This window comes from Sinobaca sp. SA16-1, assembly GCF_059510515.1.
Genome location: NZ_JCAKFL010000003.1, coordinates 574,911 through 688,902 on the forward strand (window position 1 = coordinate 574,911; position 113,992 = coordinate 688,902).

Annotated in this window: 118 protein-coding genes, 1 tRNA gene, 3 pseudogenes and 1 riboswitch (2 of these 123 only partly in view); of the genes and pseudogenes, 97 read left to right on the forward strand and 25 right to left on the reverse strand. The window is 46.6% G+C overall.

Annotated features, from left to right (window positions below; translation table 11 throughout):
• From nusA to hfq, 37 genes are all read left to right on the forward strand, one after another.
• A protein-coding gene (gene nusA / locus AC5W2J_RS10900) for a transcription termination factor NusA (protein ID WP_496059480.1) crosses the window boundary here: on the forward strand, positions 1–78 show its 3' end. 1,026 nt of this gene lie to the left of the window's left edge; only the last 78 of its 1,104 coding nucleotides appear in the window; the start codon falls outside the window, past its left edge; the stop codon is at positions 76–78.
• Positions 79–104: 26 nt separating this feature from the next.
• Positions 105–377, forward strand: a complete 273-nt coding sequence (gene rnpM / locus AC5W2J_RS10905; protein ID WP_496059481.1) for an RNase P modulator RnpM — start codon at positions 105–107, stop codon at positions 375–377.
• On the forward strand, positions 374–676 hold the full coding sequence (locus AC5W2J_RS10910; RefSeq protein WP_496059482.1) for a YlxQ family RNA-binding protein: 303 nt from the start codon (positions 374–376) through the stop codon (positions 674–676). Before rnpM ends, AC5W2J_RS10910 begins: the two co-directional genes overlap by 4 nt.
• Positions 677–694: 18 nt before the next feature.
• Complete coding sequence (infB, locus tag AC5W2J_RS10915) at positions 695–2,797, forward strand: translation initiation factor IF-2 (protein WP_496059483.1); 2,103 nt, start codon at positions 695–697, stop codon at positions 2,795–2,797.
• On the forward strand, positions 2,794–3,072 hold the full coding sequence (locus AC5W2J_RS10920; RefSeq protein ID WP_496059484.1) for a DUF503 domain-containing protein: 279 nt from the start codon (positions 2,794–2,796) through the stop codon (positions 3,070–3,072). Before infB ends, AC5W2J_RS10920 begins: the two co-directional genes overlap by 4 nt.
• Positions 3,073–3,087: 15 nt before the next feature.
• Positions 3,088–3,441: a 30S ribosome-binding factor RbfA gene (gene rbfA / locus AC5W2J_RS10925; protein ID WP_496059485.1), complete on the forward strand. Its 354-nt coding sequence runs from the start codon at positions 3,088–3,090 to the stop codon at positions 3,439–3,441.
• 141 nt (positions 3,442–3,582) lie between these two features.
• Complete coding sequence (gene truB, locus AC5W2J_RS10930) at positions 3,583–4,497, forward strand: tRNA pseudouridine(55) synthase TruB (protein WP_496059486.1); 915 nt, start codon at positions 3,583–3,585, stop codon at positions 4,495–4,497.
• Between the two features lie 31 nt (positions 4,498–4,528).
• Positions 4,529–5,506 (forward strand): bifunctional riboflavin kinase/FAD synthetase, encoded by a 978-nt coding sequence (locus AC5W2J_RS10935; protein ID WP_496059487.1) that lies wholly within the window; start codon positions 4,529–4,531, stop codon positions 5,504–5,506.
• A 137-nt stretch (positions 5,507–5,643) separates the two neighbouring features.
• Positions 5,644–5,913, forward strand: a complete 270-nt coding sequence (rpsO, locus tag AC5W2J_RS10940; RefSeq protein WP_252313781.1) for a 30S ribosomal protein S15 — start codon at positions 5,644–5,646, stop codon at positions 5,911–5,913.
• Between the two features lie 154 nt (positions 5,914–6,067).
• Positions 6,068–8,164 carry a polyribonucleotide nucleotidyltransferase gene (locus AC5W2J_RS10945; RefSeq protein ID WP_496059488.1) on the forward strand — a complete coding sequence of 699 codons (2,097 nt, stop codon included), beginning with the start codon at positions 6,068–6,070 and terminating at the stop codon, positions 8,162–8,164.
• Positions 8,165–8,283: 119 nt separating this feature from the next.
• Positions 8,284–9,546 (forward strand): M16 family metallopeptidase, encoded by a 1,263-nt coding sequence (locus AC5W2J_RS10950; protein WP_496059489.1) that lies wholly within the window; start codon positions 8,284–8,286, stop codon positions 9,544–9,546.
• Between the two features lie 98 nt (positions 9,547–9,644).
• Entirely contained in the window at positions 9,645–10,700 is a 1,056-nt protein-coding gene (asd, locus tag AC5W2J_RS10955; RefSeq protein ID WP_496059490.1) for an aspartate-semialdehyde dehydrogenase, read from the forward strand.
• A gap of 20 nt (positions 10,701–10,720) precedes the next feature.
• Positions 10,721–11,944, forward strand: a complete 1,224-nt coding sequence (gene dapG, locus AC5W2J_RS10960; protein ID WP_496059491.1) for an aspartate kinase — start codon at positions 10,721–10,723, stop codon at positions 11,942–11,944.
• A gap of 68 nt (positions 11,945–12,012) precedes the next feature.
• On the forward strand, positions 12,013–12,882 hold the full coding sequence (dapA, locus tag AC5W2J_RS10965) for a 4-hydroxy-tetrahydrodipicolinate synthase (RefSeq protein ID WP_496059492.1): 870 nt from the start codon (positions 12,013–12,015) through the stop codon (positions 12,880–12,882).
• A 216-nt stretch (positions 12,883–13,098) separates the two neighbouring features.
• Positions 13,099–14,766: a ribonuclease J gene (locus tag AC5W2J_RS10970; protein ID WP_496059493.1), complete on the forward strand. Its 1,668-nt coding sequence runs from the start codon at positions 13,099–13,101 to the stop codon at positions 14,764–14,766.
• A gap of 192 nt (positions 14,767–14,958) precedes the next feature.
• Complete coding sequence (locus AC5W2J_RS10975) at positions 14,959–17,310, forward strand: FtsK/SpoIIIE family DNA translocase (protein WP_496059494.1); 2,352 nt, start codon at positions 14,959–14,961, stop codon at positions 17,308–17,310.
• A gap of 18 nt (positions 17,311–17,328) precedes the next feature.
• Positions 17,329–18,603, forward strand: coding sequence for an EF-P 5-aminopentanol modification-associated protein YfmF (gene yfmF, locus AC5W2J_RS10980; RefSeq protein WP_496059495.1), 1,275 nt, complete (start codon positions 17,329–17,331; stop codon positions 18,601–18,603).
• Positions 18,604–19,893 carry an EF-P 5-aminopentanol modification-associated protein YfmH gene (gene yfmH, locus AC5W2J_RS10985; protein ID WP_496059496.1) on the forward strand — a complete coding sequence of 430 codons (1,290 nt, stop codon included), beginning with the start codon at positions 18,604–18,606 and terminating at the stop codon, positions 19,891–19,893.
• On the forward strand, positions 19,886–20,617 hold the full coding sequence (ymfI, locus tag AC5W2J_RS10990; RefSeq protein WP_496059497.1) for an elongation factor P 5-aminopentanone reductase: 732 nt from the start codon (positions 19,886–19,888) through the stop codon (positions 20,615–20,617). Before yfmH ends, ymfI begins: the two co-directional genes overlap by 8 nt.
• A gap of 82 nt (positions 20,618–20,699) precedes the next feature.
• Complete coding sequence (locus AC5W2J_RS10995) at positions 20,700–21,473, forward strand: DUF3388 domain-containing protein (RefSeq protein WP_252313772.1); 774 nt, start codon at positions 20,700–20,702, stop codon at positions 21,471–21,473.
• A gap of 17 nt (positions 21,474–21,490) precedes the next feature.
• Entirely contained in the window at positions 21,491–22,336 is an 846-nt protein-coding gene (locus AC5W2J_RS11000; protein WP_496059498.1) for a helix-turn-helix domain-containing protein, read from the forward strand.
• Positions 22,337–22,586: 250 nt separating this feature from the next.
• Positions 22,587–23,165, forward strand: a complete 579-nt coding sequence (gene pgsA / locus AC5W2J_RS11005; RefSeq protein WP_496059499.1) for a CDP-diacylglycerol--glycerol-3-phosphate 3-phosphatidyltransferase — start codon at positions 22,587–22,589, stop codon at positions 23,163–23,165.
• A 20-nt stretch (positions 23,166–23,185) separates the two neighbouring features.
• Positions 23,186–24,436: a competence/damage-inducible protein A gene (locus AC5W2J_RS11010; protein ID WP_496059500.1), complete on the forward strand. Its 1,251-nt coding sequence runs from the start codon at positions 23,186–23,188 to the stop codon at positions 24,434–24,436.
• Positions 24,423–26,039 carry a DEAD/DEAH box helicase gene (locus AC5W2J_RS11015; RefSeq protein WP_496059501.1) on the forward strand — a complete coding sequence of 539 codons (1,617 nt, stop codon included), beginning with the start codon at positions 24,423–24,425 and terminating at the stop codon, positions 26,037–26,039. The genes AC5W2J_RS11010 and AC5W2J_RS11015 overlap by 14 nt, the downstream gene beginning before the upstream one ends.
• A 241-nt stretch (positions 26,040–26,280) precedes the next feature.
• A complete protein-coding gene (recA, locus tag AC5W2J_RS11020) occupies positions 26,281–27,327 on the forward strand; it encodes a recombinase RecA (RefSeq protein ID WP_496059502.1) in 1,047 nt (348 codons plus the stop codon).
• A 135-nt stretch (positions 27,328–27,462) separates the two neighbouring features.
• Positions 27,463–28,512 carry a 2,3-butanediol dehydrogenase gene (locus AC5W2J_RS11025; RefSeq protein ID WP_496059503.1) on the forward strand — a complete coding sequence of 350 codons (1,050 nt, stop codon included), beginning with the start codon at positions 27,463–27,465 and terminating at the stop codon, positions 28,510–28,512.
• 449 nt (positions 28,513–28,961) lie between these two features.
• Positions 28,962–30,527 (forward strand): ribonuclease Y, encoded by a 1,566-nt coding sequence (gene rny / locus AC5W2J_RS11030; RefSeq protein WP_496059504.1) that lies wholly within the window; start codon positions 28,962–28,964, stop codon positions 30,525–30,527.
• A 74-nt stretch (positions 30,528–30,601) separates the two neighbouring features.
• Positions 30,602–31,396 (forward strand): TIGR00282 family metallophosphoesterase, encoded by a 795-nt coding sequence (locus tag AC5W2J_RS11035; protein ID WP_496059505.1) that lies wholly within the window; start codon positions 30,602–30,604, stop codon positions 31,394–31,396.
• A 152-nt stretch (positions 31,397–31,548) separates the two neighbouring features.
• Positions 31,549–31,809: a stage V sporulation protein S gene (locus AC5W2J_RS11040; protein ID WP_496059506.1), complete on the forward strand. Its 261-nt coding sequence runs from the start codon at positions 31,549–31,551 to the stop codon at positions 31,807–31,809.
• Between the two features lie 219 nt (positions 31,810–32,028).
• On the forward strand, positions 32,029–33,702 hold the full coding sequence (locus AC5W2J_RS11045) for an ABC-ATPase domain-containing protein (RefSeq protein WP_496059507.1): 1,674 nt from the start codon (positions 32,029–32,031) through the stop codon (positions 33,700–33,702).
• A gap of 98 nt (positions 33,703–33,800) precedes the next feature.
• On the forward strand, positions 33,801–35,402 hold the full coding sequence (gene miaB / locus AC5W2J_RS11050; RefSeq protein ID WP_496059508.1) for a tRNA (N6-isopentenyl adenosine(37)-C2)-methylthiotransferase MiaB: 1,602 nt from the start codon (positions 33,801–33,803) through the stop codon (positions 35,400–35,402).
• Between the two features lie 2 nt (positions 35,403–35,404).
• A complete protein-coding gene (locus tag AC5W2J_RS11055) occupies positions 35,405–35,833 on the forward strand; it encodes a YlbF/YmcA family competence regulator (RefSeq protein ID WP_496059509.1) in 429 nt (142 codons plus the stop codon).
• Positions 35,834–36,031: 198 nt separating this feature from the next.
• On the forward strand, positions 36,032–38,632 hold the full coding sequence (mutS, locus tag AC5W2J_RS11060) for a DNA mismatch repair protein MutS (protein WP_496059510.1): 2,601 nt from the start codon (positions 36,032–36,034) through the stop codon (positions 38,630–38,632).
• 18 nt (positions 38,633–38,650) lie between these two features.
• Complete coding sequence (gene mutL, locus AC5W2J_RS11065) at positions 38,651–40,492, forward strand: DNA mismatch repair endonuclease MutL (RefSeq protein ID WP_496059511.1); 1,842 nt, start codon at positions 38,651–38,653, stop codon at positions 40,490–40,492.
• Positions 40,493–40,740: 248 nt separating this feature from the next.
• Positions 40,741–41,520 carry a class I SAM-dependent methyltransferase gene (locus AC5W2J_RS11070; protein WP_496059512.1) on the forward strand — a complete coding sequence of 260 codons (780 nt, stop codon included), beginning with the start codon at positions 40,741–40,743 and terminating at the stop codon, positions 41,518–41,520.
• A gap of 3 nt (positions 41,521–41,523) precedes the next feature.
• Positions 41,524–42,510, forward strand: coding sequence for a tRNA (adenosine(37)-N6)-dimethylallyltransferase MiaA (miaA, locus tag AC5W2J_RS11075; protein ID WP_496059513.1), 987 nt, complete (start codon positions 41,524–41,526; stop codon positions 42,508–42,510).
• Positions 42,507–42,746 carry an RNA chaperone Hfq gene (hfq, locus tag AC5W2J_RS11080; RefSeq protein WP_496059514.1) on the forward strand — a complete coding sequence of 80 codons (240 nt, stop codon included), beginning with the start codon at positions 42,507–42,509 and terminating at the stop codon, positions 42,744–42,746. The genes miaA and hfq overlap by 4 nt, the downstream gene beginning before the upstream one ends.
• Positions 42,747–42,786: 40 nt before the next feature.
• On the opposite strand, the gene AC5W2J_RS11085 is transcribed toward hfq, so the two are convergent.
• Entirely contained in the window at positions 42,787–43,764 is a 978-nt protein-coding gene (locus AC5W2J_RS11085; RefSeq protein WP_496059515.1) for a tyrosine-type recombinase/integrase, read from the reverse strand.
• Positions 43,765–43,817: 53 nt separating this feature from the next.
• Between AC5W2J_RS11085 and hflX the strand changes: the two genes are divergently transcribed.
• The 4 genes from hflX to glnA all read left to right on the forward strand — a co-directional run bounded on the left by hflX (position 43,818) and on the right by glnA (position 48,278).
• A complete protein-coding gene (hflX, locus tag AC5W2J_RS11090) occupies positions 43,818–45,071 on the forward strand; it encodes a GTPase HflX (RefSeq protein ID WP_496059516.1) in 1,254 nt (417 codons plus the stop codon).
• A gap of 15 nt (positions 45,072–45,086) precedes the next feature.
• Positions 45,087–46,352, forward strand: coding sequence for a methionine gamma-lyase family protein (locus AC5W2J_RS11095; RefSeq protein ID WP_496059517.1), 1,266 nt, complete (start codon positions 45,087–45,089; stop codon positions 46,350–46,352).
• 109 nt (positions 46,353–46,461) lie between these two features.
• Positions 46,462–46,851 carry a MerR family transcriptional regulator gene (locus tag AC5W2J_RS11100; RefSeq protein WP_496059518.1) on the forward strand — a complete coding sequence of 130 codons (390 nt, stop codon included), beginning with the start codon at positions 46,462–46,464 and terminating at the stop codon, positions 46,849–46,851.
• A 74-nt stretch (positions 46,852–46,925) separates the two neighbouring features.
• Positions 46,926–48,278, forward strand: a complete 1,353-nt coding sequence (gene glnA, locus AC5W2J_RS11105) for a type I glutamate--ammonia ligase (protein WP_496059519.1) — start codon at positions 46,926–46,928, stop codon at positions 48,276–48,278.
• A 50-nt stretch (positions 48,279–48,328) separates the two neighbouring features.
• Here glnA and AC5W2J_RS11110 read toward each other — a convergent pair whose 3' ends face one another.
• Together AC5W2J_RS11110 and AC5W2J_RS11115 are read right to left on the reverse strand one after the other, a co-directional pair.
• The gene (locus AC5W2J_RS11110) at positions 48,329–48,451 is read right to left on the reverse strand and encodes a hypothetical protein (RefSeq protein ID WP_496059520.1); all 123 of its coding nucleotides are present in this window, start codon (positions 48,449–48,451) and stop codon (positions 48,329–48,331) included.
• 238 nt (positions 48,452–48,689) lie between these two features.
• Complete coding sequence (locus AC5W2J_RS11115; protein ID WP_496059521.1) at positions 48,690–49,148, reverse strand: hypothetical protein; 459 nt, start codon at positions 49,146–49,148, stop codon at positions 48,690–48,692.
• Between the two features lie 291 nt (positions 49,149–49,439).
• On the opposite strand from AC5W2J_RS11115, the gene AC5W2J_RS11120 reads away from it, so the two are divergent.
• The 7 genes from AC5W2J_RS11120 to AC5W2J_RS11150 all read left to right on the forward strand — a co-directional run bounded on the left by AC5W2J_RS11120 (position 49,440) and on the right by AC5W2J_RS11150 (position 53,629).
• Complete coding sequence (locus AC5W2J_RS11120) at positions 49,440–49,700, forward strand: metal-sensitive transcriptional regulator (protein WP_496059522.1); 261 nt, start codon at positions 49,440–49,442, stop codon at positions 49,698–49,700.
• Positions 49,701–49,769: 69 nt separating this feature from the next.
• Positions 49,770–50,552: a sulfite exporter TauE/SafE family protein gene (locus AC5W2J_RS11125; RefSeq protein ID WP_496059665.1), complete on the forward strand. Its 783-nt coding sequence runs from the start codon at positions 49,770–49,772 to the stop codon at positions 50,550–50,552.
• A gap of 102 nt (positions 50,553–50,654) precedes the next feature.
• On the forward strand, positions 50,655–51,215 hold the full coding sequence (locus AC5W2J_RS11130) for a sulfurtransferase TusA family protein (RefSeq protein WP_496059523.1): 561 nt from the start codon (positions 50,655–50,657) through the stop codon (positions 51,213–51,215).
• 14 nt (positions 51,216–51,229) lie between these two features.
• Positions 51,230–52,360, forward strand: a complete 1,131-nt coding sequence (locus AC5W2J_RS11135) for an MBL fold metallo-hydrolase (RefSeq protein WP_496059524.1) — start codon at positions 51,230–51,232, stop codon at positions 52,358–52,360.
• A gap of 19 nt (positions 52,361–52,379) precedes the next feature.
• Positions 52,380–52,607, forward strand: coding sequence for a sulfurtransferase TusA family protein (locus tag AC5W2J_RS11140; RefSeq protein ID WP_496059525.1), 228 nt, complete (start codon positions 52,380–52,382; stop codon positions 52,605–52,607).
• A gap of 16 nt (positions 52,608–52,623) precedes the next feature.
• A complete protein-coding gene (locus tag AC5W2J_RS11145; RefSeq protein ID WP_496059526.1) occupies positions 52,624–53,109 on the forward strand; it encodes a DsrE/DsrF/DrsH-like family protein in 486 nt (161 codons plus the stop codon).
• A 349-nt stretch (positions 53,110–53,458) separates the two neighbouring features.
• Positions 53,459–53,629: a hypothetical protein gene (locus AC5W2J_RS11150; protein ID WP_496059527.1), complete on the forward strand. Its 171-nt coding sequence runs from the start codon at positions 53,459–53,461 to the stop codon at positions 53,627–53,629.
• A gap of 31 nt (positions 53,630–53,660) precedes the next feature.
• On the opposite strand, the gene AC5W2J_RS11155 is transcribed toward AC5W2J_RS11150, so the two are convergent.
• The gene (locus AC5W2J_RS11155; protein ID WP_496059528.1) at positions 53,661–53,906 is read right to left on the reverse strand and encodes a hypothetical protein; all 246 of its coding nucleotides are present in this window, start codon (positions 53,904–53,906) and stop codon (positions 53,661–53,663) included.
• Positions 53,907–54,111: 205 nt separating this feature from the next.
• Between AC5W2J_RS11155 and AC5W2J_RS11160 the strand changes: the two genes are divergently transcribed.
• Positions 54,112–54,357, forward strand: a complete 246-nt coding sequence (locus AC5W2J_RS11160; RefSeq protein ID WP_496059529.1) for a hypothetical protein — start codon at positions 54,112–54,114, stop codon at positions 54,355–54,357.
• A gap of 30 nt (positions 54,358–54,387) precedes the next feature.
• Here AC5W2J_RS11160 and AC5W2J_RS11165 read toward each other — a convergent pair whose 3' ends face one another.
• From AC5W2J_RS11165 to lexA, 3 genes are all read right to left on the reverse strand, one after another.
• Positions 54,388–54,600, reverse strand: a complete 213-nt coding sequence (locus tag AC5W2J_RS11165; protein WP_496059530.1) for a hypothetical protein — start codon at positions 54,598–54,600, stop codon at positions 54,388–54,390.
• Positions 54,601–54,789: 189 nt separating this feature from the next.
• Positions 54,790–54,951: a hypothetical protein gene (locus tag AC5W2J_RS11170; RefSeq protein ID WP_496059531.1), complete on the reverse strand. Its 162-nt coding sequence runs from the start codon at positions 54,949–54,951 to the stop codon at positions 54,790–54,792.
• Positions 54,952–55,079: 128 nt separating this feature from the next.
• Positions 55,080–55,709 carry a transcriptional repressor LexA gene (gene lexA, locus AC5W2J_RS11175; protein WP_120192174.1) on the reverse strand — a complete coding sequence of 210 codons (630 nt, stop codon included), beginning with the start codon at positions 55,707–55,709 and terminating at the stop codon, positions 55,080–55,082.
• Positions 55,710–55,869: 160 nt separating this feature from the next.
• Here lexA and AC5W2J_RS11180 point away from each other — a divergent pair, with 160 nt between their 5' ends.
• From AC5W2J_RS11180 to AC5W2J_RS11215, 8 genes are all read left to right on the forward strand, one after another.
• On the forward strand, positions 55,870–56,085 hold the full coding sequence (locus tag AC5W2J_RS11180) for a hypothetical protein (RefSeq protein ID WP_496059532.1): 216 nt from the start codon (positions 55,870–55,872) through the stop codon (positions 56,083–56,085).
• 29 nt (positions 56,086–56,114) lie between these two features.
• Positions 56,115–56,768, forward strand: coding sequence for a YneB family resolvase-like protein (locus tag AC5W2J_RS11185; protein ID WP_496059533.1), 654 nt, complete (start codon positions 56,115–56,117; stop codon positions 56,766–56,768).
• A 143-nt stretch (positions 56,769–56,911) separates the two neighbouring features.
• Entirely contained in the window at positions 56,912–57,154 is a 243-nt protein-coding gene (locus AC5W2J_RS11190) for a DUF896 domain-containing protein (protein WP_496059534.1), read from the forward strand.
• A 319-nt stretch (positions 57,155–57,473) separates the two neighbouring features.
• Positions 57,474–59,477: a transketolase gene (tkt, locus tag AC5W2J_RS11195; RefSeq protein WP_496059535.1), complete on the forward strand. Its 2,004-nt coding sequence runs from the start codon at positions 57,474–57,476 to the stop codon at positions 59,475–59,477.
• 175 nt (positions 59,478–59,652) lie between these two features.
• On the forward strand, positions 59,653–59,922 hold the full coding sequence (locus AC5W2J_RS11200; RefSeq protein ID WP_120192169.1) for a YneF family protein: 270 nt from the start codon (positions 59,653–59,655) through the stop codon (positions 59,920–59,922).
• 137 nt (positions 59,923–60,059) lie between these two features.
• The gene (locus tag AC5W2J_RS11205; RefSeq protein WP_496059536.1) at positions 60,060–61,826 is read left to right on the forward strand and encodes an ABC transporter ATP-binding protein; all 1,767 of its coding nucleotides are present in this window, start codon (positions 60,060–60,062) and stop codon (positions 61,824–61,826) included.
• Complete coding sequence (locus tag AC5W2J_RS11210) at positions 61,810–63,615, forward strand: ABC transporter ATP-binding protein (RefSeq protein ID WP_496059537.1); 1,806 nt, start codon at positions 61,810–61,812, stop codon at positions 63,613–63,615. The genes AC5W2J_RS11205 and AC5W2J_RS11210 overlap by 17 nt, the downstream gene beginning before the upstream one ends.
• A gap of 122 nt (positions 63,616–63,737) precedes the next feature.
• Positions 63,738–64,253, forward strand: coding sequence for a CcdC family protein (locus AC5W2J_RS11215; protein WP_496059538.1), 516 nt, complete (start codon positions 63,738–63,740; stop codon positions 64,251–64,253).
• 15 nt (positions 64,254–64,268) lie between these two features.
• Here AC5W2J_RS11215 and AC5W2J_RS11220 read toward each other — a convergent pair whose 3' ends face one another.
• Complete coding sequence (locus AC5W2J_RS11220; RefSeq protein ID WP_496059539.1) at positions 64,269–64,733, reverse strand: DUF2621 family protein; 465 nt, start codon at positions 64,731–64,733, stop codon at positions 64,269–64,271.
• Between the two features lie 108 nt (positions 64,734–64,841).
• On the opposite strand from AC5W2J_RS11220, the gene AC5W2J_RS11225 reads away from it, so the two are divergent.
• From AC5W2J_RS11225 to ppc, 3 genes are all read left to right on the forward strand, one after another.
• Positions 64,842–65,267 (forward strand): YueI family protein, encoded by a 426-nt coding sequence (locus AC5W2J_RS11225; RefSeq protein WP_496059540.1) that lies wholly within the window; start codon positions 64,842–64,844, stop codon positions 65,265–65,267.
• A gap of 45 nt (positions 65,268–65,312) precedes the next feature.
• Complete coding sequence (locus tag AC5W2J_RS11230) at positions 65,313–65,504, forward strand: hypothetical protein (protein WP_496059541.1); 192 nt, start codon at positions 65,313–65,315, stop codon at positions 65,502–65,504.
• Between the two features lie 214 nt (positions 65,505–65,718).
• The gene (ppc, locus tag AC5W2J_RS11235; protein WP_496059542.1) at positions 65,719–68,472 is read left to right on the forward strand and encodes a phosphoenolpyruvate carboxylase; all 2,754 of its coding nucleotides are present in this window, start codon (positions 65,719–65,721) and stop codon (positions 68,470–68,472) included.
• 70 nt (positions 68,473–68,542) lie between these two features.
• On the opposite strand, the gene AC5W2J_RS11240 is transcribed toward ppc, so the two are convergent.
• Positions 68,543–68,740 (reverse strand): hypothetical protein, encoded by a 198-nt coding sequence (locus tag AC5W2J_RS11240; RefSeq protein ID WP_496059543.1) that lies wholly within the window; start codon positions 68,738–68,740, stop codon positions 68,543–68,545.
• 229 nt (positions 68,741–68,969) lie between these two features.
• Here AC5W2J_RS11240 and AC5W2J_RS11245 point away from each other — a divergent pair.
• From AC5W2J_RS11245 to AC5W2J_RS11255, 3 genes and pseudogenes are all read left to right on the forward strand, one after another.
• Positions 68,970–69,548, forward strand: a pseudogene (locus AC5W2J_RS11245) (peptide-methionine (S)-S-oxide reductase MsrA); the annotation flags it as partial.
• Between the two features lie 198 nt (positions 69,549–69,746).
• Complete coding sequence (locus tag AC5W2J_RS11250) at positions 69,747–70,736, forward strand: ATP-binding cassette domain-containing protein (protein ID WP_496059544.1); 990 nt, start codon at positions 69,747–69,749, stop codon at positions 70,734–70,736.
• Positions 70,733–71,575 (forward strand): ABC transporter permease, encoded by an 843-nt coding sequence (locus AC5W2J_RS11255; RefSeq protein ID WP_496059545.1) that lies wholly within the window; start codon positions 70,733–70,735, stop codon positions 71,573–71,575. Before AC5W2J_RS11250 ends, AC5W2J_RS11255 begins: the two co-directional genes overlap by 4 nt.
• A gap of 70 nt (positions 71,576–71,645) precedes the next feature.
• Here AC5W2J_RS11255 and AC5W2J_RS11260 read toward each other — a convergent pair whose 3' ends face one another.
• Complete coding sequence (locus AC5W2J_RS11260) at positions 71,646–73,019, reverse strand: glycoside hydrolase family 30 protein (RefSeq protein ID WP_496059546.1); 1,374 nt, start codon at positions 73,017–73,019, stop codon at positions 71,646–71,648.
• Between the two features lie 313 nt (positions 73,020–73,332).
• Positions 73,333–74,445 (reverse strand): N-acetylmuramoyl-L-alanine amidase family protein, encoded by a 1,113-nt coding sequence (locus AC5W2J_RS11265; RefSeq protein ID WP_496059547.1) that lies wholly within the window; start codon positions 74,443–74,445, stop codon positions 73,333–73,335.
• Between the two features lie 322 nt (positions 74,446–74,767).
• Between AC5W2J_RS11265 and AC5W2J_RS11270 the strand changes: the two genes are divergently transcribed.
• Complete coding sequence (locus AC5W2J_RS11270) at positions 74,768–76,300, forward strand: FAD-dependent monooxygenase (protein ID WP_496059548.1); 1,533 nt, start codon at positions 74,768–74,770, stop codon at positions 76,298–76,300.
• A 45-nt stretch (positions 76,301–76,345) separates the two neighbouring features.
• On the forward strand, positions 76,346–76,558 hold the full coding sequence (locus tag AC5W2J_RS11275) for a hypothetical protein (protein ID WP_496059549.1): 213 nt from the start codon (positions 76,346–76,348) through the stop codon (positions 76,556–76,558).
• Positions 76,559–76,601: 43 nt separating this feature from the next.
• Here AC5W2J_RS11275 and AC5W2J_RS11280 read toward each other — a convergent pair whose 3' ends face one another.
• Complete coding sequence (locus AC5W2J_RS11280) at positions 76,602–76,988, reverse strand: IDEAL domain-containing protein (protein ID WP_496059550.1); 387 nt, start codon at positions 76,986–76,988, stop codon at positions 76,602–76,604.
• A 118-nt stretch (positions 76,989–77,106) separates the two neighbouring features.
• A complete protein-coding gene (locus AC5W2J_RS11285; RefSeq protein WP_496059551.1) occupies positions 77,107–77,520 on the reverse strand; it encodes an RrF2 family transcriptional regulator in 414 nt (137 codons plus the stop codon).
• Positions 77,521–77,611: 91 nt separating this feature from the next.
• Here AC5W2J_RS11285 and AC5W2J_RS11290 point away from each other — a divergent pair, with 91 nt between their 5' ends.
• The 4 genes from AC5W2J_RS11290 (at position 77,612) to AC5W2J_RS11305 (ending at position 79,379) form a co-directional block, all read left to right on the forward strand.
• Positions 77,612–77,788 carry a hypothetical protein gene (locus AC5W2J_RS11290; RefSeq protein ID WP_496059552.1) on the forward strand — a complete coding sequence of 59 codons (177 nt, stop codon included), beginning with the start codon at positions 77,612–77,614 and terminating at the stop codon, positions 77,786–77,788.
• A 9-nt stretch (positions 77,789–77,797) separates the two neighbouring features.
• Positions 77,798–78,202 (forward strand): hypothetical protein, encoded by a 405-nt coding sequence (locus AC5W2J_RS11295; RefSeq protein ID WP_496059553.1) that lies wholly within the window; start codon positions 77,798–77,800, stop codon positions 78,200–78,202.
• Positions 78,147–78,530, forward strand: coding sequence for an energy-coupling factor transporter transmembrane component T family protein (locus AC5W2J_RS11300; protein WP_496059554.1), 384 nt, complete (start codon positions 78,147–78,149; stop codon positions 78,528–78,530). The genes AC5W2J_RS11295 and AC5W2J_RS11300 overlap by 56 nt, the downstream gene beginning before the upstream one ends.
• A 192-nt stretch (positions 78,531–78,722) precedes the next feature.
• Entirely contained in the window at positions 78,723–79,379 is a 657-nt protein-coding gene (locus AC5W2J_RS11305) for a DUF4352 domain-containing protein (protein ID WP_496059555.1), read from the forward strand.
• A gap of 86 nt (positions 79,380–79,465) precedes the next feature.
• Here the strand turns inward: AC5W2J_RS11305 and AC5W2J_RS11310 are convergent.
• Positions 79,466–79,562: transfer RNA gene (locus AC5W2J_RS11310), tRNA-Sec, on the reverse strand.
• A 211-nt stretch (positions 79,563–79,773) separates the two neighbouring features.
• On the opposite strand from AC5W2J_RS11310, the gene selB reads away from it, so the two are divergent.
• Both selB and AC5W2J_RS11320 read left to right on the forward strand, forming a co-directional pair.
• Positions 79,774–81,675 carry a selenocysteine-specific translation elongation factor gene (gene selB, locus AC5W2J_RS11315; RefSeq protein ID WP_496059556.1) on the forward strand — a complete coding sequence of 634 codons (1,902 nt, stop codon included), beginning with the start codon at positions 79,774–79,776 and terminating at the stop codon, positions 81,673–81,675.
• Positions 81,672–82,709 carry a glycosyltransferase family 4 protein gene (locus tag AC5W2J_RS11320; RefSeq protein WP_496059557.1) on the forward strand — a complete coding sequence of 346 codons (1,038 nt, stop codon included), beginning with the start codon at positions 81,672–81,674 and terminating at the stop codon, positions 82,707–82,709. The genes selB and AC5W2J_RS11320 overlap by 4 nt, the downstream gene beginning before the upstream one ends.
• Before the next feature lie 65 nt (positions 82,710–82,774).
• On the opposite strand, the gene AC5W2J_RS11325 is transcribed toward AC5W2J_RS11320, so the two are convergent.
• Positions 82,775–83,665: a selenium metabolism-associated LysR family transcriptional regulator gene (locus tag AC5W2J_RS11325; RefSeq protein WP_496059558.1), complete on the reverse strand. Its 891-nt coding sequence runs from the start codon at positions 83,663–83,665 to the stop codon at positions 82,775–82,777.
• A 126-nt stretch (positions 83,666–83,791) separates the two neighbouring features.
• Between AC5W2J_RS11325 and phnD the strand changes: the two genes are divergently transcribed.
• From phnD to phnC, 3 genes are read left to right on the forward strand one after another with little or no spacing between them, the layout of a single operon-like run.
• Positions 83,792–84,697, forward strand: a complete 906-nt coding sequence (gene phnD, locus AC5W2J_RS11330) for a phosphate/phosphite/phosphonate ABC transporter substrate-binding protein (protein ID WP_496059559.1) — start codon at positions 83,792–83,794, stop codon at positions 84,695–84,697.
• Between the two features lie 33 nt (positions 84,698–84,730).
• A complete protein-coding gene (gene phnE, locus AC5W2J_RS11335) occupies positions 84,731–85,492 on the forward strand; it encodes a phosphonate ABC transporter, permease protein PhnE (RefSeq protein WP_496059560.1) in 762 nt (253 codons plus the stop codon).
• A 16-nt stretch (positions 85,493–85,508) separates the two neighbouring features.
• Positions 85,509–86,282, forward strand: coding sequence for a phosphonate ABC transporter ATP-binding protein (gene phnC, locus AC5W2J_RS11340; protein WP_496059561.1), 774 nt, complete (start codon positions 85,509–85,511; stop codon positions 86,280–86,282).
• A gap of 18 nt (positions 86,283–86,300) precedes the next feature.
• On the opposite strand, the gene selD is transcribed toward phnC, so the two are convergent.
• On the reverse strand, positions 86,301–87,353 hold the full coding sequence (selD, locus tag AC5W2J_RS11345) for a selenide, water dikinase SelD (protein WP_496059562.1): 1,053 nt from the start codon (positions 87,351–87,353) through the stop codon (positions 86,301–86,303).
• Positions 87,354–87,505: 152 nt separating this feature from the next.
• Between selD and AC5W2J_RS11350 the strand changes: the two are divergent.
• The 14 genes and pseudogenes from AC5W2J_RS11350 to AC5W2J_RS11415 all read left to right on the forward strand — a co-directional run.
• A pseudogene (locus tag AC5W2J_RS11350) lies at positions 87,506–87,700 on the forward strand (Rdx family protein); the annotation flags it as partial.
• 17 nt (positions 87,701–87,717) lie between these two features.
• Positions 87,718–89,121, forward strand: coding sequence for an L-seryl-tRNA(Sec) selenium transferase (gene selA, locus AC5W2J_RS11355; RefSeq protein WP_496059563.1), 1,404 nt, complete (start codon positions 87,718–87,720; stop codon positions 89,119–89,121).
• 197 nt (positions 89,122–89,318) lie between these two features.
• Positions 89,319–92,057: an aconitate hydratase AcnA gene (gene acnA / locus AC5W2J_RS11360; RefSeq protein WP_496059564.1), complete on the forward strand. Its 2,739-nt coding sequence runs from the start codon at positions 89,319–89,321 to the stop codon at positions 92,055–92,057.
• 158 nt (positions 92,058–92,215) lie between these two features.
• Positions 92,216–92,707, forward strand: a complete 492-nt coding sequence (locus AC5W2J_RS11365) for a VanZ family protein (RefSeq protein WP_496059565.1) — start codon at positions 92,216–92,218, stop codon at positions 92,705–92,707.
• 99 nt (positions 92,708–92,806) lie between these two features.
• Entirely contained in the window at positions 92,807–95,143 is a 2,337-nt protein-coding gene (locus tag AC5W2J_RS11370; protein WP_496059566.1) for an AAA family ATPase, read from the forward strand.
• A complete protein-coding gene (locus AC5W2J_RS11375) occupies positions 95,144–95,569 on the forward strand; it encodes an acyl-CoA thioesterase (RefSeq protein WP_496059567.1) in 426 nt (141 codons plus the stop codon).
• 9 nt (positions 95,570–95,578) lie between these two features.
• The gene (locus AC5W2J_RS11380) at positions 95,579–95,893 is read left to right on the forward strand and encodes a hypothetical protein (protein WP_496059568.1); all 315 of its coding nucleotides are present in this window, start codon (positions 95,579–95,581) and stop codon (positions 95,891–95,893) included.
• A gap of 46 nt (positions 95,894–95,939) precedes the next feature.
• Positions 95,940–96,764, forward strand: coding sequence for an NAD(+) synthase (nadE, locus tag AC5W2J_RS11385; protein ID WP_496059569.1), 825 nt, complete (start codon positions 95,940–95,942; stop codon positions 96,762–96,764).
• A gap of 176 nt (positions 96,765–96,940) precedes the next feature.
• Complete coding sequence (gene metA / locus AC5W2J_RS11390; RefSeq protein ID WP_496059570.1) at positions 96,941–97,849, forward strand: homoserine O-acetyltransferase MetA; 909 nt, start codon at positions 96,941–96,943, stop codon at positions 97,847–97,849.
• A gap of 55 nt (positions 97,850–97,904) precedes the next feature.
• The gene (locus AC5W2J_RS11395) at positions 97,905–99,122 is read left to right on the forward strand and encodes an EAL domain-containing protein (RefSeq protein WP_496059571.1); all 1,218 of its coding nucleotides are present in this window, start codon (positions 97,905–97,907) and stop codon (positions 99,120–99,122) included.
• A 97-nt stretch (positions 99,123–99,219) separates the two neighbouring features.
• Positions 99,220–102,906: a dynamin family protein gene (locus tag AC5W2J_RS11400; RefSeq protein WP_496059572.1), complete on the forward strand. Its 3,687-nt coding sequence runs from the start codon at positions 99,220–99,222 to the stop codon at positions 102,904–102,906.
• Between the two features lie 90 nt (positions 102,907–102,996).
• Positions 102,997–103,347: a cyclic-phosphate processing receiver domain-containing protein gene (locus AC5W2J_RS11405; protein ID WP_496059573.1), complete on the forward strand. Its 351-nt coding sequence runs from the start codon at positions 102,997–102,999 to the stop codon at positions 103,345–103,347.
• A gap of 239 nt (positions 103,348–103,586) precedes the next feature.
• Entirely contained in the window at positions 103,587–103,757 is a 171-nt protein-coding gene (locus AC5W2J_RS11410; protein WP_496059574.1) for a hypothetical protein, read from the forward strand.
• A 48-nt stretch (positions 103,758–103,805) separates the two neighbouring features.
• On the forward strand, positions 103,806–104,096 hold the full coding sequence (locus tag AC5W2J_RS11415) for an iron-sulfur cluster biosynthesis family protein (protein WP_496059575.1): 291 nt from the start codon (positions 103,806–103,808) through the stop codon (positions 104,094–104,096).
• 70 nt (positions 104,097–104,166) lie between these two features.
• Here the strand turns inward: AC5W2J_RS11415 and AC5W2J_RS11420 are convergent, their stop codons facing one another.
• The 3 genes from AC5W2J_RS11420 to AC5W2J_RS11430 form a co-directional block, all read right to left on the reverse strand.
• Complete coding sequence (locus AC5W2J_RS11420; protein ID WP_496059576.1) at positions 104,167–105,165, reverse strand: tyrosine-type recombinase/integrase; 999 nt, start codon at positions 105,163–105,165, stop codon at positions 104,167–104,169.
• 385 nt (positions 105,166–105,550) lie between these two features.
• Entirely contained in the window at positions 105,551–106,312 is a 762-nt protein-coding gene (locus AC5W2J_RS11425) for an FxLYD domain-containing protein (protein ID WP_496059577.1), read from the reverse strand.
• A 156-nt stretch (positions 106,313–106,468) separates the two neighbouring features.
• Positions 106,469–106,744: a hypothetical protein gene (locus tag AC5W2J_RS11430; protein ID WP_496059578.1), complete on the reverse strand. Its 276-nt coding sequence runs from the start codon at positions 106,742–106,744 to the stop codon at positions 106,469–106,471.
• On the opposite strand from AC5W2J_RS11430, the gene AC5W2J_RS11435 reads away from it, so the two are divergent.
• Both AC5W2J_RS11435 and AC5W2J_RS11440 read left to right on the forward strand, forming a co-directional pair.
• Positions 106,670–106,861, forward strand: a complete 192-nt coding sequence (locus AC5W2J_RS11435; RefSeq protein ID WP_496059666.1) for a peptidoglycan-binding domain-containing protein — start codon at positions 106,670–106,672, stop codon at positions 106,859–106,861. The genes AC5W2J_RS11430 and AC5W2J_RS11435 overlap by 75 nt on opposite strands.
• Before the next feature lie 540 nt (positions 106,862–107,401).
• Positions 107,402–107,659: a hypothetical protein gene (locus AC5W2J_RS11440; protein ID WP_496059579.1), complete on the forward strand. Its 258-nt coding sequence runs from the start codon at positions 107,402–107,404 to the stop codon at positions 107,657–107,659.
• A gap of 23 nt (positions 107,660–107,682) precedes the next feature.
• Here the strand turns inward: AC5W2J_RS11440 and AC5W2J_RS11445 are convergent.
• A pseudogene (locus AC5W2J_RS11445) lies at positions 107,683–107,877 on the reverse strand (YolD-like family protein); the annotation flags it as partial.
• Between the two features lie 689 nt (positions 107,878–108,566).
• Between AC5W2J_RS11445 and AC5W2J_RS11450 the strand changes: the two are divergent.
• The 3 genes from AC5W2J_RS11450 (at position 108,567) to AC5W2J_RS11460 (ending at position 109,495) form a co-directional block, all read left to right on the forward strand.
• Positions 108,567–108,770, forward strand: a complete 204-nt coding sequence (locus tag AC5W2J_RS11450) for a hypothetical protein (protein WP_496059580.1) — start codon at positions 108,567–108,569, stop codon at positions 108,768–108,770.
• Positions 108,771–109,031: 261 nt separating this feature from the next.
• A complete protein-coding gene (locus AC5W2J_RS11455; protein ID WP_496059581.1) occupies positions 109,032–109,244 on the forward strand; it encodes a hypothetical protein in 213 nt (70 codons plus the stop codon).
• Positions 109,244–109,495, forward strand: coding sequence for a hypothetical protein (locus AC5W2J_RS11460; protein ID WP_496059582.1), 252 nt, complete (start codon positions 109,244–109,246; stop codon positions 109,493–109,495). The genes AC5W2J_RS11455 and AC5W2J_RS11460 overlap by 1 nt, the downstream gene beginning before the upstream one ends.
• Positions 109,496–109,528: 33 nt before the next feature.
• Here the strand turns inward: AC5W2J_RS11460 and AC5W2J_RS11465 are convergent, their stop codons facing one another.
• Both AC5W2J_RS11465 and AC5W2J_RS11470 read right to left on the reverse strand, forming a co-directional pair.
• Positions 109,529–109,693 carry a hypothetical protein gene (locus AC5W2J_RS11465; RefSeq protein ID WP_496059583.1) on the reverse strand — a complete coding sequence of 55 codons (165 nt, stop codon included), beginning with the start codon at positions 109,691–109,693 and terminating at the stop codon, positions 109,529–109,531.
• Positions 109,694–109,805: 112 nt separating this feature from the next.
• On the reverse strand, positions 109,806–110,225 hold the full coding sequence (locus AC5W2J_RS11470) for a hypothetical protein (protein WP_496059584.1): 420 nt from the start codon (positions 110,223–110,225) through the stop codon (positions 109,806–109,808).
• Between the two features lie 202 nt (positions 110,226–110,427).
• Here AC5W2J_RS11470 and AC5W2J_RS11475 point away from each other — a divergent pair, with 202 nt between their 5' ends.
• The gene (locus tag AC5W2J_RS11475; RefSeq protein WP_496059585.1) at positions 110,428–110,685 is read left to right on the forward strand and encodes a hypothetical protein; all 258 of its coding nucleotides are present in this window, start codon (positions 110,428–110,430) and stop codon (positions 110,683–110,685) included.
• A gap of 32 nt (positions 110,686–110,717) precedes the next feature.
• Positions 110,718–111,101, forward strand: coding sequence for a hypothetical protein (locus tag AC5W2J_RS11480; protein ID WP_496059586.1), 384 nt, complete (start codon positions 110,718–110,720; stop codon positions 111,099–111,101).
• A 68-nt stretch (positions 111,102–111,169) separates the two neighbouring features.
• On the opposite strand, the gene AC5W2J_RS11485 is transcribed toward AC5W2J_RS11480, so the two are convergent.
• Positions 111,170–111,331 carry a hypothetical protein gene (locus AC5W2J_RS11485; protein WP_496059587.1) on the reverse strand — a complete coding sequence of 54 codons (162 nt, stop codon included), beginning with the start codon at positions 111,329–111,331 and terminating at the stop codon, positions 111,170–111,172.
• A 520-nt stretch (positions 111,332–111,851) separates the two neighbouring features.
• Here AC5W2J_RS11485 and AC5W2J_RS11490 point away from each other — a divergent pair.
• Positions 111,852–112,760 (forward strand): sensor domain-containing diguanylate cyclase, encoded by a 909-nt coding sequence (locus AC5W2J_RS11490; RefSeq protein ID WP_496059588.1) that lies wholly within the window; start codon positions 111,852–111,854, stop codon positions 112,758–112,760.
• A 24-nt stretch (positions 112,761–112,784) separates the two neighbouring features.
• Here the strand turns inward: AC5W2J_RS11490 and AC5W2J_RS11495 are convergent, their stop codons facing one another.
• Entirely contained in the window at positions 112,785–112,919 is a 135-nt protein-coding gene (locus AC5W2J_RS11495; RefSeq protein WP_496059589.1) for an anti-repressor SinI family protein, read from the reverse strand.
• Positions 112,920–112,946: 27 nt separating this feature from the next.
• Positions 112,947–113,030: riboswitch (cyclic di-GMP riboswitch) on the reverse strand.
• Positions 113,031–113,226: 196 nt separating this feature from the next.
• Between AC5W2J_RS11495 and AC5W2J_RS11500 the strand changes: the two genes are divergently transcribed.
• Positions 113,227–113,610, forward strand: a complete 384-nt coding sequence (locus tag AC5W2J_RS11500) for a hypothetical protein (RefSeq protein ID WP_496059590.1) — start codon at positions 113,227–113,229, stop codon at positions 113,608–113,610.
• 55 nt (positions 113,611–113,665) lie between these two features.
• Here AC5W2J_RS11500 and AC5W2J_RS11505 read toward each other — a convergent pair whose 3' ends face one another.
• Positions 113,666–113,992 carry the 3' portion of a VOC family protein gene (locus tag AC5W2J_RS11505; RefSeq protein WP_496059591.1) on the reverse strand. 108 nt of this gene lie beyond the right edge of the window, so only the last 327 of its 435 coding nucleotides appear in the window; the start codon falls outside the window, past its right edge; the stop codon is at positions 113,666–113,668.

Consider the following 113,992-nt stretch of genomic DNA (forward strand, 5'->3'; position numbering starts at 1 on the left):
GCAGAAGAGCTCGGCCTTTACACCCCGAAAGAAGAAACAGCAGAAGAAGCCTGGGACGACAGCTTCGAAGAGTCATGACAGCACGTTAAAAGGAGCGAGAAGAGTTGAAACGCAAACCTCCTATTAGAAAATGCATCGTAAGCGGAGAATCCGGCACAAAAAAAGAGCTCGTCCGCATTGTGCGTGATAAAGAAGGCTGGGTAAGTGTTGATTTCAGCGGCAAAAAAAACGGCCGCGGCGCTTATTTGACGAATGAGGAATCCGTGTTTATGGAAGCAAAGAAACGCGATGCTGTCTCCCGTCACCTGAAAGTCTCTCTTACGCCGGATGACTATGACCGCTTACTGCAGGAAAGAAACAAAGGGAAAAAAGTATGAATGATAAATTTTATTCACTGCTCGGACTTGCTGCGAGAGCCGGGAAAGTAAAAACCGGTGACACAGCTGTCTTAAAAGATATCCGCAGCCAAACGCTCCGGCTTGTCATTGTAGCCGGAGATGCGTCGGAAAACACGCAGAAGAAATTCAACGACAAATCCAGCTATTATCGTGTGCCGTACAGAATTGCCGGAACCCGCGAGACACTGGGACATGCGCTCGGCAAAGGGGAACGGGTAACCGTAGGGATTACCGATGAAGGATTCGCGAAAAAGCTAATCTCATTGCTGGATAATTAGAAGGTGGAGGTTAGGCTTATGAGCAAAATGAGGGTGTACGAATATGCCAAGCAGGTGGACAAGTCCAGTAAAGACATTGTCCAGGCTCTTAAAAGCAAAGGCGTAGAAGTTACTAACCATATGTCGATTATTAGCGATGAGGATATTAAAAAAATCCAGGCACCGGCAAAGCCGGCTGCAGAAGCCCCAAAAGCTTCTACTAATAAAAAAACAGAAAATGAGGGAAAGAAAAATACAAATATGAATAATACTAAAAATAACTCGAAACCAAATAACCGAGGCAACCAATCCAATCCACGAGGCAGAGGAAAAAGAAGAGGCAGCTCCCGTCAGCAGAGCAAGTCGCCACACCAGATTCTGGCTCTTCCTAAAAAAATTACGTTTATCGAATCTTTAACGGTAGGAGAACTGGCTGAAAAACTGCACCGGGACTCTTCCGAAGTCATTAAAAAACTGATGAAGCTTGGTGTAATGGCAACAAAAAACGAATCGCTTGATAAAGAAACAATTGAAATGATCACCGCTGATTACGGCGTGGAAGCGGAAGAAGAAGAAGTAATCGACAAGCTTGACATTGATATTTATACCGACGAAAACGACAGCGAAGAAAACCGCACAGAACGTCCGCCGGTAGTCACTATCATGGGTCACGTCGACCACGGTAAAACAACGCTTCTTGACTCGATCCGCCATACTAAAGTAACAGCCGGCGAAGCAGGCGGCATTACGCAGCATATCGGTGCCTACCAGATCGAAGAAAACAACAAAAAAATTACGTTCCTTGATACCCCTGGTCACGCCGCTTTTACTACAATGAGAGCGCGCGGGGCGCAGGTGACAGATATCACTATTCTTGTCGTTGCCGCAGATGACGGTGTTATGCCGCAGACAAAAGAGGCGATTGCCCACGCGAAAGCTGCGGGAGTGCCGATTATTGTAGCGGTAAACAAAATGGATAAAGAAGGAGCCAACCCGGATCGCGTCATGCAGGAACTGACAGAATTTGAACTGGTTCCGGAAGCATGGGGCGGCGAAACAATCTTTGTTAACGTCTCCGCGATTAAAGGCGAAGGCATTAACGAGCTCGTGGAAATGATCCTTCTTGTAGCAGAAGTAGAAGAGTATAAAGCGAACCCGGATAAACGCGCAACGGGTACGGTTATCGAAGCAGAACTTGATAAAGGAAAAGGACCGGTTGCCACCCTTCTTGTTCAGGATGGAACGATGCACGTCGGCGATCCGATCGTAGTAGGAAACACATTCGGTCGAATCCGCGCTATGGTCAATGACATCGGCCGCCGCGTTAAATCAGCAGCGCCATCCACACCGGTTGAAATCACGGGTCTAAGTGACGTACCGCAGGCAGGCGATCAGTTTGTTGTATTCGAAGACGAGAAAAAAGCCCGCAGCGTTGGGGAACAAAGAGCTGCCAGAGCAAAAGACGAAGAGCGTAACTTAACGAACCGCGTCAGCATTGATGATCTGTTCAGCCAGATTCAGGACGGCAACATGAAAGAGATCAATGTTATTGTGAAAGCAGACGTACAGGGTTCTGTAGAAGCAGTAAAAGGCTCGTTGGAGAAAATTGACGTAGAAGGCGTGAAGATTAATATTATTCATGCTGGAGCAGGTGCCATCGCAGAATCAGACGTTATTTTAGCCTCCGCTTCGAATGCTATTATTATCGGATTTAACGTGCGTCCTGACGTAAATGCCAAGCGTACGGCTGATGTAGAAAAAGTAGACATCCGCCAGCACCGTGTCATTTATGATGCGATCGAAGAAATTGAAGCGGCAATGAAAGGCATGCTTGACCCGATATTCGAAGAAAAAGTTATCGGTCAGGTGGAAATCCGCCAGCTCTTTAAAGTTTCAAAAATCGGTACAATTGCAGGAAGCTATGTCACCGAAGGTAAAATTACAAGAGATTCTACAGTTCGTCTTATCCGTGACGGTATCGTTATCTACGAAGGTGCAATTAACGCATTGAAACGTTTTAAAGATGATGCAAAAGAAGTAAGTGCCGGCTATGAGTGCGGCGTTACGTTAACTAAGTTTAATGATCTTCGAGAAGGCGACGTTATTGAAGCGTATGTCATGGAAGAAATTAAACGCACATGATCGGAGCCGTTCATTTTGAATGCCTGATACACAGCGCTTATTCCTTAAAGGATAAGCGCTCTGTGCTTTTGCGGCTGAAAAATAAAATCCGGAAGCACTGCAATGTATCCATTGCGGAAATGGACTATCACGACACATGGAACCTCGCAGCCCTCTCTGCTGTTACCGTAGCCAACTCAAAAAAAGCAGCCGAAAAAGAGCTGGCACACGTTTTAGAATGGGCAGACAGGGAAATGGAGATAGAACGAACAATCACTACGTATGAGTGGCTGTAAGAAGGAGGAAGAACGATGAGTAATATTCGTGCCAATCGGGTCGGGGAGCAGATGAAAAAAGAATTAGCTTCCATGTTTACGAGAGACCTTAAAGACCCAAGAATTGAATTTATTACAGTAACCGGTGTGGACGTGACCGGAGACCTGCAGCAGGCTAAAGTGTTTATTACCGTACTCGGTGACGATGAAAAGAAAAATGACGCACTTCAGGCTTTGACGAAAGCAAAAGGATACATCCGCAGCGAAATCGGCAAGCGGATCCAGCTTCGCAAAACACCGGAGATTATGTTTGAATTTGATGAATCGATCGATTACGGAAATAGAATTGAATCCCTTCTTAAGGAAATCCATCACGAAGAGGATAAATAGAAGATATAAATAGGAAAGAACTGTCCATAAGAAGGATTATTTTCTCAAGAAAATAGAACTTCATTTATGGACAGTTCTTTTTGTTTTACGCTAGTATAGATAAGAAGAGCGAATTGATAATAGATAAGAGGGGCCGTCATTATGAGTATAGAAGGTATTATTCCCGTTTGGAAACCCGCAGGCATCACGTCACATGACTGCGTATATAAGATGAGAAAAATCGCACGCACCAAAAAGGTCGGCCATACCGGCACACTGGATCCAGCGGTAGAAGGCGTGCTGCCGATCTGTATCGAACGTGCGACGAAGATCTCCGATTACATGATGGACCTTCCTAAAAGCTACCGGTGTGTGATGTCACTTGGAAGCAGCACTACAACCGAAGACGCGGAAGGCGAGCTCGTCGAGACGCTCGACCCGGGCGAAGTATCACAACGGGATATCGAAGACACGCTAAAGCAGTTTACCGGGGAGCTGGTGCAGATTCCGCCTATGTATTCAGCGGTAAAAGTGAATGGCAGAAAGTTGTATGAGTATGCCCGCGAAGGAAAAACCGTAGAGAGACCTTCCAAAAATGTAACGATTTATTCCATTACGCTGAACAAAGACAGCCTGTCTTATGATAACGGCGCATTTACATTTGAATGCGACATTGTCTGCAGTAAAGGTACCTACATACGGACGCTGGCTGTTGATATAGGCCGGGCTCTTTCTGTGCCCGCGCATATGAAAAACCTTGTACGCACAGGATCAGGGCCCTTTAGGGAACAGGACAGCTGGACGCTGGAGGAGCTGGCACAGCTGCAGGAGGAACACATGCTTGAAAAGGCTGTTATTCCCATCACCAAAGCACTGGCCCATATTGACAGGCGGGAGGCGGCTGAGGAGGAGCTGGCGCTGATTAAAAACGGGGCTGTACTTCCTTATCAGGAAGACATGCCTTCCCCTTTTATATTTATGACCGGTTCTATACCGCTGGCTGTATACGAAAGACATCCTTCAAAACCGGATAAAATAAAGCCAAAAACTATGCTCTACATCGAAGCCAGGTCATAGCAGAAACCGAGGCGATTGGAAAGGTGAGACGATGAAAACTATTTATGTATATCACGACAATATACCAAAGGCCGATGATTTTCCGCCTTTAGTAATGGCCTTGGGTTATTTTGACGGGGTTCACCGCGGCCATCAGGAGGTCATCCGCACGGCAGGAGAAATAGCGGCAAAAAAACAGGCCAAACTTGCAGTAATGACGTTCAGTCCCCACCCTAAAACGGTGCTGTCCCCGGATTATTCCGAGGAAACGATGCGCTACATTACTCCGCTTCCGGTTAAAGAAGAACAAATGAAGAAGCTGGACGTTGACTACCTGTTTGTGGTCCACTTTGACCAGCAGTTTGCAGAGCTGGAGCCTCAGGAATTTGTGGACGCTTATTTAATTGGATCGCGAACGGTCCATGTCGTGGCAGGTTTCGATTTTTCCTACGGCCGGCTCGGGAAAGGCACGATGGAAACACTCCCTTTTCATGCCCGGGGCAAGCTGGACTACACGACGGTAGGAAAAAAAGAATGGGAAAACGAAAAAATCAGTTCTACATTAATCAAACAGTGTATTTTAGACGGGGATGTGGAAAAAGCCTCCGTGCTGCTCGGAAGATTATATGCTGTGAGCGGACTGGTCGTTAAAGGCGAGCAGCGGGGACGTACGATCGGCTTTCCAACCGCCAATGTACTGATAAAAGACCCATATATGGTTCCGGAAACCGGGGTTTATGCCGTATGGTTTACAGTGCAGGGCAGACGCTGGAAAGGGGTCTGTAATATCGGCTACAAGCCTACTTTCCATGATATAAAAGCAGAACGGCCGGAAGTGGAAGTGCACGTATTTGAGATGAATGAGTCCATTTACGGGAAAAAAGTGGAGGTGGAATGGGTCCAGCGCCTGCGCGGGGAAAAGAAATTTTCTTCGGTGGACGACCTTATCGCTCAGCTGCACCTCGACAAAAAGCAGGCGGAAGAAGTACTTGCCGCCGGAGAGCCGCAGAGCCGGTTGGAGGAATTGTGAAAAGTAAGAGGAATGCCTTGCTTTTTCTATGAAAAAAGCGTATTCTATTGAATGTAATCAAGCCGTTGCTTGGCATGCACGTTCCTCCGACGTCCTGCTAGGGAATTGGCGTTAACTAATTGAAGGAGGTGCTTTGGATGGCTTTAACATTAGAAAGAAAAACTGAAATTGTTGAGCAGTACAAAACGCACGAAAATGATACGGGTTCACCAGAAGTACAGGTAGCAATTTTAACGGAGCAGATCAACACACTTAACGAACATTTGCGTACACACAAGAAAGATCATCACTCACGCCGCGGTTTGTTAAAAATGGTTGGTAAGCGTCGTAACCTGCTTACGTACCTTCGTAACAAAGATATTACGCGTTACCGTGAACTAATCAAAAGTCTTGGATTGCGTAGATAAATGTAAGAGAAGCGGGAGGGCAACTCCCGCTTTTTTTGCCATTTTTAAGAAATTATTACAGCCTGCGGGCTGAACTATATAATTGTTTTACATGAACATATGTACGAAGGCAGCACTCTGGCAGTGCGCACTATAGAAACAGGAGGATACCCTATTGAGCACAGAACAAGAAAGCAAATCGTTTAGTATAGATTGGGCAGGACGGGAATTAACGATTGAAACAGGGAAATATGCAAAGCAGGCCAACGGAGCGGTAATGGTTCGTTACGGCGATACGGTTGTACTGTCTACGGCTACAGCATCGAAAGAACCGAAAGATCTACCGTTCTTCCCACTGACGGTAAACTATGAAGAGCGTCTTTACGCCGCCGGTAAAATTCCGGGCGGGTTTATTAAACGCGAAGGACGTCCAAGCGAGAACGCTATTTTAACGAGCCGCTTAATTGACCGTCCGATCCGTCCATTGTTTCCGGATGGCTTTCGTAATGATCTTCAGGTTATCAGCATTGTAATGAGCATCGATAAAGACTGCTCGCCGGAAATGGCCGCTATGATCGGTTCTTCAATGGCGCTGAGCGTGTCTGACATTCCTTTTGGCGGGCCGATTGCAGGCGTCCGTGTAGGACGTGTGAACGAAGAATTTGTCATAAATCCTACAATGAAGCAGCTTGAGGAAAGTGACATTGACCTTACGGTTGCCGGTACGAAGAATGCAATTAACATGGTAGAAGCAGGAGCAAAGCAGGTTACAGAAGATGTGATGCTTGAAGCGATTATGTTCGGCCATGAAGAAATTAAAAAGCTGGTCACGTTCCAGGAAAAAATCGTTTCTGAAATGAACGTGGAAAAGCGCGACATTCCATTACGCACGCCTGACGAAGCGCTGACTGTACGAGTGAAAGAAACAGCAGGCACGGACCTGCGCGAGGCTGTAATGGTTAGAGAAAAGCAGGCCCGCGATGTAGCAACTAAAGAAGTATCCGACCGGATTCTTGAATCCTTTACTGAAGAAGAGCATGGTGAAGTAAAAGAAATCATTCAGGGACTTGTAAAAAAAGAGTTCAGAAAATTAATCACAAAAGATAAAATCCGTCCGGACGGCCGGACGTCGGATGAAATCCGTCCATTGACATCAGAAGTTAAGCTGTTATCAAGAACGCACGGTTCCGGTCTGTTCACACGCGGCCAGACACAGGCGCTAAGCGTATGTACACTGGGGCCGCTCGGTGATGTTCAGATTCTGGACGGTATCGGTGAGGAAGAATCCAAGCGCTTTATGCATCACTATAACTTTCCTTCGTTCAGCGTAGGGGAAACAGGCCCGATCCGCGGACCAGGCAGAAGAGAAATCGGCCACGGCGCCCTTGGTGAGAGAGCGCTGGAAGCTATAATTCCGGACGAAAAAGATTTTCCATATACGATTCGTCTTGTGTCTGAAGTGCTCGAATCCAACGGTTCGACTTCACAGGCAAGTATCTGCGCAAGCGCCCTTGCCATGATGGATGCAGGTGTTCCTATTAAAGCACCGGTAGCCGGTATTGCCATGGGTCTTGTAAAAGAAGACGAAGATGTTACAGTACTCACAGATATCCAGGGAATGGAAGATGCTCTCGGCGATATGGACTTTAAAGTAGCAGGCTCTGAAAAAGGCGTTACAGCACTGCAGATGGATATTAAAATTGACGGTATTGACCGTGAAATATTGAAATTTGCACTAGAGCAGGCAAGACAGGCAAGACTGCACGTACTGGACAATATGCTTTCCGCTATCGGCGGATCAAGAGAAGAGCTGTCCACCTATGCACCGAAAATCCTGACCCTTCATATTAAACCGGAAAAAATCCGCGACGTTATTGGACCGAGTGGAAAAACGATCAACCAGATTATTGACGACACCGGCGTGAAAATTGATATTGAGCAGGATGGAACCGTCTATATTTCTTCTACGGATTCCAGTGCCAATGCCGCCGCCAAAAAACGAATCGAAGATCTTGTGCGTGAAGTACAGGTCGGTGAAACGTACCTTGGTAAAGTAAAACGCATTGAAAAGTTCGGTGCCTTTGTTGAACTGTTCAAAGGAAAAGACGGTCTGGTTCACATTTCACAGCTTGCTGAAGAACGCGTGAATAAAGTGGAAGACATTGTTAAGCTCGATGACGAGATTATGGTTAAAGTTACAGAAATTGATAACCAGGGCCGCGTTAACTTATCGAGAAAAGTATTGTTAAAAGAAGAAAGCAGCAATAAATAAGAAAATAAAATCGGATTCCGGCTGGATATACCAATTGAATAGGCACGAATCCGAAAAGCTTGGCTTAGGCCAAGTTTTTCTTATATATGAGGATAAAAGAGGCAAAAAGGAGGAAGCTGTTGATAAACAAAAAAGAACTGGACAACGGAGTGCGTGTTGTAACCGAACATATCCCTTTTGTACGCTCCATCACGATCGGCATTTGGGTCGGCACCGGCTCCCGTTATGAAAAAGCAGAAGAAAATGGAATTTCACACTTTCTGGAACACATGTTTTTTAAGGGAACCAATACAAGAACACCCGCGGATATCGCGGAAAACTTCGACCGAATCGGCGGCCAGGTGAATGCGTTCACGGCAAAAGAATATACATGCTTTTATGCCAAAGTACTTGATGACCACGCCGGGCAGGCACTGGATATTCTCTCCGATATGTTTTTTCATTCAACTTTTGACGAAGAAGAACTGGAAAAAGAGCGAAGTGTTATTTTTGAAGAAATAAAAATGGTTGATGATACACCCGATGATATCGTACACGACTATTTAGAAGCGGTTTCCTACGGAGCCCACTCGCTGGGACGCCCGATCCTGGGCACTACGGATACGGTCGGTTCGTTTACTTCCGAATCGCTGAAAGCCTATATGGACAAGTATTATACAGGCAGCAATATCGTCATTTCAGTAGCTGGAAATACGAACGAAGTGCTTCTGGAAAAAGTAGAAGAAACGTTTTCCGCTCTAAGCCGCCGGGGATCTGAGAATAAATCGGAGAGCCCTGTATTTCTGCCGGGGGAAAGTGTGCATACCAAACCGGCAGAACAAGCTCACCTCTGTCTGGGATTTCCGGGCCTGGAGGCAGGACACGATGATTCGTTTGCACTCGTCCTGTTAAATAATGCCCTCGGAGGAAGCATGAGCAGCAGGCTTTTTCAGGAAATCAGAGAAAAGCGCGGACTTGCCTACTCCGTGTACTCCTATCAATCCGCCTACCGTGACAGCGGTATGCTGACTATATATGGAGGCACAGGATCGGAGCACCTGGATGAAATGTTTGATTCTATGCAGGCTGTTATTAAAGAGCTGGCCCAAAATGGAATCAGCCGGAAAGAATGGGAGAACGGCAAAGAACAGCTTAAAGGAAGTTTAATGCTTGGATTGGAGAGCACGAGCAGCCGTATGAACCGCAACGGCCGCAATGAACTTCTGCTCGGCTACCACCAAAGTCTGGATGATATTGTAGAAAAAATAGAAGCGATTACGCTTGAGGATACAGCACGTACCGCAGACGCACTTTTAGGACAGGATTATTCCATTTCGCTTATCAGCCCTGAAGGCAGCCTGCCGGAAAATCATCTGAAAAAAACAGAAATTTCCCGCCGTTAGGCATTTCCACTGAAATATCTGCAGGCGGCTCGGGATCATTTATGTTAATATAGGTAGAGATAAAATGAATTTGTTATTTTGAAAGGGAGTATAACTCAATGTCAAATGAAACAGGATTCACGGTAGCAGTAGTAGGAGCAACAGGAGCGGTTGGTCAGCAGATGCTGAAAACGCTCGCAGATAAGAATTTTCCCATTAAGGAATTAAAGCTTCTTTCCTCAAGCAGGTCAGCAGGCAAAAAAGTAGACTTTCAAGGAACCGAATATACGCTGGAGGAAGCAAAGCCGGAATCATTCGAAGGCGTTCAGATTGCCCTGTTCTCTGCAGGAGGTTCAGTATCAAAAGAATTAGCTCCGGAAGCAGTAAAACGCGGAGCCATCTGTATCGACAACACTAGCGCATATCGGATGGATAAAGATGTTCCGCTTGTTGTTCCGGAAGTGAACGAAGCCGATCTTCATAACCATAACGGCATTATTGCAAACCCGAACTGTTCAACGATTCAAATGGTTGTCGCTCTAGAGCCTATCCGTAAAAAGCATGGTCTGAAAAAAGTGATCGTTTCTACGTATCAGGCTGTTTCAGGCGCCGGCTGGGCCGCTGTAGAAGAAATGAAAAATCAGTCCCGGGATGTTTTGGACGGAAAAGATGCCGATCCGGAAATTCTTCCTGTCGGCGGAGACAAAAAACATTTTCCGATTGCTTTTAATGCGATCCCGCAGATTGATAAGTTTCAGGACAACGGCTATACCTTTGAAGAGATCAAAATGATGAATGAAACAAAAAAGATTCTGCATCAGGACGAGCTTGAAGTAGCTGCAACCTGCGTGCGCCTTCCGGTTGAAACCGGTCATTCTGAATCAGTATATATTGAAACAGAAAACGGAAATCCAGGCGTGGAAGAGTTAAAGGCGCTTCTCAAAGATGCTGCAGGAATTACACTTAAAGATGATCCTGCCAACCAGGAGTATCCAATGGCACTTGACAGTGTCGGTCTGCCGGACGTATTTGTCGGCCGCATCAGAAAAGACCTGGATCGTGCAAATGCTTATCATTTCTGGGTTGTTTCTGACAACCTTTTAAAAGGAGCTGCCTACAACTCCGTACAGATTGCAGAAAGCTTACTCAAACTTGGGCTTGTAAAGCCATCGTAAAATGATGAACGAGGTGCAACATGAAAGTTATTGTACAAAAATTCGGTGGAACATCCGTTAAAGATGAAGCAACTAGAGAGCTTGCGGCCGCTCATGTAGCACGTGCGGTAGAAGAGGGGTATAAAGTCGTTGCCGTCGTTTCGGCAATGGGACGGCAGGGAGACCCTTATGCGACCGATACACTGCTTGGGCTGTTGAACCAGAACGGTTCCCAGATCAGCACAAGGGAAAAAGATATGCTTGTAAGTGTAGGAGAGACGATTTCTTCGGTTATTTTTACGGAGCTGCTGCAGTCCAAAAAGCTAAAAGCTTCTGCTATGACCGGCGCACAGGCTGGTTTCCGCACAGATGGACAGTACGGGGCAGCCCGTATTGTCGATATGCAGACGGAGGCACTTGTTAAGCGTCTGGAAGAAACAGATGTCGTCGTAGTCGCCGGTTTTCAAGGGGTATCCGGAGACGGCGAGCTCACTACGCTCGGCCGCGGAGGCAGCGATACGTCCGCGACAGCGATCGGCGCAGCGCTCCAGGCAGAGTACGTAGATATTTTTACAGATGTAGAAGGCATTATGACGGCGGATCCCCGTGTCGTGGAGGAGGCGGAAATTCTTCCGTCCGCTACGTATCAGGAGATATGCAATATGGCTTATCAGGGAGCCAAAGTCATCCACCCCCGTGCTGTGGAAATTGCGATGCAGGGAAAAGTACCAATCCGCATCCGTTCAACGGCATCCGATGCACCAGGAACACTTATATCAGCGATTATCGGCGGTACGGCAGGGTCTGACCGTGTTGAGCGCCAGGTAACAGGGATTGCCCATATTTCCGGCGTCACACAGGTTACCGTGGAGCATGCAGAAGGTGTGGCGCAGCAGGCAGCTGTATTCAAAGAACTGGCTGAAAATGATATATCGGTCGACTTTATTACGATTCAGCCGCAGCGCCTCATCTTTACGGTACCTGATGATAGAAGCCCGGAAGTGAAAATTCTGCTTGATACAAAGCAGCTGGAAGGCACCTTTATTCATAACTGCGCCAAAATATCCGCAGTAGGTGCCGGCATGACGGGGGTGCCGGGCGTGGTGTCCAAAATCGTCGGCGCACTGGCAGAAAAAGAAATATCTATTCTGCAGTCGGCGGATTCGCATACAACGATTTGGACGCTCGTTCACGGGGAAGATATGAATAAAGCCGTACTGGCGCTTCATCAGATGTTTGAATTAGGCCGGCGGGTGAAACAGTAATACAATACAGCATTCTCCATTTTCCTATATGAAAAAAACAAAGTAAAAAGGAAAGGGGGAGGGAGAGCTTGGAATTTGGCCGAATATTGACCGCCATGGTTACTCCCTTCGACAACGAGGGGAAGATTGACTGGCAGGGTGTAGAAAAAGTAGTGGAGCATTTGATTCTGACCGGAAGTGAAGGGTTGGTTATCGCCGGAACGACCGGCGAATCACCGACGCTTACGACCGATGAAAAGTTAAAGCTATTCCAGCGCACAGCTGAAATCAGCGGACGACGCGTGCCGGTTATCGCAGGTACGGGTACAAATGATACCGGGTATTCCACCGCGCTGACGGAAAAAGCCTCGAAACTCGGTATTGATGGAATTATGGCGGTCACGCCATACTATAATAAGCCGAGCCAGGAAGGTATGTATGAACATTTTAAAGCGATCGCGTCAGCGACGACCCTTCCTGTCATGGTGTATAACATACCGGGCCGCTGCATCATCAATCTGCAGGCGGAAACGATGATTAAACTCGCGGGCATTCCAAACATTACGTCCGTAAAAGAAGCAAGCGGAAGCCTGGATCAGATTTCGCATATTATTGCTTCAACTCCGGAGAATTTCGCTGTGTACAGCGGGGATGATTCGATGACGCTTCCGATCATGAGTGTAGGCGGATACGGTGTTGTATCGGTTGCGGCTCATATTGCAGGGCACGAGCTCAGAGAAATGGTCCAGGCCTTCTCTGAAGGGTCTGTGGAGCACGCCTCGGCAATTCACCGGTCGCTGCTTCCGAAAATGAAAGCTTGCTTTATTGCCCCGAACCCGGCGCCTGTTAAAGCAATGCTCGAACAGCAGGGAATTATCTCGCGCGATACGAGACTGCCGATGCTGCCGCTGACAGATGCAGAAATTAAACAATTGGAGCAATGGTTCAGCCTGGCCTGATGGCCGGGCTTTTCTTTTTATGAGAGCCGGCTGTTATAACTTGAATACATAAAGAAATGGAACAGAGCCCCTTTTCCGATAGTAAAGAGACCTTGTATTCTTATTTCGACTTGCGTTATACTACAATCAAGTGCTGGACCGGGTATGCAAAGTAAATAGATGACTGCTTCGATCACACTACTACAGAAGAATATAGACTATATAGGAGGAAACACATTGTCAAATCAAAATACAGACAGCATTCGTATTTTTGCCTTGGGCGGCGTAGGCGAAATTGGTAAAAATATGTATGTTGTGGAAACAGAAGAAGATATTCTTATTATTGAAGCGGGGTTAATGTTTCCGGAAGATGATATGCTCGGCGTAGACATCGTTATTCCGGATATCTCGTATCTCGTGCAGAATAAAGAAAAAATCCGCGGGATTATCGTGACACACGGGCACGAAGACCATATAGGAGCTCTTCCTTATATTCTGCGTAAAATTAATGCGCCTGTTTATGGAACAAAGCTTACTATTGCTATCGTGGAAGACCATATTAAAGAAAATGGACTCCGCAAGAAAACGGATCTCCGCTCGTTTGATCCGAAATCACGCCTCACAATTGGCAGTTTGCCTGTAAGCTTTTTCAGAACGACGCACAGCCTGCCGGATTCTATCGGCGTATGCATCGACACCCCGCAGGGTTTGATTGTGCACACCGGTGATTTCAAATTCGACCAGACGCCGATCGACGGCCAGCTCACTGAAATAGGCAAGTTGACCAACTACGGCAAAAAAGGCGTACTCTGCCTGCTTTCGGATAGTATTAATGCCGAAGTGCCGGGAACGACTCCATCCGAAGCAGTGGCCGGTGAGCAGATGATGGATGCCTTTATTGAAACAAAAGGCCGCATTGTCGTTACGACGTTTGCTTCCAACATTCACCGTATTCAGCAGGTTATTAATGCGTCGGAAAAAGAAAGCCGTAAAATTGCGGTAGTCGGGCACAGTATGCTCAAAGCAATCGAAATTTCGCATAAACTCGGCTATCTTCAGCGCCACGAGGATACGTTTATCGAAGCGAATGAAGTGGACAGCTATGCGCCTCATCAAATAACGATTTTGTGTGCCGGAAGCCAGGGAGAACCAATGTCTGCACTGACTCGTCTTGTAAAAGGCGCAAACCGTCAGCTGTCCATTCAGGAAGGCGATAAAGTCCTGATTGCAGCCAACCCTATCCCCGGCCATGAAAAAACGGTCAGCCGTACGATTGATGCGATTTACCAAGTAGGCGCGGAAGTGGTCTACGGAAAAAACAGCATTCATACGTCCGGCCATGCCAGCCAGCAGGAATTAATGACCATGCTTAATATCGTCAAGCCGAAGTATTTCATTCCGATTCACGGAGAGTACCGGATGCAGTCCGCCCATGGCGAACTCGCTGAAAAAGCCGGCGTTAATCCGGCCAATATCTTTTTAGTCGATAAAGGCGAAGTCGTGGAATTCACGAAACGCAAAGCCCGCCGCGCTGGAAAAGTAGCTTCCGGAAACGTCTTAATAGACGGACTCGGGGTAGGAGATGTGGGAAACATTGTGCTTCGGGACAGACGCCTGTTATCGGAAGATGGTATTCTAGTCGTTGTCGTCACCCTTAACAAAAAAACAGGAACGATTGCTTCCGGTCCCGATATTATTTCGAGAGGATTCGTATATGTACGCGAATCGGAAGAACTGCTTGAAGAAGCAAACAAAAAAGTGACGGCCACTTTGGAAAAATGCATTGCAGAAAAAGAAAAAGAATGGTCCACGCTAAAAAGCAGCGTCCGCGACGTGCTGAGTCGTTTTCTATATGAAAAAACGAAGCGCCGCCCGATGATCCTGCCTATTATTATGGAAGTGTAATATAAAAATGAAGAAAAGTCCTGCTGATTGGAATCTATGATTCTTCAGCAGGCTTTTTGCATCCGGAAAACGGAAAAATACACGGCGCTGCGCCTTAGCAGCAAAGCCATATGCTATAATAACAACAGGCATACAAGAACAGAGAACGGCTTTAATACAACAGGTGAGAACAGATAATGAGGTGGACAAGAAGTGGCAAAAAAACGGAAACGGACAAAAAAATGGACCAAAAAACGAAAAAGCGAAATGAAAATAGAATGGACGGGACTGGTTCTGCTTACCCTTGCTTTAACAGCGCTGTTTCAGTTCGGGCTGGTAGGCGAACTGCTCGTTTCTTTTCTGCGTTTCTTTGCAGGAGATTTTCACATCGTATTAAATCTAGGCGTTATAGCTGTTGCGGCAGCGTTTATTTTTAAGAAAAAATGGCCGCGTATCAATAAGCGTATCGGCGCCGGCGTATGTATGGGCGGATTGTCTGTGCTGATATTCAGCCATATCGCTTTTATGAATGAGGCCTCCGGACAGGACGAAGCCGGAGGAAGTCTGGCTGTTACATGGAATGCGTTCACGGAGCAGGCGACCGGAGCGGCCAACGCATCGATTGGTGGAGGAATGACGGGAGCTCTTCTTTATGCAGGTACATACACCCTGTTCGGGGTGCCGGGTTCTTATTTGATCGCTGTTCTGCTGGCCATCGTGGCGCTGATGATTATTACCGGCGTAACGCTGCAGGATTTGGCCAGTGGTACGAAAACAAAAACAGCACCGGCTGTGAAAAAGACCCAGGCCGTGCTGAACGAGAAATATCAGGCATCCAAAGCGCAGCGGGAACAGAAAAGGCAGGCACGTGCTGCCGAACCGAAAGAGGCAAAAAAGAAACCGGCAGCAAAGGCGAAAGAGCCGGTATATGAGCAGCAGGAGCTGGTGGAACAAGAGCCGGAAACACCGCTTATCTATAATTTCGCTGAAAACGCTTATGAAAAACAGGAGGAGCCGGAAAAAACAGAGGCACCTCCAACGAAAAGAGCCGTCGAACCGCCTGTTGAAACCGGCGGAACCTTTGAGGGGACAGAAGAAGCCGTACTGGCCTCTTCGGCAGAAGAAGAAAATAAAAATTATATTCTGCCTTCACTCGATTTATTAAATGCACCGGAGCGCAACACCCAGCATGTAGAAAAACGCATGCTGAGCTCAAATGCAAGAAAACTTGAAGAGACTTTGTTAAGCTTTGGTGTGAAAGCAAAAGTAAACGAAGTGCACCTTGGTCCTGCCGTAACTAAATACGAAGTGCAGCCGGATACAGGAGTGAAAGTGAGCAGAATTGTTAATTTAACCGATGATTTAGCGCTGGCTCTGGCTGCGCGTGATATTCGTATAGAAGCGCCTATCCCCGGGAAATCAGCCGTCGGCATTGAAATACCGAATCAGGAAGTAGCAATGGTGACGGTCCGGGAAGTGCTGGAAACAGGAATGAAGAAAGACAACCATCCGCTTGCAGTCGCACTCGGCCGGGATATATCAGGCGAACCCGTGCTGGCCGCCTTAAATAAGATGCCTCATCTGCTCGTAGCAGGCGCTACGGGAAGCGGAAAAAGTGTCTGCATTAATGGCATTATTACAAGCATTCTAATGAAAGCAAAACCGCATGAAGTAAAGCTGATGATGATTGATCCTAAAATGGTGGAACTTAATGTATATAACGGGATTCCCCACCTGCTTGCACCGGTGGTAACAGAGCCGAAGCGGGCCGCACAGGCTCTGAAAAAAGTAGTGGCGGAAATGGAACGGCGCTATGACCTGTTTTCCCACACAGGGACGCGGAACATGGAAGGCTACAATCAGTACGTGAAAAAAGAAAACGAAAAAAGCGGGGATAAACAGCTGGAACTGCCTTACATCGTTGTGATTGTCGACGAGCTGGCTGATTTAATGATGGTCGCTTCAAGCGATGTGGAAGATGCGATTACCAGGCTTGCCCAAATGGCAAGAGCCGCAGGGATTCATATGATTATCGCAACCCAGCGTCCGTCTGTTAATGTAATAACAGGAGTAATCAAAGCAAACATTCCTTCACGGATTGCATTTGGGGTTACAAGCCAGATTGATTCCCGCACCATTTTGGACAGCGGCGGCGCTGAAAAGCTTCTTGGAAAAGGAGATATGCTTTTTTCTCCGGTAGGATCCAATAAATCAACGCGTATCCAAGGCGCCTTTATTTCCGATGGAGAAGTCGAAGCTATTGTCGCTTCAGTAATCGCCCAGCAGAAAGCTAATTACCAGGAGGAAATGATTCCTGATGACAAAGTAGAACAAGTTGAAGAAATAGATGACTCTTTATACGATGAAGCAGTAGCTTTTGTCGTAGAAAGACAAAGTGCGTCTGTTTCCATGCTGCAGCGGAAATTCCGCGTAGGATACACGAGGGCTGCACGTCTGATTGATGCTATGGAAGAACGCGGCATTGTAGGACCGTACGGTGGAAGCAAGCCAAGAGACGTGATCTCCGCCCCTCCGGCAGCTGAAGAAGAAGCACCAAGGTATTAAGAAAGGGGCTCAAAGCCAATGGTAGAGAAAGAACAGATTAATACAGGGGCAGCGCTTCATCTGCTGCCGACAAAAAAATTCAAAACAACAACGATTCTGCTGCAGATGCTCGCACCGCTTGAAGCGGAAACAGCTACAGAACGTTCCCTGCTTGCCCAGGTGTTAAAAAGCGCCACATCCGACTACCCTTCCCGTAAAAGCATCCGTTCCCACCTGGATTATTTATACGGTGCGGTATTTACAACGGATGTAGCCAAAAAAGGCGATTATCATCTGCTTACCTTCCGGCTCGATATTGCCAATGAGCGGTATATTGAGCATGCAGAACCGCTTTTGGAAGAAGGACTTGCTTTTCTAAAAGGTGCCGTTCTGGCGCCTTATCTGGAAAACGGTGTGTTCTCTGAAAAAATTATGCTGGAAGAAAAACGAAACCTTCAGCAGCGGATGGAAGCTGTGTATGACGATAAAATCCGCTATGCCAACAACCGGATGCTTCAGCATATGTTTCCCGATGATCCTTACAGATTGCAGGCACAGGGAGAACTGGAGCGCCTGGAAGCCATTACGGCAGACAGACTCATGGTGATCTATAACTCTATGATTCAAGAAGACAAAGTGGACATGTATATTATTGGAGATGTGGAAGAAGAACAAGCCGTTAAAGCAGCCTCGGCATTTTCTATTTTTGAAGACAATCTGCAGGTAAAAGAAACAGCGGGCACCGCTTATTCAGTAAGAGAGACCCCTAATTATATAAAAGAAACCGATGATATCCAGCAGGGGAAACTTCATATCGGCTGCCGGGTGCCGGTCTATTTTAAAGATTCTTCATTTGCTGCCATGCAGGTAGCCAATGCGCTGCTCGGTGGATTTCCTCATTCGAAGCTGTTTTTAAACGTGAGGGAAAAAGAAAGTCTCGCTTATTATGCAGCATCCAGATACGACAGCTTAAAAGGCTTTGTCACGATTATGGCCGGGATCGAAACGTCCCAGTACGATAAAGCGCTCGCTATTATTACAGAACAGATTGAGGACATGAAAATCGGACGGTTCACCGAAGACGAAGTAGAACAGACAAAAGGTATGCTTGTAAATCAGCTGCTCGAAACAGCAGATTCTGCCAAAGGCACCGCCGATCTGCTTTATCAGGGTATTGTCGGGGAACGTCAGGTATCTATGGATGAATGGATCAGCCAGGTGAAAGCCGTTACGCTTGAAGAAGTAGCCGACTGCGCAGCAGATATTGTGATAGATACTGTATTTTTTCTTCATGGAGAGAAGGAGGACCAATAAATGAACACGCTCGAAAAAAACACAATTGATGAAACGCTTTACTACGAAGTGCTTGATAATGGCCTGCAGGTATATATTCTGCCGAAAAAAGGCTTCCATAAAACATTTGCAACATTTACAACCAACTACGGATCTATCGATAACCACTTTACGCCGATTGGAAAAAGCGAGCCGGTAAAAGTGCCGGATGGCATTGCTCATTTTCTGGAGCATAAAATGTTTGAAGATGAAGAAGGGGACGTGTTCCAGACATTTGGTAAACAGGGGGCATCGTCAAACGCTTTTACGAGCTTTACGAAAACGGCCTATTTGTTTTCCAGCACGGCCCAGACGGAAAAAAATATTAGCACGCTGCTTGATTTTGTCCAGCACCCGTATTTTACAGAAGAAAGCGTAGAGAAAGAAAAAGGCATTATTGAGCAGGAAATCCGCATGTATGAAGACCAGGCAGACTGGCTTGCCTTTTTCCAGCTTCTCGGCGGCATGTACCATGAACACCCGGCTAAGATTGATATCGCCGGTACGGTAGCATCTATTTATGATATTACAAAAGAAGATTTGTATACGTGCTATGAAACGTTTTACCACCCTTCCAATATGGCGCTGTTTATTGCAGGCGATGCCGATCCGGAAGCATTAATGGCATTAGTTAAAGAAAATCAGGCAGGCAAGGACTTTCCCCCTGCACCCGAGCTGAAGCGTATTCTTCCGGAAGAGCCGGCAGAAGCCGCCTCTCCAAAAAAAATTCTGGAAATGAGCGTTAATACACCAAAAGTTTTGGTTGGCTATAAAGTGCTCCAGGAGAGAACAGGCGAAGAGTTAATGCGCTACGAACTCGCCATGGATCTGCTGATGGATACATTAATTGGTCCCGGGACCACCTTTTACGAATCTCTGTATGAAGAAGGTTTGATTGATGATTCATTTTCCGGTGAGTTTCAGGTAGACCGCTCCTTTACCTTTTTTGTAGCAGGCGGGGATACGGCCGATCCGGATAAACTGCAGAACCGAATCACGAATCTGCTGGAGTCCAAAGATCCATCGGCATTTGATACAGATATGTTTGAGCGCATCAAGCGCCGCAACATCGGCACGTTTCTGCGCCAGTTAAACAGCCTCGAATTTATGGCCAGCCAATATACGAGCTATGCTTTTGCAGGAATGGATATGTTTGATACAGCGGCTGTGCTGGAGTCAATTACGGCAGAAGAATGTCTGGCATTATGGAAGCAGCATTTTCACGGGCCGGAACGTTCGGTTTCCCAAGTCGTAAAAAAGATTAATGAGTAGCAGACCTTTCGTATTAGTGACAGGGGCAAGCGGAGCAATCGGAAGCGCCGCTGCCGTGAAGCTTGCTGAAGAAGGATATTCCTTGTTTCTGCACTGTCACGAAGCCTCAGACAGCAGGATGAACCAGCTCGCCGACAGATGCCGCGAACTTGGAGGCAAAGCATATATTCTGCGCGCCGACCTATCAAAAGAAAACGGGGCGGAAGTATTACTCCGGCAGGTGCACTCCCCGGTCAGCTGCCTCGTATATGCAGCAGGGGCTTCCCTGTACGGCCTGCTGCAGGATGCACAGCCTGAAGAAATAATGAGCCAGTTTCACTCTCATTTAATTCAGGCAGTGTTTACATGCCAAAAGCTGCTTCCTTATATGATTCAGGAAAAGCAGGGAACCATCGTATTGATTTCTTCTATATGGGCGAGCAGCGGGACCGCGATGGAAACTGTCTATTCTGCGGCAAAAGGGGGAATGGAAGCATTCGTCCGTTCTCTTGCCAAAGAGGCAGCCCCAAGCGGTATCAACGTGAATGCGATCGCTCCTGGAGTTATCGATACACCAATGAACGGTATTTTTTCAACAGAAGAGCAGGAGGACCTGGTGGCACAGATTCCAGCCGGAAGAATGGGCAGGCCGGAAGAAGTGGCAGAAGCAGTTGCTTTTTTGTTTTCCAGCCGCTCTTCGTACATGAATGGACATATTTTACAAATAGACGGCGGTTTTTCGTAAAAAAGCTTTGTGCCGCTTTTAGACAAACGTTACAATAATAGTAACTAATCTATAGGCAGCACAGGAAAGGCAGGCGGAGACAATGGAGCCCAAAGAATGGTATATGGAATATGAAATTCACGAAAACAGACCCGGCCTTCTCGGGGACATTTCTTCCCTGCTCGGTATGCTTTCGATTAACATCGTCACGATCAATGGAGTAGAGCACAGCAGGCGCGGGATGCTGATCCGCAGCCGGCATGATGATTCGGTCGTCAGGCTGCGCAGCATTATGGAAACCATCGATACAATTACGCTGCGGAAAATCCGGGAGCCAAGGCTTCGGGACCGGCTTGCTGTTATGCACGGCCGTTACATTGAACGGGATGCCGATGATAAAAAAACGTTCCGGTTCGTCCGCGATGAATTAGGGCTGCTCGTCGACTTTATTGCCGAACTTTTTAAAAAAGACCGCCATTATTTAGTAGGCATCCGGGGGATGCCGCGTGTTGGAAAAACAGAATCCCTGGTAGCAGCCAGCGTATGCGCCAATAAGCGCTGGACGTTTATCTCGTCCACCCTTCTGCGCCAGACGGTAAGAAGCCATCTGGGGGAAGATGAAAAGGGAGAAGGACACATTTATATTATTGATGGTATTGTCAGCATGATGCGGGCGCCCCAAAAACACAGGGACCTTGTCGATCAGGTTATGAAGCTGCCCTCTGTTAAAGTAGTTGAGCACCCGGATATTTTTATCCGTGAGTCCCATTACACCATCCAGGATTTTGATTGTATTATTGAACTGCGTAATGATGACAGCCAGGTTATTACGTATGATGTAGTGGATTCCGGCTTTTCTTCGTTTGATATTAGTTAGATGGTAGGTGGTACAGCATGTCAGAATTAGGGGCTTTTCTACGTAACAAACGGTTGGATCAAAACATGTCTCTTGATTATCTCCAGGAAGCAACAAAGATTCAAAAGCGTTATCTGCTGGCGATTGAAAACGGCCAGTATGAAGCGCTGCCGGGCGCTTTTTATGCGAAAGCGTTCGTAAAAAGCTACTCCGAAGCACTCGGTCTTGATCCGGACCAGGTTATAGATCAGTATGGAGCGGAGCTTCCGGAAATTCACCACCCGGAAAGCAGGCGTAATTCCCGGATCGATCGTCTCCAGCGCCGCCGGAACTCCTCCAGGAAGTCTTCGGGCAGAACAACGCTTCTGCCTGTATTTGCAGGAATCCTGTTTTTAGGTATTGTCGGCTTCGGCCTGTTTTTAGCTATTCAGGGCCTAAGCGACAGCGGGGATCAGTCGTCCTCTCCCGGGGAAGATCCGGGAGTACAGGTCGAATCGAATGAAGATCCCGGCGAACCGGCTCCTCCGCAGCAGGAAGAAGAACAAGAGGAGCCTGCAGAAACGGACAATGAAAACCAGCCCGAGGAAATATCAAGCGAAGGCATGGTAACCACGTACGACATCTCGGATATGGAATCCCTTGAATTCGAACTGGCATTTACAGGAGACGCTTATATTGATACTCAGGACGAGAGCGGCAGTATTATTGATCAGTATGACGCCACTGCTGATATGGATCCGGTCACGCTTGATTACAGTGACAGGGATTATGTTCTCTTTAACATCGGGAATACGTCCGGTGTGGAAGTAACCATTAACGGTGAGGCATTTGAATGGCCAAGCGATTCCATTCACCAGAACGTTATATTTGAAAGAGCAGAGTAAAAAGCGCCGCAGTTCCGGCGCTTTTTTTCAACTATTGCTTTAGAGGAAGTTACTGAACTTCGAAAAACAGATGAAAAGGGTCTGTGCTTTTCTGAACAAAAAGCGGGAACAAGAGAAAAAAGCCCGGTAAGGCAGTGAAAATCTCCTGGTGTCCGCCGCGGAAAAGTAGAATTATGGTACAATAACAACTAACATCATTTTTTGAGGGTGTGCGCTGTTTAGAAAGAAAAAGAAAAGGGGTAAGCGCCTGATGAACCTTCCAAATAAAATCACATTGGCACGAATAGCATTGATTCCCCTGTTTGTGTTCTTTATGTTAATTCCTCCCTGGCTTGGCATGATCGGCTTAGGGACGTACAGTATCCCGGTGTCCCATGTAATAGGCGGCATTATTTTCATCATAGCTGCAGCTACAGACTGGCTTGACGGCTACATTGCCCGCAAGCGTCAGCTGATTACAAGCTTTGGTAAATTCCTTGATCCGCTTGCAGACAAACTGCTTGTGACTGCAGCACTGCTTGTTTTAATTGACCTGCAGCTTCTGCCATCCTGGATGGCGATTGTTATTTTAAGCCGTGAATTTGCTGTAACCGGCATCCGGCTCGTCGCTGCTGCAGAAGGCGACGTTATCGCTGCGAGCGGCCTCGGTAAATGGAAAACCGTTTTTCAAATGGCGGCTATTACCGTGCTGTTATTTCACAACCTGCCGTTTAGTCTTATCGGACTGCCGGTTGGTATGGGACTAATGTGGATTGCCGTTCTGCTGACTATTGTGTCCGGTGTTGATTACTTTATGAAAAACAAGCATGTGATGCTGAAATCCACCTAACAGAAAGAAGGACTGTCTTTATGAACGCAGAAATCATCGCAGTAGGTTCGGAGCTTCTTCTCGGCCAGATAGCAAACACGAACGGACAGCACCTGTCCAAGGAACTGGCGGCGCTCGGGATCAGTATTTTCAGGCATACAGTTATCGGTGATAACACAGCACGGCTTCACGAAGCGATAGCCGAAGCTGAAAAGCGGGCGGATCTCGTTGTACTGACCGGAGGACTCGGGCCTACAGAGGATGACCTTACAAAAGATGTCGTCGCGGAGCATGCTGGACGCAGATTATTGGAACATCCCCCATCTATGCAGAAGCTGACGGCATTTTTTGAGGAGCGGGGCATGGCGCTGACAGAAGCCAATAAACGCCAGGCTCTATACTTAGAAGACAGTTTTGTGCTGCAAAATCACAACGGGCTTGCCTGCGGAGTGGCATTTGCACATAATGATACACATTATATGCTGCTTCCCGGCCCGCCGCATGAAATGAAAATGATGTTTGAAAAAGAAGGAAAGTCATATCTCCTACAGAACAGGAAAGAAAACAAAGTCATCGAATCAAAAATCTTCCGTTTTACGGAAATTGGCGAATCGACGCTCGAAGAAAAGCTGAAGGATATTATCGGTTTTCAATCCAATCCGACTATTGCCCCGCTTGCCTCAGAAGGGGAAGTGATCATCCGTGTGACAGCAGGAGCATCTACGATAGAGGAAGCCCATAAGCTGATCGCTGAAACCGAGCAGCAAATTCTAGAGCGTGCCGGTGAATACTGTTACGCTTTTGGAGAACAGCCTTTAATTGAGCTGACGCTCGACCGGCTCAGAAAAGCGGGCAAAACGATCGCAGCGGCAGAAAGCCTGACCGGCGGATGGTTTGCTAAAAAAGCAATAGATGTAGAAGGTGCCTCCGACGTATATGCCGGGGGAGCCGTCACGTACTCGGCCGCAGCCAAACAAAAACTGCTCGGCGTAAAAGCTGAAACGATCGCCTCTTATGGCACAGTGAGCCGGGAGTGTGCAGAAGAGATGGCTCTTAATGTAAAAGAATACATGCAGTCAGACGTCGGCATTAGTTTTACAGGGGTAGCCGGACCGGATGCGCTTGAAGGATATCCCCCGGGCACTGTCTGGATTGGACTCGCCGTGGACGGCGGTGTCAAAGCCTTTCCGCTGCATTTAAAAGGAAGCAGAAAATTAATCAGACATTCTGCCGTGTTTCACGGCTATCGACTGTTATGGAAAGAAAAGGTGATAAGCAATGACGTTTTTTGATGATTTTTCGATTCGCAGTGAAATAAAGCAGGCCGTAAAAGAAATGGGATTTGAAGAACCTTCTCCTATTCAGGAAAAAGCCATCCCGAAAATCCTGGAAAAGATTGATTTAATCGGGCAGGCACAGACAGGGACGGGAAAAACCGCTGCTTTTGGCATTCCCATTATTAACAGCGTGACAACAGACAAGCATGTTCAGGCAATTATCCTGACGCCGACAAGAGAGCTCGCCATTCAGGTGTCCGGAGAAATACAAAAGCTGTCCCGTCATATTGGTATCCGCACGATGCCTATCTACGGCGGCCAGTCCATAGGCCATCAGATCCGTGCCTTAAAAGAAGGCGTTCAGATTGTAATTGGAACACCGGGCCGCGTACAGGACCATCTCCGCCGCGGCACGCTTGCGCTCGATCAGGTTAAAACAGTAGTTCTGGACGAAGCCGACGAAATGCTTGACATGGGATTTGTAGAGGACATTGAAACTATTTTAAAGAGAGTAAATAAAGATAGGCAGACCCTGCTGTTTTCTGCAACAATGCCTCCGGCAATAAAGAAGCTCTCCCAGAAATACATGGTCAAGCCTCAGGTGGTCTCTATCAATAAAGGTGAAGTAACGGCTCCATCCATTGCACAGGTGTATTATAAAGTATTGGAAAAAAACAAGCAGGATTCTCTCTGCCGGATACTCGACAGCCAGGATCCGGAGCTCGGCATTATTTTCTGCCGTACGAAAAAAGGAGTAGCTGAATTAACAGAAGCGCTTCAGGCCCGCGGTTATCTGGCGGACGGCCTGCACGGAGATCTTAATCAGGCCCAGCGCGATACCGTCATGAAAAAATTCCGCGATGCGTCGATTGAATTCCTCGTTGCAACCGACGTAGCTGCCCGCGGTATTGATGTACAGAACGTCAGCCACGTAATCAACTATGACATTCCCCAGGATCCGGAAAGTTATGTGCACCGTATTGGACGGACCGGACGTGCCGGTAAAAACGGGCAGGCGCTTACAATTGTAACCCCAAGGGAAATGAAGCACCTGCGCTCGATCGAAGCAGAAATCAAAATGACGATTCCTGCAAACGAAGTGCCTTCCATTGAAGAAGTGGTCGAAAAACAGCAGGAGTCCTGGAAAAAGATGATTACAGATCAGTTCAGCGAAGAGGAGCATTTAAATTTATTTGATGACCTGACCGATGAATTATTAAAAGAATCCGATCCGAAAGACATTATTCGTGCCTTAATGAAAATGAACTTCTCGGGTTCGCTCGGCGGAAACGATGACGCATATAACTTCGGGGAAACCGGCGGAGCTAAAGGAATGACACGTTTCTTTATTAATGTAGGACGAAATGTCAACATGAGTGCTAAAATTTTGATTGAAGAAATATCCGATGCAGTCGGCATCGCCGGAAAAGCGGTCGGACGCATTGATATTTTTGAAAACTTTACGTTTGTAGAGGTGCCGGATGATGTGGCGCCGTTCGTGTATGAATCCCTGCGCTATTCCAGAATCAATGGAGCCAGAGTAAATCTGGAGCCGGCAAAGCCGCGCCCAAAACGAACGAATCCATCTCCCCGCCCGCCTGCACGTCAGACAAAATAATACACCAGGCTGCCTGTTTTAAGCGGGCAGCTTTTCTATTGCTGCGCCTTTTTGATTCCTTCTGAAAAAATAATAAAAAAAGCGAATGGATGTTCGCAAATTAGTTGGCAAACAGAAGAAAAAAGGGTATGATGTATTTAGCGATAAAGTGCAGCAGCGATTCACCAGCGTTCCTACTTTTTTCCGATAAATCGGGGGAGGCATTGGAAAAAAACAGCATTTAATAAAAAGGAGAGATCATATGAATGATAGAAAAGCCGCGCTCGACCAGGCGTTGAAAAATATTGAAAAGCAGTTTGGAAAAGGATCCATAATGAAAATGGGGGAGCAGACGGACCGCCGCGTTTCCACTATTTCAAGTGGTACGCTGGCAGTTGATATTGCCCTTGGAGTCGGCGGGTATCCGCGCGGACGTGTTATCGAAATTTACGGACCGGAATCTTCAGGTAAGACGACCGTTGCCCTTCATGCGATTGCAGAAGTACAGCGCGGCGGAGGCCAGGCGGCATTTATAGATGCAGAGCACGCACTCGATCCGGCATATGCAGCCAAGCTCGGCGTCGATATTGATGAACTTCTTCTATCCCAGCCGGACACAGGCGAACAGGCGCTGGAAATTGCAGAAGCACTTGTACGAAGCGGAGCGGTCGAGATGATCGTTGTTGACTCCGTGGCAGCACTTGTACCGAAAGCGGAAATTGAAGGGGAAATGGGCGATACCCACGTTGGTCTTCAGGCCCGCTTAATGTCCCAGGCGCTCCGTAAATTATCCGGTGCGATCAGTAAATCGAACTCGATCTGTGTATTTATTAACCAGATCCGTGAGAAAGTCGGCGTGATGTTCGGGAGCCCGGAAACAACTCCAGGTGGACGTGCGCTTAAGTTCTACTCTTCTGTCCGCCTTGACGTAAGACGTGCGGAAACATTAAAGCAGGGAAATGAAATGATTGGTAATAAAACGAGAATCAAAGTAGTAAAAAATAAAGTTGCGCCGCCGTTTAAAGTAGCAGAAGTCGATATTATGTACGGAGAAGGAATTTCCCGTGAAGGATCAGTGCTTGATATTGCAGCCGAACTGGATATCGTTTTGAAAAGTGGTGCCTGGTATTCGTACGAAGGCGAGCGCCTCGGCCAGGGACGCGAAAATTCCAAGCAGTATTTAAAAGAACATCCGGAAATATTGAATGCAATTGAGCGACGTGTTCGAGAACACCACAATCTAACAATAACACCAGAAGAAGATGTGAAAAAAGAAACAGAACCGGCTCTTTCTCTTGAAGACGAGTAACTATATGTTTTTCAAACACTGTCCACGCCGGACAGTGTTTTTTTCATGAGTGTGACCTCCCTCACAGGCAGCAGGCCCCGTATCGGCTACACTAGTAGAAGAACCACTATTTTTATTTCGACAAGGAGGAATAAAATGAAAGCAGCGTTATGGCATAAAGCAAAAAACGTTACAGTGGAAGAAGTAGAAGAGCCGACGGCTGGTGCGTATGAAGTTAAAATTAAGGTGAAATGGTGCGGAATCTGTGGCAGTGATCTGCATGAATACCTGGCAGGACCTATTTTTATTCCTGTGGGGGAGCCACATCCTATCAGCGGAGACAGGGCACCTATTATAATGGGCCATGAATTTGCCGGTGAAGTTATAGAAGTTGGGGAAGGCGTTACCAAAGTAGTCCCGGGCGATCGGATAGCGGTTGAACCTATCCTGGCGCCTCATGAAAAAGGGGCTTATACAGACGAAAAATACAACCTATCTCCTTTATTAGGCTTTCACGGCCTGTCCGGGGGCGGGGGAGGTTTTTCAGAATACACGGTAGTAGGAGAACATATGGTTCACAAACTGCCTGAAGAACTTTCCTACGAACAGGGAGCACTTGTAGAACCGGCGGCGGTAGCGCTCCATGCTGTCCGTCAGAGCAGTTTGAAAGCCGGCGACACGGCCGCTGTATTCGGCACCGGACCTATTGGCCTGCTTGTACTGGAAGCACTGCGTGCGGCTGGCGTGTCCAAAGTGTTCGCAGTAGAAGTCTCTGAATCCAGGAAAAATATGGCCGCGGACCTCGGGGCCTATGTGATCGATCCGACAGAAACGGACCCCGCCGAAGAAATTCAGCGGCTGACAAACGGAGGTGTAGACGTTTCTTTTGAAGTAACAGGAATACCTAAAGTGTTAAATCAATGCATTAACAGCAGTCACCGTGGCGGGGAAACCGTTATCGTCAGCATCTGGGAATCAGAAGCCTCTATTTCCCCGAATGATCTCGTCATACAAGAAAAAACAGTAAAAGGCATCATAGCTTACCGTCATGTGTATCCGGCTGTTATGGAATTAATGAAGCAGGGATATTTCAGTGGTGAAACAATGATCACAAACAAAATTACGCTTCCCGACGTCGTCGAGGAAGGATTTGAGAAGCTGGCACATGACAAAAGCCAGATTAAAATTTTAGTCAGCCCTGAATAACTGCGTCGGTTTGGAAAAAAAGGATGCCTCCAGATAAAGGAAGCATCCTTTTTGTACGGTTGTAGGAGAACGTACGATCCTTTTGTCCTTTCAGGCATGAAAGAATGATATGGCATACATAAAGGCACGGGTATCGTAAAAACCGTCTGAAATCCTTATAAGATAAGGGTTTCAACGATTACAATATCTTGACATGTATCTTTCATAAGGATACAATTGAGTAGCAGATACCAGATTTAGTAATCTGAAGATGTCTGGTATACATCTTCTGGAAGATTTTTGGTATCTTATCGTTTCATGCAAAAAAGTACGATGAAACGCTTTTTTCTTTTCTGGATAAAAAACAGTAAGAGCATGTCTTTTCGGCATGCGGGGATTGAAATGAAGAAAAGGGCATCCTCCTGGATGTAACAGGAGACAAAACTAGATAGCAAGAGGAGGTGACAAGTATGGATAATATCTTACTCATCTCCATTTTGCTTATTGTCGTTGCAGCTTTAAGTGGATTTGCCGGCTATTTTGTTCGTCGTTCCATTGCAGAAGCTAAGATTTCTAGCGCAGAACAGGCTGCTAAAAATATAGTGGAAGATGCAGAACGAAAAGCAGAAGCCAGCAAAAAAGAGGCTGTATTAGAAGCGAAGGATAAGGCTCATCAGCTTCGCGCTGAGGCGGAACAGGATGTAAGAGACCGACGGAATGAAGTACAGAAACAAGAATCGCGTCTGTTGCATAAAGAAGAAACTCTGGACCGTAAAAGTGAAACCCTGGATAAAAAAGAAGAATCGTTGGAAAGAAGAGAGGAAACTCTCGCTGATAAACAACGACAGGTGGACGATAAAAACAGCAAAGTGGAGGAGATTTTATCTCAACAGCAGGAAGAATTAAATAGAATTTCCGGCTTAACACGTGAAGAAGCGCAGGACATCATACGGCGCGATGTGGAGAAGGAACTGCAGCATGACCTGGCCGTACTCGTCAAAGAGGAAACGGCCCGTGCGAAAGAGGAAGCGAATAAGAAATCCAAGGAAATATTATCGCTTGCCATTCAGCGCTGTGCCGCAGACCATGTCGCAGAAACTACCGTATCCGTTGTGAACCTTCCCAACGATGAAATGAAGGGACGGATCATTGGCCGTGAAGGCCGTAACATCCGTGCTCTTGAAACACTTACAGGAATTGATCTTATTATTGACGATACACCTGAAGCTGTTATTTTATCCGGATTTGATCCTATTCGAAGAGAAATTGCCCGTACGGCGCTGGATAAGCTCGTACAGGACGGGCGTATTCATCCGGCTCGTATTGAAGAAACGGTAGAGAAATCCCGCCGTGAAATTGATGAAATGATCCGGGAGTATGGAGAGCAGGCAACCTTTGAAATGGGTATTCATAACCTGCATCCGGATTTAATAAAAATTCTCGGGCGCCTGCGCTACCGCACAAGCTACGGACAGAATGTGCTCAAGCATTCCATGGAAGTAGCCCATTTAACGGCTATGATGGCTGCAGAGCTCGGAGAAGACGAGCATCTGGCACGCCGTGCCGGCCTGCTTCATGATATTGGTAAAGCGATTGATCATGAAGTAGAAGGAAGCCACGTGGAAATTGGCGTAGAGCTCGCCCAGAAATACCGGGAAAACAGCGTAGTGATTAACAGTATCGCTTCCCACCACGGTGACACGGAAGCTACTTCTGTTATTGCCACGCTCGTAGCCGCAGCCGATGCGCTGTCGGCCGCACGTCCCGGGGCAAGACGCGAGACACTTGAAACGTATATCCGCCGTCTGGAGAAACTCGAGGAAATTTCCGAGTCCTTTGAAGGCGTGGAAAAAACGTATGCTATTCAAGCCGGACGTGAAGTCCGCATCATGGTAAAACCAGATATTGTAGATGATGTGGTAGCCCACCGTCTGGCGCGGGATATAACGAAACGAATTGAAAATGAACTGGATTATCCGGGCCATATCCGGGTAACCGTTATCCGGGAAACAAGAGCAGTAGAGTATGCTAAGTAAAGCGGCGGCAGCGCCGCTTTATTTTTTTCGTTAAATCATAACCTGACAGTTTGAAAGAAAAGAGGACGCTTATTATGAAAATATTGTTTGTAGGAGACGTAGTCGGCTCCCCCGGCCGCAAAATGATTACGGAGTACCTGCCGAAATTAAAGAAAAAATTTAAGCCTGCCGTAACAATCGTCAATGGGGAAAACGCCGCCGGCGGCCGCGGAATTACAGAAAAAATATACAAAGGTTTTCTGGAAAGCGGAGCCCAGGCCATTACGATGGGAAACCATACATGGGACAACCGGGAGATTTTTGAATTTATTGCAAACGCACCGAATCTGGTCCGGCCTGCCAATCTGCCGGCGGGAGTACCAGGGATCGGATGCACGTATGTAAAAGTAAACACGCTCGAAGTAGCGGTTATTAATTTAATAGGCCGCACCTTTATGCAGACAAGCGATGATCCTTTTCAAAAAGCAGAAGAGCTGATTGAAGAAGCGAGAGCGAGAACGCCATTTGTATTTGTTGATTTCCACGCGGAAGCAACGAGTGAAAAGCAGGCGATGGGCTGGACGCTTGATGGCAGGGCAACGGCTGTCGTCGGTACGCACACGCACGTGCAGACCGCCGATGAACGAATTCTGCCGGAAGGTACTGCCTATCTAAGCGACGTAGGTATGACCGGTCCGCGCGACGGCATTCTTGGAATGGGTCGGGAAAGCGTTTTGTATAAGTTTAAGACCGGGCTCCCAGCAAGGTTTGAAGTGGCAGAGGGACGGGAACAATTAAGTGCAGTCCTTATTGATGCAGACGACAAAACCGGCCGCGCCAAATCGATTAAACGTATTCAAATAGACGAAGATCATCCATTCTTTGAATAAAGCACCTGGGGGGATTTTCCCTCTAGAACAAATTGTCAAAATTATTTGATTTCTAAAAACTATTTCCAGAAAAAGGAGGATTATTCAGCTCTTCTCTTGAATAGTATAACAACAATAGTCCAGGCTATAATTTACACAAGGAGGTACTATTAATGGAAGTATTAAAAGTATCAGCCAAGTCAACTCCAAACGCTGTAGCAGGTGCCTTAGCCGGTGTCATTAGAGAAAAAGGAGCAGCCGAAATCCAGGCCATTGGAGCAGGTGCCATTAACCAGTCGGTAAAAGCTATTGCGATAGCACGTGGATTTGTTGCACCGAGTGGAATTGATTTAGTTTGTGTTCCCGCCTTTACGGACATTGTAATAGACGGGGAAGAGCGGACAGCGATCAAACTTATAGTAGAACCGAGGTAACCAGGAAAACAGGGCGTTCGACGTCCTGTTTTTTTAGGTGCCGGCCTTTCATCTGTTTATCATCTGTTGTACAAAAACGGGGAGTCTTGATTTTTTCTGTTCCGGGCTCTATGATGGAAGAACGAGCAAAGTCAGTAACGGAGCCGTATACAACAGGCAGGCACCTGGATATCAGGTGTCTTTTCTATGCCTCTTGTTATTTTAAGGAGGAAATATTATATGCAGCAGCTTAAAAAACAGCTACAGCGAATTGATAAAAAAGGTTATAAAGCCTATAACGATATAAAAGGGTCGTACACGTTTGAAGGGTTTACGCTTAAGGTGGATCATGTACAGGCCGATCCTTATGCTTCCCCTTCCAAAGTACGGGTTATCTGCTCTCTGCAGGACCTTGGCATTGGAAAAGAAGAACAATCCACCCCGTCCCGTCAGACAGCGTTGATTGATTATTTCGCCGAGCGCATGATGAAGGAACTTCGCAACGGCAGAGATCAGGGCGGTATTCTGATCGACGGGCCGGGTCAGCAGGTGCTGGATCGAACGGCCGTTAAAATCAACGGCCGCGAACTGGAAGTACGGCTTTCCGTCCATCTTCCAGCCAAAGGACGCACGATTATGGGCAAGCAGGCGGAAGAACGATTAATTGGACGGCTGCCGGCCGCTGTGAAAAAAGCGGTCCACCAGTTTGAAAAGAGCGGTCTGCAGGACGCACTGGAGCTTGCAGACGAACAGGATGATATCCGCTGCTACCTCACAGAAAACCAAGCAGTCAGCTTTATCGCCAATGGGGCGGTACTGCCCCGGGAAAGCGGCATCAGCAGCCGGCCGATGAAACCTGACGAAGCCCGGACCTTTCAATCGCCGGCCTCTCTGGAAGTAACGATCCCCCTTTCCCACAGCACTCCGGTTTCAGGAATGCTTTTAAAAGAAGGCGTGACGCTGATTACCGGGGGCGGCTACCACGGGAAAAGCACCCTGCTGGAAGCGGTGGAAAGCGGAGTATATAACCACCGTAGAGGCGACGGCCGGGAGTATGTCATCACGGCAGCCGACGCAGCAAAAATCCGTGCAGAAGATGGACGCAGCGTGACCCGTACGGATATTTCGATGTTCATCTCCAACCTGCCGAACAAAAAAAATACTGCTCAATTTACGACGGAAAACGCAAGCGGAAGCACGTCCCAGGCCGCAAATATTATGGAAAGCCTGGAAGCGGGAAGCCGCTGTCTGCTGATTGACGAAGACACAAGTGCCACAAACTTCATGATTCGGGACAGCCGGATGCAGGAGCTGGTCCAAAGCAGCAAGGAACCGATTACGCCCTTCGTTTCAAGAGTCCGTCCGTTATATAAAGAACACGGCGTGTCTACTATATTAGTTGTCGGCGGCACGGGCGATTATTTCAGCAAAGCAGATACCGTTCTGATGATGGATGAATATATTCCGTACGATGTAACAGAAAAAGCGCACCGGATCGCAGCGGAAGACCCGAGGGAAGAACCGGCAGAGAGCGCCGCACCGCTTCCATCCGGACGGAAAATAAAGTGGGACAGCTTTGATGCCCGACGCGGCAAAAAGACGAAGGCTGGAGCAAAAGGACGCAGCACTATTTTATACGGAAAAGAAACAATTGATCTTTCCAGCGTGGAACAGATTGTAAATACGAGCCAGACGGAAGCGACCGCGCGGATCATTCAGGCACTCGAGAAGCATTTTGCTTCCAAGGCGGTTTCTTTTGAAGAAGCGTTCCGCTATATCGATAAAGTGTACAAAGAAAAAGGGCTGGATGGATTTTCCATTCATGAAGGTGTACATCCAGGAGAAATGGCAGCTCCGCGGACGATCGAAATTGCAGCAGCTGTTAACCGCTACCGCAGGCTGCGCACAGTGTAGCCTGCCGTTCTATACAGCGCGGCGTTAATATACTACAATGTATAAAGAAGAAAGCTTTAAGCCTTCCTTGAAGGAACAGAAAGAAAGGAGAGGGCGTAATGAACGAAGACCAGAGAAAACAACAGCTCAATGAATCCCCCTCATATAATCATGATAAGAAGGATAAACCGCAGAAAGACTACAGCACCTACTTTGATTTCTCAAGTGCTTCAATAGAGGAAAAAGAGGGGCGCCAGTATATGAAAATCGGCGGTCGAAGCATCCGGATTAATGAACAGCCTGATTTTAAAAAAGGGAAAAAACGCGGCAAAGAAGAAGTGGAAGTTCAGTACGGCTTTAACGTACCTGAAGAGCTCCGCCGCTTGGGCCAGGGCAAAAAATATTTAATCCGGACGTACGGATGCCAGATGAATGTGCATGATACAGAAAATATGTCAGGCATTCTCGAAGAAATGGGCTTTACGGAAACGTCGGAAACGACAGAAGCGGACGTGATCTTTTTAAATACGTGCGCGATCCGTGAAAACGCAGAGAATAAAGTATTTGGCGAACTGGGCCACTTAAAGCCGCTCAAGCTGGAAAAACCGGAACTCATCATCGGTGTCTGCGGCTGTATGTCCCAGGAAGAAACCGTCGTCAACCGGATCCTGCAAAAGCATAACCACGTAGATCTTATTTTTGGTACGCATAACATTCACCGGGTGCCTGAGCTGCTTCAGGATGCTATTCTCGGAAAAGAAATGGTCGTTGAAGTGTGGTCCAAAGAAGGCGATGTAGTGGAAAACATGCCCCGCAAACGTGCCGGGAAAACACAGGCATGGGTTAATATTATGTACGGTTGTGACAAGTTCTGTACATACTGTATTGTGCCTTACACGAGAGGCAAAGAGCGGAGCCGGATGCCGGAGGACATTATTCATGAAGTCCGTGATCTGGCAAGACAGGGGTACAAAGAAATTACGCTTCTCGGCCAGAACGTAAATGCCTACGGAAAAGATCTGGAAGGAAACTACCGTCTCGGTCATTTAATGGACGACCTGCATAAAATTGATATTCCGAGAATCCGCTTTACGACAAGCCATCCCCGCGACTTTGATGACCATTTAATTGAAGTGCTTGCCAAAGGCGGAAACCTCGTCGAGCACATTCATCTTCCTGTGCAGTCCGGAAGCAGTGAAGTGCTGAAGCTGATGGCCCGTAAGTACACGAGAGAACAGTACGTGGAGCTTGCCGGCAAAATTAAGGCGGCTATTCCGCACGCATCGTTTACAACAGATATTATTGTAGGCTTTCCAAATGAAACGGACGCACAGTTTGAAGAAACGATGTCGCTTGTAGAAGAAATGGACTATGATATCGCCTATACGTATATTTATTCGCCAAGGGATAATACGCCGGCTGCAAAAATGGAAGATAACGTACCGATGGAAGTAAAAAAACAGCGGCTGGCCCGCTTAAATAAACTCGTCAACGACATCTCCGCCCGCCGCAACGCCGAGCTTGAGGGCCGGGTAGTCGAAGTGTTAATTGAAGGCGTCAGCAAGAAAAATGAAAACGTCCTTTCCGGACGGACGAGAACGAATAAAATGGTCAATGTAGCCGCTCCGGCCAGCTGTATCGGTCAGGTGATCTACACGAAAATCACAGAAGCAAAAACCTGGTCCCTTAACGGGGAATTAGTAGAAATGGCGGAGGTGTAAACATGGGACAGAACGCAACGAAGGCAGACGTGCTCGCGAAAGCTAAAGAACTAGGAGCAATGATTGCGGAAACCGAAGAGGTTGATTTTTTCAAACGGGCGGAAGCCCAGATCAATAAAAACCTGCGCGTGCAGGAGCTGATTGGAAAAATAAAAGCAAAACAAAAAGAAGCAGTCAATCTGCAGCACTACCAAAAGCATGAGGCGCTGAAAGAAACAGAGCGCCAGATTGATGAACTGAACGCAGAAATTGAGAGCATTCCGCTCGTCGTGGAATTCCAGCAGAGCCAGACAGAAGTAAACCATCTGCTCCAGCTCGTGTCCACATCTATATCCAATACGGTGACAGATACGATTATTGAGTCAACCGGTGGAGATAAGCTGCAGGGAACGACCAACCATAATCCGTTTATGAATATTACAAAAAAATAACTTTTTCCCATTATAGACAGCAGGCGCCGCGCTAAAAAGCAGCGTCTGTTTTTTTTGCTGCAGAAACACTTTAAGGTATTCAGGTCGTTATAATTTCACAAACCATATTAATTTATAATAAGAGATTCAACCCGTTTAGGAGAAGGAATCAGCTATGCTATAATAAAACAGATACAAAGCGATAGAAGAGCTGGAGGAATGATTTTTGTGACTCAGGAAACACCAATGATGCAGCAATATAAACGAATTAAAGCGGAATATACCGATGCTTTTTTATTTTACCGATTGGGTGACTTTTATGAATTGTTTTTTGACGACGCCGTCCAGGCTGCGCAGGAGCTGGAAATTACGCTCACCAAAAGAGGCAGTAAGGGCGACCACGATATTCCAATGTGCGGGGTACCGCATCATTCAGCAGAAGGGTATATCTCTACGCTGATTGAAAAAGGATACAAAATTGCGGTCTGCGAACAGGTGGAAGACCCAAAAACTGCCAAAGGGGTTGTAAAAAGAGAAGTTGTCAACTTAATTACTCCGGGGACCGTCATGGAAGGGCGCGCCATCCACGAAAAAGAAAATAATTTTATAGCGGCTCATTACCAGGATAAAGACGGGAGTGCCGGCTTTGTTAAAGCGGATTTAACGACCGGGGAAATATACGGAGCCCGGCTGGAAGCAGACCGGCCTGCATGGGAACAGGAAGCATCCAAAGCAAATGTGAAAGAGCTTATCCTGCAGGAATCCCCAAAAGACGGGGAGTGGACGACTTTTCCCGGCACATTTTCCGTCCAGCAGTCAGCTGACATCCCGGAAGAGTTTGCTGTACTCTGCACCCATATAAGCAGTGCTCCGGTTCTGGGGGCATTTGGGCTGTTAAGCAGCTACCTGTCCCGGACACAGAAGCGTTCACTTGATCATCTACAGCCGATTCACCTGTATGAGCCCCGCCAGAAAATGCAGCTGGACCGAAATTCGCGTCGGAATCTGGAGCTTACCGAAACGATCCGGGACCATAAGAAAAAAGGATCCCTTCTCTGGCTGATGGACCAGACGATGACAGCAATGGGAGCCCGCCGGGTGAAAAGCTGGATGGAAGAGCCTCTGCTGCAGGAAAAAGAAATAACGGACCGACAGAGCATTGTACAGTCCCTGCTTGACCATTTTTTCGAACGTGGAGACCTGCGCGACCGGCTTAAGTTTGTGTATGACCTGGAGCGGCTCGCGGGGAAAGCAGCTTTTGGTAATGTGAACGCCCGGGAGCTTGTGCAAATGCGCCGCACGCTGCAGGAACTGCCTGAAATTATTTCGATTTTAAAGCAGATTGATAATTCTCTTCTGCAGAAATGGACCACCCCGCTGGATCAATTTCATGACCTGCTCGAACTGCTGGAGGACGGTCTCGTGGAAGAGCCGCCTGGCCTCATTACTGAAGGCGGGATGTTCCGGCAGGGTTTCCATGACAAACTAGATGAATACAGGGAAGCGAGTACGAACGGCCGGCAGTGGATTTCCGAGCTGGAACGTGATGAGAAGCAGACGACCGGAATTAAATCCCTGAAAGTCGGATTTAACCGTGTGTTTGGTTATTATATCGAAGTGACAAAAGCAAATATTCCTCTTCTGCCTGAAGGCAGGTATGACCGTAAGCAGACGCTGACGAATGCCGAACGCTTCACGACGCCGGAACTGAAAGAGAAAGAAGCATTGATTTTAGGAGCCCAGGAAAAAAGTGTAGAGCTGGAACATACGCTCTTTTTAGAATTAAGGGAAAAAGTAAAAACGTACCTTCGTCCGCTGCAGGAAGCAGCGCTCGTAATCAGCCAGATTGACGTGCTGCAGGGATTTGCGGAACTGAGCGACCGGCAGGGCTATGTCCGGCCGGAAATGAGCAGAGATGGCAGCGTCCATATTAAAAACGGCAGACATCCGGTCGTGGAAAAAATCGTTGGTGCCGGTGAATACGTAGCAAACGATGTCCACATGGAACAAGGCCGAAACATGCTGCTTATTACAGGGCCGAATATGTCCGGTAAAAGTACATTTATGAGACAGGCTGCTCTAATTTCCATCATGTCCCAGACGGGCTGCTTCGTGCCGGCGGAAGAGGCAAAACTGCCTATTTTTGACCAGGTGTTTACAAGAATCGGTGCGGCTGACGACCTGGCTTCCGGACAGAGTACCTTTATGGTGGAAATGCTGGAAACCAACTACGCGCTCTCCCATGCCTCAAAGAACAGTTTGATTCTTCTTGATGAGATTGGCAGAGGTACGTCCACTTACGACGGGATGGCGCTCGCTCAGGCCATTATTGAACACATACATGAAAGCATTGGTGCCAAAACGATGTTTTCGACGCATTACCACGAGTTAACGACGATCGCCGATTCCCTGCCAAACCTTCAAAACGTCCACGTACGGGCGATTGAAGAAGAAGGCCGGATTGTCTTTCTGCATAAAGTTGAAGAAGGCAGCGCGGACGAGAGCTACGGCATTCATGTGGCGAAGCTGGCCGATCTTCCGGATCCCCTGTTAAGCAGAGCAGGGGAGCTGTTAAAGCAGCTGGAACAAAAAGATAAAAATCGCGAAACGGCTGAAGCATCGTCTGTTCGGGAGGCGGCGCCTGCAAAAGAAGAGCCGACCCAGCTGACACTGTTTCAGGAAGAAGAGCAGGCGGCGGCCAAAACAAAAAATGGGAAACTTCATCCCATTCTGGATGATATTCGTAAAACAGATGTACTGCATTTATCGCCAATGGAGGCGCTTGAGAAGCTTTACCGAATGCAGCAGAGACTCCGCTGATGGGGAAAGGAGAAAACGATGGCTAAAATTACGAAACTGCCGGACGATTTATCCAATAAGATCGCAGCGGGTGAAGTGGTGGAGCGTCCGAGTTCTGTCGTGAAAGAGCTGGTAGAAAATGCGATTGATGCGGGCGGCAGCCGAATCCAGGTGGACCTGGAGGAAGGCGGCCTCTCTTTAATCCGTGTGGTCGACAATGGAAGCGGCATGGACCGGGAAGACGCCGACCTTGCTTTTTACCGGCATGCGACGAGTAAAATTACTTCCGAAAAGGATTTGTTTGATATTCATACACTCGGCTTCCGAGGAGAGGCACTGCCAAGTATTGCGGCTGTGTCCCAGCTGGAAATGGAAACCGGCAACGGTCGTGACGCGGGCACGCTTCTTCGCTACCAGGGAGGAAAAAGAATTACGTTGACCTCTTCCAAAAGCCGGAAAGGAACGGATATCAGCGTACGCGATTTGTTTTTTAATACGCCGGCACGACTTAAATATATGAAAACCGTTCACACGGAGGTAGGCAAAGTCAGCGATATTATTAATCGTCTGGCAATGTCGCGCCCTGATATTTCATTCCGGCTGGCTCATAATGGCAAGCAGATGCTTCATACAAACGGGGACGGCCGGCTGCTGACGGTTATTGCCTCCATTTATGGCAGACAGACGGCCAAGTCATTTCTGCCGATTCATCACGAATCCAACGATTATACCGTGACGGGTTATATAGCTAAGCCGGAAATCAACCGGGCCTCCCGTCATTATATGTCTACGTTTTTAAATGAGCGGTTTATTCGGCATTTTCCGCTGGTCAAAGCAATAGAGCAGGCCTATCATACCCTGCTTCCGATCGGCCGTCATCCGATGGCCGTGCTGCATGTTAAGCTTCATCCCACGTTAATGGATGTAAACGTGCACCCATCAAAAATGGAAGTTCGTCTCAGCAAAGAAAAAGAAATGCTGCAGGATGTCGAAAACACGATAAAACAGGCGCTGCAGCAGTTATCCCTTATTCCGGAAGCCGATACGGCGCGGGCGAAGCGCATGCAGTCAGAGGCGCTGGAGCTTCCTCTGCAGCAGGAAAAGCAGGAGGTGGCCTCTAAAACGGCTCCCCCGGAGTTTCAACAGGAGCAGGCGGACTGGCAGCGGGCAGAGGCCGTAGCAGAACCGTGGCCGGAACCATCTCAGGAGCCGCCGTCTTTCCAGGAAGAGCCGCCTGCGGTACCGGAAGAAACAGCCATGCCCATGTCTGAGAAAGAGCCGGAACCATATCGGCACAGGGAGCTGTTGGAGCTGGAGCCGATCGGCCAGCTGCATGGCACATATTTGTTGACCCAGAGCCGGGACGGCCTGTATATTATCGATCAGCATGCTGCCCAGGAAAGGATCTTTTATGAATTTTTCCGCGAAAAAATCGGCAGTGTAAACACTGAGATGCAGGATCTGCTGATTCCGATGACGTTTGAAGTAACCAGCCAGGAAAAGCTGGTTATTGCAAACTCCCGCGAGGAACTGGAACAGGCCGGGGTGTACCTGGAAGAGTTTGGAGAAAATACATTCCGCATCCGTTCCCAGCCTACATGGTTTCCGGCTCAGGAGGCGGAATCGGTAATCCGGGAGCTGCTGGAGCAGCTGCAGCAGGAAAAAAATATCAGCATTCATAAAGTCCGGGAAGAAGCAGCAATTTTGATGTCCTGCAAGGCAGCCATCAAAGCGAACCGGCATCTGCGCAAAGATGAGATAGCGGCGCTTATCGAAAAACTCGGCACGTGCAGGGAGCCGTATACGTGTCCGCACGGGCGTCCGATCGTCATTCATTTTTCTTCGTATGATATGGAAAAGATGTTTAAACGGGTGCAGTAAAAAAGCGCTCTCATTTTTTCCCTGTTCTCCGGCTCATGTATGCTATAATAAAAGCAAATATTACATAGCGGGGGGAATCAGTTCATGTCAGCACTTGATGTAGTAGCTATTGGCGGTATTTCATTTTTTATCATTGTAGTAAGTGTCATCATGGCGTATTACTTTTTAAAACGGTCACAGTCCGACAACTAAAAGCGCCAATCCGGCGCTTTTTTCACGTTTAAATAGACAGGCAGGCGACATACAGTATGATTATAACGACAACAAAAGCCGCCGGAAGCAATGCCCGGGAAGAGGCAGGAGCACTTGCTGCCCGCTGGGGAGCAGCTTTTGCGGAACGAAAAAAACGATCCATACAAAAATGGCTGGTTGAAACCGGGGACGCCATTTATGTAGTGGGGGATCAGGCCGACACCTTCCATCCGCCCAACAGCAGCAATGGCTTTTTCTTTCACCCGAGTATGGCAAAACTCAGGGGAAAGAGAGTACTGGACGGAGGCAGGGATCCGCTGATTGAAGCCGGCGGCATTGCTGAAGGTACGAGCGTTCTGGACTGTACGCTGGGACTCGGTTCAGACAGCATTGTTTTGAGCGCTGCGGCAGGGGAAACAGGTCAGGTTCAGGCGCTGGAAAAAACAAAAGAGATTGAAGCCGTCGTAAAAAAGGGCCTGCAGCACTGGAATCTGCAGGAGGCGTTATTAAACGAGGCGATGCAGCGAATTCAAACCGTTCATGCAGATTATTCTGAATGGCTCCGTGAGGCTCCTACAGCTTCATGGGATGTTGTGTACTTTGATCCGATGTTTCATGAAGCCTTGGCTGATTCATCTTCTATGGAGCCTCTGAGAGCGGCTGCAAGCTACGGTGGACTGCAGGCAGTAGATGTTCAGGAAGCGCTTCGGGTGTGCCGGAAGAGAGTCGTGTTTAAAGAGCACAGCAGAAGTCCGGTGTGGAAAGCATTTCCAGAGGCCGGCAGAAAAAAGAGCCATGCATCATTTGCTTACGGCGTACTGGAAAAGGACGTATAAATAATGACAAAGCAGGAAGTAATAATTATTGTTGGGCCGACCGCCTCGGGAAAAACAGAAGCCGGCCTGATGATCGCGCAGCAAATAGGCGGAGAAATCATAAGCGGCGATTCCATGCAGGCCTATCAAGGGCTTGATATTGGAACAGCTAAGGCATCCGAGGAAGAAAGACAGGCGGTGCCGCACCATGGCATTGACATAAAAACGATTCATGAGGCGTACACTGCGGCAGATTTTAAGGCGAGGGCCGCCGGATGGATTGAAGACATCAGCCGCCGGGGGAAGGTGCCTGTCGTAGTAGGCGGAACCGGCCTTTATATACGAGCTCTGACAAGAAACTTTGATTTTCAAAAAAGCGAAGCCAATCCAGAGTACCGGCTTATGCTGGAAAAGCAGCTGGAAGAACATGGGAAGCAGTGGCTGCACGAACAGCTCCGAATGCAGGACAATGCAGCGGCGGAAAGAATTCATCCGAATAACGCCCGGCGTGTCATCCGTGCACTGGAAATTTTAAAGCAGCAGGGCGGCCGGACGAAAGCATTTTCCGAGCAGGAAGAAGCGGAAAGTCCATATTCGGTCCGGATGATTGGCCTGGATATACAAAGAGAGGTTCTCTACAAGCGGATTAACGACCGGGTCGATCAGATGGCAGAAGCCGGCCTGATAGAAGAAGCGCAGTGGCTGCTGGAAAATGCGGGACCGGATGTTCAGGCAGCGCAGGCAATAGGATACAAAGAATTGTTTCCTTACCTTCGTCAGGAGTGTTCGCTTGAGCAGGCACTGGATACGTTAAAGCAGCATTCAAGAAATTATGCAAAAAGACAGCTGACCTGGTTTCGGAATAAAGAAGATGTGGAATGGATGGATATGACAGATACTTCCAATGCTGCAAAAGAAACAAAACTTCTTTCGTATCTTGAAGGAATCAGGGAGCCTCTGTCGAAAGGTATACAAGCAAAGAAGAAAGCGGAGGGGAGATCCAGACGATGAAACATGTTAATATTCAAGACCAATACTTAAATACGCTCCGAAAAGACAAAATTCCCGTGACGGTATTTTTAACGAATGGATTTCAACTCAGGGGCCATATTAAAGCATTTGATAATTTCACCATCGTTCTGGACAGCGATGGCAAGCAGCAGCTTGTGTATAAGCATGCCATATCTACGTTTTCACCGCAGCGTAATGTACCGCTTCAGACGACTCCTGAAACGGATGAATCTTAAACACAAAAGAAGGTCCCCCATCTGCGGGGACCTTCTTTTTTTAGCTTGTTGCCTGATTTACAAAGGAAATATACTTGTTTAATGTTAGAATAGACTGCAGGCCGAGCGTTTCTTTCATACGCTCAGGGCTGGTGCCTTTTTTCAATTCATTCACAATATAGGTGTTCCGGAAATGTTTTGCAGAAAATGCCCGATCAATGCCCGCCCGGCGGCGTTCTTCACGCAGCATTTTCTGAATGGCGACTTCCGTCAGGTTTTTCGGCGCATCATTTTCATAACTCCAGCGGTAGGTTTGGCGCTGGAAATCAAAGGCAACAAATACAGGATGATGAGGATAAGAAGGGCGCACCGGCTCCGGAATCAGCTGGAAATATTGGAAAAACAGCTTTTTTTCAGCGGAGGAGAGCTGGACAATTCGGGGGTTGCCGGTAAATTCCGATATCGCAAGCTCTCCTTTTCCGAGATTAACCTGGCGGTAGGTAAGGGTCGACAGCTCCTGAAGCCGAAGACCGTGCTGCAGGAAAAGGTGAATCATTAACAGATTCCGCGGGGCAAGCATTGGGCGTACGGCAGCCTGCCGGGCAGAGAGTCCAGCGTCGGAGCGAAGCGATTGAAACAGCTTTTTCACTTCCGATGGATATACGAGGTCCTTTTCCTGAAGATGTTCCGTAATGGCCTCTTCAGCTGTAACATCGGCCATTGGATTAGCGGATATACGCTGCGAGCTGTGCAGAAATGAAAAATACCGGAGCAGCACCGTGTGAATCCGTTTGATTGTTTTTGCATGATAGTGTCTGCCCTCAGTAAGCAGGGAAAAGTACCCTTCGAGAAGAGACGGTGTAATTCGTCCGGCAGCGGCCGGGCTGTCCTCGTCAAGTTCAACAGAAATATAGGCATGAAAATCCTGAAGATCATAGCGGTAGCGCCGGATCGTGCTCTCCTTTCTTCCCCGGGAAGCGAGGTAATCCAGAAATAGCGTAACATCCGGTGGTTCAGTTAACAGCTGCTCATGAGCCATAGGGCAGGATCCTTTCTTTTTTATAAACGAATATAGACCAAGGAGGCTTTTCATTGAAAGAAGATGTAATTATTGTAGGTATTATTGATAAAAGCCGTAAAGATTCAAGGTTTGACGCTTCTATTGAAGAATTAAGAGCGCTGGTGGATACTGCAGGCGGTACGGTCGTTGAATTGTTCACCCAGGAACGGTACTCGCCCCACCGCTCCACCTATCTGGGAAAAGGAAAAGTAGAAGAGCTTTATGAAAGAGCCGAAGAACTAAACGTTGATACTATCATTTTTAATGACGAATTGTCTTCCAGTCAAGTTAAACATTTAACAGATGAGCTGGACCGCAAAGTAATGGACCGGACGCAGCTTATTTTAGATATCTTTGCCCGCCGGGCCCGGACGAAAGAAGGTATTATCCAAGTGGAGCTGGCCCAGATGTCCTACCTGCTGCCGCGTCTTTCCGGACAGGGGCAGATGATGTCACGGCTCGGAGGCGGAATCGGTACGAGAGGTCCCGGGGAAACCAAACTGGAAACCGACCGCCGTCACATTCAAAAGCGGATGGACGACCTGAAATCCCAATTAAAAGAGATGATCTCCCACAGAGAAGGCTATCGTAAGCAGCGGAAAAATAACTATGCGATTCAATATGCTCTGGTAGGTTACACAAATGCCGGGAAATCAACCATCATTAATAAATTGACCCAGGCAGACACGATGGAGAAAGATGAACTGTTTGCCACCCTGGACCCGTTGACCCGGAAAATGGACATTCCTTCCGGCCTTTCTGTGTTAATTACGGATACGGTTGGATTTATTGAAGACCTGCCAACAACGTTAATTGCTGCTTTCCGTTCCACATTGGAAGAGGTTAAAGAAGCAGATGTGCTGCTGCATGTGGTTGATGTTTCCCACCCGGACTACCATCAGCATATGAAAACAGTCGATAAACTGTTAAACGAGCTTGATGCCGGAGCGATCCCGGTTCTTACCATCTACAATAAAATAGACCAGGTAACAGACACAGAACTTCTTACCGGGGGAAACAGCCCGTCCATCCGAATTTCGGCACGCGAAGATGCAGACATTGAGCGGCTGCGGGAAGCAATGGAAGACATTTTAAAAGAACAGATGCAGTTTCATAAGATCCGTATTCCAATGTGGGAAGGAAAAGATTTATCCAGCCTGTATGAAAGTACGATCTTAAAGAAAGAAACGTTAATAGAAGAAGACAACATGCTGGAATGGGAAGGGTTTGCTCCGACCGATCACCCGGTAAACGGCATTATCAAAAAATATAAAATGACAGAATAAAGGCAGGGAACGAACGTGCAGGAAACAACAGAACAACTGGGCGGATGGAAAAGAAAAGCCCGGCAGAATATTGCATTGTACACCGAGGAAATAGACGAAACAACGGACCGGAATACAGAAAGGCTTCTTACGCTCTTCCGGGAGGAAAACGTGGGAGCGTTTCACTTTACGCCATCCACGGGCTACGGATATGACGATGTCGGCCGGGAGAAGCTTGACAGTCTTTACGCCGGCGTATTCGGTACGGAAACGGCTTTTGTACGCTCTCAGTTTATTTCCGGCACACACGCCATTACGGCGGCATTATTTGGGGTGCTGCGCCCGGGAGATGAGCTGTTATATGCGACTGGCATGCCTTACGATACGCTGCGCACCGTGATCGGAATAGAAGGAGAAGCAGAAGGGACGCTTCAGGAGTGGGGCATTACGTATAAGGAATCTCCCTATGAAGCCGGCGAAGAGCTGTCAGCCAAGCGTATTCTTTCTCACGTAACGGAGGCAACAAAAGTCATTGCGATTCAGCGCTCGCGCGGCTATGCCGAGCGGGAATCTGTTTCGATGGACAAAATGGAGCAGGTTATAGCAGCTATCAAGCAGGCGGTACCTGACATGATCGTGTTTGTTGACAACTGCTACGGGGAATTCACTGAAATAAGCGAACCGGGCCATGCAGGCGCCGATCTGCTGGCGGGCTCGCTTATTAAAAACCCCGGCGGCGGCATTGTCAAAACAGGCGGTTATATAGCAGGGCGGCAGGATTTAATTGAAAAAGCGGCATCAAGATTTGCTGCTCCGGGTATAGGGATGGAGGGCGGTCCGACGCTGTACAGCCTGCAGGAAATGTTTCAGGGGCTTTTTCTTGCGCCTCATGTAGTAGGCGAAGCGTTGAAAGGCTCGTTGTATACAGCTGCCCTGCTGGAAGAAGCCGGCATGCAGACGACCCCGTCCTACACTAAGAAGCGTACCGATTTGATTCAGTCAGCAACGTTTGCTTCTAAAGAGCAGATGATCACGTTCTGCCAGGCGATTCAGGAAGCATCTCCGGTAGATGCCCGCGTCACCCCGCAGCCTGCCTACATGCCGGGGTATACATCAGACGTCATTATGGCAGCCGGAACGTTTATACAGGGGGCAAGCATCGAACTGAGCGCAGACGGACCGATCCGGCCTCCATATACGGCCTACGTGCAGGGCGGGCTGACATTTTCCCATGTGAAAATTGCTGTGGAGCATGCTCTGTCCACCCTGCTGGAGAAAGAACTTTTGGTGCTCAAAGACTAAAAGGCATACTTTCAGAAAATTTTGATGTGAAAAAAGCTTACATGGACTTGACTATAAAAGTAACATCAGTTAGGATGAGATTATCTTCCTTAGGGAAGGAGGCCTACTGATGAACGATCATATTAGAAGGAATATGCCTTTATTTCCTATTAGTATTGTCAAAAAACTGACGGAACTGTCCGCCAGGCAGATTCGTTATTACGAAGAATATGGATTGGTTTTTCCATCCAGAACAGAAGGAAATCAGCGCCTGTTCTCTTTTAATGACGTGGACCGTCTCCTTGAAATTAAAAGCCTGCTTGAACGGGGCGTAAATCTTCAAGGTATCCGGGAAATCTTTCTGCTCCGCGAGCACAAAGCGGCCGGAGCTCCTTTAAGAAAAGATGGAGACCTTACCGACCTGGAGCTGAGGCGTCATTTAAAAAATGAGCTTATGCACACAGGCAAGTACGGAAGGCCCTCCTTGATTCAGGGGCAGCTATCGAGGTTTTTTGACTAGCAGCACGGTTTTACCTTCTGCACTGCAGAAGATTATATAATTTTTTGTTCAAAGAAGGAGAGGAGTTTCTACAAATGGCTAACAGTTATTCGAAAAAAGATATCATGAAAATGGCAGACGACGAAAACGTAAAATTTATCCGCTTGCAGTTTACAGATTTACAGGGGATTATCAAGAACGTGGAGATTCCCGTGGATCAGCTTACAAAAGCACTAGACAACCAAATGATGTTTGATGGTTCTTCCATCGAAGGATTTGTACGCATCGAAGAATCCGATATGTACTTATACCCGGATCTGGACACATGGGTTATCTTCCCGTGGACACCGGAAAAAGGTAAAGTAGCGCGTCTTATCTGCGACATCTACGAGCCGGGTAAACCTGGCGACGAGCCAAAACCTTTCGCAGGTGACCCACGCGGTATTTTGAAGCGTGTACTTAAAGAAGCAGAGCAGCTTGGCTTTACTGACTTTAACATTGGGCCTGAGCCTGAGTTCTTCCTTTTCAGAAATGATGAAAAAGGCGAGCCGACGCTTGAGCTTAACGATAAAGGCGGTTACTTTGACCTTGCTCCAACGGATCTTGGTGAAAACTGCCGTCGTGATATCGTACTTGAACTGGAAGAAATGGGCTTTGAAATTGAAGCTTCCCACCACGAAGTGGCACCAGGACAGCACGAAATCGACTTTAAATATGCTGACGCCGTTACAACGTGTGACAACATCCAGACGTTTAAGCTTGTTGTAAAAACAATCGCCAGAAAGCACGGCCTGCATGCTACATTCATGCCTAAGCCGCTCTTTGGTGTAAACGGTTCTGGTATGCACTTGAACATGTCTCTTTTCAAAGGCAAAGACAATGTGTTCTTTGACAAGAAAACGGACTCCCAGCTAAGCGAAACTGCTATGCAGTTTATGTCAGGTATCCTTGAGCACGCACAAGGCTTTACCGCGTTAACGAATCCAATTGTTAACTCATACAAGCGTCTTGTTCCTGGATTTGAAGCACCAGTTTACGTTGCATGGTCTGCACGTAACAGAAGCCCGCTTGTCCGTATCCCTTCTTCACGCGGCCTGAGCACGCGTATTGAAGTAAGAAGCCCGGACCCATCCGCGAACCCATACCTTGCTATCGCAGCAATGCTGGCTTCCGGCCTGGATGGTATCAAGCGCAAGCTTGTTGCACCAGAACCAACGGACCGCAACATTTATATCATGAACAAAGAAGAACGCAGACAGGAAGGTATCGAAGATCTTCCGGCTGACCTTAATGAGGCAGTAAACAGCCTTCTTGAAGATGATATTCTTGTTAATGCTATTGGACCACACGCAATCGAGCATTTCGCAGAAGCGAAAGAAATCGAGTGGGATATGTTCCGCACGCAGGTTCACCCATGGGAAAGAGATCAGTTCCTACAGACTTATTAATAAACAGAAAACCTACAGCCTTACTGGCTGTAGGTTTTTTTGTATTTTTATTATGCTTCTTCTTCGACTTCCGGGTTTTCAGGCGGTGGATCTTCCGGTGCTTCTTCTTCGCCGCAGGCAGCAGTGACCAATAATACAGTAAAAGCCAGTGCCATCCATCCTGTTCGATTCATTTTCATACCCCCTGGTGTGTATTTGTTATAACCAATAATAAATACGGGTGTCTGGGCCTAATATACAATACAAATTAAACGCTGCAGTACTACATTGTTTCCTTGTGGAAGCTAAAGTAAACGTCAAAGTATGCGTTGCGGCATAAAATGAATAAAAAAACCCGGCTGCACTGATTCACAGCGCGACCGGGTTTTACTATCTATTTATAAACACTTTAAGTGGTACGAAACAAGCCTGTTAATCCATTTCTATATAAGGGGTGAGCATGTGCTCAAATACCGAGTCGGCCATTTCTTTTGTAAACTCGACTTTTCTGCTTGGATCTGCTGACCAGAAGCAGTTCGCGGTATCCACCAAATAAGCACTTTCGTATTTTGGCTGGCCCAGGCTGAAGTTTGCATCATCGATGTATACGGAAAAAGAGGCTTCTGCTTTTCGTCTTGGATTATTCGTCGTATCGATCCGGATTTTTAAAATGGTCTGATCGAAGGTGAAAGACGCTTCATAGTATTCCCGGAAATAGTTCACCTGTACATCTGTCTGTTCGTTAATATCATCTCGAACAGAATTAAAAATAGAGAATAAGTGATCGATACATTCTGTTAATTTTTCATCAGAAATCTCATTTTTTTCTTTGATTTTTTGAATATTTCGTTCCAGTGCGTCTTTTGATACGTGTTCTTTCCAGTCGCTCATATAACAAGACCCTCCTGATTTTACTGCCGGCTCAATGACTTGAGTACAGTAGTAGATGGTTAACAAGCAAAACAGCAGACGGTTAGTGATATACCGCTGTTTCTTTCCACTATATCATACTTAGAAGCTCTGTTAATACGTAGATACCTAAAGAAATCGTACAGGGAACGGCTTGTTTAAACAACGACTATAAAAAAAGAATGAATAAATAGTTGACGAAAAGAAAATAAGCGTTATATAATATACCCCGTAAGGTATTAAAAGAAAACAGTACAGAAAGGGTGCAGCTATATGGATTATTCAACAGAGATGAAGAACCGCCTGAAGCGGGTGGAAGGACAGGTAAGAGGCGTACAGCGCATGATGAGTGAAGAGAAAGACTGCAAAGACGTGGTTTATCAGCTGTCAGCAGCCAGATCTGCGATTGACCGGGCTATTTCTTTTATTGTAGCGGAAAATCTGGAGCAGTGTATTAGAGACCAAATTGAAAAAGGCGAAGATACAGCTGAATTTGTACAGGAAGCCGTTCAGTTATTAGGAAAAAGCAAATAAAAAAATTTTAGTCTTTTATATACCCATAGGGGTAATATAGAAATGGAAGAAGCGGATGAGGTGCTTTTCATGGAACTAACAGTATTTTTTATTTTCATTCTATTTTTAATCGGTTTTATCGGCTCTTTCGTGTCAGGCATGGTAGGAATAGGCGGCTCTATAATAAAGTATCCGATGCTGCTATACATCCCGCCACTATTGGGACTTACAGCATTTACCGCTCATGAAGTAGCCGGCATCAGTGCCGTCCAGGTGTTTTTTGCTACAATAGGCGGCGTCTGGGCGTATAGAAAAGGTGGGTATTTAAATAAATCCCTTATTTTCTATATGGGAATCAGTATTTTGACGGGAAGTTTGATCGGCGCGGTCGGCTCTAATTATATGAGTAATAACGGTGTGAATATGATATATGCCATTCTTGCGACACTGGCTGTAATCATGATGTTTCTTCCGAAAAAAGGAAAAGACGATACCCCGAATGACCAGGTAACGTTTAATAAGCCGGTCGCTGCAGGTTCTGCTTTTCTGGTTGGGATAGGAGCAGGGATTGTCGGTGCAGCCGGAGCGTTTATTCTGGTTCCTATCCTTCTCGTCGTACTGAAGATTCCAACGCGAATGACGATAGCAACATCTCTGGCGATTACATTTATATCCTCCATCGGTGCGACCGTCGGAAAAATTGCCACTGATCAGGTGCTAATGGGTCCGGCCGCTGTGATGGTAGCTGCAAGTTTAATTGCTGCACCTCTTGGAGTAATGGTTGGAAAGCGTATGAACACGAAGATTCTTCAATGGATCCTTGCTTTACTCATTTTGGCAACAGCGATTAAAATCTGGATGGATATTTTATAGTAGGTTGACAACTTATTTTTTTATTGGTAATATACCCATACGGGTATATGTTTATTTTTTGGAGTAAATAATACCCCATAGAGTATAAGAGGAGGAAATGTGATGAAAGTAAATTTAGTAGTAGATGCAAAAGGGCTCGCTTGTCCCATGCCGATTGTAAAAACAAAAAAAGCGATGGATACCATTAATGCAGGTGAAGTAATGGAAGTTCAGGCTACAGACCGTGGCTCTTTAGCCGATATGAAAGGCTGGGCTAAAACGACAGGTCATGAATATATCGGATCCAAAGAAGAGGGAAAGGTGCTTTTGCATTATGTTAGAAAAGCCAATCCTGCTGAAGTGAAAGAAACCAAGCCTTATCCGAACGAAGCAACTAATGAAAAACTCGAGGAAGCACTAAACAATGACAATATTACAGTACTGGACGTTAGAGAGCCGGCAGAGTATTCATTTGCTCATATTCCAGGAGCGGTTTCGATACCATTGGGAGAACTGGAACAAAGAACCGGCGAATTGGATCATTCGCATGAAATATATGTTGTGTGCCGAACCGGTAATAGAAGCAGCATGGCAGCATATACCCTGGAAGAAAAAGGATTTACTAAAGTACAAAACGTAAAAACGGGAATGAGCGGCTGGAATGGCCCGACCGAAGATAAATAGAGGAGGAAAAAGGCATGGCTATGAAAGCAATGACTGCTGCTGAACTGGCAGAAATAGTAATAAATAAAAAAGATATATTTATTTTAGATGTTCGCAACGAAGATGCGTTTAAAGATTGGAAAGTAGAAGGGAAAAACGTAGAAATAGTGAATACTCCTTATTTTGACCTTCTGGAAGGAGTTGAATCCATTCTTCCACAGATACCGGAAGACAAACCAGTTATTGTTGTCTGCGCAAAAGAAGGCTCCTCTAAATTTGTGGCTGAGCAGCTGGTGGAAGCTGCAGATCGGGAAGTGTATTACCTGGAGGGCGGAATGAAAACGTGGAGTGAACATCTGGAGCCGGTTAAAGTCGGCGATCTATCTGACGGCGGCGAGTTGTATCAGTTCGTACGGATTGGAAAAGGCTGCCTGTCCTACATGGTAGTTTCCGGAGGAGAAGCTGTGATTATTGATCCTGTGCGTCTAACTGATGTATACACTAATTTCCTGAAAGAAAAAAATGCGGTTCTTAAATATGCTGTAGACACCCATCTGCATGCCGATCATATTTCCGGCGGCAGGCTGCTGGCGGAACAAACGGGAGCGGTGTATTACCTCCCGGAAGCGGATGCTGGAGAAGTAACGTTTTCCTACCAGCCTCTGCACAATAACGATGTGCTGCGTGCAGGAAAAACAGAGGTAGCGGTACAAGCCCTGTATTCCCCCGGCCATACCATTGGCAGCACCTCTTTGATTATTGATAATCGGTACCTGCTTACAGGAGATATTTTATTCATAGATTCCATCGGTCGTCCGGACCTTGCCGGAAAAGCAGAGGACTGGGTAGGAGACCTGAGAAAATCACTTTATGAAACGTATCAGACATTAAAGGATGATCTTTGGGTACTGCCAGCCCACTTTTCAAAAAAAGAAGAGATGGATGATCACGGAAGAGTAATGGAACAGCTGCATGTGCTGTTCAAAGAGAATACCGGACTGCAGGTGACAGATGAGACCGCCTTCCGCAAAATGGTAACCGAAAACCTTCCTCCGCAGCCAAATGCCTACGAGGAGATTCGTCAGACAAACATGGGAAAAGTACAGCCGGAGCCGAAAGACCAGACAGAAATGGAAATCGGGCCGAACCGCTGCGCGGTATCATAAATTAGAAGGAGAGTTTATTATGAATGCAACTAAAACTGTAGACGCCAAAGGCTTGGCATGTCCAATGCCGGTTGTAAAAGCAAAAAAAGCAATGGATACCCTGCAGACAGGGGATGTGCTGGAAATCGTTTCAACAGATAAGGGAGCCAAAGCAGATCTGCCGGCGTGGACCAAATCATCGGGCCACGAGTTACTGGAGCAGGCAGAAGAAAACAATGAATTTACATTCTGGATCAAAAAAGGATAGAGGAGAGAATAAAAAAATGGAAGAAACAAAAAACGGAACAACAATGGTCGTATTTGATGGAGACCTGGATAAAGCAATTGCCAGCTTTATTATCGCTACAGGCGCTGCAGCAATGGGAAAGAACGTAACGATGTTTTTCACTTTCTGGGGATTGAACGTGCTTCGGAAAGATAACGTCATCAGCGGCAGTGATAAATCGATGATGGAAAAAATGTTCGGAAAAATGATGCCGCGCGGTCCGGAAAAACTGGCTATGTCGAAAATGAATTTTGGCGGTATGGGACCGAAAATGATGAAAAAAATGATGAAAAATCATAATGTGTCTTCTTTGAAAGAGATGATTGAAATGGCCCAGGACCTGGATGTAAAAATGGTGGCCTGCACAATGTCTATGGACGTCATGGGACTCAAAGAAGAAGAATTGATTGATGGACTGGATTACGCCGGTGTCGCTACTTACCTGGCAGAAGCAGAAGAGTCCAACATTAACCTGTTTATTTAATACGTATACTGCAGAAAAGAGCCTGTGCCCCTAAGGGAACAGGCTCTTTCTAATATGTAGGGTGGATACGGACTGAACGACAGGAAACCCGGCAGCTGTCAGGCGATGCCGCAGGAAGTGACAGCGCCCATAATACCGGCTATAGCAATTCCTACTATAAATTTTTTCACGTTAGTCCTCCTGTATCTATATATTCATAATTATGGTAAATAGTTTACTTTATTATAGTCGATATTTCCTAAAAAAGGTTGCATTTTATTAGCTTTTTCTATGTATCGGTTTAAAACCGCGAATATGAAGAAAAAATCTTTTATAATAGAAGAAGAAAACAAGAAAGCGGGGAGATAATATGACAGAAGAGTTATACCATGATCTTTTTTTAAAAGATGCGGGGTTTCTTCCAGTCGAAATAGAAAAGTTAATGTTGGAGTATGCCGAAGAATTCCAGCATGCGGAGATTCAGCAGGTTATAAAGCATACAGATGAGCATTATACCGTCGTTACAAAAGTAACAAAATAAAAAAGCTCTCAAGCGTGAGAGCTTTAGATGATTATTTTTTTTGGATTTCAACTGCTTTATGCTCAATTTCATCGTACGAGTTAGTGCCGTTAGCGTAATCTTTTACCATACTCTCAAATGACCGGAATAATCGTTCATCCGCCGGGTCCTGCAGGTTAAGGCCCAATGAATCAGCAACTTCCTTTTGGTCCCGTCGAAAAGCGTCATCGGCTTCAAACGTATTTCCTTCTTTATATTTGTCCATATGATGGTCAACAAACTTTTTAATAATATCCACATGTATCTCTCCTTTGTTTAAATGGTCTCTTTGTTCTCTTCCCGGTTCCCGGGATATCAAAACGATGAAGCAGGAAGAACCGATTTGAAGCACCTCCAGGCAGAAAGCGCACAATTTTAAGATGGAATACAAGGGACAAGGACTCTCCCTTGAAGGATACGGTATACTGTAGGATAATGGCATACGGAAAGGGGATGGAACGAATATGGTAAGTGGAAGAAATACAGAAGATATGATTATGGATTTAGCGAGTCAGCTTTCTATCGAGCAGGCAAGAAACAAAATTTTATGGGATCTTATTCTACGTCATAATGTACTTTCTCAAAAAGATGTTGATAAAGAAGTAGAAAAGCATTATGAAACCTATCGCACCACTTCTTATGAAGAATTAACCGGGTTTAACTTAAGAGAAGACACCAAGCCGGTAAAAGAACCAGAACCAGAAGAATAAAAAAAAGCGTTCCCTGCAGGGGACGCTTTTTTAATGCCTTACGACATCAAGAAATAGAAAAAAGATAGATTTTACTGCGGTAAATACGAGAAGAAAAATGAACACCAGAACCAGTATAGTAAGAGCGAGAGTCTCCTGAAAATGGAGAATATCGATCAAAATTAAGTTAGCAAGCACAGCGGAAATTACGCCGATAAATAATGTACTGTTAAATACACGTTCCATTATATTAGATGCAGCCATTTCAACATCTCCTGATTAGTATAGATTCCGCTCTTGTGAAATAGTGAGCGTTGTTTGCCTTATTCCTATTAAACCGCATTAGAGACGTGAAATCAATGTCTAAAAAGTGACAAAACAGCGAAAAAAATGACTAACTGGTGAACAATAGAAAAAAAGAAGCAAATAAAAATAGAATACCCAGTGGGCATTCTATTTTTCGTATATATCATCGGCAAGCAGCTTAATAGGACTGCCGCACTGAGGGCAATTCTGGTATTCCTGATCAATAGCAGCATCGCTTAGATCAGAAGCCGGCATCTGCACCTCTGCTTTTGTTTCTTTGCCGCATGAATGGCATTTAATATAGAGCAATGGCTTATCTCCTTTCCATGATCATAGCTGTATTTAATTATATATTTGTATACCACAACAGGTTTTTTCAAAACCTCTCAATGAAAAAACGGCTTTCTTCAATAATGAAGGAAGCCGTTTTCTATTCGTTAATGAATGGTGCGGAAAACGCCGATGACTTTACCAAGAACAGTACAGTCATCAAGAATAATAGGGTCCATGGCTGCATTTTCAGGCTGCAGGCGGATATAACCGCTCTCCCTGTAAAAACGCTTTACGGTCGCTTCGAGCTCTTCGGTCATTGCTACAATAATGTCTCCGTTGTTTGCTGTCTGCTGCTGTCTGACAATAACCAGGTCTTTATCGTAAATACCGGCTTCAATCATACTTTCCCCCTGAATAGTAAGGACAAAAACATTCTCATGTTCATTTGCCACCATACGTTCCGGAAGAGGAATGTATTCCTCTATGTTTTCGATAGCTGTAATGGGTTCACCGGCTGTAACTTTACCGAGCATCGGAACGTACACAGCAGAGCTTTCGGATATTTCAGGCGGTGCATCTTCAAAAGACAGCACCTCTATTGCTCTTGGTTTAGTAGGATCGCGTCGAATAAAACCTTTGCTTTCAAGCCTGGATAAATGTCCGTGCACGGTAGAACTGGAAGCGAGTCCCACAGCTTCTCCGATTTCCCGGACAGACGGGGGATAGCCTTTTAGACGTACTTCCCCTTTTATATAGTCAAGTATTTGTTCTTGTCGTTTTGATAATTTAGTCAAAGTCCCGGCACCTCCTGTGCGTGTAATGTTATTTTAAAAAATTGTATCATGAATAATACGAACATGCAAACATCCGTTCTAATTTTACTTGACGGGAACAGAAGTTCTTATTATACTTTTAAAAAAGGGAACACACATTCTTAAAAACGGGGGAATTACAATGATTTCAAAAATAACGAATGTAACGATGCAGGAATGGATGATATTATTACTATTTGCAGCATCAATTTTATTTCTAATTATAGCCGTCCAGATTAATGCACCAGATGCAGAAGCAGGTTTTGTTTATGAAGACGATATAACGGAGGAAGCAGAAGAGCTTCAGATCGAACAGGAATTAACCGCCTATCAATGGGTGAATTATACCCTGGACTAATGAAAGTAATCAGAAGGTGAAGTGGGACGATGGAGAAGTGCATTATCTACTGCAGGGTGAGTACCGAAAAGAAAGAACAGCAGACTTCTCTGGAGCGGCAGGTGGAGGAATTGACATCTCTTGCCAAGAGAAACAATCTGCCTATTTATAAAACAATCAAAGAAGAACAGAGCGGCTATTCTATGGAAAGAGAAGGGCTGCTGGAGATGCTTGAAGACTTTTCGTCAGGAAAGGCTTCTATTTTGTGCGTGCAGGATGATACGAGACTTGGAAGAGGCCATGCAAAAGTAGCGGTCCTTCACGCCCTCCACAAAAGTGGAGTAACAATTTATTCCGTCCGGGAAAACGGCGTGCTTGAATTATCTGAGTCAGACAGTATGCTGATTGATATACTCTCCATCGTGGAGGAGCATCAGCGCAGGCTGCATAATTTTAAGATCAAGCGCGGAATGAAGCGGGCAGTAGAAAATGGCTACCGCCCCGATAAGAATTTAAAAAACCGGGGCCAGGGAGAGCGTGTAAAAAAAGAAGTGCCGATAGAAGAGATCATCAGGCTCCGTCAGCGGGACCTTCCCTTTTATGATATTGCCGCGACCCTGCGCGGACTCGGATACGATGTATCTAAAGCCACGGTGCACCGGCGCTACCGGGAGCATATGAAAAAAGAAGATGAACAGTCGTAGTGAAGGCTGAGCGCCTTTGGTGAGGCCCTATACCTTCCTATCCCTCCAGAACAAAGATGGTTCCGTTTGCATAAAAGCGGGTATATAAGTACCATTAATATAGAAGGATATTCATGGAAACGAACATAAAAGGGGGGAATATCATGTTATCCCAAGACAAAATTGCACGCATTAATGAGCTGTCCCAGCGCGCGAAGACAACCGGCCTGACGGAGTCTGAGAGCATAGAACAGCACGAACTGAGAGAAGAATACCTGCAGAGTTTCCGTTCGTCATTTAAAGACCAGCTTCATTCGGTTAAAGTAGTGGATCCTGAAGGCGCTGACGTTACCCCCGATAAGCTGGACCGATCAAAGAAAGAACGTAAAGTGTACCGCTCCAGATAGCGTGGCACACAAATATATTCTTCATCTGGCGTAATGATATTATATTCGTATATGAGCCGCTGCCCGAAGAGCGGAATCCGGAAGACCATTTTCGTTAAAACAATAGAGGATGGTCTTTTTAACGTGGTTACAACTCCGTTAAACAAAAGGAATTAGAAACAGCGGAGATGGTAGATCCGGCCTGTCAAAAGAAAGCCGGCACGATTTAGAAAAATTCCACGTATTTCGCCGCGATTCTTGTATAATAAAAAGAAAGCGTTTATTATTTATTCATGGATGGACGTTAATTACTAAACAGAGACAAGGGGAGAATACGATTATGGCAGCGCAGACTACAGCGACGCAATTAGAAAATTTAGCTATTAATACGATTCGTACGTTATCGATCGATAGCATTGAACGGGCTAATTCCGGTCACCCGGGATTACCTATGGGAGCGGCACCAATGGCCTTTACTTTGTGGACAGAGTGCATGAATCATAATCCTGGCAACCCGGAATGGTTTAACCGCGACCGTTTTGTTCTATCCGCGGGACACGGCTCTATGCTTTTATACAGCCTGCTTCATCTTACCGGCTATGACCTTTCTCTGGAAGAGCTTCAGAACTTCAGACAGTGGGGAAGCAAAACTCCGGGACACCCGGAATACGGCCATACACCAGGCGTTGAAGCCACCACCGGTCCGCTTGGCCAGGGGCTTGCGATGGCAACAGGCATGGCTATGGCAGAGCGCCATATGGCAGCTACTTACAACAAAAGCAGCTTCCCGCTCGTAGATCATTATACATATGTTCTATGCGGCGATGGGGATATCATGGAAGGGGTCAGTTCAGAGTCCGCTTCTTTAGCCGGTCACCTGAACCTGGACCGCCTGATTGTGCTTTATGATTCCAACGATATTTCGCTCGATGGCGATCTGCACCAGTCATTTTCCGAAAATGTCATGCAGCGTTATGATGCATATGGCTGGCACACCATCCTCGTAAAAGATGGCAATGATACGAAAGCTATTAAAGAAGCAATTGAAGAAGCAAAGCAAGCAGGCAAGCCAACTTTAATCGAAGTCAAAACGACAATCGGTTACGGCTCTCCTAATAAAGGCGGTACCAACGCAGCACACGGTGCTCCGCTTGGCGCTGAAGAAATTACATTGGCCAAAGGAATGTACAAGTGGGAATACGAAGAAGAATTCCACGTACCGGCAGAAGTAACGGCCTTTTTCGCTGAGAAAAAAGCAGCAGGCGCCCGCAAAGAAAAAGAATGGAACGATTTGTTTACGGATTACCAGAAAAAGCACCCAAAAGATGCTGAACAATTCATTAAGGCGCTAAAAGGGGAGCTTCCTGAAGGATGGGAAAAAGAACTTCCCGCCTATACGAATGAAAAGGTAGCTACGCGTGCTGCTTCAGGCGATGCGCTTCAGGCCATTTCCAAGCACGTGCCATCGTTATTCGGCGGCTCGGCTGACCTGGCTTCTTCCAATAAGACATTAATTAAAGAAGAAACAGATTTTACAAAAGATAATTACAAAGGACGTAACATCTGGTTTGGCGTAAGAGAATTCGCCATGGCTTCTGCACTTAACGGTCTTAAGCTGCACGGAGGCGTACACCCATATGCATCCACGTTCCTGGTGTTCTCTGATTACCTTCGTCCGGCACTTCGCTTAAGTGCATTAATGAATCTGCCTGTAACGTATGTGTTCACACATGACAGCATTGCAGTCGGAGAAGACGGCCCAACACATGAACCCGTTGAACAAATCGCTGCTCTTCGTGCAATCCCGGGCGTTCACGTCATCCGTCCAGCCGACGGCAATGAAACATCCGCGGCCTGGAAAGTGGCATTGGAGAGCACAGGCGGCCCAACCGTTCTGTCTCTAACCAGACAAGGTCTTCCTACGCTGTCAACTTCTGCTGAAAGAGCGGAAGAGGGCGTAGCTAAAGGCGCATATATCGTAGAATCTGTTGGTTCACCAGAAGTGCAGCTTCTGGCTACCGGTTCGGAAGTGGCGCTGGCAGTGGATGCCAAAGCCGCACTTGAGCAGGAAGGAATTGCGGCTAACGTAGTAAGTATGCCCGATTTTCTTGCTTTTGACCGCCAGCCGCAAAGCTACAGAGACAGCGTGCTGTTAAAAGGAGTACCAGCTCTAGGTATGGAAATGGGATCAACAATGCCTTGGTACAAGTACGTAGGCACAGAAGGCGCCGTTCTCGGAATTGATGAATTTGGAGCTTCTGCTCCTGGAGATAAAATTATGGAAGAGTATGGCTTTACAACCGAAAATGTAGTATCTATTGTAAAAGACCTGCTTCAAAAATAAAAAGCAAAGCCTGGACGAGATCCAGGCTTCTTTTTTTACGGATCTGGAAATTGAAGCAAATCACTGGGAGGCTCTTTTCATCCGCCTGTTAGTAAGGTATAATGTTAGAGGTCCTTACAGTATCCACGAAGGATAAAAAGGATGTTCACTAGAAATAGAAGGAGGAAGTGCCGGAATGGATTGGCTTTGGTTTGTACTCGTCGGCGTACTGTGTTTAATCGCAGGGGCAGCGCTTGGTTTTTTTATCGCCAGAAAAACAATGATGAACTACTTAAAGAAAAACCCGCCTATTAATGAACAGATGCTGCGGGTTATGATGATGCAGATGGGGCAGAACCCTTCACAGAAGAAAATTAATCAGATGATGAAGGCTATGCAGCGTCAGCAGGATACAAAAGAATCAAAAAAGGAAACAAAAAAAGAGTTGAAAAATGCAAAAAAATAATAGCAGCGCTCTCTAATACAGAGAGCGTTTTTTTATGCTTTTTCTGCGCTTTACGCAGCTCCTTTCTTGAAGGCAAAAAGGGAAATGGCGTATGATAATAAACAATTAGACAAACGAACAAGAAAGCAGGGAGAGACATGCAGATCTTCTGGTCGCTGCGATGGTTTTTTAAAAAAGAATGGCTGGCATACAGCGTGGGGATCGGCATATTAATGCTCGTATCCGCTCTGTCTCTGCTTCCCCCCTACGCGGCAGGAAGGGTAGTAGACCAGATTGCCGAGGGCACGTTGACAGTTGGGGATTTACAGTACTGGGCAGTCCTGCTTCTCGGAGCAGGAGTGTTGATGTATATATTCCGCTACATATGGCGGATTATGATTTTTGGGGCGGCGATCCGCCTCGCCAGGCTTTTAAGAAGCCAGCTGTATAAACATTACACCAAAATGAGTGCTTCCTTCTACAACAGAAGGCGGACAGGGGATTTAATGGCCCACTCCACAAACGATATCAAGGCGGTGGAACAAACGGCCGGCATTGGCGTGTTAACGCTCGTTGATTCTGTTGCAATGGGCGGATTTGTCATAGCCGCGATGGCTTTTACGATCAGCTGGCAGCTGACGCTTTTATGTCTTCTGCCGATGCCGTTGATGGCGGCTGCTACGAGCATTTACGGCAATATTCTGCATCACCGCTTTGGCCAGGCCCAGGCAGCCTTTTCCGAGTTGAACAATAAAGTGCAGGAAAGCGTGTCCGGTATCCGGGTCACTAAAGCATTTGGACAGGAGAAAGCCGAAGTGGCGGCCTTTTCCCGGCAGTCCGATAAAGTTGTGCAAAAAAATGAAAACGTCGCAAGAGTGGATGCATTATTTGAACCGACAATATCACTTGTCGTAGGGGTTTCCTATTTTCTGGCCGTTTTTTTCGGAGCACGGTTTGTGATTGCAGGAGACCTGACGATCGGTGAATTAACAAGCTTTACCGTGTATCTTGGCATGCTGACGTGGCCCATGCTTGCGTTTGGACTGCTTTTTAATATCGTAGAGCGTGGCCGGGCAAGCTATGGACGGATTGAATCACTGCTGGCAGAAAAACAGGATATTACGGATGAACGTGCCGTTTATAACACGGTCCCTACAGGAAACATTGATGTAAATATAGAACGCTGCAGCTACCCGCAGGCCGAACAGCCGACGCTCCAGCAGATTGCTTTTCATGCAGAGAAGGGAGACACCGTTGGCATTGCAGGGCGTACCGGAAGCGGGAAAACGACTCTTTTGAAACTACTGCTCCGGGAAATGGAGGATCCGTTAAGCCGGATAAATATAGATGGCGCACCGGCTTCCGCTTACCATCTGGATCAGTACCGGCAGGCATTCGGCTATGTGCCGCAGGATCATTTTCTCTTTTCGATTTCGATTGCCGACAACATATCATTTGCCAAGCCGGAAGCATCTCTGGAAGACATTATACATGCGGCGAAAACAGCGCATGTACACGACGATATTATGAGTATGGAATACGGGTATGACACGATCGTAGGCGAACGGGGCGTGACGCTCTCAGGCGGCCAGAAACAGCGGCTGGCGATTGCACGGGCATTAATCACAGACCCGGAAATTCTTATCCTCGATGATTCGCTTTCGGCGGTAGACGCCAAAACAGAAGAATCCATTCTCTCTCACCTGCAGCGGGAGCGGCAGAACAAAACAACGTGGATTGTATCGCACCGCATGAGTGCGATTAAACATGCCGATCAGATTGTAGTGCTTGAAAATGGCCGGCAGACAGAAAAGGGCACGCATCAGCAACTAATGAAGGACCGCCGCTGGTATGCTGATATGTATGACATGCAGCAGCTTGAAAGCTTAGTGGAGAAGGGAGGAAAAGATGGAGCACCAGGATAGAGTATTAAGCAGCAAAGAACAGTGGAGCATTTTTAAACGATTATTAAAAGCGGCTGTGCCGTATAAAAAACAACTGGCCGCTGCCGCTCTTTTCCTTCTAGTTGGCACAAGCGCTGACCTGGTTGGTCCTATATTAGTAAAAGTATTTATTGACGACTATTTGACCCAGAATACCTTTCCGGCCGGCCCTCTCGTAGTTCTGGGGGTAAGCTACGCCGTGCTTCACCTGCTCGGTGTCGTTCTCGGATACTACCAGATTTTCTGGTTTCAGCGGATTGCCCTGCAGATCATCCGGACGCTGCGGATTGACGTCTTTAAAAAAGTAGAGCACTCCAGGCTGCGGTTTTTTGACCGGACCGCAGCCGGCGGTTTGATATCGAGGCTGACAAACGATACGGAATCGGTCAAGGAGATGTACGTCGAAGTGCTGGCCGTCATTATTCATAACGGAGTGTTTTTAATCGGTGTCTTTATAGCAATGGCCATTCTGGACGTTCAGCTGGCTCTTCTCTGCCTGGCACTGTTTCCCATCATATTCGTTTTAATATATTACTACCGGAAAAAAAGTGCTGTATTTTTTGGATCCATGAGCGGGCGGTTAAGCATGCTGAACGCAAAAATCAACGAATCCATTCAAGGAATGAATATCATTCAGGTGTTTCGCCAGGAAAAGCGGATGCGCGGTGAATTTGAAGAAATAAATGAAAAACACCGCCGGTCTTCCGTACAGACGATGAAGCTCGACGGTCTGCTGCTGCGTCCGGCCATTGACCTGATCAGTGTGGCCACCCTTGTCCTCGTACTGACATACTTCGGGCTGGCTTCTTTTGAGGGAAGCATACAGCTTGGGGTGCTGTATGCGTTTATTAATTACATTGACCGTTTGTTTGAGCCTGTTAACCAAATTATGCAGCAGCTCTCCAAACAGCAGCAGGCGATTGTATCGGCGGGCCGGGTATTTCAGATCCTGGACCGGACAGAGGATATGGAGCCGGCAGCAGATCATGTCCGAGAGGAAACGTTCATAAAAGAAGGCAGCGTGCGGTTTGACCATGTGTCATTTGGCTATGATCCGGGAAACCCGGTGCTCAAAGATATTTCCTTTCGGGTGAACAAAGGCGAAACGCTGGCTATTGTAGGACACACGGGAAGCGGGAAAAGTTCGATTGTACAGGTGCTCCTTCGTTTCTACGATACGCAGAAGGGATCGATCACCGTGGATGGAAGAAATATTCTTGAATACGGAAATAAAGAAATCCGCAGAAATATCGGGCTCGTCCTGCAGGACCCGTTTCTATTCAGCGGTACGGTAAAGGATAATATTATGTTTCATGACCCGAACGTAAGCGAACAAGACATGAAGCGGGCGGCAGAAAAAGTAGAGGCGGCACCTTTTATTGAGAAGCTCCCGGCGGCATATGAAGAGCCGGTCGGAGAACGGGGCAGCTCTTTTTCCAACGGGGAAAAACAGCTAATTACGTTCGCGAGAACAATTGCGAAAGATCCGAAAATCCTTGTGCTGGATGAAGCGACGGCAAGTATTGATTCCGAAACGGAACAGGATATTCAAACGGCGCTGGATCGGATGAAACAGGGGCGGACGACGATTATGATTGCCCACCGGCTTTCCACGATAAAAGACGCAGACCATATTATTGTGCTGCACCAGGGGGAGATACAAGAAGAGGGCAATCATGAATCCCTCCTTAAGCAAAATGGCTTGTACCGGACGATGTATGAGCTGCAGCAGGGAAAACTGCAGCAGGAAAAAGCCTACACCCCGAAATAGAAGAACAAACGTTGCAAGATAGCGTTTTCACGTTGTAAAATAGAAACATAGCTGTAAGCGCATCAGCGTTTACGGCTCGCCCCGGGCATCTTTAACAGGCTTCGGGGAGGGGAGTGAGTGCAATGAATATAGCTTTACTGGCAACAACCGTCGGCGCGGCCTGTATGGCAATGATAGCGCTCTTTATCCGAATGAGGGCAATAAAAAAGCCGGCCAGCATAAAGAAAATTATTCTTCCGCCTTTTTTTATGTCTACAGGAATGCTGATGTTTGTCTATGAGCCGGCCCGGCTGGTGCCGCTTCAAATTATAGAAGCGCTTACCGTCGGTATTATTTTTTCTTTCCTGTTAATGCGTACGACGAGCTTCGAAATACGAAACAGCCGTATTTATATGAAACGATCGAAAGCTTTTGCATTTATTTTAATTGGGCTGTTGATTGCACGTGTTATATTCAAGCTGATTATCGGAGACTCGATTGAAGTAGCGGAGCTTGGAGGCATGTTTTACTTATTGGCTTTTGGAATGATTATTCCGTGGAGAATTTATATGCTGATCCGCTTTAAAGAAATAGAAAAGCGTTACCATGCTTCTATAGGTACGACGGGGCCTCCTTTATCCAAAAAACTGGTTAAATAAAAGCTGCCTTCTCTGTTATTCAGAGGAAGCAGCTTTTTGCTTAAATAAATGTTCATACTCGGTTAAATCGATATTTTTTTCGCGGCATTTTTTACGAAGGAATTTATGATCCCGCTTCGGGGTAGCAAGAATATATCCGCGGATAAGCAGAGGCTCGTCGATCGTTTCGGCTCGTTCTTCTAAAGCAATCCGGCCGATCTCGCCGGCAATCCGTTCTCTCGCTACGTCTCTGAATAATTCAGGGACTGGCTCTACAAGTTCTTCAAGCAGATTCTTCTTGGACTGTGGCCATAAATGACGCGTTTCTTTGAGGTAATAATCCTGCCAGTCCAAAATAGAGCGGCCGTCTTCTTTTGGAAAGCGCTTTAAAAATTTGCGGAACATAAAAAAGCCGCCTATGAACATAAAGACCGTTAAAAAAACCGACCATGCCATAATAAACCACATAAAAGCATCAGAAGGCATCTGAATCCCCTCCATTCATATCGACCATAAAAAATGGTGTCTCATCTTTCCTTATTTTATCATAGATTCAAGTATAGTAGTATAATGAAAAGAAGCGTATAGATAAAATAGGAGTGGTAGAATATGGCGGGAAAACAAGTTAATGAAATACTAAATGAAGGTATTTATGGAAAAAAAGAGCTGCGTCCTGATGAAAAGAGACAATATCTGGGTGTATATCGGGAGCGCATTCTGCTTGTACTAACTAAAAGTCAGGTTATGGAAAAGGGAACCCGGCCGGAAGTGGAAGCTGAAATGAAAAAGCATAAAGATGCAGCGCTTGTGTTAAATGGAAAAATGAGCTACCAGGCTCTTAAAGGCTATCAGCAGATTTCCCGTAAATACGGGGTGGAATACACCAATGTGTCTTCGCTGGAAAATGTGACGGAAGTCGGGCTGGTCCTTGCTAAACCGTATGCGGTTCATAAAGAGGAAATTGACGTGGATGACCAGCAGATCGAAGCCCCTGCTGCTGAAAAAAAACCATGGTGGAAAAGAATTTTCGCTTAATATCGGCCTGCAGTATGAAAAGCAAAGGGAAGTGAGGGGAAAAAAATGAAGCCTGCTTTTTTTATGATTACGTCCATTGTTATGTTATTTTTAATTGGACCGGAAGCGGCCGCGGCCGCTCCTCCAGCGGAAAACCAGGATATGACGGGTACGTTTATTTTAATAACGATTGCGATGTTTGCAGTCATTATCGCGGTATTCGTCTGGTTTTTAAACAAATACAAAAAAAACAAATAGGCCGGGCAGGCGTTGTTTCGCCGGCTGCCTACTGCTATCTTGTTTAATATGAACAAAAAGTTTTGATTATTTTGCATATTTGATGGTAGTATATATAGATACCTGCTGAAGCGGGTATCTTTTTATAAAAAACAAGGGTCGCAAAACGTCCTTGCGGGACATATAATGACCCAAAAACGATGTGAAGATCGTATCAACCAGGAGGAAATTGACCATGACACAGACAGATAATCAAAGCACCTTACTTCGAAATGATGTAAAGAAACTTGGTACCATTCTCGGGAAGATATTAAAGCATCACGGAGGAGACACACTGTTCAACCAGGTGGAAGAGATTAGAAAATCCACGATTGACCTCCGCCAGAATTTTGATGAAGAAGCGTATAACGAATTAAAACAAAAAATAAGCGGATTAAAGCCGCCGATGCGTCAGCACGTTATCCGTGCATTTTCCACATATTTTAACCTCGTAAATATTGCTGAACAGAATCACCGGATCCGCAGAAGACGCCAGTATCAGCTCAAAGATGATGGGGTGGCTCAGCCTTTCTCCATTGAGGGAGCGGTAGCTTCTATTAAGGACAACAACATTTCCACCGACGTGATTGAAGACGTTCTTCAAAAGCTTTCGTTGGAGCTTATTATTACAGCGCACCCGACAGAAGCAACGAAACGAACGGTGCTGGAAATCCAAAAGCGTATTTCGACTATTCTGCAGCAGCTGGACAGTCCTATCCTGACAAAGCGGGAGCGCAAAAATCTGGATGAGAGCCTGTTTAACGAAGTAACGGCATTGTGGCAGACTGATGAGCTGCGTCACCGCAAGCCTACTGTTATGGATGAAGTTCGAAACGGCCTTTATTATTTTGATCAGACACTATTTGAAGTCCTGCCGGACATTCACCAGGAGCTGGAAGAGCAGCTCGAAGAACATTATCCGGACCAACAGTGGAAAGTGCCTAACTTTCTTACGTTCGGCTCCTGGATCGGCGGAGACCGGGACGGCAATCCAAACGTAACGCCTGAAATTACGTGGGAAACCTTAACAAGACAGCGTGAGCTTGTATTGAAAAAGTACAAAAAAGTAATCGAAGAATCTATGAGACGCTTCAGCCATTCTACGACGCGTACAACGATTGATGAATCTCTCGTCCTGCAGGTAGGCAAAGAAGAAGATACCTATATGCAGCCGGAGGAAATCTGGCCGGTAGCGTCAGAAGTCTACCGCCGCAAGTTTGCCGTCATTTTAAAGCGCCTGAGTGAAACAGGAGTATCTGAAGCAGGGTACGAGCATTCCGAAGAACTGGAAGCCGACCTGGACACAATTAAACAAAGCGTTGAAAAACACCAGCCATCGCACCACCGTCTGAAGATGATTAGAAAGCTGATCAGGCAGGTGCAGTTGTTTGGTTTTCACCTGGCCTCGCTTGATATTAGAAACCACAGCGGAGAGCATGAGTCGGCGCTGGCAGAAGTATTAAAAGCTGTTCACATCGCAGAGGATTATGCAGGACTCGAAGAAGCAGAGAAAACAGCAGTGCTGGAAAAGGCACTGAACGATCCGCGTCCGCTTCTGCTATCTAAAGACAGCTATTCCAAGGAAACACAGGAAGTGCTGAAAGTCTTCACAATGATCAAACAGGCCCACGAAGAATTCGGACCCCGTTCGGTTGAAGTATATCTCATCAGCATGGCAGAATCCGCAAGCGATATTCTGGAAGTACTTGTGCTCGCCAAAGAAGCCGGCATATATGCCCAGCTTCCGGACGGCACAGTAAGAAGCGGACTCCACGTGGCGCCGCTGCTGGAAACAATCGATGACCTGGTGGCCGGACCGGCCATCATGAAACAGATGTTTGAAATGGACGTTTACCGAAAGCATCTGGAAGTCAGAGGAAATCACCAGGAAGTAATGCTCGGGTACTCTGACGGAAGCAAAGACGGAGGAACGATGACAGCCAATTGGAAGTTGTTTAAAGCGCAGCAGGAGATCCATGATGTCGCTAAAGACTATGACATCGGCCTTAAGTTCTTCCATGGCCGCGGCGGTTCGCTAGGACGCGGAGGCGGCCCGTTAAACCGCAGCATTTTATCCCAGCCGGCAGAAACGTTGGGCGACGGAGTGAAAATTACAGAGCAGGGCGAAGTGCTGAGCTCGCGCTATCTGCTTGAAGACATTGCCTACAGAAGTCTGGAACAGGGTGCATCGGCGCTGCTGGAATCCACGGCAAAAACATCCCAGGCGTCAGAGCGGGCCAACCACAGAGACAGTACATGGGAGGATGCGATGGAACGCGTATCCAGCTACTCTTTGAAAAAATACCAGTCACTTGTCTTCGGCGATCCGGATTTTCTTACCTATTTCAACGAAGCCACTCCGCTTAACGGGCTTGGAGCCCTTAATATCGGATCCCGTCCCATGAGCCGGAAAAACAGCAGTAAATTTGAAGATCTCCGTGCCATTCCATGGGTATTCGCCTGGACGCAAAGCAGGCAGCTGATTCCGGCCTGGTACGCGGCAGGAACAGGTCTTCATGCATTCGCAGAAGAAAATGACGGTAATTTGGAGCTGCTGAAGAAAATGTATCAGGAATGGCCGTTTTTCCAATCAACGGTAAACAACCTGCAGATGGCATTAATGAAAGCTGATATTAATACAGCAAAAGAATATGCCAAGTTAGTAAACGACCAAAAAATTGCCGATCGAATTTTTAATGATATTACAGAAGAATACAATAAAACACGGCGCATTCTTCTTGAAATTACGAGCAAAGAGGAACTGCTTGACCATACGCCAAACATTCAAGAATCCGTTTGGAGAAGAAATCCGTATGTGGATCCCCTGAACTTCCTGCAGGTGGAGCTTATTAAGATCATGCGCGAAGAAGAGGAACAGTCGGAAGAACTGCTTACAGAAATGCTGCTGACTATCAGCGGTATTGCTGCAGGGCTGAGAAACACCGGCTGATGCCAAAAAGAACCGCCTTCCTGTTGGAGGGCGGTTCTCTGCGTCCTGCACTAAATACAGACGGTAAATGCTAACGGGTGCTCTTATGCTTCTGATAGCTGATAACACGGAGAATAAGATTTGTCAGCGGAAATAAAGCTGCAAGAATTAATAAACTTCCCCAGAGAATATTGCCGGCTATAAAATGAATAAAAGCCAACACAATACAAAGAATAAACAGCAGCACAAGCCAGACAATCTTAAGCTTAAAAGCTGTGGAACCTTTCATGGTAAACACCTCTTTTATAGAATCGTGCAATCTTATCAATTATAGCAAGAGTTCCCCTGGCTTGACCAGCGCCTTCCTTTTGCCCTGGGCCGTTTTCTCGTTTACACTAAAAAGAAGATAAAAGAAAGAAGGTGTGGCACACATGCAGGAAAATAACCGATCACCGCAGGATCGATTGGGCCTTACGACGGAACAGGCGATTTTTGGCCTGGGCTGATTCTGGGGACCCGATGCCCAGTTTGGGCAGCTTAATGGAGTAGTTAAAACGAGAGCAGGCTATACCGGAGGCACAAAAGAAGAGCCAACCTACCGGAGGATGGGAGACCATACAGAATCACTGCTGATAGAATACGATCCTGCTTTTCTGAGCTATGAAGACCTGTTAAACATGTTCTGGAGCAGTCACAACCCGCGGAAAAAAAGTCTGTTCCGCGACCGCCAGTACATGTCCCTTTTGGTCTACAGCAGCCAACAACAGTATGAAACGGCGATGGCATCTAAAGATAAATGGGAAAAAAAGATCGGAGGCCCCATAAAAACGGAATTTCAGAAGACCTCCACCTTTTATCAGGCAGAAGATTACCATCAAAAGTATTTTTTGAAGCGTTTTCCACGAGCCGTAAAAGCACTTGAAGCGGTGTATCCGACGGCTCAGCAGCTGATCGATTCCACCGTTGCCGCAAGAATGAATGGCATGGTGCGCGGCTCCGGGAAAACGGCTGAATTAAAAAAAGAGCTGATGACCTGGAACATTACCGAACAGGAAAAAACCGGACTGCTGCAGGCACTCGATAACGTGCGCTGGTAGGCAGGTTCAAAACAAATAACTATTTTAGACTTCTGTCCGCAGGAGTCTTTTTTATTTTTATAAAATAAACCTTGAAATCAAACGTATGTTCGTATAAAATAGATGTATAATATACTTAATCAGTAGCTGCAGAAGACTATAAAAGTAGACGTGGCGTTTTAATATTCAGAATATTAAAACTAAATAAGGAGGGTTACAATGAACCGGCAGGAAGCGGACAATGAGATTGCCATTAAAGCGAAAGGGCTGGTCAAACGTTTTGGCAGCAAGGCTGCGGTGGACGGCGTGGATTTGTCTATTCCAAAAGGGTCGGTATATGGTTTTCTCGGACCGAACGGAGCCGGAAAAACGACGACGATCCGGATGCTTGCTACACTGCTTGAACCAAGCAGCGGCTCTGCCTCCATTCTCGGATACGATCTAAAAAAAGACGCCCACCACATTCGCGGGAAAATCAGCCTGACCGGACAGTTTGCATCTGTAGACGAGGACCTCACCGGACTTGAAAACCTGGTCATGGTCGCGAGACTCCTTGGTTTCTCATGGAGAGAGGCAAAGAGCCGGGCGATGGAGCTGCTAACGGCATTTGGTCTCAAAGACGCTGCTAAACAACAGGTGAAAAATTATTCCGGCGGCATGCGCAGGCGTCTTGATGTGGCAGCGAGTATTATCGTGGCACCGGAAATATTGTTTCTTGATGAGCCAACGACCGGCCTGGACCCTAGAAGCAGAAACCAGGTATGGGATATTATCCGGACGCTCGCAGACAGCGGCACAACAGTTCTGTTGACCACGCAGTATTTAGATGAGGCCGATCAGCTTGCAGAACGGATTGCGGTTATTGACGAGGGGAAAATTATTGCAGAAGGAACAAGCAGAGAATTGAAAGCGTCTGTTGGAGCTGGAGCACTGACCATTCAGTTTTCTGATGAAGGGACGTGCATTAAAGGGGGACTGCTTATTAAAAAGCAGCTTCCAGCTGTCCTGCAGTCCCAGTCAGAGGCCGCATCTCTTACATTCAGAACATCTCATGCAAATGAGGGCATTGCTGTGCTGGAAATATTAGCACAGGCTGGCATTGAAGTTATTGATTTTTCCTTCGGTAATCCGACGCTTGATGAAGTATTTCTGGCGCTGACCGGAGAAGCAGTGGGTGATAAAACGAAGAAAGAAGGTATAAACCAATGAAAACGCCGGTTTCTTCTATTTCCTCTACCGCACAGGAGTCGCTCCGGGATTCTATTACGCAGGAAAAAAACCTGGACAGACGGGCGGGGGCCCTGTCTGCATCTATTACATTTGGATGGAGGGCGCTTTTAAAAATTAAGCACGTACCGGAACAATTGTTTGATGTAACCGCCTTTCCGGTTATCTTTCTATTAATGTTCACATATTTATTCGGAGGGGCTATTGCGGGCTCGACAGGAGACTACCTGCAGTTTCTGCTGCCGGGTATTCTCGTTATGACGGTTACAATGATTACCATGTATACCGGAATGGATCTGAACAAAGATATTGTGAAAGGGGTGTTCGACCGCTTTCGGACACTCCCGATCTGGAGGCCGGCTCTGCTGGTAGGAGCGCTCGCGGTAGATATGGTTCGGTATTCAATGGCAGCATTCATTATGATCTCTCTTGGCCTGCTTCTTGGTTTCCGGCCCGAAGGCGGGCCTGTCGGAGTAATCGCTTCAGTAGGACTGCTGCTCGTATTTTCCTTCAGCTTTTCCTGGATATGGACCGCGCTCGGCATTATTATGAGGTCGGAAAAGTCCCTCATGATGATCAGCATGATGTTTTTGTTCCCGCTCACCTTTGTCAGCAACGTATTCGTGGATCCGCAGACTCTTCCAAGCTGGCTCCATGGATTTGTCGAGTGGAATCCTATCTCTCTTCTCGTTACAGCGATCAGGGGGCTTATGCACGGCTCTGCAACGATTCAGGACATTGGATGGGTACTGCTCGTTTCTCTTCTGCTGACGGCTGTTTTTGCCCCGCTCACGATGTATTTATTCCGTCACAAGAGATAATGCCGGGATATACAAAAGAAGGCCCTCCCACATGTGGGAGGGTCTTCCTGTTTTACCGATTGATACACGGTTACCACGTAAACGTAACAGCTGATTCAGCAGGAAGGGAGTACATAAAGGATTCATCGCCTTCTTTTACTTTAAACTCCTGCTCCTCGGCGCTGAGATTGGCGGCAATTAAAACGTGTGAACCGTCCGGGTTTTCAAAGGCCACTGTTTCAATCTCATCGGCATAGTGAGTGGAATCGATGCGGACCGCTCCGGATTCGAGAAATTTACTGGCGTGGCCGAGCGTATAATATTCGACGTTTTCTGTCACTTCTCCCGTATCAGGGTCAATGGTAACAACCCCACGGCAGTCGGGGCACCCGCCGTTTTGTGGACCATCGGAAGGATCGAGCGCCAGGTTCCAGAACTGGATACTTTCGGCATAGTTTCTTGTGCCGCCGATCAGCATATTGGTCATGTTCCAGCTGAGATTTTCGCCAAAATCCGTATTCCAGCCGCCGCCGCTGCATTCTGTTACATAAATGTGCTTATTCGGATATGCTTCGTGCACATCGGTCATTGCATCAGGCTCTCCGCCGTAGCAGTGAAAGGCAGTTCCGGCCGTGTAATTATTGGCCTGCTCATCGCCCAGTACTGCATTGGCATAATCAAGCCCGGTATCCCAATTGTGGTCAAAGGCAATAATGTCTGTTTCAATATTACTTTCTTCAAAAGCAGGACCTAAGTGATCCATAATGAAATTACGCTGTTCGATGCCGTTCATGCTCATCGTCGGGTATTCCTCTGACGTATATTCCGGCTCATTCTGCACCGCCACCGCATCTATTTCGACGCCTTCCTCTTCATAGGCCTGAATGTACTGTACAAAATAATCGGCGTATGTCTCATATATGGCAGGATCCGTGTAATCAAGGAAAGACCCATTAAACGTGTATTCTTCTTTCATCCAAGGCGGGGCGGACCAGGGAGAACCGAGGATGAAGGTGTCTTCATTTTTCTCCTGAATTTCCCCAAGAAGAGACCATACTTCCCGGTCCGGTTCAATGGTGAAGTTGTCCAGGTCGTAATCGGTGCCGCCTTCCTCTATGTCATTGTAGGAATAGCTGAGAGGATCGCCGTTTTCGTCTACAGAATAGTCCGAGGCTCCGATGGAATGACGAATGAAATTCAGGTTGATGCCATCATCGGTAAAAATATCATCCAGCAGCTCGTCTTTTTGTTCCGGCGTCAGGACATTGTTAATTAAATAGGCAGACGACCCGGTTACAGCCATGCCAAAGCCTTCCATCTCCTGATAAGTTGTTTCCGGGTCTACTTCGACGGTTAGAGGAGCCTCCGGCATTTCTTCGTCCGGCTGGAATTCTTCTTCCGCCTGTTCATCAAGCAGGTTCTGCTCGTCGCCTGTAGTAAGCCATACCTCTGCGCTGTTATCCAAATAATCGGCAAGGCGGAAAACACCGATTACGGCAGCAAGCAGGGCAGCCAGAATGAGTCCTGTTCGTAACCATTTACTTTTAAGTATATAGACCGCTCCCTTGCTAGTTTAATGTAGCCGCTGATTAGGCACGCGTTCATTATATCTATTTTAACGAACAAAATACAATTAATAAAACCTTATATAGAACAAAAAGAATAAAAACTTTTTGGAAAACCATCTGAAAATAAAAAAACGCCTCTGACTATCAAAAGAGATAGTCAAAAGCGTTTGGTTAAAAAATGATGAAAGGGAAAGGCTGTATGGTGCTATGTTAGCTGTAGTAGCGTTCCAATCCTCTTACAATAGCGTTGGCTGCAGCTTCACGAAAAGCACTGGAACGAAGTTTCTCCGCATCAGACGGCTCATCGATGAAAGCTACTTCGGCAAGAACAGCCGGCATTGACGTGTTCCGGATAACAGAATAGTTTGCCTCTTTGCTGCCGCGGTCAGCTGTTCCCAGAGTCCTAACCATTTCTTCCTGAATCAGGGCGGCAAGCTCTGCACCATCCTGGCTGCCGGTATAATGGAATGTTTCCGTACCGGAAGCAGCACCGTTAAAGGCATTGGCATGAATGCTCACAAAACTGTCAGCACTTGCCGCGTTAGCGATACGGGCACGTTCTTCAAGTCCCACGTATACATCTGTACTTCTCGTCATGACAACGTTGGATCCGGCAGCATTTAATTTCTGCTGCACGCGCTGGCCGATATCAAGCACCACGTCTTTTTCCTGCAGGCCGTTTCCGACTGCGCCGGGATCACTACCGCCGTGACCAGGGTCAATGGCGATTGTCTCACCAGCAAGCGGGTTTCCGCTTCCAGCCGGAGGTGTAACGGGTGCAGGAGTGCTGCTTTCTACAACTGAAAGGTAATTGAGGCTCACATAGCCATACGTGTCATTAAAGTAGATAAGCGCCCAGTTGCCAACCGTGTCTTCTACCTCGACAGTTGTGCCGTTAGGCAGCGAACCGCGGATTTCAGAAGAGGCATTGGCGCCGGAGCGGACGTTCAGACTGTTGTTTACTCCAGTGACCGTGCCTTGATACTGGCCGGTACGGTCTCCAGAGCCGGCGGAAGGTTCATTTAGATCAACGTAGTTCATGCTGACATACCCATATGTATCGTTGAAATAAATAAGCGCCCAGTCTCCTACAATATTCTCAATTTCAATCGTAGTGCCATTAGGCAGCCATCCCCGTACCTCTGAGGAAGCATTAGCGCCGGAGCGGACATTCAGGCTGTTTTCTACTCCGCTGATAATTCCTGTCTGGCTTATTTCGTTTGCATCGGCTTCTCTTTGTTCCTGAAAAGGAGAAAAGAAAAGCAGCAGACTTGTAACAGCCAAAGCAAAAACCATAAAAGCGGCTGTCTGTTTTCTAGTCATACATCGCTCCTTTTTTGATGGTAGTTTCTTCTGATTCTCTGCGGTAGGATAATCTCCTGGTGCTTGAATAGCTTATGTATGCAGAGAAAGAAGGACCATGTGTAAAATACTACCTTTATATGAAGGAATTGAAAAGTCCCAGTCTGTAATTAGTGCTTATTTATTACAGAAAGAGGTAATTTTTCCCGGGCAGAAAGAGGTGCTTCTGAGGGAGGAAAGCAATCTTTTTAAAATGAATGCAGGATTATAGGCGCTGAAGGGTATAGTCGTAAAAAGGGCTGTATAAAAGACATCGGGAAGTACGGAAAGGAAGGGCATACTTATGGACAAGCAGGAAGTTATTATAATCGGGGCAGGGCCCACCGGACTCACGCTGGCGCTCGAGCTTTCCCGTTATCATATACCGTTTCGCATTATTGCAAAAGACAGCGGCCCCGGCCAGGCGTCCAGAGCGATGGCAGTTGTGCCGAGAACGCTGGAGTTTTACCGGCAGTTCGGCATTGACCAGGAAGTAATAGACAATGGGATTAAACTCGACAATATTCTCGTGCGGGTGGAAGGAGAAGAAAAAGCAGCGGTTAATTTTCAGTTACTGGGCGGAGATTTGAGCCCTTATCCATTTGTGCTGACCTATCCCCAGGATGACCATGAAGCATTTCTGATCAGCAAACTGAAAGCGCAGGGAGTGGAAATAGACTGGGAAACGGAACTCGTATCATTTTCCCATAATGAAACAGGGGCGATGGCTGTAGTCAAAAAAGAAGGCCGTACCGAAGAAATTCAAAGCTCTTATCTTGTCGGCTGTGACGGCGCATCCAGTATCGTGCGGACAGAACTGGATGTCGACTTTACAGGAGGCACCTACCCCCAGATCTTCTGTGTCATTGATATTGAAGGGGAGGGGGAAGCGATTAGTTCGAGAAGCATGAATATGTGCTTCAGCGGGGACGAGTTTGCCATTTTCATGCCGGTTCGAAGCAGTAAAACGACCAGATTAATCAGCATTATACCGAGGGACCTGCAAAATCAGGGAAAGACGTCGTTTGAAGATATTAAACCGTTTTTGGAATCTGCTTTTAAAGTACGGATTGATAAAGTGAACTGGTATTCGACGTACAGTGTTCATCATCGTGTGGCAGAACATTTTCAACAGGGGCGTGTGTTTCTGGCAGGGGATGCAGCGCACATACACAGTCCCGCCGGCGGCCAGGGCATGAATACCGGGATTGGCGATGCGGTCAATCTGGGCTGGAAGCTGGCCTCGGTGATTCAGGAGCGGGCGGATCCGTCTGTGCTGGATACGTACAGCCCGGAGCGGCGTGACTTTGCCAAAGTACTTGTAGCCAGCACGGACCGTGCGTTTACGCGGATCGTTGCGAAAGACAAACCAAGCAAACTGCTTCGTAAAAATATTATTCCGGCCGGCATTCCTTTATTGAATTATTCCAGCTTTATCCGGCGGGTGGTATTTAATATTCTTTCGCAGATTCGTGTGAATTATAAAAAAAGCGAACTGAGCTACGGCCAAAAAAACAGACTGTATGCAGGCCAGCGCCTGCCATATACGGGCTATAATTATGATGCGCTGAATGAAATGGACTGGCAGCTTCATATATACGGTGAAGCCAGTGCCTCCATGAAGGAATATGCGTCCCGGCATCACATTTCTTTGTTTGAATGGCCATGGGATAAACGCGCATCCAAGGCGGGGCTGGTCGAAGACGCGCTCTGCTTTATCCGACCCGACGGACATATCGGATTTTTAAGCGAATATCAGGATACCTATGAGCTGAATGCCTACATGAGAGAACATGGAATTGTGACAGAAGCGGCAAAAAGCCATACGGGAAAATAAGGAAAACGTGATATAGTAAAAGAAGCTCGGAACAAGGGGGGGCTTATGGAACTATCAAAAGCACGGTTTACAGCTGTATGTGTGTGTCATAGCATCCTGTTTCTTTTTTCCATTGTGCTGCTTGGTCTTCTGCTGAGCGGTATTCTTACAACAGAGAGAAACGCTCTCTATCTGGTATTGGGATCCGTTATTCTTTTTTCCAGCATCATTGGCATAGACAATATGCTAAAAATGCTGGAAGAACGAAAAAAAGCATAAAAAAGCTCCGTTTCTTTTCAAAAGAAACGGAGCTTTTATACGTCTATGAGTTATTACTCTGCGTATTGTTATTTGGATTGGACTCAAGCAGCAGCAGGCCGGAAGAAGAAGGATCCCGCTGCTGGAGCTTGTAAAGAGAAGCGGTCAGCTCCATGAACCAGGGTTTGTCATTGGATTCGAGTGCCAGATCTATCATATTGAGCAGACCGGCTTCATAATCGAGGCCTGCGTTTTCGAGTTTCGTTACTTTCTGCTGAATGAGGGCTATCTTACGGCCGATGGATGCTTTGTTATCGGAAGATACAACAACAAGAGTTACCGTTTCATTTAATGAATTAACATGATCCACATATCCAAAAATCAGCTCATCGTTATTTGTAACAGCTTTTACCCAATCGCCATATTGAAGCGCATCTTTTCTTGTGAGCATTCTGTAAACCTCCTCAAAGGATATCTATAAAAATAGAGAGCGCCTTGTCTTCGGGTCCTTATAGGGAATGCGGTGAATCTTTACTCATTGTACCGTACTGGGGTAAGGCACCGTCAACTTATCTGCTTTTATCCAGCAGATCGGATAAATCAGCAATCGTATAATTTTTTAAGAAGTCTCCTAAATGCTCTTCGGCATCAATGAAAATGATGGAAAGAAGGGAATTCGTGGAGGAATGAAACGAGTAGGATACGTTTTCTTCTGCTCTCTTGAACCGCAGCGTGCCTTCGGCCGTTACTTGATAGATATCCCATAAATTGATCCGGCGCGGATCTCCTATTAAAGAAAAGCCGCCGCCGATACCTTCTTTGGATTCAACATATCCACAGTCTCTAAGAACGCTCAGTACTCTTCTTACCTGGACCGGATGAGCCTGGGCACTGGATGCTATTTCAGTACTTCTTGCATAGCGTTCCGGATTTGTATCGAGAAATAACAAACTATGCACAGCGAGCGAAAACTCTCTATTCACAGGCATCACCCTTTCCCGAAAAGCGATCCTTCTGTATACTGTAAGTATAATTGTTACAGAAAATTCTGTCAATTAAAAAGAAATATAAGAAGTGGGAGTATTGTTTCAGAATCCGGATACGCAGGTTTGCATGGCGACGGTCCGCGACGAACTAACGTTTACGATGGAGAATGGGTCTGTAAATCAGACAGAAATAGATGCCCGGATGCAGAGAGCGTTAAGAGCAGTGAAACTGGAAGCGCATATGAATACACCTATTCACGCTTGATCCGGAGGGATGAAACAAAGAGCGTTCATGGCCTCTCTGTGGTGCCGGGACTCCAATATATGGATTATTGATGAACCGATGTCCCAGCTTGATCCGGCAGGACGCCGCAGCCTGGCTGAATGCCTGCAGGCGGTTAAGATGGATCCAAAGAAAACACTGACAATGAATGAATATCAGCTAACGATAAAGCAGTGGCAGGAAGATACGGGGCATCTTTCCGCGGAGCTTGTAAACAGTGTGCTTCCCGTTCCGGCAGTGAGCAGAGAAACCGATGATCAGCATAAGTATGGAAATAGAAGCTTCTTGGCCACTATTATGTGTATTAACGACCAGCCCAACGGCTTTAGTGTTAAATTTAATGGAAAGACGGAAACTCACGACAGGTATAGGATACGGTCTAATAGCAGCCTATAGGTTTCTCCTTCAGCTGTATGAGGAATTCAAACAGGTTAAAAAGGCGAATCGTATGAGCAGTATGGGAAACAAGAAAATTATATGGAGGTGGAAACAGTATGCCATTCCATTGATGGCTGGAGCGATCCGTAAAGCGGAAAGAACGGTTGTAGCTATGGAAGTAAAAGGATTCGACAGTTCCAGGAACCGTACACGTTATCAGACAATGCCTTACCATAAAGAAGATATTTACTTTGCGGCAGGAGTTCTTATCACAGCGGCGGGGTTGATACGGGTGCTGTCTAATTTGGAAAAACTCCTACAATATATTGTAGGAGTTTTTAATTAAAAATAAAATTCTAATAAATGTATAATTAGTGAGCATAAAGACTAAAATTTAACCGGACTAAACTCTGATTTTGTGTTTATACATAAATTATGTTAATAAATAGTTCTTTTATACTGTGAAAAAAGATATACATTAATGTAAAATTGTTATACTATAAATTTATTCTACATAATATATTAGGAGGAGTTTAAATTGTCAAAATTGGTTAACTGTAAAGTGTGTGAACATCAGATTGCAAAAGGTGTAAAAAAATGCCCTAGTTGTGGAAAGGATCAAAGAAACTTTTTCATGAAACATAAGATTATGACGTTTTTTGGTGGACTAATTGCACTTATTGTAATATTTAGTGCAGCTCCAGGGGGCGATGAAGAAGCTTCTGTGGCTACAGAAGCAACTTCAGATGCTGAAGCAAGCGATACGGAAGAAACAACTGAGGAAGTAGTTTATAGTGTTGGAGATACGATCCCGTTGGAACGAGTGGAAGTATCTGTAACGGAAGTAGAAGAGAGAGAAGAAGTTGGGGGTGAATATTCGTCTAAAGTTGCTTCAGACGGAGGGACGTTTGCTGCTGTTCAATGGACAATAAAAAACACCTCTGATGAACCAATAGGTTCTTTTTCCACTCCTACTGTTAATTTAATAGATGAGAATGGTGTTTCTTATGATACAGATTTTGATGCTTCCGTAGAATACTCTGTAGAAACAGATATCGATAATTCAAAAGTTTTAAGTGATTTAAATCCTGGTATTTCGGTAACAAGCGTTGATGTATTTGAAGTATCAAAAGAGCAATTCAGTGAAGGTGAATGGTTTATTGAGATTGATGGAGAAAAAGTCTCCATCAAATAAACGGCTATATTAATAAAGAAGCTCCTTACTGAAAAGTAAGGAGCTTCTTTTGTTATTCGAATTAATATTAAGACAGATTATATGTATGGCGGGACTGTGTGGGAATCGAACCCACCGGAGACGACACGCGCCTCCCTGAAGGTTTTGAAGACCTCGGCAAGCACCAGCTACACAACCAGCCCCATTTGTTTTATAGTGCACTTCGTTATTCTACTATTCCGGTACAGGAATTACAACTATTTAACGCAAAGGTCAGCTCTGCACTGTCAGCAGACACTAACTATTAACAAGTCCGCTGCCTTATCAGGCCGGGCTTGTTTTATTTGATTGGAGAGCCCTTGGGATAGTAAGATAGAACAGTAGAAAAGTGCGGACGAGAGAGGCAGGGACCAGCATGGCAAAACGAATGCTTACAGTAGGGATGGCCGGGCATATTGACCACGGCAAAACGACATTAACGAAAGCTTTAACCAATATAGATACCGATCGACTGAAAGAAGAAAAGGATCGTAACATTTCCATCGAACCGGGATTTGCCCCGCTTACGCTGCGGGAGGATATAGATGTGTCCATCATTGATGTACCTGGGCATGAGCGTTTTATCAGGCAGATGATTGCCGGCGTTGCGGGAATTGATGGGGTCATTCTGACCGTTGCCGCAGATGAAGGGGTTATGCCCCAGACAAAGGAACACCTGGAGATCCTCACGCTTCTCGGGATTCCGGGAAGCGTCATTGCTATAACCAAGGCGGATAAGGTTGACGAGGAACTGCTGGAGCTTGCAGGAGAAGACATCCGGGACGAAGTACAGGGTACGCCTTTTGCCAATGCAGAAATGGTCTTTATCGACAGTCTGAGCGGGCGCGGTCTGGAAGAGTTGAAGCAGCAGTTGATTCATATGCTGGAAAAAGTACCGGACCGCGATCCGCGCGGAGCTTTCCGCCTGCCGATAGACAATGTGTTCAGCGTACACGGGCAGGGTACCGTTGTCCGGGGCACGGTATATGAAGGAAGTGTTGCAGAAGGAGAAACACTGCAGCTGCTTCCCCAGCAGACGTTTGTAAAAGTGCGGCAGCTGCAGGTTCATCATGAGCCGGTAAAGTCGGGGAGCGCCGGCCAAAGGCTTGCGCTTAATATCAGCGGCGTATCGAAACAGGATGTACACCGCGGTGATGTTCTTGTTGCAGCACAGCACTACACGACAACCGACCGGCTGGATGTTGTTCTGTACGGGGCATCAGCAGCCGCGTATGCTGTAAAACAGCGCGGCTACGTTATGCTTCACCTTGGCACGGCTGAAGTATACGGCAAAGTTATTTTCTTTGACCGCAACACTTTGGAACCCGGATTTGACGAGGTGATCTGCCAGCTGGAACTGGAAGAAAAAGTTGTTACAAAAAGAGGCGATGCGTTTATTCTGCGCCGGCCTTCTCCAGCCGAAACATTTGCGGGCGGATGGGTGATCCAGGCACAGGCGGAAAAGCGCCGATTTGGCACGGATACAATTCAAGTGCTCGGGAAAATGATGGAAGATACACCGGAAGAGCAGCTGTTGGAAGCGATCAGAACACATGTATGGCTAACGAAGGAAGAAGCAGCCCTGCAGAGCGGCCTGCCCGAAGAAGATATAGAGAAGCTGATTGAGCAGGGAATGGAAAACGGCACCCTGGCAGCGATGGGAAAACAAAAAGTGACGTCGCGTCAGCAGCAGCAGAACATGCTCGCTGTTATTAAAGAGCAGCTGGAGCAGTTTCACGAAGTCCATTCGCTGCGTTCCGGACAAAACCGGCAGGAAATTATTCAATCACACGTCCAGCGTGGGATTCCAAAAGAATTTATTGTGCAGCTTATTCAACAGGCACTCGATCAGGGAGAACTTGTTTCCCATCAGCAATTTATTGCTCTGGCAGAATTTTCTCCTGCCGCTCCAAAGGGATGGGAACGGAGAATTGAGAGCCTGCAGGAACAGTGGCAGATAGACGCCCTCCAGGTAAAAGCGTGGAAAGACTATACGGAAGCATCCGGCCTGCCTGAACACATTGGCGACGAACTGAAATGGTCGCTGTTGGAAAGACAGCTGGCTGTTAAAATGGATGACATTCACATTTGGAAGGCAGACATTTTTAAAGAAAAGGCAGCGTTATTAAAAGAAGCCTTTCCAGAATCGTTTACGCTGCAGCAGGCAAAAGAAGTTCTGCCGCTCAGCCGCAAGTACATGGTCCCATATTTGGAAGCGCTGGATGCAGCCGGTTGGACCAAGCGCCGGGATGACGTGAGGGAGTGGCTGGAGCGGTGACTATTCCTAACGTACTTTTTTTAACTCCCTATTACTATTCCAGGCGCGGCAATGCTACGACAGCGCGAAGACTGGAAGCTTCAATGAAAAGAACAGGCCAGCCCATCCATCTGTTTTCATATGAAGAAGAGCCCACCGCAAAAGGTGTCGCATTACTCGAAGAGGCGGACGTAGTTCATGCGCTTCATATCCGCCGTACGTATGAGTGGCTGCAACAGGCTGAGACCAGTCTCAAAGTGCCTTATGTGTTAACAAGCGGCGGGACCGATATTAATGTAGATATACAGCAAAAGCAGCAGGCAGCCAACTTGGAAACATTTATACGTCAGGCTGATAAAATTACTGTTTTCAGCCGCGACGGCGTAAAGAAGCTGGCCCGGGCCTATCCGGAGCTCGGACAAAGGATACAAATCGTCCCCCAGGGAGTGGATCCTTCAACAGCGGTGTATGAAAAAGAGCTCACCCGCTGGCTGCAGGACCACAGCGGCACGCCGAATATTTTAATTCCGGCCGGCCTGAGAAGCGTGAAAGATGTTCTGTTCGGATTGAAAGTATTGGAAGAGCTGAGAGTAAGTTTTCCGGCGATTCAGTTTTTAATCGTAGGAGAAGCGATGGAAGAGCAGGTAAAGCGGGAAGTCGTGCAGGCGGTAGCATCAAGAAGTTGGATGCACTACCATGAAGGCGTAGAAATAGAAGCGATGCCCGCGTTCTATGAATGGGCGGATGTCGTGATTAATACCTCCCTGTCCGAAGGCCAGCCAATGGCCGTGCTCGAAGCGATGATGCATGAGATTCCGGTGCTGGCCAGACGAAACGGCGGCAATGAGAGCGTAATCGAGGATAGCCGGAATGGACTGCTGTTTGGCGATGAGCAAACGTTTCATGCGAAGCTTGAGCAGCTTCTGGATAACCCCGATCTGAAAAAAAAGCTGACACAGCAGGCGAAAACAGATGTACTTGACCGGCATTCGAGTGACAAAGAAGCCCAGCAGTATCAGGCTATATATAAAGAAATATGCAATAAAGATAACTAAAAAAAGAGGCGGCTTGGTGGAGCGGCCTCTTTTTTTATAAATAGAAGTAGTTTCTCTCTTTTTGATTAAGTCGTTGAAATAACCGGGGCCTGAAAAGAACGGGCCAGCTCCGAGAAGGCATGAATCATCGGCTCCTCGGTCCGGTCGCTTAAAATAGACAGGTGCAGGTGGCGGAAGCCGGGCAGGCGTCCTTTGTTCACACAGCCTCTCGAAAGGGCCGAGGCGAGGGCGTACTCGGAAATAATGCCATAGCCGATACCGGCCTGCACAAGGGACAGGACACTTTCTGTATTCGGCACCACAGCGGCGGTCTCGAGATCCAACAGCGACCCGCCCCACTGCTGCAGGCTCTGTTCGGCAGCCAAATACGTGCCGGATCCTTTTTTTCGCTTGATAAACGGATAGCGGCTGATGTCAGTAAAAGCACCCGCTGCCTCAATGGAAGAGCCGGGCGGCCCGATCAGCGTCAGATGATCTTTCCACAGTGGAACGGTCTGCACGCCGGAATGCTGAAAAGCCTGGCCGATAATAACAGCATCCACTTCCCGCTGTAAAAGCAGATCGGTGATCGTGCTGGAGTCATCCACCTGCAGGTGAAATTTGGTACCTGGAAACTGGTCGTGGCATTTGGCACACAGCCCCGGCAGAAAATAGGTGCCCGGGGTTGTGCTTGCTCCTAACTTAAGCGTTTCAGCGTGCGGTTTGTTGTTCTTGTTAAACTGGCTGCGGAGTCTGGACCAGTCCTGAAGCCACTGTTCTGCCTGCGCATAAAGAGCGTCACCTTCATTTGTAAGCGTAACGGTTTTTCGTTCGATTAATAACACCTGTAATTCCCGTTCCAGGTGCTGTAAGTATTTTGTTACCGTAGACTGCGAGATATCAAGCTCCCGGGCAGCGATCGAAAAGCTGCGGGCTCTTGCCAGCACTACAAATACATGAAGCCATTTTTCATTCATCAGCGCATCCTCCATAGGGGCGTTTGTCTTTACTTTTATCATAATCAATGATAGCTTATTAACGCAATCACATTCGATATTTGCATAAAATGTATTACATATTGGAAAGCAGGGGAGAAAAGAAAAATGAAAAAGTGGCTGACAGCAGTATCCGCAGGAAGCGTTCTTGTACTGGGCGCATGCGGTGGCGGTGAAGAAGAAGAAAGCGGCGACAGCCAGGAAACGCTGGAAGTAGCGGTTATTCCGGCCCAGTCTTCCGGTGAAATGGAAAGCGGCGTTCAAAGCCTCGAAGACTCCTTAAACGAGAGCCTGGACCAGGAGGTCTCCGTGGAGACCTATCCGAACTACAATGCGGTTGTGGAAGCATTAAACTATGGAGAGCTTGACCTTGCTTATCTTGGGCCGCTCACCTATGTGATCGCTCATGAAGAAAGCGGTGCGGAAGCCATTATCACACAGGAGATTGACGGAGAGCCTTACTACTATTCCTACATTATTACACACGTTGACCAGCCGTGGGAAACGTTAGATGACATGCTCGAAGACAGCGAAGAGGTGGATTTTGCCTTCGCGAGCATTTCTTCTACATCGGGCTCGCTTATTCCAGGCCTCGAGCTTCGGGAGCGCGGTGTATTTGAATCGGAAGAAGACAACGAGTTTGCTTCTGTCCGCTATACCGGATCCCATGACGTAACCGCGCAGGTCGTGCAGTCGCAGGACGTGGACGCCGGAGCGATTGACAGTGCCATTTACAATGAATTGGTGGAAGACGGCGCGATTGATGAAAGCCAGATCAAAACCATCTGGGAGTCCGATCAGCTTTACCAGTATCCGTGGGCGGTACCCGAAGACATGGATGAGGACTTGAAAGCCGATATTCAGGAAGCATTTATCAATATTGAAGACGAAGAAATACTCAATGTGTTCGGCGGGGCTTCTGGCTTTGTAGAAACCGACCACAGCTACTACGAAGACGTAACGCGTGCGGCAGAAGATTTCGGCATGCTTGATATGGATGCGATTGAGGACTAGGGCGTCTGCTTTAAAGAAAAAGGGGTTCGTTAAATGATTTGGTTTCGAAAAAGACTGATTATCTATACGATTATTATCATGATCGCTACGTGGTGGGCGATGGGAAAAACAGAATTTGAGTGGGGGAACTTCGCCAACTTTGCCAACGCCTTTTCTTTTATCGGCGATCGATTTCTCCCGCTTGACTGGAGTATTGCTCCTTCGTTGATTGACCCGATGCTCGTCACGCTGGCGATTGCATTTTTAGGGACATTTTTTGCCCTGCTGGTGGCCCTGCCGCTTGCGTTTGCGTCAGCAAAAAATACGAGCCGCAGTCCCATACTTTACTATATTAACCGCTTTTTTCTTTCCGGTCTCCGTTCGGTGCCGGAAATTGTATTTGGGCTTATTTTTGTCGTCGTACTGGGTCTCGGCCCGTTCCCTGCCGTGTTTGCGATTTTTCTTCATAACATAGGCGTATTGGGAAAACTGATCTCCGAGCTTATTGAAGCGTCGGACCGGGGACCGCAGGAAGCGATGGAGTCTGTCGGGTCCTCCAGAAAAGTCGGCAATCTGTTTGCAATTATTCCGCAGATCTGGCCTAATATTCTATCGCAGTATTTTTACCGGTTTGAAGTCGCGATCCGCACCTCGCTTGTCCTCGGGTTCATCGGCGGCGGGGGGATCGGCCAGCGCTTAATTAATGATTTTGAGAGCTTTAATTATCCGGCTGTCGGTGTGATCGTGCTGAGCATTATGGTGATGGTTATTCTGGTAGACCTGTTTGGTGCTTTTGTCCGTAAACGCGTTATCTAGAGAGGAGAGAATCAGCATGATTGAATTAAAAAATGTTTCTGTTCAATACACGAAAGTCGGGGAACCTGCGCTGAAGAAGCTGAATCTCTCTTTAGAGCGCGGGGAGTTTGTCAGTGTACTCGGACCAAGCGGTGCCGGGAAGTCTACGATGATCCGCACGATTAATGCCCTGCAGCCTGTAACAGCAGGGGAAGTACTGATTGATGGAAGGTCTCTGGCGGGATTTACGCGCCGGGAGCAGCGGGAATGGCGCAGCCGTGCCGGGATGATTTTTCAGCATTTTCATCTTATTCCCAGGCTTACCGTGAAGCAGAATGTCCTATCCGGCTTGTTTGGAAAAAAAGCCCCGCTGGCGAATCTGGGAGGCATTTTCTCCACAGAAGAAAAAAAGCAGGCAGCTGTAGTGATTGAACAGGTCGGCCTTAAAGGGATGGAAGACCGCAGGATAGAGCAGCTGAGCGGCGGCCAGAAGCAGCGCGTTGGTGTAGCAAGGGCGCTGATTCAGGATCCTGATGTATTTCTCGGCGACGAGCCGGTAGCAAGTCTCGATCCGGGAACCTCCCGCTCGATTTTTTCCCTCATTGAAGAGATACACAAGCGAAATAATCTCATTACGATGATTAACGTTCATGATATAGAGCTGGCTAAAATATATTCCGACCGGATCATCGGTCTGTCCGAAGGCGAAGTGGTGTACGACGGACCGCCGGAGCAGGTCGACGATACCGTCATTGAGCGGATTTACGGCAAAAATATGATGGCAGAAAAAAAGACGCAGACCGTTAATTAACGGCCTGCGTCTTTTCAATTAGTCAATTTCCAGGTAATAATCGGATTTTTCTTCTACTTTTCCAATAACGGCAGCGTCGGTGATACCGGCTGCATGAAGATCAGCTACATAGCTTTCCGCCTGTTCCGGCGATACAGCGGCAAGCAGGCCTCCTGAAGTGATCGCGTCACATAACACCTGCTGCATAACGGCTGTTACACCCTCTGCACGATGAATGTGATCGATCAGGTAGGACTCATTGGATTTAGAGCCCCCCGGAATAATGCCTTGTTCCGCGAGCTCATATGAGCCTTCCAGAAGCGGGATGTCGTTCGACTGAAAACGGAACGTCACTTCACTGGCCGACGCCATTTCATATGAGTGGCCAAGGAGACCGAAGCCGGTAACATCGGTTACGGCATTTGGCTCGTAAGCGTGCAGCAGTTCTGCGGCTTCTTTGTTTAAAGAGGCCATTACTTTCGTGACTGCTGCTTCCTGCTCTTTTGTAACGGCTTGTCGTTTAATGCCGGTCGTCATAATACCGACGCCGAGCGGTTTGGTCAGCACAAGCACATCCCCGGGCTTTGCGCCTTTGTTCGCCCAGAATTTCTCCGGGTGCACAATGCCGGTGGCGGCGAGACCGAACTTAGGCTCGTCGTCATCAATTGAGTGGCCTCCGACGATAGTAGCTCCTGATTCCCTGACTTTGTCGGCAGCGCCTTTCATGATGCCGGCGAGAATGTAATCAGGCAGTTTCTTAATAGGGAACCCAACAATGTTTAACACTGTTTTCGGGGTTCCGCCCATCGCGTATATATCGCTTAGGGCATTTGCTGCGGCGATCTGTCCAAATTCGTAAGGATCATCGACAATCGGCGTAAAATAGTCCACAGACTGAACGAGAGCAATATCGTCGGTCAGCTTGTAAACGCCGCCGTCATCTGATGTGTCTGTTCCTACGAGAAGGGCAGGATCAGGGGCGGTTTTTGGTATATGGCGCAACACTTGCGCCAGGTCCTCGGGACCTATTTTGCAGCCTCAACCAGCTTTCGAGGAAAGTGTTGTGAGGCGTATTTGTTCTTCTTTCGTCATTCTCAAACCCTCCTTGTTTCTACTTTTCCAGTATAAGCGCTCTATTTGCGAGAACACAAATCATACACTACAATAATAATAGATAAAAGCAAAGGAGTGAGTCTCCAATGAAAATAACGATTGAATTCTGCATGCAGTGAAACTTTTCCCCAAAAGCCGTGAGTCTCACGGATGCATTGTACAAAGCCTATGGAGGAAAAATTAAAGAAGTGCAGCTGATTACTTCTTCCGGTGGTGTATTTGAAGTGTACGTTAATGAGGAAAAGGTGCATTCCAAAAAAGAAACGCGCCGGTTTCCGGACGAAGAACAGTTAATTGAAAAACTGAGAGGCTATGGGCCCTCATAAATAAAGGGGTCACGATCATGCCGGACGCAAGAAATATTCCTTCCGTTCATGCTCTGCTTCAGAACAGGCAGATCCGTCAGCTGATAGAAGAAGTACAGGACGAGCAGACGGTCACAAACCTCGTCCGGACGGAAACAGACAGACTCCGGGATGCAGTGCTGGACGGGATGGCGCTTGATTCCAAAGAAGAAGCGGAAAAAATAATTATTCAACACGCCGGGCAGCAGATTCGGCGCTTTTTTGCGGAGCGGCTTCACAGCGTTATTAATGCGACGGGAACGATTCTACATACAAACCTCGGGCGCGCTCCATTGGGACCGAACGCTGTAAAAAAAGTAATCGAAGCCGCTTCCGGATACTCTAATTTAGAATACAATGTAGAGACCGGCAGACGCGGATCGAGGCACGATATTCTCGAGGACCTGCTTTGTGAAGTGACCGGAGCGGAGGCCGCGATGGCCGTCAATAATAATGCCGCTGCTGTGTATCTGGTCCTGCGGGCTTTAACGTCGGAAAAAGAAGTCGTAGTCTCCCGGGGCCAGCTTGTGGAGATCGGCGGTTCGTTCCGGGTCTCATCTATAATGGAAGAAAGCGGTGCCGTTCTTAAAGAAGTAGGAACCACAAACAAAACACATCCTTATGACTATGAGGACGCTGTTAACGAGCGGACGGCGATGCTGATGAAAGTGCACACGAGCAATTTTTCCATGCACGGGTTCACGAGTGACGTATCGACAAAAGAGATGAGCCGGATAGGAAAAAGCCATGACCTGCTCGTATACGAGGATCTGGGGAGCGGTGCGCTGTATGACTTCCGCACGCATGGGATTGGTGAAGAGCCGACGGTTAAAGAAACGCTTGAAGCGGGAGCCGATCTGGTTTCTTTTTCCGGTGATAAACTGCTCGGCGGTCCGCAGGCGGGTATTATTGCCGGACGAAAGGATTTAATCGACCGGCTGAAAAAACATCAGCTTGCCCGGGTGCTCCGCTGCGACAAAATGACGCTCGCGGCTCTTGAAGCAACGATAAAGGCTTATCTGCCCGGGCACCAGGGCACAGAAAACATTCCAGCAGTGCATATGCTGCTGATGGAAAAAGAAGAGCTGGAAGCTAAAGCAGATTTATTTTTAAGCGAATGCCGGCTCCGGAAATGGACGCTTCGCAAAGCAGGCGATGAGTCTAAGGTTGGAGGCGGAACGATGCCGGATGTCACACTGCCTACGACCGTTGTATGTCTTAATACAGAAACTATAACAGCAGAGCAGGCAGCACGGGCGCTGCGGGTAAAAGAGGGGCGCCCTGTTATTTCCCGGGTCAGCAGAGAACAGCTTTTGTTTGATATGCGCACTCTGCAGGACGCCGATATTATAGAAATTGCCGCCTTCTTGATGGACCTGGAAAAAGAAGGGTTGGGCGTTTAGAAAACGGGTAACGTTATGTGTAACCGATTAATTTTTTTGGAAAGCCATTTATATTTGTCCGGAATTTTGCTATTCTAAAGGGGTGGACGGAAATGGCATATCGACTAAAGCCAAGTTACGAAATCCAGGAGCAGGATATTTTTTTCGACATTTAACACCGTCTGTTATATGATACAACTAAAAGGAGGATGCTACATATGAGTGAAAACCACGATTTGTTCAATGCACGCAAAACGTTCTCATCGAGCGGCAAGTCATATCATTATTATGATTTAAAAGCTATTGAGGACGCAGGAGTAGGTAATGTAGCGAAGCTGCCTTATTCTATCCGGGTGCTGCTTGAGTCTGTTCTAAGACAGCTGGACGGAAAAGTAATCAAGAAGGAACATGTAGAAAGCCTTGCTAAATGGGGCACAGAAAATAACAACGAAGAGGATGTACCATTCAAGCCTTCCCGTGTTATTCTTCAGGACTTTACCGGCGTACCGGCCGTAGTGGATCTGGCATCGCTTCGTAAAGCAATGGCAGACATCGGGGGAGACCCGCAGGAAATCAATCCGGCGATTCCGGTTGACCTTGTTGTTGACCACTCTGTTCAGGTAGACCGTTTTGGCGCGGAAGATTCCCTCCGCCGCAATATGGATCTTGAATTCGAAAGAAACGAAGAAAGATATAAACTCCTCAGCTGGGCAACGAAAGCATTTGACAACTATAGTGCTGTACCGCCCGCTACGGGTATCGTGCACCAGGTTAACCTGGAGTATCTTGCATCTGTCGTGCATGCTAAAGAATCAGACAACGGAGAAATTGAAACGTTCCCGGACACATTGGTTGGAACGGATTCCCACACTACGATGATCAACGGACTCGGCGTACTTGGCTGGGGCGTCGGCGGTATTGAGGCAGAAGCAGGAATGCTTCAGCAGCCTTCTTACTTCCCGGCACCGGAAGTAGTCGGTGTGAAACTTACAGGAGCCCTTCCTAACGGCGCAACAGCAACGGACCTTGCGCTTAAAGTAACACAGGTGCTTCGTGAAACGAACGTAGTTGGCAAGTTTGTGGAATTCTACGGCCCAGGCCTTAAGGAAATGCCGCTTGCAGACCGTGCAACGATCTCCAACATGGCTCCGGAGTATGGCGCAACTTGCGGCTTCTTCCCGGTAGATGAAGAGTCGTTAAACTACCTTCGACTTACAGGCCGAGATGAAGATCACATCCAGCTTGTAAAGGATTACTGCCAGGCTAACCACCTTTTCTATGAAGATGGCAGCGAAGAGCCTAACTTTACGAGAGTGCTTGAAGTAAAGCTTGAAGATATTCTTCCAAGTCTTTCCGGCCCGAAACGTCCACAGGATCTTATCGAGCTGACCGACATGAAGAAGAAATTCAACGAAGCACTTACAGCTCCAGCAGGCAACCAGGGATTCGGCCTGGCTCCTGAAGATGTGAAGAAAGACGTAGAAGTAAAACATCCAAGCGGAAAAACAACAACGTTAAGCACCGGCGCTGTTACAATTGCAGCTATTACAAGCTGTACAAACACGTCCAACCCTTACGTTATGATCGGTGCAGGCCTTCTCGCGAAGAAAGCAATCGAGCGCGGACTTGAAGTGCCGGAATATGTAAAAACATCCCTTGCACCAGGTTCTAAAGTTGTAACGCGTTACCTTGAAGATGCCGGCCTCATGCCTTATCTGGACCAGCTCGGTTTCAACCTTGTTGGTTACGGCTGTACAACGTGTATCGGTAACAGCGGTCCGCTTCCAATTGAAGTAGAAGAAGCGATTGCCGATAACGACGTGCTTGTTTCCTCTGTATTAAGCGGAAACAGAAACTTCGAAGGACGTATTCACCCGCTTGTTAAAGCCAACTATCTTGCTTCTCCACCGCTTGTTGTAGCTTACGCACTTGCTGGAAATGTGAACTTCGATTTCTACAAGGACAGCTTCGGCAAGGACAAAGATGGAAACGATGTGTATTTTGAAGAACTGTGGCCTACTACAGAAGAAATCAAAAACACCGTGCACAATAACGTATCTCCTAAACTCTTTAAAGAAGAATACGAAAATGTATTCACGAACAACGAGCGCTGGAACGATCTTCAGTCTGATGAAAATGCTGCGCTTTACGATTTTGATGAGGAATCTACGTATATCCAGAATCCTCCATTCTTCGTAGACATGGCGAAAGATCCGGAAGACATTAAGCCGCTTAACAGCCTTCGTGTCATCGGTAAATTTGCCGACAGTGTGACAACAGACCACATTTCACCAGCCGGCGCGATTGCAAAAGACAGCCCGGCCGGCCGTTATTTAATCGAAAAAGGCCTGTCTCCTGCTCAATTTAACTCGTACGGTTCCCGTCGTGGTAACCACGAAGTGATGATGAGAGGAACATTTGCCAATATCCGTATTAAGAACCAGCTTGCGCCGGGTACAGAAGGCGGCTATACGACATACTGGCCGAATGGCGAAACAATGGCTATCTATGACGCTGCTATGAAGTACAAGGAAGACAAAACGGATCTTATGGTTATCGCCGGAAACGATTACGGTATGGGAAGCTCCAGAGACTGGGCAGCGAAAGGTACCAACCTTTTGGGCATCAAGACAGTACTTGCCCAGAGCTTTGAGCGTATCCACCGCAGTAACCTTGTGTTAATGGGAGTTCTTCCGCTTCAGTTTAAAGACGGAGACAGCCCGGAATCACTTGGACTAACCGGTAAAGAAGCATTTGATGTAAAAGTAACAAACAACGTGCGTCCACGTGACGTAATCGAAGTTGTGGCAACCGACGAAGATGGAAAAGTAACAACGTTCCAGGTTATTGCCCGCTTTGACAGCGAAATCGAGATGGACTACTACCGCCACGGCGGTATTCTGCAGATGGTACTTCGCAACAACCTTGCGAAAACAGAAGCAGCACGCGACAACTAATCATATAAGCAAAAGCCCTCCCGCCTTCCAGGTGCGGAGGGCTTTTCTTTTTCAGAAGCTCGTTGTGAAATAAAATAGTGTAAATATATCTATTGCTATAACTGCGGTAAAAAATGATAATATAGGAATGACCTTATCAGAAGAAAGCAGGTATAACCGTGACAGAGGAAGAATCAACAACAAGAGAACGCAGACAGTCACCGTTTCGTAAAGGGGTGGCTGCTGCCTTTATTCTCTATATGGCCGCCCTCCTTTACGTGACCCTTTTAGCGTGGAATTACGGTTCTTCTTACGGGGCGCAGGGACCGGGAAGCAGGAACTATAACCTGCATCCGTTTGAAAGCATTATGAATATTGCTTTGTACAGCGATAACGTTATCGACCCGTTGATTATTCTGGCGGGCAATGTCATTATGTTCATGCCGTTTGGCTTTCTGCTGGGGCTGCTTGTCTATTCCCGTGCCAAAGTCTTCTGGCTTGTGCCTCTGCTGGCGATGCTGCTTTCCATCGGAATCGAGTCAGCCCAGTTTATGTTTACGTACCGGGTATCCAATATTGATGACGTTATCTTAAATACAACAGGTGGCGTTTTAGGAGCATGGACGGCCTTATTTGTACGCAGGCTTACAGGCAAGTATAATAAGAAGTAGAAAAAACTCCAGGGTATTTTCCCCTGGAGTTTTGTTATAAAGGCAGAAGCGTAGGCTTTTTATTGAAAGGACGCTTTCGTATAAAAGGAGAGACCTGTTATGAGCATTTCAATCACTGACCAGCTCAAAGAAAAGATGGAAGCCTGGGAAAAACAGCCTTCCTCTCTTTCCATTGATGCGGTTCAGGAATTTATCGGGCAGATGAACACAACCGATACCGAGCAGCGCCATCTGGCAGCCAGAGCCTATGCGGTGCTGGCCAAGGAACGCTTCTCCAGAAGAGACCGCTTTGATCCGCTGATCCGCAGCTGGGTCGAGCAGGGATTGGAGTGGGACGATACTGAGAAAGACCTCTTGTTTTTAAAAGGGCTGGAAACGTTATTTGCAGTCCGTGACATGGCGTTTGGCCGTGCTATGGCTCCGATCCGGGAAACGGACCAGAGTTCTGCGAGAAAAAAAGCGGCCGAACAGTTAAAAGCAAGTGCGGACAGCGAACGCGAGCAGTTGAAGCAGGCAGAAGAAATTTTACAGCAGTCCACCGTGGACCCCGAGCTGTTTGACGGCCATCTGCCGGGAATACTAGAAGCCGTCCAAAAAGGAATGACGCTGTATAAAAAAGTGGCGGAAGAGGCAGAAGAATACCTGCAGACGGCGTCCGGTTCCTTTTATTCGCCGGAACAGGTGAAAAAGCTGAAGCTCTCGATCCAGGAGCTGCTGGAAGTAAAAAAAGAATGGGAAAGCCAATTTGCAGCTTTGGACCAATACACGGCCATGCTTCCGGGGGACCCATTAACCGAACTCGACCAGATGATCGGACTGGAGCAGGTCAAAGATAACGTGCATCGGATGTATCACTACCTGCAGTATCAAAAGCAGCGCAAGGACCAGGGATATCAGTGGAAAGACGAGCGGAGCCTTCATATGATTTTAACCGGAAACCCGGGAACCGGAAAAACGATGCTCGCCCGGATGCTGGCAAAAATTTATCATCACCTCGGCATTCTTCCCCGTGATGAAGTGCTGGAAGCAGATCGTTCCCAGCTTGTCGGCGCCTATGTGGGACAGACCGAAGAAAAAACGATGCACTTAATAAAGGAAGCCGTCGGAGGCGTGCTCTTTATCGATGAAGCTTACAGCCTCAGACGTGAAGGGATGTCCGGCAATGATTTCGGCCAGACCGCGGTCGACACGCTCGTTTCCGCCATGACGAGCGGCGAGTATGCTGGTTCTTTTGCGATTATTCTTGCCGGATACCCGGAGGAAATGCGCCAGTTTCTGCATTCCAACCCGGGGCTGCGCAGCCGCTTTCCGGAGAGCAATCATATCCACCTTCCGGATTATTCCATGAAAGAGCTTACCCAGATTGCCGAAAAAACCGCGATCGATAACGACTTTATGCTGAATGAGGCGAGCCGCCGCGTCCTGCAGGAGCGCCTGGAAAAAGAGCAGGTCGACGAAACATTTGGAAACGGACGGACCGCTAAAAACATTATTATGGATGCGATTTTTCAAAAAGGATCCAAAATTGGGGAAAAAACTGACGGAAGCGTTGAAGACTATTCCATTCTGACCCCCGAAGACATGAGCGGGTCAGCTTTTTCATTAGATGAAGACGCCCGTAAAGAACCTATGATAAAATTAGAGGAAATGATTGGCTTACAGGAAGTAAAAAATGAACTTAAAAAGCTTGCCAGTTTTATTTCTGTGCAGAAAAAAAGAAAAGAAGAAGGGGCGCCGAGCGTTCCCCTGCAGCTGCACACCGTGTTTACGGGAGAGGCAGGAACAGGAAAAACAACGGTAGCGAAGCTTTATGCCGGTATCCTGAAAGAGATGGGCTTTCTAAAACGCGGACATACTATTGTGTGCGGTCGAAGCGACCTGGTTGCTGAATACACCGGCCAGACCGCAGCCAAAACGAGGAAAAAAATCCGTGAAGCATTAGGCGGCGTGCTGTTTATTGATGAAGCCTATGCGCTAGCGACAGGAAGCCGGTCGGATTTCGGCAAAGAAGCCCTCGATACGCTCGTAGAAGAAATGACTAAGCATGACGAAAATTTGGTTGTGATTTTATCCGGCTACGCCGGTCCGATGGAGCAGCTGTTTGAGATCAATCCCGGCCTGCGCTCCCGTTTTAAAAAGACATTTTATTTTCCGCCGTACATCGCCGATGAACTTCTGGAAATCACCCGCTTGAAAACGAAAGAATACGGCTATACGTGTACAAAAACCGCGCTGGAAGTGCTTAAAGGCGCCTACGGGCGCATGGATACTTCCGGCAATGCCCGCTTCGCTGAAGATATGGCCGAAGAAATGTTTCAGCAGCAGGCCGGACGGGTGATGGACGGCGCAGCGGAAAACCTGCACGAACTCAATGAAACAGATGCACAAAAGGCAGCAGCCTATAAAGAAAAAGAGAGCATTAAAGGAGACCGTTAAATGACACGCACAACTGCTTCTACATCGGTGCCGGTCCGCTACGCAGAAACAGACCAGATGGGCATTGTCCATCATTCGGTCTATGTGATCTGGTGCGAACTTGGACGAACAGAGCTTATTAAAAAGCTGGGGTTCCGCTACAATGAACTGGAAAAACAGGGCTACCTGTCCCCGGTGACCGGCATCAACCTGCAGTATAAAAAATCCTCGGTATACGACGAAACAATCACGATCGAGACCTGGGTGAAAGACTACAGCGGTGTCCGTATTGAATACGGCTACCGGATCAGCAATGAAAGCGGGGAAACGTGTGTGGAAGGCTCCTCCGAGCATGTCTGCGTATTAAAGGACAGCTTCCGCCCGCTTTCCATCAAAAAACATCTTCCGGAGTGGCATGATATGTATACAAGGGAAGTGTCGCATTAGGAGGCCGTTATGGCATTTGGAATATCGAAACAAGAATTGGCTGACTGGAAAAACAGCGCTGCTTCAGGCGAAATTGCGCTTTTAACCCATTACTGGTACGACCCGCGTTATCCGCAGTTTCATACGGTAACAAAAGCCGCCTGCGGGGACCATGATAAACTGCTGGAGTGGGGAGCTCAGTTCGGCTTTCAGCCTCACTGGATTCACTACCGCGAAGAATACTCCCACTTCGATATACGCGGTCCTAAACAGGTGGAAGTGCTGGAAGCCTGCGGGCGTTCCAAAGACATCACCCGCTTCCGTCTTCCTTCCAGCAAGGTTTAAAGATGAATGAAATAAGGAAAATAGGATAAAAAGAAAGGGGACTACTATGATAATCACACAGCAGCATATTATAAACGAGCTCGAAGTTCACCCATCTGTGCAGGCCGCAGAGGAAATTACCCACCGGAAAGAATTTATGAAAAACTACCTGCTTCAGGCGGGAGCAAAAGGCTTTGTTCTGGGTATTTCCGGAGGGCAGGACTCAACGCTTGCCGGCAAAATTGCCCAGATGGCGGTTGATGAGCTGAACGAAACCGGAGAAGGCTACGAATTTATAGCGCTCCGCCTGCCGTACGGCGTCCAGCATGATGAAGAGGACGCCCAGCTGGCCCTTTCTTTTATTAATCCTTCCCGGACGATTACCGTCAATATTCAAAAAGCAGTGGATGCATCGGAAAGTGATTTTGTAGAAGGCACCGGAGAAAAGATGACGGATTTTAATAAAGGAAACACGAAAGCACGCGAGCGCATGAAAGTTCATTATGATATCGCGGCCCATTATCAACTGCTTGTGATCGGAACCGATCATGCTGCAGAAGCCATTACCGGTTTCTATACAAAACACGGCGACGGCGCGTGTGACATCGCACCGCTGTTCGGTCTGAACAAGCGTCAGGGCAAAGAGATGCTTAGGGAGCTGGGAGCACCGGCAGAAACGTTTGAAAAAGTACCAACGGCTGACCTGGAGTCTGACAAGCCCGGCCTCTCGGATGAAGAAGCGCTCGGCCTGACCTACGACCAGATTGACGACTTTCTGGAAGGCAAAGAAATAGAAACTGAAGCTTCGGAGAAATTAATCGAATATTTTACAAAAACGAGACACAAACGAACCGAGCCGGTTACCTTTCATGACCACTGGTGGAAAGAATAGCAGACACTTCGTGAGGCAGGTGCTTATGCCGTACGGTTTTTTAGAAACTTACGCTTCTTCTTAAAAGGAGAGGCATACATACAGTTGCGTTCTATGTCTATTCGTGATACTTTTCTATCATTATCTACCGCGTATTCGTGACATACTTAAATAGAGACAAAGGAGCAGGAGAGTTCATGCCAATTAGAGTGCCCGACCATTTACCGGCTAAGGATATTCTTACAAAAGAAGATATTTTTATCATGAACGAAAGCAGAGCCTACAACCAGGACATCCGTCCCTTGAATATACTCATTTTAAATTTAATGCCGCTGAAAAAAGCGACAGAAACCCAGATTCTTCGTATGCTCGGGAACACGCCGCTGCAGCTGAATGTGTCTTTTCTTCATCCTGACACCCATTCGTCCAAAAACACCCCGCATGAGCATCTGGCTGCTTTTTATAAAACAATCGATGAAGTCAGCGGCAGAAAGTTTGACGGCATGATTATTACCGGGGCACCGGTGGAAAAGCTGCCGTTTGAAGAGGTGGATTACTGGGAGGAAATGACTGATATTTTGGAATGGAGCCGGTCGCATGTGACGTCCACGCTGCATATCTGCTGGGGCGCCCAGGCCGGCCTGTATCACCATTTCGGTATTCCAAAACACCCAATGGAAAAGAAAAAATTCGGCGTGTACGAGCATACGGTGCAGATGCCGGAAGAAAAGCTGCTGCGCGGCTTTGATGAAGTGTTCTGGGCTCCGCATTCACGCTATACGGAAACCCGGCGCGAAGATGTGGAAAAAGTAGACGCGCTCGATATCTTGTCCGAGTCCGGTGACGCCGGCCTGTATCTGCTCGCGACCAAAGACCGCAAGCAGATCTTTATGACCGGCCACGGCGAATACGACCGCGAAACGCTCCGCGAGGAATTCGAGCGGGACAGCCGCCGCGGCATTTCCACGGCGCTTCCGGAAAATTATTTTCCGAAAGGCAATCACCTGCTCAATCCGCCGATGCGCTGGCGGGCCCATTCGAACCTGCTGTTTACGAACTGGCTGAACTATTACGTGTATCAGGAAACACCATTTGATTTGACCTAAAAATAACAAGAGCGTGAAGCTCTATAGAAAAGGGCTGAAAAAGAAGGTGATACATGTGGATGCGTTAGATATTGTTATGCAGAAAGAAAAAGTCGTAGCCCATTTTCAACCGATTGTCAGCGCCGATACCCTGGAAATTACCGGGTATGAAGTGATGGGACGGTTCCATGAAAACGACACCGAAAGCATGAGCCTGCGCGCTTTTTTCCAGGATCACACCATTCCGGATGAGTACCGCCAGGAGGTCGAGGACCATATTCATGACCAGGCATTGAACGCCTACCTGGAAGAGGGACGCGACGAAGTCCTGTTTTTAAATGTAGATGTGAATCTGCTCGTGCAGGACGGCGGCGAAAGCTTTGTCGAACGGTTGAAGGAATTTCAGGAAAAAGGACTGACTTTCGACAAAATCGTGCTCGAGCTTAAGGAACACCATTTTATTGGAGACCAGTCACAGCTCAAGCATTTCGTGCAGTATGTGCAGAGCCTCGGCATAAAAGTGGCACTCGATGACGTTGGGAAAAACACAACCAATCTGGACCAGATTGCCTACCTGATGCCCAATATTATTAAAGTTGATTTAGCCTTTACGGAGGAAAATTCCATTCCGAGTATGTTCCGGGATGTACTGCATTCGTTATCGATGCTGTCGAGGAAAATCGGCTCCTCACTTTTATTCGAGGAAGTAAACGGCTTTAACCAGCTCAACTATGCCTGGAGAAACGGTGCGCGCTACTTTCAGGGCGATTACCTGCGCAGGCCGAGAAATACGTTCAGTGAAAAGCAGATCCTGACTGAAGCGCTCCGCAAAGATTTTCATCATTTTATTACGCTTGAGCGTAAAAAGATGGAAGCCCAGATTGAATTAATGACGTCGATGAACAAACGGCTGGGAGCGGTTCTGAAAAAGGAAGGCCAGTGGACCGATGTGGACGCTCTTACAATGAATATTGCGAACGCGCTGGAGGATATCTCCTTTCGGGTCTATATCTGCGACCACGAGGGCTTCCAGAAGTCAGGAAACGCCTTAAAGGAAACCGAGGGCTGGACATATCATCCGGAAGGAAGGAACCGCAACTGGAGCTGGCGTCCGTATTTTCTGGAAAACATCGTCCGCATGAATTTTGAAAAACGCGGTATTTTATCCGACCTGTATTCAGATATTCATCAGAACGAGATGATCCGGACGTATTCGCATCCGCTTACCGATGACATGTACGTGTTTATTGATATTCCGTACGAGTATTTATTTGAAAAAGACCATTTAATTTAGGGGCCTCCTGCAGGCCTCTTTTTTTAGAATATACGCGAAAGCGTTTGCTGTCAGACTGCAGCAGGAACAGCAGTCTGTAGAAAGGAGTTCTGGTTGTATGAAAATGCCCTCCGTCCAGGATGTGCTGCTTTCCAGGGAGGAAACAGAAACGTTCTGGATCCGCCATCAATTTGTAAAAGAGCCGCTTCTCGATGTTAAGCGCCGGCTGATCGAGTGGACCGATCCGGACACGCACCATGCACTCGACGGCATTGAAGAAAAATGGCGTGCCGGCCGCCGGACGATTTTATGCTGCGGCGTGTTTTCGGCAGGCAAGTCGACGTTCATTAACCGATTGATCGGCGAAGCCCATCTGCCGTCCCATCCGATTCCAACAAGCGCCAACGTCGTCCATTTCCAAAAAGGAGAGCCCGGCATTACGCTCGTGCACGAAGATGGGCGTCCGGATACCGTATATTCGGATCTGAACGCCTGGGATGCAAACTGGTTTCAGCAGGGAGCCGATGTGAAAGAAGTGTACCTGCAGGACGCCGGCACGAAGCTTCCCGCCGGCGTGGAGCTGATTGATACACCCGGGATTGATTCAACGATCGAAGCCCACCAGCTTGCCGCCGAGTCGCGGCTGCCGGAAGCCGATATCGTCTGTTATGTGATGGACTACCAGCAGGTGGAATCCGAGGAGAACATTGCTTTTTTAAGCAAGCTGAACCATATGGGCATCCGGCCGTTTTTAGTTGTGAACCAGGCTGATAAACATAATCCGGCCCAGGGAACGATCGAAGCGTTCCGGGAGCGGATGGAAGCATCGTTTCAAAAACGGGATATCCGCTATGACGACGTGTGCTTTATTTCATCGCGTTTTCCCGAACTGACCCCGGCGGAATGGGACAAGCTGATGCAGTACTTATTTTCGTCCGCCGTGCCGGCCGAAGTCCAGGTATCACAAACCGCCGCAAAAAGTCTCTACCGGGTGATGGCAGACGTGGCCCGGCAGAACGAAAAGCAGCAGCATCCGCCAAAGGATATTCACCGGGACCTTGATGCATATGCGAGCCTGAACGATCTGCACGACGTGCAGCAGCAGGCCGCGCAGAAGCAGAAGGACATGGCGGAATGGCAGGATACGATGGAAAAAAGAATGTTCGCCACGGTGGATTTAGTATTTACAAATGCCAAACTGACGCCGTATCATACCCGCAATGCCGCAAGAGACTACCTGGAATCGCGGCAGACAGCCTACCGCATCAAAGGACTGTTCGGGAAAAATAAAACCCGGCGCTCGCGTGAAGAAAGGCTGGAAGCGCTGAAAAGCAGCCTTACAGAAAACGCCCGCAACTATATCGATATCCCGCTGCGCGAACAAATGACAAGCCTGTTGGCCTCGTACCGCGTTGAGGATCAGAATCTGCAGCGAAAGCTCCTCGACATGAGCATTACTATCGATGACGAATTAATCGGGAAGGCCGAGCGCTCTGGAGCCGCTTTTACCCAGGGGTATGTGCTCAGCTTCAGCCGCTGGCTTACCGAAGAAATCAAGCGGGTCTACAAGCAGCAGTTGATTCACCTGCTGCCGCAAATCAAAACGCTGCTCGCCGCCGAGCAGAAAAAAGAAGCTGCCCGCCTGGAAAGCCGGCGCGCCCGAACTGCAACGCTGTTGGAAGAGGCATCTGCCTGGCAGGAGCGCCAGGAACAGTGGATGGCAACGGTTAGCGAGTGGATGCATGCATTTCGGGAGGCGGCTGTCCCCTTTGAACCTGCAGCATCGTCCGTGTCCGGTGTGTACCGGATAGAAGCTGCCGTGGCCCGCCAGCAGCTGTCGTTTCCGATCCGGGAATGGTATGAGCGACATGGAAGCACTCAAAAAGAACAGCCGCCCCGCGAAGAGGCGCCGCATGAACTGCGGGAGGCCGCGGATGTGATGAGAGGCTTCCGGGCACTTGAAGCGACGGCTGCTTCACTGGAAAGCAAAGCAGAACGCCTTGAGCAGGCCGCGTACCGGGTCGCTTTGTTTGGGGCGTTCAGCTCCGGCAAAACAACATTTGCCAATGCGCTTATCGGCGATCCGCTGCTGCCTGTATCGTCACACCCGACGACGGCGTTTGTAACAACGATTCGCCCGGGCGCCCCGGAAACACACGGCACGGTATCGGTTGTGTATAAAACCGAAGCACGGGTGATTGAAGAAATGAACGAGCTTTTGTTTCAAACGAACACGTCTGTCGGCTCTATGGATGAATGGGCCGTTTTGAAAACCGAACGCAGTGAAAAGCTTGCCGAACAAATAGAAAAGCAGGAAAAACAAAAGCTAAAAGATGATAAAGAAAGCAGTAAAGAGGAATGGATTGATCCGCTGCTATTACTGGATGATGAAGAGAAGAACCGTCTTGATGAATACGAAGCCTCATTTCGAAACTATGAAGACAGGCAGGGTACGCGGACGCCTATGAAGCTCGAAGCGTTCCAGCAGCTGACCGGCAATGCAGAAGAAGCGATGATGATTGACCGGGCCGACGTGGATGCTGCCGGTGTTTTTACGTCCAAAGGCTATACGCTCACCGACACGCCCGGCGTTCACAGTATTTATAAGCGCCATACGCTGTTGGCATTTGAAGAAATGAAAAAAGCCGATGCGATCTTTTTTGCAACGTATTACAATCATGCTTTTTCACGCGCCGATGTGATGTTTCTCACGCAGCTCGGCCGCCTAACGCAGTATTTCTCCTATAATAAAATCTTTTTCCTTGTGAATGCAGCTGACCTGGCAGAAGACACGGAGGAGCTGGAGAGTGTCATTCATTATGTTAAACGGGAGCTCGAGTCCTTTGGGCTGGAGAATCCGCCGGTATATCCGGTGTCGAGCCTGCAGGCCGGAGGAGAAAACCGTGCGGTCTCCGGGATGGATAACTTTATGGAGGCCTTTGAGCAGTTTTCCTACGAGCAGCTGCAGGGGCTTGTGCTGGAAGAAGGACGGGGCGAAATTCGCCAGGCCATCCGCACTTTGGACGACATCATTGAAACAGCGGCGCTGGACGCGTCCCTTCAGCAGGAAAAAAAGCAGCAGCGCCTCTATTCTCTTACGGAAGCTGAAAAACAGCTGCAGACGTATTCCTTTGCGCTCGAACTCGATATGATGCACCGGGAGATGGAAGAGCTGCTTTTTTATGTAAAGCAGCGCGTGTTTTACCGCTATTATGACTTGTTTAAAGACTATTTTACCCCATATGCATTTCAAAAAGAACGCTCCTTTGCCGAGCAGATGAAGCGGCAGGCCAATGGTCTCGTGCAGGAAGTGTTTTTAGAATTTGATAAAGAACTGCAGGCGACGGGCTACCGGATGGAACAATATATGAAAGAGCGCAGCCGCCGCACGGCGGACACCCTGGCCGGGCACATTCCTGAGTCGATGCTGTGTGCCTTTCACTGGGAGGTGCCGGCATTTGACAGCTTCATCTCCAACGACATGCCGCCGTCCGACCAGATGTCATTTTCCTTTTTCAGCCGCTATACGTCCTACAGCGCGTTTTTTATGGATCAGCAGATCAAACCATTTAAAGACGAGCTGGAAGAGGAGCTGCGTCCGCCGGCAGATGAAATGCTGGAAAAAGAGTGGGAGAGGATGCGCGCTCACTTCACCGGACAGTGGGAGGCATGGTGGGTGGATTTCACCGCCGGATGGAAGCAAAGTATCAATACCAGTCGTAGGATGGAGGAAGCGGCAGAAATTACGTATACGATAAAGGATGTAGTACAGGCACGGGACCAACTGCGGGAACGATTTGGATAATAGGTGGAATTAATGCATGTTTTTTGTTATACTATAGTTTAATGGCATTAAGACATAAACACACATTTCTCATATTATAAAGGAGGATGTATGGAAAACGTACAAAAGTACAATATTTTCCTGGATGATGTGAGACCTTGTCCAAGCGGGTATATTCTAGTAGAAACGGTAGCGGAATGTATTGCCATGATCCGATCCAAAAAAATGGTATCTCACTTATCACTGGATCACGACTTAGGAATTTACGCAAAGAACGGATTTGAAGTCGTGCTGCACTTACTGGAACATAAGATTTTTCCTGACTGCATTACGATTCACTCAGCCAATGCCGTAGGCGGCAAACGAATGTACGACCGGTTAGTCGAAGCAAAACGGAGCGGGCATGTCCCTTCCTACGTGAAAATTTTTCACCAACCCTTACCGATAGGCTTCGCATTGTAATAGTATATGTGTTTAATAAAGAGGCTTCCTAACGGGAGCCTCTTTTCTTGCTTTCCGCCCGTCCTGAATCTACAATAATCAGTAGAACAAAGGAGGCACGGCTCATGCATACGATCAGATTAACCGAAAGAGCGGAACAGGCAATGCAGGTACTGCCCAACAGCAGCAATCCGGCCTTTCGTCTGGAATCAAAGCTTACCGGCGGCTGACAAGGGATTCGGGAGTATTCCCTGGTTCCGGTGGAATCAGCTGATGACGCATATACCGTAACAACCGACGAAGACACGTTTGAAGCTATTAAGCCGTCGCCGGTGCTGGACAATCATCCTTCCCTCGGATGGATGCTCAAAAACAGCAGCGAAACGATAGCTTATGCAATAAAGGTAAAAAAAGAGGATCATCCGGTTTAAACCGTAGAAAAAATCCCTTATACTAAAGGGTAGAAAAGGAGAGATACTATGAATATTACCGATCAGGCAAAAGAATTTATTCACGGCGTGATGAAAGAACACAGTGCCGCCAACATCCGCGTTGTCTTTTCAGGCATGGGCTGAGGAGGCCCTAAATTGGGTCTGGCTCTGGATGAGCCAGCACAAGATGATGAAAGACGGGAAATCAACGGCATTGACGTAGCCATTGAGAAGCAGGTATTACCACACGTCGAAAATATCACATTGGACGTACAAACCAATAGTGACGGGCAGTCCGGCCTTGTTATGGACGGCGGATCTGACAGCGATTGCTGTTAATATGTATAAAAATCCAGTGCTTTTTCTCTTCGGAGAAAGTACTGGATTTTTGCTTTTGGTCACGGATTGGTCACAGAAATTTTTCTTTGTTTAATTGCTTGGCATTTTCATAGGATTGAACAGCTGCTTGTTGGGTGTCTGGTAACACGTGGCCATAGATATCCATTGTCACGGTAATGGAAGAATGGCCGGCACGTTCTTGTATTGCTTTTATATTTACACCCAGAGCAAGTAACGTACTAATATGCGTATGTCGGAAATCATGGAAGCGTAAAGGGGAGAGGGAATGCTTTTTGATGATTGTTCTTAAACAGCGACCTAACCACCCTGGACTGATCGGGGATCCGTCCTGTTGCGTACATAGTAAATCATACTCTTTAAATATTTCTCTATTTTTTAAGCGCCACTCGTTTTGCTTTGCCCGGTGCTGCTTCAGTTCTTTTACGGTATCGGTATCTAATCGTATATCTCGTCGAGAAGTAGCTGTCTTCACACCTTCAAAGAAGAATACTTCGGAAGATTCGTAATAAAGAGAATGACGAACACGGATAATATGATTATCTAAATCAATATCATTCCAACGGAGCCCCAGTATCTCCGAGCGCCTCATACCGGTATTAATTGCCAAAACAAAAGCAATAGCTGTATCGGGGTAGGTATCTTTCATAATTCGGATAAAGGAACGACATTCTTCCATGGTCCAAATACTATAATCACGTTTTTTTACTTTTGGTCGATCTACAAAATCCAATACATTAGATGTGACCAGTTTTTGTTTGAGTGCATGATTAATTACACGATTTAAAAGTGATAGAAGAGTGTGGACATACTGAGCAGAAAACTCCTCTAACATATCATCCCGAAATGTCTCTAAATGATGAGATTGTATTTTAAGTAATGGGATCCGGCCAATAGCCGGGATGATTCTCTTTCTGATTTTAGAAGCAGCTGCCGTATAGATGCTGCGAGCAACTTTATTTTTGTATTGAGAGAGCCAATGTTCCATATACTCATTAAAGAGCCGTTGCTTTTTTAACGTAGTTTTATGAACATCCGGCGAAGTAACCATTTCCTCATATGCTTTCTGTGCTTCTTTTTTGGTCTTAAAGCCGCCTACTTTTTTTGCCTTCGTTTGCTGGTAGCTGGATCAGGCTCCAATTTAAACACATAGATCCAGCCTTTTCCACGCTTTTGAAAAGATGCCACCTCATTCACCTCCTAGTAATGGGAAATACATTTCTGTTCAAACATTTCTAAACGCTGAGAGGCAAACCTCTTGGTCACACCATACTTTGTTTACCACATGTAAAACAGCTCGTTCTTTACAAAAAAGCAAGGTTCCTTATAAAAGTATATGAATTATGTAGTATAGATAATAAGGTGCTACTAATTATAGAAAGGGAATGTATGTTCTGTTTATGAGTTTAAGAAAAGCCCTAAAGAATAGGGCTTATTTAATAATTGTCTTGCAAACTGCCAAATGCTTTTGTTTCTACTTCAGCTATATTTTCTATTAGATCATATGGTACGTATTGATCTGTTATTTCAAATCCTGTTTTCTGTCCATTTTTTAAAGTTGAGTCATTAGATGTAGTAGCAAATCCTAAGACATCGCCGTTTTCATCCTTAAAGATGCTATATATAGTCGTATGATAAATTTCTGTACCAGAATCATTAACGACTTCTCCTAATACTTCCATAGTAGGTACGCCATCTTGGTCTGTTCCAGTTTGATAGTTAGTATTTTCCACGGTTAATTCCTCATCATAAGATTCAGCGTATTCCGGAGTAATAAGAAGCTCTGCATCCGTAATAGTGTCTTTTTCTGACGTATTGAAATCCCAAAGACTAACGTACGCCGTATCGCCGAGAGCTATAATTTCTGGATAAGTGAAGATTCCGGCATTCGTAACCTTAGCAACACCGCCATTATCGTCATACCAAGTAATACTTAAGTTCGATGCGTTTAGTGAATCATCGCCCTCATTTGTTATTTCGGCATAATAGTTTAATGTAGGGATATGTCCATCTTCCCAGATATACACTTTTTCGCTTGCTACAGATATATCATCTAAATTAGACGTCTCCTCGTATTCAAAATCAGCAAGGGAAACAAAATCCTCTGGAGGTTCTACTTCTTCAAGAGAGACGCCTCCGCCTAAATTGCCAAGGACTCCAATAATACTAAAGAAGTAAAACAAACTTGCTGTAACCATCTTCCACTTGGTACCACTCCTAAATCTCGGTAAGCGTTGATACCATTTTTTTCTTTTATTCTGTGTAGAAAGTCCCTACTTTTGTTTATGACTATTATAACAACTATAGTGAATAATTTGTACATAAAAATAGCCTCTTTATAGAAGAGACTAGGATTATTTTTGTTTTCGATCCCGCGATTCCAGGAGTCTTATTTTCATTTCAGCAATTTCCCTTGGGCTTTGTGCTGCGATTTTATTTAAATCATAGGCCGCGAAATTCATGTTTTGCATTCTATGTTCAATCATAAAGGTACGTAGATCAACGAGAGCGTCATAGTTGAACGTATCTGCATCTGGAGAGATATAATCTTCTACATATTCTTTTTTAGGAGTGATGGTCATTTTGGTTCTGAGACGCTCCAAGCTGTTCAGTCTTTCCAACGTAAGCATGGAATTTCTAATCCTAACAGTAATCATTATGGGGTTCCAGGACCACAAACGATGAAAGCACTGGATCAAGCAGCTGCCAAGCCTTCTTATGTTGGTAAAAGAGTAAAGCCCACTTAATTTTTATAATAGGAAGACGTGGAGCAATCCAATTGGAACTGTGAGAAAAGGCTTTGGTTTCCCTACGATCGTGGCCAAACATAAAGTAGGCAAAGGTGAACAGTACGAAGTGAAGAACAGTACGAAGTGAAGAACAGCAACGGACAAACCTTCTATATTACGGCTTCTTCTAAATATGTAAGGGTGGTGAGATAATGGCGCAGAAAACAGATAGTAAAAAGCAAAGCTTTATCCGTTATCTCATTCAAGGATTACCGCTGTTGCTTATCATTTTAAAAGTGGAGTTCGATATCGTAGTAGCACAACATTAGATAGACCTTGTGATCTTATCCATTCCGGCTGTCTGGGGTATTTGGGATAATCACTTCACCACAGACGAATCACAGAAAGACCTGGACGCATTAAAACAGGCTGGACGCTATAAGTAATGAATAAGCATCTACCTCCGGGCGGGTGCTTTTTTTGTTTACATATAAAAAGAGAGGGGAATTCTCTTTTTATAGAAATAGTACGATAACCAAACAGAGGAGGTTTTATGAAATGGAAGAATTAGAATTCGATACCACTTATGTTACGGAAGACGAAGAGGGAAACATTATTGATATTTTTATTCTGACTGGTAGTACGAAAAATACAGATAGATATGAATACATTGTAGAAGGCGCAAGGTATGATGAATCTAAAGAAAAGTGGGTAAAATACTCAGGCACAGCCGTTAGTCAATATGTAAAAGCAAATCGAATTGCTACAGATCAAGAAATAGATATAAAAAATAATGCGGAAAGTCAATCACCATAATAAAAAGAGAGGAGTGGCCCTCTCTACATAGCTTGTATATCTTTAAGTGTATCGAACTTAATATAACAAATTGCTTCATCATTCCTCACATGAAACTGTTTATCCATCATGTTAATGTAAACACATTCCCCAGTGAAAGTTATAAAGTGTCCACCCTCCCAGAAAGTAAACTCCAAAGAGATTCTGTGCTCGAGCGCTTCATGCAGCAACAACTCTAACTCATCCCATTTGTGACATTAAACGAAGTATTTGGCTGAATAGGTTCATAAATGTTAGATGGACTATGATCTACTCACTGAGATTGCAAGGGTACCGTGTAAGTTGTATGATAGTAATTACTGTGTACAGTGAGAGTATGAGATGTTGATTTTTTAGTGAGTACGCAGAGTTAATGATAAATGATGGTGAATAAAGTGAAAAGGAACAGATTGAATTTTCGTAAAATTGTTCTATATTTGTTATTAGGTGCTGTATATTTGTTTATGATAGGTATTGGCGGTTATTTACTATTTGGGTTTGGGTCCCTTATGTATGATTTAATAGTAAAGGAAGTTGCCGCTGTCAACATATCGCAGGTGAGGTTTATGATGGTTATTGTAATACTATTAGGGTTGCAGACTACATATACAGGAGTAGTAAGATTAAACTATTGGTCCAAAGTATATAGAAAAGACTACTCTTACTACAAAGAATAAGTCTAATTATCCACAGTTTTTGCCAATGTCTTCAATAAAATAACCAAAGAAGATATTGCAAATCCAGGCAGTGAATTAACCCAGCTTCTTAGTAATGACGAAACAAAATGAGATGAAACCGGGTAATGGCTGCTTATATTGATAAACAGATTATTAGCTTTTTACCATGCTTAGTTACAGAATGGTGATACGCTGTACATTTAGGAGGTACTATGAAGGGACAATCAAGGGCATCAGAGAGACGGGCTAAAGAAGTCGAAGCTATTACCCTGCACAATCGAGAGGCATTAATAGATGCCATTAAAAGTTTAGAAGTGCTGAAAGATTTACTGATAGAAGAAGGATTAACTACCGAAGAGAGTTTTAATAAGCGCAAAGAGGAAGCGGATGTATCGATAGACAAGTATCTTAAATAATGAAAACACTCTCAAAAGGGAGTGTTTTTTAATTTCATTTCTTTCCTTTATTGATAATCAAGCCGATAAGAAAACGTATAACATTAGCAGTTGTAGTATTTTTATTTATCTTATACATTTTTTTCATGATATAAAGCTGGATGTAATTCATTAACGGGAAAGGTCCATAGTGTTTCTACTAAAAACATGTTAATAATAGATTTCCCTTTTTTTATTCGGGAATAGGGTAAACAGTATCATATTCTAAGGAGGGTCATTAACATGTTTGGAAGAGTCGTGCTTTTGGATGGAAGTTATAAAGATATTGTACTGCCGGAAGGTAAAACGGGCGAAGCGGATCAGGAAGAGATAAGAAGTCAATTAATGAAGAATGGCGGGACCTATCAAGTGCTGGGCAGTAGTGGTGAGCATGCTGAATTCAGCTCAGACGAGGTCATTAATGTTACGTTTCACGAAAGTAAAGGAGGAGCGTAATGGAATTCAGCAATGAAGTAATCGATTTCTTTGTCAAAAAATGCCTGGATGAAAACATGAACGAATGGAATGAACTACTGGATTGGGCGGAGATCGAAGGTCTGTCCATGGTAGAACTGAACAGCTTCATGGAATTCATTCGAGACCAGGGTATGGCCATAGAAACGGATGGACCATCAAGAGAAAATGAGAGGGTGCTCATGGTAAAAGATGACCTGCAGATTAGAACCATGGCACAGGAAGATAAATAGGGACAGGCACTCTCATATCGAGAGTGCTTTTTGTTAGGCCAAATTCAAAGTTTCCTGTTCTTCTTTTTCGGCTGCCGCTTCTTCTTCCGCCGATTCTGTATCTTCTACAGGCTCATCCTCCGGGGTTTGTTCACCCCCACAGGCGGCGAGAATGAACACTGCGCCGCAGAACATAGATGGTAACCAGTATTTTTTCATCGTGTCTCTCCTCATTTTTAAAAAAGTAAGTCCTTCGCACATCTTTAGTGTAATAAATTGGTAAAGATTTGAAAACAACAAAAAAGCTGTGCTGGCATCAGCACAACCTGTATCAGGCCTCTTTTGGGAATAGCTTTAACGTTAAGTCGAGACGGTGGCTTCCGTCTGCTTCTGCGGTGTGACGGGCTGCGTGTATCGCCAGAAAAGATGACTTCGGGATAGGCTGGATATCTTCACCGTTATGTATCGAGAAGCCGGCTTCTTTCACGGCCCGAGCGAGATCCCGGTCAATATTGTAAACAAGCAGTGGCTTCAGCTGGGCGGAATCACAGGCACGGTAGTGGTTCTCAAGCCGGCTGCAAAAGTCGGTGAGTTCCTGCTTATCATCAAACTGCAGGGTAAGACCGGTAAGTGTCGTAGGATCAGAAGGCGCCAGGTAATGAAGCTTTCTATTTTGGCTTGCATGAATTTTGTCAAATAAGTCTTTATACAAATAGTTTGCCAGTTCGGCTCGGTCAATCAGGCTGCTCATAAGAATTCTCCTTCGTATAAACATATTTTTGGAAATTATATCATTATTCGTTAAATAACGGATAGCGCTTACAAAAAATCAGTAATAAGGGATCTGGGCTTAAGGTCGTAAGAGATTATGTAACAATCCGGTCGGTGTTTTTCACAATAAGCTCCAGACATGTTATATTTGCCTGACGATAACTAATAAAGGACTGATGCAAATGAACAGCCCGATCTCAGAAGAACTGCTTAATCATTATATTGCCTCTATGGAACTGTACATTGGAGAAGCAATGGAAGAACAAGAATTTAATGGTATTGAACTCACGGTCATGAAGGAAGTAGGGCTGGAAAACACGAAAGAAGGGCACCGGGCCTTCTATGATGTCATGAGCACGACTGCTTCGTTTCTGTACGGGGAATGCGAAAAGGAAGATATCTACGCCGAGTTAAATAAAGTGGCAGCATCCAGAGAGTAGACAGTCACAAATAAAACGGTAGGAGGAGTTGAATGAAAAGAAGGCTGCGAATAGCCGCTGTTTATACAAGTATTTTTGCAGCGGCGGGAATAATCATTGGATTTTTCATTAATGGAGCAATCGATTGGAGGCTCGTTCTCAGCATGGTAGTGACAGGAGTTGTTATTGGCTTGTTTATAGCGCCTGACGCTTATCTGGCTTCCGGCACAAAACAAGAACGCACCAGGTTCGATCGAAGAATACTCTACATTCTGTTGGCGGGCAGTGGAGTATTTTTTCTGCTCGGACTGGCCGCTTTTATAAGGGCGGAGGAGGCAGACCGGCTTCTGACCGGCGTAACAACCATGCCATTACTTATAGTGATTCTATTGCTGATGGGGCACAAAAGGCGGATAGAAAAACAAAAGCATACATAAAAACCCTGATGTCCTTTACGGATGTCAGAGGTTTTTTCAGTAGTCAGTATTGGTTCATTATTCAACTGTTATACTTCTTCCGGATTGGAAAGCTCGTCGATAAAGGGCTGTACGTTTTGTTTTTTATCGCCGCGGAATGTGTTTAACATACCGAGAAGAACGGCCACTTCATCATAATCGAGCGTTAACGTTACTTCATCATTTTTAATATCATTTACTGCTTTTGCCATCGGACATCCCCCTGATTGTGAAATTATTGTATAAAATGCTGTATTAAAAAGCGCAGTCGGGTACTTCTTTTACTATTATTCACCATTTTCTGTTTTCTAAAACGTGTCCCGCTCAAAAAAATATGATTCCCTTTTGTTAATTTCACAAACCATATTAAAAGCTAAAATAGTTCAGCAGCAATACAAACTGCTGACATTCCTCCAATTTCTGCTCCCGGTTGATTCCAGTTCTTTCTAAGAGAATCAAAAAAAGGAAGAGAATAGATTCTCTTTTCTACAAAAAAAAGAAAAGATAGTGTTAGAAACAGGAAAATAAGGGGAATATGTTAAGCAGATAAGAATGCTGTATCCCAATTATGTTGTATTGTTTAAACAAAAAGAAAATATAGTGAATAACGATAGCGTTTATTGGATGTTTTTAGTGAAATAAAGAAAAGTTTTATATATACTAAAGGAAATAATTGGTATGTACATCTACTGACCGTCGTCCAGATAGTTCATTCTTGAGAGGATGCCTGCTATGAAAATGGAAAAGAAAGAAATATTGGCCGAAGATTTTGCGATTAGTACATCCATATTAAACTCTCTTCGGGATCAAATCTGTGTGATCAATCATGCTGGAACAATTCTTTTTGTGAATGATGAATGGATTCGCTCGGCCGGCAGCCAAAATAACCTTTGTGATTTACAGGGAGTCGGTGCGAACTACCTGCATACGATCGAAAGCAGTACCCATGTATATGAAGGTCTACTTTCCATTCTTTCAGGAAAAGAAGATTATTTCACGTATGAATATTCCTGTCACACGCCGACCGAAAAAAGATGGAATGTAATGCAGGCGACTCCGCTGCTTGAAAAGGGATTGGGGCGCCAGGGCGTTGTGATCCGCCATGTAGATGTGACAAAACAAAAGCTGTTGGAACTGCAGTTAAAGCAGCAGGCAGAAACGGATTCACTGACAGGTCTGTATAATCGACGGTATTTCGAAAAACGCCTGGAGCAGGAGGTAGCACTGCTGCAGCGAAATGGATCCTATTTATCCCTGCTGTCTATCGATGTGGATAATTTTAAAACGGTCAACGATGTATACGGGCATCTGGTAGGAGATGTGGTGCTTAAACAGCTTGCCCTCCTCCTTGGAAAGTCTACGAGAAAAACGGATATTCTGGCTAGAATCGGCGGCGATGAATTTGCCGTCCTGCTTCCGTGTACAAATGCCGCCGGATTGGAGAAAGTAGCGGCTAAAATACTTAAAGTCGTACAGGATCAAAACAAAAGCGGGCAGAACCCGTATCCGATTGCTCTTAATATTTCCATAGGCGGGGCTTATTTTTCCAATAGAGATTCGATGGAAGCGATACTGCAGAAAACAGACCGGGCATTGTATGAAGCCAAGAACCTCGGAAAAAACCAGATTAATCTCATGTAATACCCAAAAAAAGAAGCCGAGTGTTTACGGCTTCTTTTTTGATTCGTCCGCATACTGCAGAAAATCCTTGACTTGTTCCCTGGTAAGTCCGGCTTTTTTAGCCTCAAGGATCAAAGCCAGCCATTCGTGGTCCAGCTTTTTCTCATTCTGTCTGCTCATCAACCCTCACACCTTTAGGAGTATTCCTCAGGCGGTCCAGCCGTCTTAGCGCAATGCCTTAGACCTGTAACTTTGCGAAACTGCTTTTCAACAGCGTAGCCTTTTTCTGAAGGTTGGTAACTGTCTTTATTGTACTATGAAATCGCCGGTGACATTAAAAGAAATTGAAAAAATATTCGGTTTTTTTGTGCACGCTGCACAGGCAGGCGGTATGACGCAACTATCTTCCGAAAGAAAGGGACCATTGTTCTAAAGGATGAATGTGATTATAATAGAAGGATAGGAAGCACAGGAGAAGGAGGACATTATGGAAGATCGACTAAAATTTGCTATTATTTATGCAGCCCTTGTGTTTGTCATCGCCGTTCCTTTTACCTTTGTCGTAAAAGAAAGCGATGTGAGCTGGGGACTGAGCCTTGGCACGAGCGGTATCACCTTTTTGTATTGGTATTTTACATATAAGAAAGAAGCAAGGGCTATTGGTGCCACCCGGTATAACAAAAAGACAAAAGGACGGGCCGGCTCCAAAATGATTTATGCGAATATCATGTACAGCTTTGTGTTTGCCTATCTTATTGTGACCAACAGCTATAGTGACGGCAACTGGCTGACGCTTCTTCTGCTTACATCACTATTGTTCCTGGCCGTACAGCTGTTTCAGAATAACAAAGAAAAACTGGTGAAAGAATAAAAGGTTTGTTTCTCACAGGCTGAAGCAGGGGCACGTTCCCCAGCTTCAGCTTTTATTATTGGTTTTCTTCTACAGTCGACACGTGCCACAGCACGCCGAATGGATCTTTTACCTGGCCGTAGGCCGGGCTGAAAAAGTTTTTCTCAAGCGGCATCACGACTTCTCCTTCAGCTTCAAGCGCCTGAAATATCTGTTCCGCAGAGGAGGCATCACTTACATGAAGCGCAATGGCTACCAGACTTCCGGAAACATCCGGTCCGGGCATCCCCGGAAGCGAATCGGAGAGCATTAAATCCATGTCGCCTATTTTTAAATAGGCGTGCAGGATAAGCCCTTCGGCACCTTCCGGTATTTCCATGCCTTCCATATCTTTTATATCCCC

Bases quoted from the DNA above. Each gene is read 5' to 3' on its own strand.
- AC5W2J_RS10910 (WP_496059482.1), top strand. From the start codon at position 374: ATGAATGATAAATTTTATTCACTGCTCGGACTTGCTGCGAGAGCCGGG.
- infB (WP_496059483.1), top strand. From the start codon at position 695: ATGAGCAAAATGAGGGTGTACGAATATGCCAAGCAGGTGGACAAGTCC.
- AC5W2J_RS10920 (WP_496059484.1), top strand. From the start codon at position 2,794: ATGATCGGAGCCGTTCATTTTGAATGCCTGATACACAGCGCTTATTCC.
- rbfA (WP_496059485.1), top strand. From the start codon at position 3,088: ATGAGTAATATTCGTGCCAATCGGGTCGGGGAGCAGATGAAAAAAGAA.
- truB (WP_496059486.1), top strand. From the start codon at position 3,583: ATGAGTATAGAAGGTATTATTCCCGTTTGGAAACCCGCAGGCATCACG.
- AC5W2J_RS10935 (WP_496059487.1), top strand. From the start codon at position 4,529: ATGAAAACTATTTATGTATATCACGACAATATACCAAAGGCCGATGAT.
- rpsO (WP_252313781.1), top strand. From the start codon at position 5,644: ATGGCTTTAACATTAGAAAGAAAAACTGAAATTGTTGAGCAGTACAAA.
- asd (WP_496059490.1), top strand. From the start codon at position 9,645: ATGTCAAATGAAACAGGATTCACGGTAGCAGTAGTAGGAGCAACAGGA.
- dapG (WP_496059491.1), top strand. From the start codon at position 10,721: ATGAAAGTTATTGTACAAAAATTCGGTGGAACATCCGTTAAAGATGAA.
- yfmF (WP_496059495.1), top strand. From the start codon at position 17,329: ATGGTAGAGAAAGAACAGATTAATACAGGGGCAGCGCTTCATCTGCTG.
- yfmH (WP_496059496.1), top strand. From the start codon at position 18,604: ATGAACACGCTCGAAAAAAACACAATTGATGAAACGCTTTACTACGAA.
- ymfI (WP_496059497.1), top strand. From the start codon at position 19,886: ATGAGTAGCAGACCTTTCGTATTAGTGACAGGGGCAAGCGGAGCAATC.
- AC5W2J_RS10995 (WP_252313772.1), top strand. From the start codon at position 20,700: ATGGAGCCCAAAGAATGGTATATGGAATATGAAATTCACGAAAACAGA.
- AC5W2J_RS11000 (WP_496059498.1), top strand. From the start codon at position 21,491: ATGTCAGAATTAGGGGCTTTTCTACGTAACAAACGGTTGGATCAAAAC.
- pgsA (WP_496059499.1), top strand. From the start codon at position 22,587: ATGAACCTTCCAAATAAAATCACATTGGCACGAATAGCATTGATTCCC.
- AC5W2J_RS11010 (WP_496059500.1), top strand. From the start codon at position 23,186: ATGAACGCAGAAATCATCGCAGTAGGTTCGGAGCTTCTTCTCGGCCAG.
- AC5W2J_RS11015 (WP_496059501.1), top strand. From the start codon at position 24,423: ATGACGTTTTTTGATGATTTTTCGATTCGCAGTGAAATAAAGCAGGCC.
- recA (WP_496059502.1), top strand. From the start codon at position 26,281: ATGAATGATAGAAAAGCCGCGCTCGACCAGGCGTTGAAAAATATTGAA.
- AC5W2J_RS11025 (WP_496059503.1), top strand. From the start codon at position 27,463: ATGAAAGCAGCGTTATGGCATAAAGCAAAAAACGTTACAGTGGAAGAA.
- rny (WP_496059504.1), top strand. From the start codon at position 28,962: ATGGATAATATCTTACTCATCTCCATTTTGCTTATTGTCGTTGCAGCT.
- AC5W2J_RS11035 (WP_496059505.1), top strand. From the start codon at position 30,602: ATGAAAATATTGTTTGTAGGAGACGTAGTCGGCTCCCCCGGCCGCAAA.
- AC5W2J_RS11040 (WP_496059506.1), top strand. From the start codon at position 31,549: ATGGAAGTATTAAAAGTATCAGCCAAGTCAACTCCAAACGCTGTAGCA.
- AC5W2J_RS11045 (WP_496059507.1), top strand. From the start codon at position 32,029: ATGCAGCAGCTTAAAAAACAGCTACAGCGAATTGATAAAAAAGGTTAT.
- miaB (WP_496059508.1), top strand. From the start codon at position 33,801: ATGAACGAAGACCAGAGAAAACAACAGCTCAATGAATCCCCCTCATAT.
- AC5W2J_RS11055 (WP_496059509.1), top strand. From the start codon at position 35,405: ATGGGACAGAACGCAACGAAGGCAGACGTGCTCGCGAAAGCTAAAGAA.
- mutS (WP_496059510.1), top strand. From the start codon at position 36,032: ATGATTTTTGTGACTCAGGAAACACCAATGATGCAGCAATATAAACGA.
- mutL (WP_496059511.1), top strand. From the start codon at position 38,651: ATGGCTAAAATTACGAAACTGCCGGACGATTTATCCAATAAGATCGCA.
- AC5W2J_RS11070 (WP_496059512.1), top strand. From the start codon at position 40,741: ATGATTATAACGACAACAAAAGCCGCCGGAAGCAATGCCCGGGAAGAG.
- miaA (WP_496059513.1), top strand. From the start codon at position 41,524: ATGACAAAGCAGGAAGTAATAATTATTGTTGGGCCGACCGCCTCGGGA.
- hfq (WP_496059514.1), top strand. From the start codon at position 42,507: ATGAAACATGTTAATATTCAAGACCAATACTTAAATACGCTCCGAAAA.
- AC5W2J_RS11085 (WP_496059515.1), bottom strand. From the start codon at position 43,764: ATGGCTCATGAGCAGCTGTTAACTGAACCACCGGATGTTACGCTATTT.
- AC5W2J_RS11100 (WP_496059518.1), top strand. From the start codon at position 46,462: ATGAACGATCATATTAGAAGGAATATGCCTTTATTTCCTATTAGTATT.
- glnA (WP_496059519.1), top strand. From the start codon at position 46,926: ATGGCTAACAGTTATTCGAAAAAAGATATCATGAAAATGGCAGACGAC.
- AC5W2J_RS11110 (WP_496059520.1), bottom strand. From the start codon at position 48,451: ATGAATCGAACAGGATGGATGGCACTGGCTTTTACTGTATTATTGGTC.
- AC5W2J_RS11115 (WP_496059521.1), bottom strand. From the start codon at position 49,148: ATGAGCGACTGGAAAGAACACGTATCAAAAGACGCACTGGAACGAAAT.
- AC5W2J_RS11120 (WP_496059522.1), top strand. From the start codon at position 49,440: ATGGATTATTCAACAGAGATGAAGAACCGCCTGAAGCGGGTGGAAGGA.
- AC5W2J_RS11125 (WP_496059665.1), top strand. From the start codon at position 49,770: ATGGAACTAACAGTATTTTTTATTTTCATTCTATTTTTAATCGGTTTT.
- AC5W2J_RS11130 (WP_496059523.1), top strand. From the start codon at position 50,655: ATGAAAGTAAATTTAGTAGTAGATGCAAAAGGGCTCGCTTGTCCCATG.
- AC5W2J_RS11135 (WP_496059524.1), top strand. From the start codon at position 51,230: ATGGCTATGAAAGCAATGACTGCTGCTGAACTGGCAGAAATAGTAATA.
- AC5W2J_RS11140 (WP_496059525.1), top strand. From the start codon at position 52,380: ATGAATGCAACTAAAACTGTAGACGCCAAAGGCTTGGCATGTCCAATG.
- AC5W2J_RS11145 (WP_496059526.1), top strand. From the start codon at position 52,624: ATGGAAGAAACAAAAAACGGAACAACAATGGTCGTATTTGATGGAGAC.
- AC5W2J_RS11150 (WP_496059527.1), top strand. From the start codon at position 53,459: ATGACAGAAGAGTTATACCATGATCTTTTTTTAAAAGATGCGGGGTTT.
- AC5W2J_RS11160 (WP_496059529.1), top strand. From the start codon at position 54,112: ATGGTAAGTGGAAGAAATACAGAAGATATGATTATGGATTTAGCGAGT.
- AC5W2J_RS11165 (WP_496059530.1), bottom strand. From the start codon at position 54,600: ATGGCTGCATCTAATATAATGGAACGTGTATTTAACAGTACATTATTT.
- AC5W2J_RS11180 (WP_496059532.1), top strand. From the start codon at position 55,870: ATGATTTCAAAAATAACGAATGTAACGATGCAGGAATGGATGATATTA.
- AC5W2J_RS11185 (WP_496059533.1), top strand. From the start codon at position 56,115: ATGGAGAAGTGCATTATCTACTGCAGGGTGAGTACCGAAAAGAAAGAA.
- AC5W2J_RS11190 (WP_496059534.1), top strand. From the start codon at position 56,912: ATGTTATCCCAAGACAAAATTGCACGCATTAATGAGCTGTCCCAGCGC.
- tkt (WP_496059535.1), top strand. From the start codon at position 57,474: ATGGCAGCGCAGACTACAGCGACGCAATTAGAAAATTTAGCTATTAAT.
- AC5W2J_RS11200 (WP_120192169.1), top strand. From the start codon at position 59,653: ATGGATTGGCTTTGGTTTGTACTCGTCGGCGTACTGTGTTTAATCGCA.
- AC5W2J_RS11205 (WP_496059536.1), top strand. From the start codon at position 60,060: ATGCAGATCTTCTGGTCGCTGCGATGGTTTTTTAAAAAAGAATGGCTG.
- AC5W2J_RS11210 (WP_496059537.1), top strand. From the start codon at position 61,810: ATGGAGCACCAGGATAGAGTATTAAGCAGCAAAGAACAGTGGAGCATT.
- AC5W2J_RS11215 (WP_496059538.1), top strand. From the start codon at position 63,738: ATGAATATAGCTTTACTGGCAACAACCGTCGGCGCGGCCTGTATGGCA.
- AC5W2J_RS11220 (WP_496059539.1), bottom strand. From the start codon at position 64,733: ATGGAGGGGATTCAGATGCCTTCTGATGCTTTTATGTGGTTTATTATG.
- AC5W2J_RS11225 (WP_496059540.1), top strand. From the start codon at position 64,842: ATGGCGGGAAAACAAGTTAATGAAATACTAAATGAAGGTATTTATGGA.
- AC5W2J_RS11230 (WP_496059541.1), top strand. From the start codon at position 65,313: ATGAAGCCTGCTTTTTTTATGATTACGTCCATTGTTATGTTATTTTTA.
- ppc (WP_496059542.1), top strand. From the start codon at position 65,719: ATGACACAGACAGATAATCAAAGCACCTTACTTCGAAATGATGTAAAG.
- AC5W2J_RS11240 (WP_496059543.1), bottom strand. From the start codon at position 68,740: ATGAAAGGTTCCACAGCTTTTAAGCTTAAGATTGTCTGGCTTGTGCTG.
- AC5W2J_RS11250 (WP_496059544.1), top strand. From the start codon at position 69,747: ATGAACCGGCAGGAAGCGGACAATGAGATTGCCATTAAAGCGAAAGGG.
- AC5W2J_RS11255 (WP_496059545.1), top strand. From the start codon at position 70,733: ATGAAAACGCCGGTTTCTTCTATTTCCTCTACCGCACAGGAGTCGCTC.
- AC5W2J_RS11265 (WP_496059547.1), bottom strand. From the start codon at position 74,445: ATGACTAGAAAACAGACAGCCGCTTTTATGGTTTTTGCTTTGGCTGTT.
- AC5W2J_RS11270 (WP_496059548.1), top strand. From the start codon at position 74,768: ATGGACAAGCAGGAAGTTATTATAATCGGGGCAGGGCCCACCGGACTC.
- AC5W2J_RS11275 (WP_496059549.1), top strand. From the start codon at position 76,346: ATGGAACTATCAAAAGCACGGTTTACAGCTGTATGTGTGTGTCATAGC.
- AC5W2J_RS11280 (WP_496059550.1), bottom strand. From the start codon at position 76,988: ATGCTCACAAGAAAAGATGCGCTTCAATATGGCGATTGGGTAAAAGCT.
- AC5W2J_RS11295 (WP_496059553.1), top strand. From the start codon at position 77,798: ATGAAACAAAGAGCGTTCATGGCCTCTCTGTGGTGCCGGGACTCCAAT.
- AC5W2J_RS11300 (WP_496059554.1), top strand. From the start codon at position 78,147: ATGGAAAGACGGAAACTCACGACAGGTATAGGATACGGTCTAATAGCA.
- selB (WP_496059556.1), top strand. From the start codon at position 79,774: ATGGCAAAACGAATGCTTACAGTAGGGATGGCCGGGCATATTGACCAC.
- AC5W2J_RS11325 (WP_496059558.1), bottom strand. From the start codon at position 83,665: ATGAATGAAAAATGGCTTCATGTATTTGTAGTGCTGGCAAGAGCCCGC.
- phnD (WP_496059559.1), top strand. From the start codon at position 83,792: ATGAAAAAGTGGCTGACAGCAGTATCCGCAGGAAGCGTTCTTGTACTG.
- phnE (WP_496059560.1), top strand. From the start codon at position 84,731: ATGATTTGGTTTCGAAAAAGACTGATTATCTATACGATTATTATCATG.
- phnC (WP_496059561.1), top strand. From the start codon at position 85,509: ATGATTGAATTAAAAAATGTTTCTGTTCAATACACGAAAGTCGGGGAA.
- selA (WP_496059563.1), top strand. From the start codon at position 87,718: ATGCCGGACGCAAGAAATATTCCTTCCGTTCATGCTCTGCTTCAGAAC.
- acnA (WP_496059564.1), top strand. From the start codon at position 89,319: ATGAGTGAAAACCACGATTTGTTCAATGCACGCAAAACGTTCTCATCG.
- AC5W2J_RS11370 (WP_496059566.1), top strand. From the start codon at position 92,807: ATGAGCATTTCAATCACTGACCAGCTCAAAGAAAAGATGGAAGCCTGG.
- AC5W2J_RS11375 (WP_496059567.1), top strand. From the start codon at position 95,144: ATGACACGCACAACTGCTTCTACATCGGTGCCGGTCCGCTACGCAGAA.
- AC5W2J_RS11380 (WP_496059568.1), top strand. From the start codon at position 95,579: ATGGCATTTGGAATATCGAAACAAGAATTGGCTGACTGGAAAAACAGC.
- nadE (WP_496059569.1), top strand. From the start codon at position 95,940: ATGATAATCACACAGCAGCATATTATAAACGAGCTCGAAGTTCACCCA.
- metA (WP_496059570.1), top strand. From the start codon at position 96,941: ATGCCAATTAGAGTGCCCGACCATTTACCGGCTAAGGATATTCTTACA.
- AC5W2J_RS11400 (WP_496059572.1), top strand. From the start codon at position 99,220: ATGAAAATGCCCTCCGTCCAGGATGTGCTGCTTTCCAGGGAGGAAACA.
- AC5W2J_RS11405 (WP_496059573.1), top strand. From the start codon at position 102,997: ATGGAAAACGTACAAAAGTACAATATTTTCCTGGATGATGTGAGACCT.
- AC5W2J_RS11420 (WP_496059576.1), bottom strand. From the start codon at position 105,165: ATGGTTACTTCGCCGGATGTTCATAAAACTACGTTAAAAAAGCAACGG.
- AC5W2J_RS11425 (WP_496059577.1), bottom strand. From the start codon at position 106,312: ATGGTTACAGCAAGTTTGTTTTACTTCTTTAGTATTATTGGAGTCCTT.
- AC5W2J_RS11430 (WP_496059578.1), bottom strand. From the start codon at position 106,744: ATGCTTACGTTGGAAAGACTGAACAGCTTGGAGCGTCTCAGAACCAAA.
- AC5W2J_RS11440 (WP_496059579.1), top strand. From the start codon at position 107,402: ATGGAAGAATTAGAATTCGATACCACTTATGTTACGGAAGACGAAGAG.
- AC5W2J_RS11450 (WP_496059580.1), top strand. From the start codon at position 108,567: ATGAAGGGACAATCAAGGGCATCAGAGAGACGGGCTAAAGAAGTCGAA.
- AC5W2J_RS11455 (WP_496059581.1), top strand. From the start codon at position 109,032: ATGTTTGGAAGAGTCGTGCTTTTGGATGGAAGTTATAAAGATATTGTA.
- AC5W2J_RS11460 (WP_496059582.1), top strand. From the start codon at position 109,244: ATGGAATTCAGCAATGAAGTAATCGATTTCTTTGTCAAAAAATGCCTG.
- AC5W2J_RS11465 (WP_496059583.1), bottom strand. From the start codon at position 109,693: ATGAAAAAATACTGGTTACCATCTATGTTCTGCGGCGCAGTGTTCATT.
- AC5W2J_RS11470 (WP_496059584.1), bottom strand. From the start codon at position 110,225: ATGAGCAGCCTGATTGACCGAGCCGAACTGGCAAACTATTTGTATAAA.
- AC5W2J_RS11475 (WP_496059585.1), top strand. From the start codon at position 110,428: ATGAACAGCCCGATCTCAGAAGAACTGCTTAATCATTATATTGCCTCT.
- AC5W2J_RS11480 (WP_496059586.1), top strand. From the start codon at position 110,718: ATGAAAAGAAGGCTGCGAATAGCCGCTGTTTATACAAGTATTTTTGCA.
- AC5W2J_RS11485 (WP_496059587.1), bottom strand. From the start codon at position 111,331: ATGGCAAAAGCAGTAAATGATATTAAAAATGATGAAGTAACGTTAACG.
- AC5W2J_RS11490 (WP_496059588.1), top strand. From the start codon at position 111,852: ATGAAAATGGAAAAGAAAGAAATATTGGCCGAAGATTTTGCGATTAGT.
- AC5W2J_RS11495 (WP_496059589.1), bottom strand. From the start codon at position 112,919: ATGAGCAGACAGAATGAGAAAAAGCTGGACCACGAATGGCTGGCTTTG.
- AC5W2J_RS11500 (WP_496059590.1), top strand. From the start codon at position 113,227: ATGGAAGATCGACTAAAATTTGCTATTATTTATGCAGCCCTTGTGTTT.